This is a genomic window from Pseudomonas sp. 2(2015), from assembly GCF_000955865.1.
Taxonomy (GTDB): domain Bacteria; phylum Pseudomonadota; class Gammaproteobacteria; order Pseudomonadales; family Pseudomonadaceae; genus Aquipseudomonas.
The window spans coordinates 1-115343 of the sequence record NZ_JYOF01000014.1; the positions used below are offsets into that span (position 1 = coordinate 1).

General features: G+C 62.5%; 103 protein-coding genes, 2 tRNA genes and 1 other RNA gene (1 of these 106 running past the window's edge). 45 read left to right on the plus strand and 61 right to left on the minus strand.

What is annotated here, in order from left to right; all coding sequences use genetic code 11:
• Positions 1–193 precede the first annotated feature (193 nt).
• The 9 genes from msrQ to mrcB all read right to left on the minus strand — a co-directional run bounded on the left by msrQ (position 194) and on the right by mrcB (position 10039).
• Positions 194–814 (minus strand): protein-methionine-sulfoxide reductase heme-binding subunit MsrQ, encoded by a 621-nt coding sequence (gene msrQ, locus UB48_RS18340; RefSeq protein WP_045199663.1) that lies wholly within the window; start codon positions 812–814, stop codon positions 194–196.
• Positions 814–1827, minus strand: coding sequence for a protein-methionine-sulfoxide reductase catalytic subunit MsrP (msrP, locus tag UB48_RS18345; RefSeq protein WP_045199665.1), 1014 nt, complete (start codon positions 1825–1827; stop codon positions 814–816). The genes msrQ and msrP overlap by 1 nt, the downstream gene beginning before the upstream one ends.
• Before the next feature lie 63 nt (positions 1828–1890).
• A complete protein-coding gene (gene pssA / locus UB48_RS18350; RefSeq protein WP_010223018.1) occupies positions 1891–2748 on the minus strand; it encodes a CDP-diacylglycerol--serine O-phosphatidyltransferase in 858 nt (285 codons plus the stop codon).
• 146 nt (positions 2749–2894) lie between these two features.
• Positions 2895–3911 carry a ketol-acid reductoisomerase gene (ilvC, locus tag UB48_RS18355; protein ID WP_045199667.1) on the minus strand — a complete coding sequence of 339 codons (1017 nt, stop codon included), beginning with the start codon at positions 3909–3911 and terminating at the stop codon, positions 2895–2897.
• Between the two features lie 50 nt (positions 3912–3961).
• Positions 3962–4453, minus strand: a complete 492-nt coding sequence (ilvN, locus tag UB48_RS18360; protein WP_010223016.1) for an acetolactate synthase small subunit — start codon at positions 4451–4453, stop codon at positions 3962–3964.
• A 2-nt stretch (positions 4454–4455) separates the two neighbouring features.
• Positions 4456–6180, minus strand: coding sequence for an acetolactate synthase 3 large subunit (locus UB48_RS18365; protein ID WP_045200042.1), 1725 nt, complete (start codon positions 6178–6180; stop codon positions 4456–4458).
• Positions 6181–6602: 422 nt separating this feature from the next.
• Positions 6603–6932, minus strand: coding sequence for a YqcC family protein (locus tag UB48_RS18370; protein WP_045199670.1), 330 nt, complete (start codon positions 6930–6932; stop codon positions 6603–6605).
• The gene (locus tag UB48_RS18375) at positions 6932–7693 is read right to left on the minus strand and encodes a lipoprotein (protein WP_045199672.1); all 762 of its coding nucleotides are present in this window, start codon (positions 7691–7693) and stop codon (positions 6932–6934) included. Before UB48_RS18375 ends, UB48_RS18370 begins: the two co-directional genes overlap by 1 nt.
• A 24-nt stretch (positions 7694–7717) precedes the next feature.
• Complete coding sequence (gene mrcB, locus UB48_RS18380) at positions 7718–10039, minus strand: penicillin-binding protein 1B (protein ID WP_045199674.1); 2322 nt, start codon at positions 10037–10039, stop codon at positions 7718–7720.
• Between the two features lie 115 nt (positions 10040–10154).
• On the opposite strand from mrcB, the gene UB48_RS18385 reads away from it, so the two are divergent.
• The 3 genes from UB48_RS18385 to UB48_RS18395 all read left to right on the plus strand — a co-directional run bounded on the left by UB48_RS18385 (position 10155) and on the right by UB48_RS18395 (position 12617).
• Positions 10155–11717, plus strand: a complete 1563-nt coding sequence (locus UB48_RS18385; RefSeq protein WP_045199676.1) for a bifunctional aminoglycoside phosphotransferase/ATP-binding protein — start codon at positions 10155–10157, stop codon at positions 11715–11717.
• Positions 11718–11821: 104 nt separating this feature from the next.
• The gene (locus UB48_RS18390) at positions 11822–12166 is read left to right on the plus strand and encodes a pentapeptide repeat-containing protein (protein WP_045199678.1); all 345 of its coding nucleotides are present in this window, start codon (positions 11822–11824) and stop codon (positions 12164–12166) included.
• Between the two features lie 166 nt (positions 12167–12332).
• Positions 12333–12617 carry a TfoX/Sxy family protein gene (locus UB48_RS18395; protein WP_045199681.1) on the plus strand — a complete coding sequence of 95 codons (285 nt, stop codon included), beginning with the start codon at positions 12333–12335 and terminating at the stop codon, positions 12615–12617.
• A 169-nt stretch (positions 12618–12786) separates the two neighbouring features.
• Here the strand turns inward: UB48_RS18395 and UB48_RS18400 are convergent, their stop codons facing one another.
• The 4 genes from UB48_RS18400 to UB48_RS18415 are packed head-to-tail and all read right to left on the minus strand — an operon-like array spanning position 12787 to position 16362.
• On the minus strand, positions 12787–13683 hold the full coding sequence (locus tag UB48_RS18400) for a ChaN family lipoprotein (protein WP_045199683.1): 897 nt from the start codon (positions 13681–13683) through the stop codon (positions 12787–12789).
• 11 nt (positions 13684–13694) lie between these two features.
• Positions 13695–14462 (minus strand): heme ABC transporter ATP-binding protein, encoded by a 768-nt coding sequence (locus UB48_RS18405; RefSeq protein ID WP_045199685.1) that lies wholly within the window; start codon positions 14460–14462, stop codon positions 13695–13697.
• A complete protein-coding gene (locus UB48_RS18410; RefSeq protein ID WP_176794317.1) occupies positions 14462–15445 on the minus strand; it encodes an iron ABC transporter permease in 984 nt (327 codons plus the stop codon). The genes UB48_RS18405 and UB48_RS18410 overlap by 1 nt, the downstream gene beginning before the upstream one ends.
• 50 nt (positions 15446–15495) lie before the next feature.
• Complete coding sequence (locus UB48_RS18415) at positions 15496–16362, minus strand: hemin ABC transporter substrate-binding protein (RefSeq protein ID WP_045199689.1); 867 nt, start codon at positions 16360–16362, stop codon at positions 15496–15498.
• Positions 16363–16515: 153 nt separating this feature from the next.
• Between UB48_RS18415 and UB48_RS18420 the strand changes: the two genes are divergently transcribed.
• A complete protein-coding gene (locus tag UB48_RS18420) occupies positions 16516–16833 on the plus strand; it encodes a Rieske 2Fe-2S domain-containing protein (RefSeq protein ID WP_045199691.1) in 318 nt (105 codons plus the stop codon).
• Here the strand turns inward: UB48_RS18420 and sfsA are convergent.
• Positions 16823–17536, minus strand: a complete 714-nt coding sequence (gene sfsA / locus UB48_RS18425; protein WP_045199693.1) for a DNA/RNA nuclease SfsA — start codon at positions 17534–17536, stop codon at positions 16823–16825. The two genes, UB48_RS18420 and sfsA, sit on opposite strands and share 11 nt — an antisense overlap.
• Positions 17536–18708, minus strand: coding sequence for a pyridoxal phosphate-dependent aminotransferase (locus UB48_RS18430; protein WP_045199695.1), 1173 nt, complete (start codon positions 18706–18708; stop codon positions 17536–17538). The genes sfsA and UB48_RS18430 overlap by 1 nt, the downstream gene beginning before the upstream one ends.
• A 245-nt stretch (positions 18709–18953) precedes the next feature.
• Here UB48_RS18430 and dksA point away from each other — a divergent pair, with 245 nt between their 5' ends.
• From dksA to UB48_RS18505, 15 genes are all read left to right on the plus strand, one after another.
• Positions 18954–19397 (plus strand): RNA polymerase-binding protein DksA, encoded by a 444-nt coding sequence (gene dksA / locus UB48_RS18435; protein ID WP_045199697.1) that lies wholly within the window; start codon positions 18954–18956, stop codon positions 19395–19397.
• Between the two features lie 61 nt (positions 19398–19458).
• Positions 19459–20346 (plus strand): tRNA glutamyl-Q(34) synthetase GluQRS, encoded by an 888-nt coding sequence (gene gluQRS / locus UB48_RS18440; RefSeq protein ID WP_045199699.1) that lies wholly within the window; start codon positions 19459–19461, stop codon positions 20344–20346.
• A gap of 137 nt (positions 20347–20483) precedes the next feature.
• On the plus strand, positions 20484–20660 hold the full coding sequence (locus tag UB48_RS27750) for a hypothetical protein (RefSeq protein WP_003250005.1): 177 nt from the start codon (positions 20484–20486) through the stop codon (positions 20658–20660).
• Positions 20644–23598 carry a sensor histidine kinase gene (locus tag UB48_RS18450; RefSeq protein ID WP_176794212.1) on the plus strand — a complete coding sequence of 985 codons (2955 nt, stop codon included), beginning with the start codon at positions 20644–20646 and terminating at the stop codon, positions 23596–23598. The genes UB48_RS27750 and UB48_RS18450 overlap by 17 nt, the downstream gene beginning before the upstream one ends.
• A gap of 22 nt (positions 23599–23620) precedes the next feature.
• Complete coding sequence (locus UB48_RS18455) at positions 23621–25057, plus strand: sigma-54 dependent transcriptional regulator (protein WP_045199702.1); 1437 nt, start codon at positions 23621–23623, stop codon at positions 25055–25057.
• A gap of 707 nt (positions 25058–25764) precedes the next feature.
• Complete coding sequence (locus tag UB48_RS18460) at positions 25765–27153, plus strand: polynucleotide adenylyltransferase PcnB (protein WP_045199703.1); 1389 nt, start codon at positions 25765–25767, stop codon at positions 27151–27153.
• Positions 27154–27156: 3 nt separating this feature from the next.
• Positions 27157–27633 carry a 2-amino-4-hydroxy-6-hydroxymethyldihydropteridine diphosphokinase gene (gene folK / locus UB48_RS18465; protein ID WP_045199704.1) on the plus strand — a complete coding sequence of 159 codons (477 nt, stop codon included), beginning with the start codon at positions 27157–27159 and terminating at the stop codon, positions 27631–27633.
• 252 nt (positions 27634–27885) lie between these two features.
• A complete protein-coding gene (gene panB, locus UB48_RS18470; RefSeq protein WP_045199705.1) occupies positions 27886–28686 on the plus strand; it encodes a 3-methyl-2-oxobutanoate hydroxymethyltransferase in 801 nt (266 codons plus the stop codon).
• Entirely contained in the window at positions 28683–29540 is an 858-nt protein-coding gene (gene panC / locus UB48_RS18475) for a pantoate--beta-alanine ligase (RefSeq protein WP_045199706.1), read from the plus strand. The genes panB and panC overlap by 4 nt, the downstream gene beginning before the upstream one ends.
• Before the next feature lie 126 nt (positions 29541–29666).
• Complete coding sequence (gene pgi / locus UB48_RS18480) at positions 29667–31331, plus strand: glucose-6-phosphate isomerase (protein ID WP_045199707.1); 1665 nt, start codon at positions 29667–29669, stop codon at positions 31329–31331.
• A gap of 91 nt (positions 31332–31422) precedes the next feature.
• Positions 31423–33357: an acetate--CoA ligase gene (gene acs / locus UB48_RS18485; RefSeq protein WP_045199708.1), complete on the plus strand. Its 1935-nt coding sequence runs from the start codon at positions 31423–31425 to the stop codon at positions 33355–33357.
• A 39-nt stretch (positions 33358–33396) separates the two neighbouring features.
• Positions 33397–34266, plus strand: coding sequence for an oxygenase MpaB family protein (locus UB48_RS18490; protein ID WP_045199709.1), 870 nt, complete (start codon positions 33397–33399; stop codon positions 34264–34266).
• A 112-nt stretch (positions 34267–34378) separates the two neighbouring features.
• The gene (locus UB48_RS18495) at positions 34379–35557 is read left to right on the plus strand and encodes an acetyl-CoA C-acetyltransferase (RefSeq protein ID WP_045199710.1); all 1179 of its coding nucleotides are present in this window, start codon (positions 34379–34381) and stop codon (positions 35555–35557) included.
• A 79-nt stretch (positions 35558–35636) separates the two neighbouring features.
• On the plus strand, positions 35637–36653 hold the full coding sequence (locus UB48_RS18500; RefSeq protein WP_045199711.1) for a class I SAM-dependent rRNA methyltransferase: 1017 nt from the start codon (positions 35637–35639) through the stop codon (positions 36651–36653).
• 91 nt (positions 36654–36744) lie between these two features.
• On the plus strand, positions 36745–39681 hold the full coding sequence (locus UB48_RS18505; RefSeq protein WP_045199713.1) for a DUF748 domain-containing protein: 2937 nt from the start codon (positions 36745–36747) through the stop codon (positions 39679–39681).
• Positions 39682–39808: 127 nt separating this feature from the next.
• Here UB48_RS18505 and UB48_RS18510 read toward each other — a convergent pair whose 3' ends face one another.
• From UB48_RS18510 to rlmE, 16 genes are all read right to left on the minus strand, one after another.
• Positions 39809–40159, minus strand: coding sequence for a BON domain-containing protein (locus UB48_RS18510; protein ID WP_045199715.1), 351 nt, complete (start codon positions 40157–40159; stop codon positions 39809–39811).
• A 258-nt stretch (positions 40160–40417) separates the two neighbouring features.
• Complete coding sequence (pnp, locus tag UB48_RS18515) at positions 40418–42523, minus strand: polyribonucleotide nucleotidyltransferase (RefSeq protein WP_038998668.1); 2106 nt, start codon at positions 42521–42523, stop codon at positions 40418–40420.
• Between the two features lie 250 nt (positions 42524–42773).
• Positions 42774–43043 (minus strand): 30S ribosomal protein S15, encoded by a 270-nt coding sequence (gene rpsO, locus UB48_RS18520; protein WP_010222985.1) that lies wholly within the window; start codon positions 43041–43043, stop codon positions 42774–42776.
• 153 nt (positions 43044–43196) lie between these two features.
• Positions 43197–44114, minus strand: coding sequence for a tRNA pseudouridine(55) synthase TruB (gene truB / locus UB48_RS18525; protein ID WP_010222984.1), 918 nt, complete (start codon positions 44112–44114; stop codon positions 43197–43199).
• A gap of 3 nt (positions 44115–44117) precedes the next feature.
• Positions 44118–44519: a 30S ribosome-binding factor RbfA gene (rbfA, locus tag UB48_RS18530; RefSeq protein WP_045199718.1), complete on the minus strand. Its 402-nt coding sequence runs from the start codon at positions 44517–44519 to the stop codon at positions 44118–44120.
• Positions 44520–44640: 121 nt separating this feature from the next.
• Positions 44641–47145, minus strand: coding sequence for a translation initiation factor IF-2 (gene infB, locus UB48_RS18535; protein ID WP_045199720.1), 2505 nt, complete (start codon positions 47143–47145; stop codon positions 44641–44643).
• A 27-nt stretch (positions 47146–47172) separates the two neighbouring features.
• Positions 47173–48654, minus strand: coding sequence for a transcription termination factor NusA (gene nusA, locus UB48_RS18540; protein ID WP_010222981.1), 1482 nt, complete (start codon positions 48652–48654; stop codon positions 47173–47175).
• A gap of 59 nt (positions 48655–48713) precedes the next feature.
• Positions 48714–49172, minus strand: a complete 459-nt coding sequence (gene rimP, locus UB48_RS18545; protein WP_045200046.1) for a ribosome maturation factor RimP — start codon at positions 49170–49172, stop codon at positions 48714–48716.
• 129 nt (positions 49173–49301) lie between these two features.
• Positions 49302–49378, minus strand: a tRNA-Met gene (locus UB48_RS18550).
• 97 nt (positions 49379–49475) lie between these two features.
• Positions 49476–49561, minus strand: a tRNA-Leu gene (locus UB48_RS18555).
• Positions 49562–49580: 19 nt separating this feature from the next.
• A complete protein-coding gene (secG, locus tag UB48_RS18560; RefSeq protein WP_038998663.1) occupies positions 49581–49967 on the minus strand; it encodes a preprotein translocase subunit SecG in 387 nt (128 codons plus the stop codon).
• 3 nt (positions 49968–49970) lie between these two features.
• On the minus strand, positions 49971–50726 hold the full coding sequence (gene tpiA, locus UB48_RS18565; protein WP_045199723.1) for a triose-phosphate isomerase: 756 nt from the start codon (positions 50724–50726) through the stop codon (positions 49971–49973).
• Positions 50727–50792: 66 nt separating this feature from the next.
• Positions 50793–52133, minus strand: a complete 1341-nt coding sequence (gene glmM / locus UB48_RS18570) for a phosphoglucosamine mutase (RefSeq protein WP_045199725.1) — start codon at positions 52131–52133, stop codon at positions 50793–50795.
• A 16-nt stretch (positions 52134–52149) separates the two neighbouring features.
• Complete coding sequence (gene folP, locus UB48_RS18575) at positions 52150–53001, minus strand: dihydropteroate synthase (RefSeq protein ID WP_045199728.1); 852 nt, start codon at positions 52999–53001, stop codon at positions 52150–52152.
• An 8-nt stretch (positions 53002–53009) separates the two neighbouring features.
• Positions 53010–54908 carry an ATP-dependent zinc metalloprotease FtsH gene (gene ftsH / locus UB48_RS18580; protein ID WP_038998658.1) on the minus strand — a complete coding sequence of 633 codons (1899 nt, stop codon included), beginning with the start codon at positions 54906–54908 and terminating at the stop codon, positions 53010–53012.
• Between the two features lie 213 nt (positions 54909–55121).
• Complete coding sequence (rlmE, locus tag UB48_RS18585; protein WP_010222974.1) at positions 55122–55745, minus strand: 23S rRNA (uridine(2552)-2'-O)-methyltransferase RlmE; 624 nt, start codon at positions 55743–55745, stop codon at positions 55122–55124.
• Positions 55746–55845: 100 nt separating this feature from the next.
• Here rlmE and yhbY point away from each other — a divergent pair, with 100 nt between their 5' ends.
• Complete coding sequence (yhbY, locus tag UB48_RS18590; RefSeq protein WP_038606752.1) at positions 55846–56154, plus strand: ribosome assembly RNA-binding protein YhbY; 309 nt, start codon at positions 55846–55848, stop codon at positions 56152–56154.
• A 12-nt stretch (positions 56155–56166) separates the two neighbouring features.
• On the opposite strand, the gene UB48_RS18595 is transcribed toward yhbY, so the two are convergent.
• From UB48_RS18595 to grpE, 8 genes are all read right to left on the minus strand, one after another.
• Positions 56167–56562, minus strand: coding sequence for a hypothetical protein (locus UB48_RS18595; protein ID WP_045199737.1), 396 nt, complete (start codon positions 56560–56562; stop codon positions 56167–56169).
• A gap of 28 nt (positions 56563–56590) precedes the next feature.
• The gene (gene greA / locus UB48_RS18600; protein WP_176794211.1) at positions 56591–57073 is read right to left on the minus strand and encodes a transcription elongation factor GreA; all 483 of its coding nucleotides are present in this window, start codon (positions 57071–57073) and stop codon (positions 56591–56593) included.
• Positions 57070–60291 carry a carbamoyl-phosphate synthase large subunit gene (gene carB / locus UB48_RS18605; protein ID WP_045199739.1) on the minus strand — a complete coding sequence of 1074 codons (3222 nt, stop codon included), beginning with the start codon at positions 60289–60291 and terminating at the stop codon, positions 57070–57072. Before carB ends, greA begins: the two co-directional genes overlap by 4 nt.
• A 106-nt stretch (positions 60292–60397) precedes the next feature.
• Positions 60398–61534, minus strand: a complete 1137-nt coding sequence (carA, locus tag UB48_RS18610; RefSeq protein WP_045199740.1) for a glutamine-hydrolyzing carbamoyl-phosphate synthase small subunit — start codon at positions 61532–61534, stop codon at positions 60398–60400.
• A 302-nt stretch (positions 61535–61836) separates the two neighbouring features.
• Entirely contained in the window at positions 61837–62640 is an 804-nt protein-coding gene (gene dapB / locus UB48_RS18615; RefSeq protein ID WP_038998653.1) for a 4-hydroxy-tetrahydrodipicolinate reductase, read from the minus strand.
• 13 nt (positions 62641–62653) lie between these two features.
• The gene (gene dnaJ / locus UB48_RS18620; RefSeq protein ID WP_045199742.1) at positions 62654–63778 is read right to left on the minus strand and encodes a molecular chaperone DnaJ; all 1125 of its coding nucleotides are present in this window, start codon (positions 63776–63778) and stop codon (positions 62654–62656) included.
• A gap of 210 nt (positions 63779–63988) precedes the next feature.
• A complete protein-coding gene (dnaK, locus tag UB48_RS18625; protein WP_038998651.1) occupies positions 63989–65908 on the minus strand; it encodes a molecular chaperone DnaK in 1920 nt (639 codons plus the stop codon).
• A 101-nt stretch (positions 65909–66009) separates the two neighbouring features.
• Positions 66010–66564, minus strand: coding sequence for a nucleotide exchange factor GrpE (gene grpE, locus UB48_RS18630; RefSeq protein ID WP_045199745.1), 555 nt, complete (start codon positions 66562–66564; stop codon positions 66010–66012).
• 231 nt (positions 66565–66795) lie between these two features.
• Between grpE and recN the strand changes: the two genes are divergently transcribed.
• Positions 66796–68469 carry a DNA repair protein RecN gene (recN, locus tag UB48_RS18635; protein ID WP_045199748.1) on the plus strand — a complete coding sequence of 558 codons (1674 nt, stop codon included), beginning with the start codon at positions 66796–66798 and terminating at the stop codon, positions 68467–68469.
• Positions 68470–68558: 89 nt separating this feature from the next.
• Here recN and fur read toward each other — a convergent pair whose 3' ends face one another.
• Positions 68559–68963: a ferric iron uptake transcriptional regulator gene (gene fur, locus UB48_RS18640; RefSeq protein WP_045199750.1), complete on the minus strand. Its 405-nt coding sequence runs from the start codon at positions 68961–68963 to the stop codon at positions 68559–68561.
• Positions 68964–69060: 97 nt separating this feature from the next.
• Here fur and UB48_RS18645 point away from each other — a divergent pair, with 97 nt between their 5' ends.
• A complete protein-coding gene (locus UB48_RS18645; protein ID WP_045199752.1) occupies positions 69061–69585 on the plus strand; it encodes an outer membrane protein assembly factor BamE in 525 nt (174 codons plus the stop codon).
• Between the two features lie 56 nt (positions 69586–69641).
• Here the strand turns inward: UB48_RS18645 and UB48_RS18650 are convergent, their stop codons facing one another.
• The gene (locus tag UB48_RS18650; RefSeq protein WP_045199754.1) at positions 69642–69959 is read right to left on the minus strand and encodes an RnfH family protein; all 318 of its coding nucleotides are present in this window, start codon (positions 69957–69959) and stop codon (positions 69642–69644) included.
• Complete coding sequence (locus UB48_RS18655) at positions 69952–70386, minus strand: type II toxin-antitoxin system RatA family toxin (RefSeq protein WP_045199756.1); 435 nt, start codon at positions 70384–70386, stop codon at positions 69952–69954. Before UB48_RS18655 ends, UB48_RS18650 begins: the two co-directional genes overlap by 8 nt.
• A 160-nt stretch (positions 70387–70546) precedes the next feature.
• Here UB48_RS18655 and smpB point away from each other — a divergent pair, with 160 nt between their 5' ends.
• Complete coding sequence (gene smpB, locus UB48_RS18660; protein ID WP_028944546.1) at positions 70547–71029, plus strand: SsrA-binding protein SmpB; 483 nt, start codon at positions 70547–70549, stop codon at positions 71027–71029.
• Positions 71030–71097: 68 nt separating this feature from the next.
• Here the strand turns inward: smpB and UB48_RS18665 are convergent, their stop codons facing one another.
• A complete protein-coding gene (locus UB48_RS18665) occupies positions 71098–71865 on the minus strand; it encodes a GntR family transcriptional regulator (RefSeq protein ID WP_045199761.1) in 768 nt (255 codons plus the stop codon).
• A 254-nt stretch (positions 71866–72119) separates the two neighbouring features.
• On the opposite strand from UB48_RS18665, the gene UB48_RS18670 reads away from it, so the two are divergent.
• From UB48_RS18670 to UB48_RS18695, 7 genes are all read left to right on the plus strand, one after another.
• Positions 72120–73787, plus strand: a complete 1668-nt coding sequence (locus UB48_RS18670) for a lactate permease LctP family transporter (protein WP_045199763.1) — start codon at positions 72120–72122, stop codon at positions 73785–73787.
• Positions 73788–73854: 67 nt separating this feature from the next.
• Entirely contained in the window at positions 73855–75000 is a 1146-nt protein-coding gene (lldD, locus tag UB48_RS18675; RefSeq protein ID WP_045199765.1) for an FMN-dependent L-lactate dehydrogenase LldD, read from the plus strand.
• A 78-nt stretch (positions 75001–75078) separates the two neighbouring features.
• Entirely contained in the window at positions 75079–77889 is a 2811-nt protein-coding gene (locus UB48_RS18680) for an FAD-binding and (Fe-S)-binding domain-containing protein (protein ID WP_045199767.1), read from the plus strand.
• Between the two features lie 74 nt (positions 77890–77963).
• Positions 77964–78242 (plus strand): hypothetical protein, encoded by a 279-nt coding sequence (locus UB48_RS18685; protein WP_045199770.1) that lies wholly within the window; start codon positions 77964–77966, stop codon positions 78240–78242.
• Positions 78243–78346: 104 nt separating this feature from the next.
• Positions 78347–78738: a transfer-messenger RNA gene (gene ssrA / locus UB48_RS27410) on the plus strand.
• Between the two features lie 217 nt (positions 78739–78955).
• On the plus strand, positions 78956–79735 hold the full coding sequence (locus UB48_RS18690) for a class I SAM-dependent methyltransferase (protein ID WP_045199772.1): 780 nt from the start codon (positions 78956–78958) through the stop codon (positions 79733–79735).
• 26 nt (positions 79736–79761) lie between these two features.
• Positions 79762–80172, plus strand: a complete 411-nt coding sequence (locus tag UB48_RS18695; protein ID WP_052676542.1) for a DUF4952 domain-containing protein — start codon at positions 79762–79764, stop codon at positions 80170–80172.
• Positions 80173–80179: 7 nt separating this feature from the next.
• Here the strand turns inward: UB48_RS18695 and UB48_RS18700 are convergent, their stop codons facing one another.
• A complete protein-coding gene (locus UB48_RS18700; protein WP_045199776.1) occupies positions 80180–83200 on the minus strand; it encodes an FAD-binding and (Fe-S)-binding domain-containing protein in 3021 nt (1006 codons plus the stop codon).
• A 159-nt stretch (positions 83201–83359) separates the two neighbouring features.
• Here UB48_RS18700 and UB48_RS18705 point away from each other — a divergent pair, with 159 nt between their 5' ends.
• Complete coding sequence (locus UB48_RS18705; RefSeq protein WP_045199779.1) at positions 83360–84244, plus strand: LysR substrate-binding domain-containing protein; 885 nt, start codon at positions 83360–83362, stop codon at positions 84242–84244.
• Positions 84245–84252: 8 nt separating this feature from the next.
• Here the strand turns inward: UB48_RS18705 and UB48_RS18710 are convergent, their stop codons facing one another.
• On the minus strand, positions 84253–85263 hold the full coding sequence (locus UB48_RS18710) for an NAD(P)-dependent alcohol dehydrogenase (protein WP_045199781.1): 1011 nt from the start codon (positions 85261–85263) through the stop codon (positions 84253–84255).
• Positions 85264–85403: 140 nt separating this feature from the next.
• Between UB48_RS18710 and UB48_RS18715 the strand changes: the two genes are divergently transcribed.
• The 3 genes from UB48_RS18715 to UB48_RS18725 all read left to right on the plus strand — a co-directional run bounded on the left by UB48_RS18715 (position 85404) and on the right by UB48_RS18725 (position 89431).
• The gene (locus UB48_RS18715; RefSeq protein ID WP_045199783.1) at positions 85404–85904 is read left to right on the plus strand and encodes a sigma-70 family RNA polymerase sigma factor; all 501 of its coding nucleotides are present in this window, start codon (positions 85404–85406) and stop codon (positions 85902–85904) included.
• 1 nt (position 85905) lies between these two features.
• Entirely contained in the window at positions 85906–86853 is a 948-nt protein-coding gene (locus UB48_RS18720) for a FecR domain-containing protein (protein WP_045199785.1), read from the plus strand.
• Positions 86854–86959: 106 nt separating this feature from the next.
• Positions 86960–89431: a TonB-dependent receptor gene (locus UB48_RS18725; protein WP_082075472.1), complete on the plus strand. Its 2472-nt coding sequence runs from the start codon at positions 86960–86962 to the stop codon at positions 89429–89431.
• Between the two features lie 72 nt (positions 89432–89503).
• On the opposite strand, the gene UB48_RS18730 is transcribed toward UB48_RS18725, so the two are convergent.
• The 3 genes from UB48_RS18730 to UB48_RS18740 form a co-directional block, all read right to left on the minus strand.
• Complete coding sequence (locus UB48_RS18730; protein WP_045199787.1) at positions 89504–90097, minus strand: HAD family hydrolase; 594 nt, start codon at positions 90095–90097, stop codon at positions 89504–89506.
• Positions 90094–90963 carry an acyl-CoA thioesterase II gene (gene tesB / locus UB48_RS18735; protein ID WP_045199789.1) on the minus strand — a complete coding sequence of 290 codons (870 nt, stop codon included), beginning with the start codon at positions 90961–90963 and terminating at the stop codon, positions 90094–90096. The genes UB48_RS18730 and tesB overlap by 4 nt, the downstream gene beginning before the upstream one ends.
• Positions 90964–91040: 77 nt before the next feature.
• Positions 91041–91610: a GNAT family N-acetyltransferase gene (locus tag UB48_RS18740; protein WP_045199791.1), complete on the minus strand. Its 570-nt coding sequence runs from the start codon at positions 91608–91610 to the stop codon at positions 91041–91043.
• A gap of 142 nt (positions 91611–91752) precedes the next feature.
• On the opposite strand from UB48_RS18740, the gene UB48_RS18745 reads away from it, so the two are divergent.
• Both UB48_RS18745 and UB48_RS18750 read left to right on the plus strand, forming a co-directional pair.
• Positions 91753–92445 (plus strand): histidine phosphatase family protein, encoded by a 693-nt coding sequence (locus UB48_RS18745; RefSeq protein WP_045199793.1) that lies wholly within the window; start codon positions 91753–91755, stop codon positions 92443–92445.
• Between the two features lie 3 nt (positions 92446–92448).
• Positions 92449–93297, plus strand: coding sequence for a phosphatase PAP2 family protein (locus UB48_RS18750; protein WP_045199795.1), 849 nt, complete (start codon positions 92449–92451; stop codon positions 93295–93297).
• On the opposite strand, the gene UB48_RS18755 is transcribed toward UB48_RS18750, so the two are convergent.
• The gene (locus UB48_RS18755; RefSeq protein WP_045199797.1) at positions 93263–93721 is read right to left on the minus strand and encodes an EamA family transporter; all 459 of its coding nucleotides are present in this window, start codon (positions 93719–93721) and stop codon (positions 93263–93265) included. The genes UB48_RS18750 and UB48_RS18755 overlap by 35 nt on opposite strands.
• Before the next feature lie 67 nt (positions 93722–93788).
• Between UB48_RS18755 and UB48_RS18760 the strand changes: the two genes are divergently transcribed.
• Entirely contained in the window at positions 93789–94703 is a 915-nt protein-coding gene (locus tag UB48_RS18760) for a histone deacetylase (protein WP_045199799.1), read from the plus strand.
• A 149-nt stretch (positions 94704–94852) separates the two neighbouring features.
• Complete coding sequence (locus tag UB48_RS18765; protein ID WP_045199801.1) at positions 94853–96088, plus strand: TIGR03862 family flavoprotein; 1236 nt, start codon at positions 94853–94855, stop codon at positions 96086–96088.
• Between the two features lie 91 nt (positions 96089–96179).
• On the opposite strand, the gene UB48_RS18770 is transcribed toward UB48_RS18765, so the two are convergent.
• The 3 genes from UB48_RS18770 to yedA all read right to left on the minus strand — a co-directional run bounded on the left by UB48_RS18770 (position 96180) and on the right by yedA (position 99468).
• On the minus strand, positions 96180–97511 hold the full coding sequence (locus UB48_RS18770; protein WP_045200051.1) for a DEAD/DEAH box helicase: 1332 nt from the start codon (positions 97509–97511) through the stop codon (positions 96180–96182).
• 74 nt (positions 97512–97585) lie between these two features.
• A complete protein-coding gene (locus UB48_RS18775; RefSeq protein WP_156160222.1) occupies positions 97586–98494 on the minus strand; it encodes a hypothetical protein in 909 nt (302 codons plus the stop codon).
• Positions 98495–98535: 41 nt separating this feature from the next.
• Positions 98536–99468, minus strand: coding sequence for a drug/metabolite exporter YedA (yedA, locus tag UB48_RS18780; protein ID WP_045199804.1), 933 nt, complete (start codon positions 99466–99468; stop codon positions 98536–98538).
• Positions 99469–99621: 153 nt separating this feature from the next.
• Here yedA and UB48_RS18785 point away from each other — a divergent pair, with 153 nt between their 5' ends.
• Entirely contained in the window at positions 99622–100080 is a 459-nt protein-coding gene (locus UB48_RS18785; protein WP_045199806.1) for an Lrp/AsnC family transcriptional regulator, read from the plus strand.
• Here UB48_RS18785 and UB48_RS18790 read toward each other — a convergent pair.
• The 3 genes from UB48_RS18790 to UB48_RS18800 all read right to left on the minus strand — a co-directional run bounded on the left by UB48_RS18790 (position 100077) and on the right by UB48_RS18800 (position 102023).
• Positions 100077–100679, minus strand: coding sequence for a PolC-type DNA polymerase III (locus tag UB48_RS18790; RefSeq protein ID WP_045199808.1), 603 nt, complete (start codon positions 100677–100679; stop codon positions 100077–100079). The genes UB48_RS18785 and UB48_RS18790 overlap by 4 nt on opposite strands.
• A 19-nt stretch (positions 100680–100698) precedes the next feature.
• Positions 100699–101178: an NYN domain-containing protein gene (locus UB48_RS18795; protein WP_036996945.1), complete on the minus strand. Its 480-nt coding sequence runs from the start codon at positions 101176–101178 to the stop codon at positions 100699–100701.
• 101 nt (positions 101179–101279) lie between these two features.
• Positions 101280–102023, minus strand: coding sequence for a DUF2076 domain-containing protein (locus tag UB48_RS18800; protein ID WP_045199810.1), 744 nt, complete (start codon positions 102021–102023; stop codon positions 101280–101282).
• A 153-nt stretch (positions 102024–102176) separates the two neighbouring features.
• Here UB48_RS18800 and UB48_RS18805 point away from each other — a divergent pair, with 153 nt between their 5' ends.
• Both UB48_RS18805 and UB48_RS18810 read left to right on the plus strand, forming a co-directional pair.
• Positions 102177–102845, plus strand: coding sequence for a membrane protein (locus tag UB48_RS18805; protein WP_045199812.1), 669 nt, complete (start codon positions 102177–102179; stop codon positions 102843–102845).
• An 11-nt stretch (positions 102846–102856) separates the two neighbouring features.
• Positions 102857–103936 (plus strand): endonuclease/exonuclease/phosphatase family protein, encoded by a 1080-nt coding sequence (locus UB48_RS18810; protein WP_045199813.1) that lies wholly within the window; start codon positions 102857–102859, stop codon positions 103934–103936.
• Here the strand turns inward: UB48_RS18810 and hrpB are convergent, their stop codons facing one another.
• Entirely contained in the window at positions 103937–106462 is a 2526-nt protein-coding gene (gene hrpB, locus UB48_RS18815) for an ATP-dependent helicase HrpB (RefSeq protein ID WP_045199815.1), read from the minus strand.
• A gap of 118 nt (positions 106463–106580) precedes the next feature.
• On the opposite strand from hrpB, the gene UB48_RS18820 reads away from it, so the two are divergent.
• Both UB48_RS18820 and UB48_RS18825 read left to right on the plus strand, forming a co-directional pair.
• Positions 106581–107000 carry a hypothetical protein gene (locus tag UB48_RS18820; protein WP_045199817.1) on the plus strand — a complete coding sequence of 140 codons (420 nt, stop codon included), beginning with the start codon at positions 106581–106583 and terminating at the stop codon, positions 106998–107000.
• 25 nt (positions 107001–107025) lie between these two features.
• The gene (locus UB48_RS18825) at positions 107026–107898 is read left to right on the plus strand and encodes a cation diffusion facilitator family transporter (RefSeq protein WP_045199818.1); all 873 of its coding nucleotides are present in this window, start codon (positions 107026–107028) and stop codon (positions 107896–107898) included.
• 54 nt (positions 107899–107952) lie between these two features.
• Here the strand turns inward: UB48_RS18825 and UB48_RS18830 are convergent, their stop codons facing one another.
• Positions 107953–108702 carry a DUF6515 family protein gene (locus tag UB48_RS18830; RefSeq protein WP_045199821.1) on the minus strand — a complete coding sequence of 250 codons (750 nt, stop codon included), beginning with the start codon at positions 108700–108702 and terminating at the stop codon, positions 107953–107955.
• Between the two features lie 406 nt (positions 108703–109108).
• Here UB48_RS18830 and UB48_RS18835 point away from each other — a divergent pair, with 406 nt between their 5' ends.
• Both UB48_RS18835 and UB48_RS18840 read left to right on the plus strand, forming a co-directional pair.
• The gene (locus tag UB48_RS18835; protein WP_010222927.1) at positions 109109–109585 is read left to right on the plus strand and encodes an Lrp/AsnC family transcriptional regulator; all 477 of its coding nucleotides are present in this window, start codon (positions 109109–109111) and stop codon (positions 109583–109585) included.
• A gap of 55 nt (positions 109586–109640) precedes the next feature.
• Positions 109641–109844 carry a DUF2788 domain-containing protein gene (locus UB48_RS18840; RefSeq protein WP_010222926.1) on the plus strand — a complete coding sequence of 68 codons (204 nt, stop codon included), beginning with the start codon at positions 109641–109643 and terminating at the stop codon, positions 109842–109844.
• On the opposite strand, the gene UB48_RS18845 is transcribed toward UB48_RS18840, so the two are convergent.
• The 4 genes from UB48_RS18845 to UB48_RS18860 form a co-directional block, all read right to left on the minus strand.
• Entirely contained in the window at positions 109841–110470 is a 630-nt protein-coding gene (locus UB48_RS18845) for a pseudouridine synthase (protein ID WP_045199823.1), read from the minus strand. The genes UB48_RS18840 and UB48_RS18845 overlap by 4 nt on opposite strands.
• A 6-nt stretch (positions 110471–110476) precedes the next feature.
• Complete coding sequence (gene amn, locus UB48_RS18850) at positions 110477–111970, minus strand: AMP nucleosidase (RefSeq protein WP_045199826.1); 1494 nt, start codon at positions 111968–111970, stop codon at positions 110477–110479.
• 44 nt (positions 111971–112014) lie between these two features.
• The gene (locus UB48_RS18855; protein ID WP_045199828.1) at positions 112015–113667 is read right to left on the minus strand and encodes an acyl-CoA dehydrogenase family protein; all 1653 of its coding nucleotides are present in this window, start codon (positions 113665–113667) and stop codon (positions 112015–112017) included.
• Between the two features lie 83 nt (positions 113668–113750).
• A protein-coding gene (locus UB48_RS18860; RefSeq protein ID WP_045199830.1) for a hybrid sensor histidine kinase/response regulator crosses the window boundary here: on the minus strand, positions 113751–115343 show its 3' portion. The gene runs 399 nt beyond the window's last position; 1593 of the gene's 1992 nt are visible here — the last part of the coding sequence; its start codon lies off the right edge, out of view; the stop codon is at positions 113751–113753.

Below are 115343 nucleotides of genomic sequence, written 5' to 3' on the forward strand. Positions count from 1 at the left end.
AGCGGGAGGCGAATTCTACAGCGTTTCAAACCGCTGTCAACTGCCTTTTTCACCGCTGCCGATCTTTCGATCGAAGCACCTCCGGATGACCCTGGGACCGCTAACTCTTTGAAAATCAAGGAGTTTTCAGTTCCGACTGCGCCGGAAGTGGGGCGAATTATAGAGAGATCTGCAGGGGCGTCAAGGACTTATTTCAACTTTGTTTCAAAGGCGGTGTTTTACGCGTTACCAACCGCGGAATTCGCCGCTCAAGCGCGGGAATGCGCAGGGCCAGCAGGAACAAACCAATAACGGCGTATATGGACCACTCTTTAAGATCAGCCCGCACCACCCAGAGAAAGTGCAGCAAGCCCAACCCGAGGATGACATACACCAGCTTGTGCAACTTCTTCCAGCGAGCACCCAGGCGACGCTGGCTGTAGCGGTTGGATGTCACCGCCAATATCAGCAAACCGACAAATCCCAGCATGCCGACAATAATGTAGGGACGCTTGCTCAGCTCTACGCCCAACTGCCCCCAGTCCAGGCCAAGCACGAAGAACATGTAGGCACTCAGGTGCAGCACTATATAAGCAAAGCACCACAACCCCAGCTGGCGCCGCGAGACGATCCAGCCCGACCACCCGGTAAGGCGCTGCAAGGGCGTCATGCTCAGGGTTATCAACAGGAAGATCAAAGCCCCTAGCCCCAGGCGATCAACGAGGATCTTGCCCGGGTCCGGCCCAAGGGCCTCCATGGCCGCTTCATATAACCACCACAGCGGCCAGATACTGGCCAGGATAAAGATGCCAAGCCTGAACAGTGGATAGCGCATCAGTAGTTCTTCCGCAGGTCGAGGCCGCTGTAAAGCCCTGCCACTTCTTCGGCATAGCCATTGAACATCTGCGTGGGCCGCACATTGGGGCTGAACAGGCCGCTGGGCAGGCGCCGCTCACGAGCCTGGGTCCAGCGCGGGTGATCGACCTCGGGGTTGACGTTGGCATAGAAGCCATATTCATCCGGGGCAATCGCCTGCCAGGTGGTACGTGGCTGTTCTTCGACCAGGCTGATGCGCACGATCGACTTGATGCTCTTGAACCCATACTTCCATGGCACCACCAAACGCAACGGCGCGCCGTTCTGGTTGGGCAGTTCGCGCCCGTACATGCCGACGGCGAGAATGGCCAGCGGGTTCATCGCCTCATCCAGGCGCACGCCTTCTATATAAGGCCAGTCGATCAGGGCAAAGCTTGAGCGCTGACCAGGCATGGTCTTCGGGTCCTGCAACGTTTCGAAGCGAATGTAGCGGGCCTTGGAGGTTGGCTCGACCTGCTTGAGCAGTGCCGAAATCGGAAAGCCCAACCAGGGGATGACCATCGACCAGGCCTCCACGCAGCGCAGACGATAGATGCGCTCCTCCAGCTGGTAGGGCTTCATGAAGTCTTCGAGGGCATAACGCCCGGGCTTGCCGACCTCGCCATCCACCACCACGGTCCAGGGTTCGGTTTTCAGGCTGCCGGCATTGGCCGCCGGATCACCCTTGTCGGTACCGAACTCATAGAAATTGTTGTAGTGGGTGGCGTCCTTGAAAGGCGTGGTCGCCTCCCCCGGCGCGGTTACGGCTTGCCACTGGGTAGCGGCGAGCTTGTCGTTGAACCAGCCTGGCGCCCTGCCCGCCTCGACATCGGCATAGCGCGATGGATCGGCAGCACTGGCCCAGCGTGGCAGCGCGGTTGCCGCCAGGGCAGCCAGCGACCCACCAAGCATGGCGCGGCGAGAGACATAGAGAGATTCGGGGGTGACGTCCGATTCTTTGCAATCGGAGGCTTTGGGCAGCTTGATGAGCATGATGGCTCCGTAGAACTGGAGGACTGATGCACCAGTAGACTACGGAGCCCTAGCGAAATTACATCACTCGATGTTTTTCCGCCGACGCATGCGCAACAGGTATTGCACAGGACCGGAGGCCGCATAGCCGAGGAACACCAGCAGCAGGATGCGCGGCGGGTCACTGAAGACTACCGCGAACACCAGCACCACGGCGAGGATCGCTACGAACGGCACGCGCCCCTTGAGGTCCAGCTCCTTGAAGCTGTTGTACTTGATGTTGCTGACCATCAGCATACCGGCCGCCGCCACCAGCAGCGCCACCAGGAACGACAGCTTCGAGCCCTGGATGCCATAGTCGCTGAAAGCCCAGACGGTACCGGCCACCACGCCGGCTGCCGCCGGGCTGGCCAGGCCGATGAAGTAGCGCTTGTCGGCCTTGCCGACCTGGGTGTTGAAGCGCGCCAGACGCAGCGCGGCGCCAGCGACATAGATGAAAGCGACCATCCAGCCGACCTTGCCCATGTCACCCAAGGCCCAGCCGAAGGCCAGCAATGCCGGGGCGACACCGAAGGCAACCATGTCCGACAGCGAGTCGTACTCGGCACCAAAGGCGCTCTGGGTGTTGGTCATGCGTGCCACGCGGCCGTCCAGGCCATCAAGGACCATGGCGACAAAAATGGCGATGGCGGCGAAGGCGAAATACTTGCTCGCCTCGCGTGGATCACCCGCACTGAGGGCCGCCTGGGCACTCATAGAGTTGATGATCGAATAGAAACCGGCGAACAGGTTCGCAGTGGTGAACAGGTTGGGCAGCAGATAGATGCCGCGATGCCGAACCTTGCGTCCTTCGGCGTCATGCCCTTCTTCAACATGCTCATCGATCGGTAGCAGGCTTTCGGCGTCAGAGGCCTTGTTCGGCTCTTCGGGACGTTCGCTCATGGACATTACCTTGCAACGGTGTGGAAAGTTTCGACAGACGTCTGCGACGAGGGTTCGCCGACAAACGATGAAGCTTTATACCAGAAGCTGACCGCCTAAACGAAAAAACGCGGCCGAAGCCGCGTTTTCATCGCATCAGGACAAGATCAGTTCTTGGCCTTGTCGACGATTTTGTTCGCTGCGATCCAAGGCATCATCGAGCGCAGTTGCTCGCCGATGACTTCGATGCCGTGGGCAGCGTTGTTGCGGCGCTTGGCGGTCATCGAAGGGTAGCCGGTGGCGCCTTCGCTGATGAACATCTTGGCGTATTCGCCGTCCTGGATGCGCTTCAGAGCGTTGCGCATGGCCTGGCGGGATTCGGCGTTGATGACTTCTGGGCCGGTCACGTACTCGCCATACTCGGCGTTGTTGGAGATCGAGTAGTTCATGTTGGCGATACCGCCTTCGTACATGAGGTCAACGATCAGCTTCAGTTCGTGCAGGCACTCGAAATAGGCCATTTCTGGCGCGTAGCCCGCTTCAACCAGGGTTTCGAAACCGGCTTTGACCAGCTCGACGGTACCGCCGCAGAGAACGGCTTGTTCACCGAACAGGTCGGTTTCAGTCTCGTCCTTGAAGGTGGTTTCGATGATGCCGGTACGGCCGCCACCGACGCCTGCGGCGTACGACAGGGCAACGTTTTTGGCATTGCCGGAAGCGTCCTGGTAGATCGCGATCAGGTCAGGGATGCCGCCGCCTTTGACGAACTCGGAACGTACGGTGTGACCTGGCGCTTTTGGCGCGATCATGATCACGTCCAGGTCGGCGCGTGGAACGACCTGGTTGTAGTGGATGGCGAAACCGTGGGAGAAGGCCAGGGTGGCGCCTTTCTTGATGTTCGGCTCGACTTCGTTCTTGTACAGCTGGGACTGGAACTCGTCCGGGGTCAGGATCATGACCAGGTCGGCACCGGCAACAGCGGTCGCTACATCGGCAACTTTCAGGCCGTGAGCTTCGGCTTTGGCAACGGTGTTCGAACCTTTACGCAGACCGACAGTGACGTCCACACCGGAGTCCTTCAGGTTGCACGCCTGAGCGTGGCCCTGGGAGCCGTAACCGATGATGGCAACTTTCTTGCCCTGGATGATGGAAAGGTCACAGTCTTTGTCGTAATAAACTTTCATGAAAATACCCCTGTTATCTCGGCCCATAGGGCCATCGCTAATTTTTTGAGTTAGATGCTGAGCACTTTGTCGCCACGGGCAATGCCGGTAACGCCGCTGCGCACTGTTTCGAGAATGGACGCGGTACCGATGGCCTGAATGAAGCTGTCAAGCTTGTCGCTGGCGCCAGTCAGCTGAACGGTATAGACGCTGCTGCTGACGTCGACGATCTGCCCACGATAGATATCGGTGGTGCGTTTGATCTCCGCGCGCTGGGCGCCCGTGGCCTTGATCTTGACCAGCATCAGTTCACGTTCGATGTGCGCGCTTTCCGAGAGGTCGACCAGCTTGACGACTTCAACCAGCTTGTTCAGGTTTTTGGTGATCTGCTCGATCACCTCATCGTGACCGACCGTGGTCAACGTCAGACGCGACAGGGTCGGGTCTTCGGTTGGCGCCACCGTCAGGCTTTCGATGTTGTAGTTGCGCTGCGAGAACAGACCGACCACGCGAGACAAGGCACCGGGTTCGTTTTCCAACAGCAGGGAAATAATGTGCCGCATGATTAGGTACGCTCCGTCTTGCTCAGCCACATGTCGCGCATGGAGCCGTCTTTGATCTGCATCGGGTAGACGTGCTCGCTGTTGTCGACCTGGATATCGATGAACACCAGGCGGTCTTTCATGGCGAACGCTTCCTCGAGCTTGGGCTTGAGGTCTTTCAGGCTGGTGATGCGGATACCCACGTGACCATAGGCCTCGGCCAGCTTGACGAAGTCAGGCAGCGATTCCATGTAGGAGTGCGAGTGACGGCTGTTGTAGGCCATGTCCTGCCATTGGCGGACCATGCCCAAGACGCCGTTGTTCAGGTTGACGATCTTCACCGGCAGGTCGTACTGCAGGCAGGTCGACAGCTCCTGGATGTTCATCTGGATGCTGCCCTCGCCGGTAACGCAGGCAACGTCCTGGTCCGGGAAGTTCAGCTTGACGCCCATGGCCGCCGGGAAACCGAAGCCCATGGTGCCCAGGCCACCGGAGTTGATCCAGCGGTTGGGTTTGTTGAAGCGGTAGTACTGCGCCGCGAACATCTGGTGCTGACCAACGTCGGAGGTAACGAAGGCATCGCCCTTGGTCACTTCGCAGAGGGTCTCGATCACGGTCTGCGGCTTGATTACGCTGCCGTCGCCCTTGTCGTAAGGGAACATGTCGCGATCGCCACGCCATTCTTCGATCTGCTTCCACCAGGCGTCCATGGCGGCTTTGTCTGGCTGCTCGCCGATTTCGCGCAAGGTCGCGACCATTTCGCTCAGCACGCTCTCGACCGGGCCAACAATCGGCACGTCGGCCTTGATGGTCTTGGAGATCGACGCCGGGTCGATGTCGATGTGGATAACCTTGGCGTTCGGGCAGAACTTGGCCGGGCCGTTGACCACGCGGTCGTCAAAGCGCGCACCGACGGCGAAAATCACGTCAGCGTGGTGCATGGCCAGGTTGGCGGTGTAGCTGCCGTGCATGCCGAGCATGCCGAGGAACTGGCGATCGGTACCCGGATAGCCGCCCAGGCCCATCAAGGTATTGGTGACCGGCAGGTTGAGCATCTGCGCAACTTCGGTCAGGGCTGCAGAGCCGCCGCCGAGGATCACGCCGCCACCGGCATAGACCACTGGACGCTTGGCAGCCAGCAACATCTCGGCAGCCTTGCGGATCTGCCCCGAGTGGCCACGCACAGCCGGGCTGTAGGAACGCATCTTGACCTTTTTGGGGTAGACGTATTCGAACTTTTCCGCAGGGTTGGTCATGTCTTTGGGGATATCGACCACGACCGGGCCCGGGCGACCGGATTGCGCCAGATAGAAAGCTTTTTTCAGGACTTCAGGGATTTCCGAGGCGTGTTTGATCATGAAGCTGTGCTTCACGATCGGCCGGGAAATACCGATCATGTCGGTTTCCTGGAAGGCATCGGTACCGACCATGGTGCTTGGCACCTGACCGGAGAGGATGACCATCGGAATGGAGTCCATGTACGCGGTGGCAATACCGGTGATGGCATTGGTCGCGCCAGGGCCCGAGGTCACCAGTACCACGCCGGCCTTGCCGGTGGCACGGGCGTAACCGTCCGCCATATGGGTTGCGGCCTGCTCGTGACGAACCAGGATGTGGCTTACTTCCGGTTCTTTGAACAGGGCATCGTAAACATGAAGGAGAGCACCACCAGGGTACCCGTAGATGTGCTTAACGCCTTCGTCACGCAAAAAGCGGACGACCATCTCAGCGCCAGATAAAAGCTCCACGTTGTTCACCTCTAAAACGCCAGAATACCGTCCACGGTGGACGGGTCTTAATAGGTTTACTGCCAAGCAGAGCATGAGCGACGAAATCGCCGACTACGTCAGCACTGACTGAGCAAGTATTGGGAGCGCCCCAAAGTGTTGCGGGGTTTTCCCACCCAGCGCGAGGTAACGCGTTGCGGGGTGTAACAGGTCGGCGCGGGTGTGCGCCTCATGATCTGCTTAGCGGGTCTGCTTCTGGCAGTCCCTCTACAGCGGAATCTGGATTCTTCTTTTTCGGCGCGCGCAAGTCAAGAAAAATTATTGCCAATTTCGCCCAAGGACTATCTACAGCCACCACTAATACCAGTGACAGCAGCAGAAATACTAACAATACAAACAAAAAGAGCCACAATCTGTGGCTCCAAGGGTGAAAAGAGGGAAATTCAGGCAGAAGGACTGATCAATTGGTCAAACTCTGCTAGCAGCCTGCGTAGCTCGCGGCTTTGCTCCGGGCGGTCGACGTATACCGTTTCAGCCATGACCAGGATCCCGGAGGCATTTGGCAGCGCCAGTCCGTTCTCGAGAATCACTTTCATTCTTGGCAGGAAAATCCACTGCAGCCACTGATCGAAGTTCATGCTGTCGACCGCAAAGGGCACTGTGCTTGCCAGCGCCTCGGGGCTTGGCGGCTGCTCGCTCCACCAGCCCTGGACGTGCAGCTCGCGCTCGATCAACAGCAGGTGATCGGCGATATCGAGGATGCGTTGATCCATTACAGGTTGACCTGGGCTTTCTGCCGGGCCAGCGCTGCACCGGCCGAGTCACCCTGCTTTTCGCGCGACTGGGCAATGATGTTCCACAGCCCGGCCTGCAGGTCGGGGCGACCGTTGGCGTAGGTCAGGGCGCGGCGCGCCAGTTGCTCGGACTGCGCAGCATCGCCCTGGGCCAGGCGTACCTGGGCCAGACGGTAAAGCACCTGCGGCTCGCGCGGGGCAATGCGCTGGGCACGCTCCAGGCTCGACGAAGCGCCGTTGTAGTCGCCGCCGCTCTGCTGTTGCTGGGCGGTGGTCAGCAGCGCCAGCACCGGGCCGTCGAGCTGTTCGTCAGCCGACAGGCCACCGCTGGCAGCGCTGGAGCGCGGAATGCCGCTCGGTGCACTCGGCGCGCTGGTGCTCGGCATGGTGTAGCTGCCGGCGTTGGTCGCGCTGCTGTCGAACGGCGTCGTACTGCTCGGGCCCGGTGTAATGGGACCGGTGCTGATCGGCGCGGCGCCGGTGGACGCCGGGAAGGTCTGGATCGGTGCGGCGCCGGAACCCTGCGGGACCATGACCATCACCCCGGAGTCCTGCGGCACGGCTTGCGCCTGGCGCGTACCGTTATTGACCTGCGCCGGCGCGCCACGGTTGGCCGTAACCCGCTCGCTGTTGGAGACCCGGGTACTGGAGTCGACCACGGGAATGGAGCCGCGCGGATTGCTGGCGCAGCCATTGAGCAAAGCCAGCGCCGTCAAGGCTGGAAACCACCACTTGTTCACTGCACACCCTCTCTAGGCTAATGCTTAATTCATCCAACCCTTGACCCAGTCCATGACGGACTCGGCAGGATCCGGCTCACCACCACAGGCGGCTCCGGCCGGCGGTTCACTTCCGCGAATATACGGCATCTGCACGGCGCCCGGGCAACTGGCGTCCGAGCCCTGGCCGCTATGCGGATCGATCCAGGCCTGCACCACGTTGTCGGGCAGCGGCATGTCCAGTGGCAGCGGGTCGGCCTTGCGCATGAAACTGGTCCAGACCTGCAGCGCACCGGTGGCTCCGGTAAATGGCGTTTTACCGTTGTCGTCACGCCCCAGCCACACCACTGCCAGCAAATCCTGGCTGAAGCCTGCGAACCAGCTGTCACGGGAATCGTTACTGGTACCGGTCTTGCCCGCCAGGTTCAACGAGCTTGGCAGCACACTGTAGACCGAACGCCCGGTACCTTCGCGCATGACCCGCTGCATGGCGTTCTGCACCAGATAAATGGCGCCCGGATCGAAGGTTTGCTGGATCTGGAACGGATAGCGCTTGAGCGGCTCGCCTTCGGCAGTCAGCACGCTGCGAATACCGCGCATCGGCGTGTTGAAGCCGCCATTGGCCAGGGTCTGGTACATGGTTGCGACTTGCATCGGCGACATGCCGCCGGCGCCGAGCATCATCGACGGGAACGCCGGCCAGTCGACGTTGACGCCCAGCCGGCCGATGGTTTTCAGTACGTTCGGCACGCCCAGTTCCAGGCCGAGCTTGGCGGTCGACAGGTTGTAGGAGTTGGCCAGGCCCTGATACAGATAAATGGTGCCGTGGGAACGACGGTCGTAGTTCTGCGGCTTCCACACCTGGCCATCGGCGCCTTTGACCGAGAACGGCTCGTCCTGCACCCACGTGGTCAGGGTGTATTTGCTCGGTTTTTCCAGGGCGGTCAGGTACACCGCCGGCTTGACCAGCGAGCCGATCGGCCGTACCGCGTCGATCGCGCGGTTGAAGCCGGCAAAACCTGCCTGGCGGCTACCGATCAGGGCCTGGACTTCGCCGGTCTCCGGGTTGGTTACAACCATCGCCGCTTCGACTTCATCGGCGCCCTTGCGCCCGGCCAGACGCTTGAAGGTCTCAGCCATGGCCGCTTCGGATTTCATCTGCAGGATCGGATCGAAGCTGGTGAAGATGCGCAGGCCTTCTTCGGTCAAGTCTTCGTCACGATAGTCCTGGCGCAGCTGGCGTTTGACCAGGTCGAGGAAGCCCGGGTAGGAGCTGTCGGCCAGGCTGCCGCGCTTGGTCACGCCCAGTGGCATTTTCTTCGCTGCGTCCACCGCTTCCGGGGTGGCCACGCCCTGTTCGGCCAGCAGGTCGAGCACCAGGTTACGCCGCACCGTCGCCCGCTCCGGGTAGCGCCGCGGGTTGTAATAGGAAGGGCCCTTGACCATGCCGACCAGCAAGGCGATCTGGTGCAGCTTGAGCTCCGACAGCGGCTGGCTGAAGAAGAACTGGCTGGCCAGGCCGAAGCCGTGCACCGCACGCTGGCCGTCCTGGCCGACGAACACTTCGTTGAGGTAGGCCTCGAGGATTTCGCGCTTGTCGTAATGCAGCTCAAGCAGCAGGGCCATCATCGCTTCATTGAGCTTGCGGCTGAGGCTGCGTTCGTTGGTCAGGTAGAAGTTCTTCACCAACTGCTGGGTCAGGGTACTGCCGCCCTGGCGCATGGCGCCGGACGAGGTGTTGACCCACACTGCCCGGGCAATCGACTTGGGCGACACGCCGAAGTGGTGATAGAAGTCGCGATCTTCCACGGCCACCAGGGTTTCCAGCAGGTACGGCGGCACCTGGTCGATCTTGATCAGGATGCGGTCTTCGAGGTTTTTCGGGTACAGGCCGCCGATCAGCAGCGGCTCAAGGCGCACCACGTCGAGTTTCGAGCCGTTGGCGCCACTGAGCCCGGCAACATAGTCGCCAGAGAAGCGCACGCGCACCGCTTGTGCGCTTTCCATGCCTTCATAGAACTGGAAGCCACGGGTATTGAGATCGACGGTATTGCCGTTGACTGCCGCCGCACCCGGGCCATTGGCGACGCTTTCGCGGCGATAGCCGAGAGCATCGAGTTCGATGAGGAAGTCGGCCTTGCTCAGCTTCTGGCCGACGAACAGCTCCAGCGGCCGGGCATACACCTTGGCCGGGATGGTCCAGCGCTTGCCGGAGAATTTCTCCTGGACCACAGCATCGAGGTAAATGGCATAGCCCGCCACCAGCACAAGGCCGACCAGGCTGAGCTTCAAGGCCCAGCCCAGCCAGGCACGCGAGCGGCCAGACGGGCGTTTTTTAGCGGTACGGGGGGATCGGGATCGAGTCATGGCGGCGGATTATACGCACTTTATCAATCATCGACAGGCGCCCTCCGGCGGTTTGCACCAGCCCCGCTTGCGGCCATAATGGCCGATTCGAATCTCCGACCCAGAAGGATCGCCCGTGAGCCAAGCCTTGATCACAGCCCTGCAGAATCCCGCCCTGTTCCCTCACCCGGTGAAGGCATTTCAGGTCATCGAGACGCATATCTCCTGGGTGCTGCTCACCGGTGACTATGCCTACAAGATCAAGAAGCCGATGAACTTCGGTTTCCTCGATTTTACCGAGCTGTCCCAGCGTGCCCACTTCTGCGCCGAAGAGCTGCGCCTGAACCAGCGCCTGACCGACGACCTGTACCTGGAAGTACTGCCGATCACCGGCAGCGCCGAAGCGCCCCAACTGGGCGGCGAAGGCGAGCCGATCGAATACGCGCTGAAAATGCGCCAGTTCCCCCAGAGCCAGATGCTCAGCACCCTGCAGGCCAACAGCGAACTGACCGCCGCGCACATCGACCAGATGGCCGAGCAGATCGCCCGCTTCCACCTGGCCGCGCCAAAAGTTGCCGTCGAGCATCCGCTGGGCACGCCGGACAGCGTCATGGCCCCGGTCGAGCAGAACTTCGAGCAGATTCGCCCGTTCCTTTCCGACAAGGCCGACCTGCAGCAGCTCGATGCCCTGCAAGCCTGGGCCCAGGACAGCTTCAAGCGCCTGCATGGCCTGCTCGAGCAGCGCAAGGCCGAAGGTTTCATTCGCGAATGCCACGGTGACATCCATCTGGGCAACGCCACCCTGATCGATGGCAAGGTGGTGATTTTCGACTGCATTGAATTCAACGAGCCGTTCCGCCTGACCGACGTCTACGCCGATGCCGCGTTCCTGGCCATGGACCTCGAAGACCGCGGGCTGAAATCGCTGTCGCGCCGCTTCGTCAGCCAGTACCTGGAACTGACCGGTGACTATGCCGGCCTGGAACTGCTTAACTTCTACAAGGCCTACCGCGCCCTGGTGCGGGCCAAGGTCGCCCTGTTCAGCATGCCGGCCAACGCCGATGCGGTGCAGCGCGCCACTACCCTGCGCACCTACCGCAACTATGCCAACCTGGCGGAAAGCTACAGCGCCATCCCTTCGCGCTTTTTGGCCATCACCCATGGTGTGTCTGCAGTCGGCAAGAGCCACGTGGCCATGCGCCTGGTCGACGCCCTGGGCGCCATTCGCCTGCGTTCGGACGTCGAGCGCAAGCGCATGTTCGGTGAGCAAGCCAGCGCCAATGCCGGTCAGTTGCAAGCCGGCATCTATAGCGAAGACGCCAGCCAGGCCACCTACCAGCGTCTGCACCAGCTGGCCGAAACCATCCTGCGTGCTGGCTTCCCGGTAGTTATCGACGCCACCTACCTCAAGCACGAGCAGCGCCAGGCCGCCGCCGGCGTTGCCAGCGAAACCGGCGTGCCGTTCCTGATCCTCGACTGCAACGCCCCGGATGCGGTGATCGCTAGCTGGCTGGCCCAGCGTCAGGCCGATCAGAACGATCCGTCGGATGCCACCCTGGACGTGGTCAAGGCGCAACAGGCCAGCCGTGATCCGCTCAGCGCCGAAGAGCTGTTGCAAAGCAAGCGCGTGGAAACCAACGAAAGTGGCAGCCTCGACCTGTTGGTCAAGCAGATCCGCCAGCGCCTGCCCGGGCTCTGATACCACCCAGGACGTGAAGCAGTCGACAGTTCACGCCTGATTCCGCGCGCCTCCTTGATGATGGCACTATAGTGTCACCACAAGTGCAAACAAGGAGGCGCCTCATGAATCAGCCACGGCAACTGGACAGCGCGCTGTATGCGCTGGTGCATGACGAACAGATCGCCAGTTTCAATCGCGAGAAACCCAAGGATGGCACCGTCGACTTTCGTGGCGGCGATTTTCGCGGGCTCGACCTGCGCGAGCTGGACACCACCGGCATCGACTTCACCGATGCTTACTTTCGCGCCTCCGACCTGCGCGGCCTGGACCTGCGTCACAACGGCCTGGAAGGCGCAAGCCTGGCCCATGCACAGATTTCCGGCACCTACTTTCCCAGCGAACTGAGCGCCGACGAGATTCTCATGTCGGTCAACTTCGGCACCCGCCTGCGCTACCGCACACGCTGACAGCAACCTTCGAAACCCCCGCCGGCCGTGGCCTGGCGGGGGCTTTCGGCTACCCGTCGGCACATGGATGGCAAAACGCCGCGTATTTCCCAAGTGCCGCTACACTGCTCATTGACCTGCCGCGATTACTAAATCAAGACCCGTTCAGCCGTCGCAAGGAGGCTTGATGAACGATGAACTCCAGCATCTGAAAAACCTTGGCAAGACTTCTGCGCAGTGGCTGCATGCGGTCGGCATCCACAGTGCTTCGGATCTACGCCGGCTGGGTGCGGTCAACGCCTACAAGGCAGTCCGTACCCGGGGTTTCCGGGCCTCGAAGGTGCTGCTGTACGCGATTGAAGGCGCCTTGCTTGATGTGCACTGGAACGATATTCCGGCTGAACGCAAGGAAGCCCTGAACCAGCAACTCGACGGCAAAATTGCCGTACAGAAAAATAATCGGGAATTTTGAATCACGACGCTTGACTACGAAATGAGAATCGTTATGATTATCACAACTGGTCGCGAGACTGGTTGGGTAACCTGAAAGCCCCTGGTTCGGACTCTCAGATTATCTCCTCATCAGGCTAATCACGGTTATTGACCCGGCACTTTGCCGGGTCTTTTTTTGCCTGGGCTTTTTACTCGCCCTTACGCATCTGCGCGCAGTAGTCCTGCTCCGGCAAGGCCGGGGTGTACCAGACATAATCAGCCATCTGCGCATCAACCCCCTGCCCCACTTCGGCGAGCATCAACACCTGCGTGCCGGCTTCGGCGCCCAGGTCGGCCAAATGCAAGGGCACGCCGATGTCCTTGCGCACGTGATAGCCACCGGCTAACAGCAACGCTGGCTGTGGCGCGGCCAGCAGGCGCTCGGCCATACGCCGGTCGCGCTGTTGCTGAACCGCCAGCATCGCCGGCAACTGGCTTTCGGGCAGCAGGCCGCAATGGGACTCCCGGACTTGCTCCAGCAGCACGGCCCGGACCTTGGCGGCGGTCGAGCGCTCACCTTTCAAGGGTGGCGGCTGGCGATAGAGGCTGCGCACCTCCTCGGTGTCGAGGTTGGCGGCCAGCAACGGGTAAGGCTGGCCCAGGGCCTCGCGGACGATCGGTCCGTACAGGGCCCAATCCCAGCCTTGCTGCCAGCCAAGCGCCAGCGGCAGATCGGCCGGCAAGGCCTGCTGCTTCAGCGCATCGACCTTGGCTTGCTGCACCGGCTGGAGCATCTCCAGCAGCAGGCTGCCCTGCGGCCGTTGCCTCTGCAGGGCGCGCAGCAGCCACAACTGCAGGGCATGGTGGTCGGGGTTGTCGTGTTTCTCGCCTACCAGCAGCCGCGGCGCCTGCGCCAGCCGCTCCAGCAGTTGCGCGGGCGTCAACAGGCGCCCGCTGCTCAGCTCACGAATCTGCCCAAGCTCGGCATGCTCGCGGCCTTCGGGGCTTTGCCAGGCGGGCAATGGCGGTACTTCGGCTCGGGACTGGCAGCCGGCGAGCCCCCAGACCAGCAACAGCAACAATGCGGGCAAGCGGGGACAACGCATGGGCGGTACTCCTAACGGGCGATGATCAGCGGGTGCCCCCGCTCGGGGTGAGGCTGGACCAGCACATCGATGCCGAACACCGCCTTGAGCGAATCGGGGCGCAATACCTGCTGCGGGGTATCCAGGGCATGGCTGCGACCCTGTTCGAGCAAGAGGATACGATCACAGTAGCGTGCCGCCAGGTTCAGGTCATGAAGGATGACCATCACCGCGGCGCCGCGATCGGCGAATTCGCGCACCGCTTGCAAGGTGGTGTGCTGGTGCAGCGGGTCGAGCATCGAGGTCGGCTCGTCGAGCAGCAGGATGCGCCCGTCTTCGCCTGGCCACAGCTGCGCCAGTACCCGCGCCAGGTGCACGCGCTGACGCTCGCCACCAGAGAGCGCCAGATAGCTGCGCCCGAGCAGGTGGCCGGCATCGGCCGCCTGTAGGGCCGCGTCGATGATCTGCTGGTCGCGCTCAAGACCGGTTTTATGCGGCAAGCGACCCATGCCGACCACTTCTTCGACCTTGAAGGCAAAGCCCAGACTGGACACCTGCGGCAGCACCGCCAGGCGCTGGGCCCGCTGCTGCCCGGGCCAGTCGCACAGCCCGCGGTCATCCAGGCTCACCCGTCCGTGGCTGGGATTCAACTCACCGCACATCACCCCGAGCAGGCTGCTTTTACCGGCACCGTTGGGGCCCAGCACGCCCAGTACCTGGCCGGGCTGCAGGGCCAGGCTGATATCGCTGAGGACCTGGTTTTCGCCACGGCGCAGCGACAGGTTTTCGACACACAGCATCAGGCACGCCCCCGCAACAGCAGATAGAGGAAGAACGGCGCACCGATGAACGCGGTAACGATACCGATCGGCAGTTCCGCAGGTGCCAGCGCCAAGCGGGCGATCAGGTCGGCGAACAGCAACAGCGAGGCACCGGCCAACAAAGATGCCGGCAGCAATACGCGGTGGTCCGGCCCGGCCAGCAAACGCACCAGGTGCGGCACCACCAGGCCGATAAAGCCGATCAGCCCCGCCGCCGCCACGGCCGCGCCCACCCCCAGCGCCGTGCAGAACACCAGTTCGCGCTTGAGCTTCTCGACCTCGATGCCCAGGTGACGGGCTTCGGACTCGCCCAGCAACAAGGCATTCAAGGCCTGGGCCCGGCGTGGCAGCCACAGCGAGACCCCCACGGTCACCAGCACCAGCGGCCACAGGCGCTGATAACTGGCGCCATTGAGGCTGCCCAGGTTCCAGAACGTCAGGGTGCGCAAGGTGGCGTCATCGGCCAGGTAAGTGAACAGCCCTACCGCCGCGCCGGCAAGGGCGGTCAAGGCGATGCCGGCAAGGAGCATGGTCGCCACGTTGGTCTGGCCATCGCGCCGGCCCAGGCGATACACCAGCGCCGTCACCCCCAGGCCACCAAGAAATGCACACAGCGATAACAGATAAGGGCCGAAGGCCTCGGGAATACCGCCCATCCACGAGCCGCCGACAATCGCCACTGCCGCACCGAGCGCGGCCCCCGCAGACACCCCGACCAGGCCGGGGTCGGCCAGCGGGTTGCGAAACAGCCCCTGCATCGCCACCCCGGACAGCGCCAGCACGGCACCCACGGCCAACCCCAGCAGGGTCCGTGGCAAGCGGATCTGGCCGAGGATCAGCTCGGCCTGCTCCAGCCCGTCGCCGGCCACCGGCAGCCCGATCAACCGGGCTCCGGCGCGCAGGGTATCGAACAACGGCAGGCTGACCGGCCCCAGCGCCAGCGACAACCAGATCGCCAACAGGCACAGCAGCGTCAGGGTGACGAACAGCGTGCGCGGCTTGACCAGCCGGTTCATTGCGCGGTCGGGTAAAAGGCGTGGGAAAGGTTCTGCAAGGTAACCGGCAGACGCGGGCCGAGCCCCCCCACCAGCAAGGTCGGGTCCAGTTCGATCAGGCGTTTGTTACGGGCGGCGCGCGAAGCATTCAGGGCCGGGTTTTCCTTGAGCAGCGCCTGCAAGGCCTGCTCACCGCTGAGGCTGCGGTCGGCGAACACCAGCACATCCGGGTCAAGGGCTGCCAAGGCCTCGACAGAGAAGTTCTTGTAGCCTTCGTTATCTGCCAGGTTGCGCGCACCGGCCTGTTTGAGCAACCAGTCGCCAGCGGTGCCTTTGCCGGCGATCATCGGTTTGGAGCCGGCATGACCGACCAGCAGAATCACTCCGGGAGCGGCCTGGGTGGTTTGCAGTTGCTTGATGTTGCCCTGCAGCTCATCGAGTTGCTGGCGGTAGTCGGCGAACAGTTGCCGGGCTTGTTGCTCATTGCCGAGCAAGCGCCCCAGTTGCTGCAGGTTGCTTTCCACCGCACCCAGGTCGGCCTTGCTCGACAGCAGTTCGACCTTGACCCCGGCGCCGCGGATTTGCGCGAGCACCGGCGGCGGGCCCATTTCTTCGGTGCCCACCAGCACATCCGGACGCAGGCTCAGCACCCCTTCGGCGGACAGCTGGCGCTGATAACCGATACTCGGCAAGGCCTTGAGCGATTGCGGATGCTGACTGGTGGTATCGACCCCGACCAGCTTCTGCTCGCCGCCCAGCGCCGCCACCCACTCGCTCAGTGCCCCACCGGCGCTGACCCAGCGCTGCGGCAAGGTGTCGGCCTGGGCCAGGGTGTTGAACACAAGACCGGCACACAGGGCGATCAGGCGGGCACGTGGGCGCATAACAGGCTTCCTTGAATGAGGAGGAGCGGCAATCCGGGTGGATAATGCCGGGGACGCACGGTATAAAGCGTCCGATACGGCTGATGCAGGCAATTTGATAATTATTTGCATTTGCACGTCAAGCCGTCACTGTGACTTCGAGTAACCCTCACCATGCATTTTCTTTGTCATTCCGAGCACCTGGGCGAAGGCCAGAGCCGAGGCTTCAGTGTCAATGACCTGGGGATTTTCGCGGTCCGGCGTGCGGGCACAGTCTACCTGTACCGCAATCACTGCCCTCATCGTGGCATCCCCCTGAACTGGGAACCTGACGCCTTTCTCGACAGCAGCGCCAGCCTGATTGCCTGCGGGCGCCACGGCGCGCTGTTTCTGATCGAGTCCGGCGAATGCGTGGCCGGCCCTTGCGAGGGCGAGCAACTGACGGCCCTGAACTGTCGCGAAGACAGCCAGGGCATCTGGCTTATCGACTGAGCAACACCGGCAAAGGCCGATCGATATAAACCTGTTCGCCATCGATCCGCGTGCCGTAGGCAAGCACTTCGACGCCATCGGCCACCGCTGCGCGCAGGGCATCGGCATAGGCGCTGTCGATCTCGTCGGCAGGGCGTACGGCTTCGACCCCGCTGAGGTTCACACAATATAGCTGCACCGCGCGCACACCCTGGCGGGCCAGGGTCGCCAGCTCGCGCAGGTGCTTGGCACCGCGCTGGGTGACGGCGTCAGGGAAGGCGGCGACTGCCGAGTCGTCAAAGCCCAGGGTGACGCTCTTGACCTCGACATAGGCCGGCCCTTCGGCAAACTCCAGGCGAAAATCCACCCGGCTGCTCTCCTCGCCGTAAGCCACTTCGCGCTTGAGCCCGGTAAACCCGGCCAGTTCGCTGATGACGCCAGCACGCAAGGCTTCTTCCACCAGCGCGTTGGCGCGCCCGGTGTTGACACAGGCCAGGCGCCCCTGCGGGGTTTCACTGATTTCCCAGGTGCCGGGCAGCTTGCGCTTAGGGTCGTTGGAGCGGCTGAACCAGACCTGGCCGCCCTCGACCATGCAATTGAACATCGAGCCGGTATTGGGGCAATGGATGGTCATTTGCTCGCCGCTGGCCAGCTCGATGTCAGCCAGGAAGCGCTTGTAGCGGCGCAGCAAACGTGCGGTTTCAAGGGGTGGAGAAAAGCGCATCAGCCTTGCCAACTCCGTAGTCCGCGGGCAATCCGCTCGACCGCCTCCTGCAGGCGCGGCAAGCTCTGGGTGTAGGCAAAGCGCACATGGTGCCCGGCCTGGTGGCGACCGAAGTCCAGGCCCGGGGTGAAGGCCACGTGCTCGGTTTCGAGGAAGTGCCGGCAGAAGGCAAAGGCATCGCCGCCAAAGGCGCTGATGTCGGCGTACAGATAAAAGGCACCCTGTGGCTCTACGGCTATCTTGAAGCCCAGCTCACGCAAGGCCGGCAAGAGGAAATCGCGGCGGCGGGCGAACTCGGCCCGACGTTCTTCGAGAATCGCCAGGGTGCCAGGCTGGAAACACGCCAGGGCGGCATGCTGGGCCATGCTCGGGGCACTGATGTAGAGGTTCTGCGCCAGCTTTTCGAGGTCAGCCACCGCAGCCGGTGGCGCCACCAGCCAGCCCAGGCGCCAGCCGGTCATGCCGAAATACTTGGAAAAACTATTCAGGACGAAGGCTTCGTCGTCGACTTCCAGCACGCTCGGTGCATCCATGCCGTAGGTCAGGCCGTGGTAGATCTCGTCCACCACCAAATGGCCGTTACGCGCGCGGGTGGCAGCCGAGAGGCTTGCCAGCTCATCGCGATCGAGCACCGTGCCGGTGGGGTTGGCAGGTGACGCCACCAGGGCGCCGACGGTGTCCTGGTCCCAGTAGCGCTCGACCAGGTCGGCGGTGAGTTGGTAATTGGCCTCGGGGCCGACCGGCACCAGTTGTGCGGCGCCTTCGACCAGGCGCAAAAAATGCCGGTTGCACGGGTAGCCGGGGTCGGCCAGCAGCCAGTGCTTGCCCGGGTCGACCAACAGGCTGGCGGCCAGCAGCAAGGCGCCGGAACCGCCCGGGGTGATGAGGATGCGCTGCGGGTCGATGCTCAGCCCGTAGCGCTGCTGGTAGAACCCGGCAATCGCTTCGCGCAGCGCCGGCAGCCCGCGGGCAGCGGTATAACGGGTATGCCCCTGGGCCAGTGCGGCCTGGCCGGCCTCGATGATCGGCGCGGCGGTGGTGAAATCCGGTTCGCCGATTTCCAGGTGGATCACGTCGCAGCCGCTCGCTTGCAGCTCGTTGGCGCGGGCCAGCAGGGCCATCACGTGGAAAGGTTCGATGGCGCGACTGCGCGCACTGTAGGGCTGGGCCATTAGCCTTCTCTCAAAAGGGTCTAGAATAATGATTCTACCCACGCGCGGGGTCGAACGTGTGGCAAAAGCTGCGGTCCACTGCAAAGATCATCAAGGCCAGGTAGCGTTGCCCTGGCCTTGACAACCGGGAGTAGCGCACCCCGATTCGATCTGGTAAGTTCGGCGGCTCGCAGTCGCAGGGCCGGCGGGCGCCGGAGATGGAGCAGCCTGCGCAATGGATTAGAAAAGTGAGAGGCGGTCTATTCATGTCCACCCTAGAAAAGCAAAAAACTCAGACCATGTACGGTGTCGAGCCCTATCAGGTAACCAAGGGTGAAGAGTACATGGGCGATCCCATGCGCAAGCACTTCGTCAAACTCCTGGGTGCCTGGAAGCAGGAGCTGATGACCAGTGTGGACCGGACTGTGGACCACATGAAGGACGAGGCGGCCAATTTCCCGGACCCCGCCGACCGCGCCAGCCAGGAAGAAGAATTTGCCCTTGAACTGCGCAACCGCGATCGCGAGCGCAAGCTGATCAAGAAAATCGACAAGACCCTGCAGAAGATCCAGGACGAAGAATACGGCTGGTGCGACGCCTGCGGCGTTGAAATCGGTCTTCGCCGACTGGAAGCCCGCCCTACCGCGGACCTGTGCTTTGACTGCAAGGAAATCGCGGAGAAGAAAGAAAAAACGGTCGGCAAAGGCTGATCCTTCTCCCATCCGAACGGGGCGCATCAGGCGCCCCGTTTCATTTTCATACCTGCTCGCCATGAACGACTCCCGCTACATCGGACGCTTCGCCCCCACGCCCAGTGGATTTCTGCACTTTGGTTCGCTGGTCGCGGCCCTGGCCTCGTGGCTGGATGCCCGGGCAGTCGGCGGCACCTGGCTGGTGCGCATGGAAGACATCGACCCGCCCCGCGAAGCTCCCGGCGCCCAGGCCGCCATTCTGCAAACCCTGGAAAGCTACGGCCTGGAATGGGACGGCGAGGTGGTCTACCAAAGCCAGCGCCACGCGGCCTATGCCGAAGTGCTCGAGCGCCTGTTCCGCCAGGGCCTGGCCTACGCCTGCACCTGCTCGCGCAAGCAACTCGAAGGCTACAACGGCGTTTACCCGGGCCTGTGCCGCAATGCCGGGCATGCCTGCGAAGGCGCCGCCATCCGCGTGCGGGTGCCGGAGCTGGCCTACCATTTCGATGACCGCGTGCAGGGCCGTTTCGAACAGCACCTGGGCCGTGAGGTGGGTGACTTTGTCATTCGCCGCCGCGATGGCCTGTACGCCTATCAACTGGCGGTGGTGCTCGATGATGCCTGGCAGGGGGTGACCGATATCGTCCGCGGCGCCGACCTGCTGGATAACACCCCGCGCCAGCTGTACCTGCAGGAACTGCTGGGGCTGTCGCAACCGCGTTACCTGCACGTGCCGCTGATCGTGCAGCCGGACGGGCACAAGCTGGGCAAGTCCTACCGCTCGCCGCCGCTGGCCGCCGACCAGGCCACGCCCCTGCTGCTGCGCGCCCTGCGCGCACTGGGGCAAAAGACCGAAGCAGGCATGGAGTACGGTACCCCGGGCGAAGTGCTGGCGCATGCCGCATTGCACTGGAACCCCGACGCCCTGCCCCGGCGCCTGAGCGTGCCCGAGGCCGATCTGCACTGATCCTTGTGGGCCCGGCTCACACAGAAAGCCCAGTAAATTCAATTCTTTGGCAAAAACCCACAAGCCCGTTACCATCGCCGCAGCCATTTGCGCCAATAATAAGTCCAAGCCGCAGCGCCCTAACCTTTGAGGCCAGCATGTATATCTATCGTTTGGTCCTGCTTCTGGTCGTGGGGATCTACCTGTTCTCCCCGGCCATCATGGACTGGTGGATCGAGCCAACCGGAGCCTGGTATCGCCCTTACCTGCTCTGGCTGATCCTCATCGTCGTGACCTTTATCCTGCAGAGCCAACGTGATGCCGATGAGCTTTAGCCTGACCCAGATGATCCTGATCAGCGCCGCCTACCTGCTGGTGCTGTTCGGCGTGGCCTGGGTCAGCGAACGCGGGATGATCCCGCGCTCGATCATCCGCCACCCGCTGACCTACACCCTGTCGCTGGGCGTCTATGCCAGTGCCTGGGCCTTTTATGGCTCGGTGGGCCTGGCCTACCAGTACGGCTATGGTTTTCTCGCCTGTTACCTGGGGGTGTCCGGGGCCTTTCTGCTGGCACCGGTGCTGTTGTACCCGATCCTGAAGATCACCCGTACTTACCAATTGTCGTCGCTGGCCGACCTGATCGCCTTCCGCTTTCGCAGTACCTGGGCCGGTGCGCTGACCACCATCTTCATGTTGATCGGCGTGCTGCCGCTGCTGGCCCTGCAGATCCAGGCGGTGGCCGACTCGATCAGCATTCTGACCGGCGAACCGGTCAAGGCGCGGGTCGCCTTTGCCTTTTGCGCATTGATCACCCTGTTCACCATTTTCTTCGGTTCGCGGCACATCGCTACCCGGGAGAAACACGAGGGCCTGGTGTTCGCCATCGCCTTCGAATCGGTGATCAAGCTGTTGGCCCTCGGCGGCATTGGCCTGTATGCGCTGTACGGCGTGTTTGGCGGCCCGCATGAGCTGGAAGTCTGGCTGCTGCAGAACCAGACCGCCCTCGCCGCCCTGCACACCCCGTTGCAGGAAGGCCCATGGCGCACGCTGCTGCTGGTGTTCTTCGCCTCGGCCATCGTCATGCCGCACATGTACCACATGGCCTTTACCGAAAACCTCAACCCGCGCTCGCTGGTCAGCGCCAGTTGGGGCCTGCCGCTGTTCCTGCTGCTGATGAGCCTGGCGGTGCCATTGATTCTCTGGGCCGGCCTGAAAATGGGCGCCAGCACCAGCCCGGAATACTTCACCCTGGGCCTGGGCATCGCCGCCAACAACCAGGCACTGGCGCTATTGGCCTATATCGGTGGGCTCTCGGCCTCCAGCGGGCTGATCATCGTCACCACCCTGGCGCTTTCGGGCATGGCCCTCAACCACCTGGTGCTGCCGCTGTACCAGCCACCGGCCGAGGGCAACATCTACCGCTGGCTGAAATGGACCCGGCGGGCGCTGATCGTCGCCATCATCGCCGCCGGTTTCGGCTTCTACCTGACCCTGGGCAGCCAGCAGGACCTGGCCAACCTCGGCATCGTCGCCTTCGTCGCCACCTTGCAGTTCCTGCCGGGCGTGCTCTCGGTGCTGTACTGGCCGACCGCCAACCGCCGCGGCTTCATTGCCGGCCTGCTGGCGGGGATCCTGGTGTGGATGGTGACCATGCTGTTGCCGCTGGTGGGCAACCTGCAAGGCTTCTACATCCCGCTGCTGAACATGATCTATGTGCTCGACGACACCAGTTGGCACATGGCTGCGATCGCCTCGCTGGCCGCCAACGTGCTGCTGTTTACCCTGATCTCGCTGTTCACCAATGCCAGCAGTGAAGAAGTCAGCGCCGCCGAGGCCTGCGCGGTGGATAACGTGCGCCGCCCGCAGCGCCGTGAGCTGCACGCCGCCTCGCCGCAGGAATTCGCCACGCAACTGGCCAAGCCGCTGGGTGCCAAGGCTGCGCAGAAGGAAGTGGAACAAGCCCTGCGCGACCTCTACCTGCCGTTCGACGAGCGCCGCCCGTATGCCCTGCGCCGCCTGCGCGACCGCATCGAGGCCAACCTGTCGGGGCTGATGGGCCCGAGTGTGGCCCAGGACATGGTCGAGACCTTCCTGCCCTACAAGTCCGGTAACGAAAACTACGTGACCGAAGACATCCACTTCATCGAAAGCCGCCTGGAAGACTACCACTCGCGCCTGACCGGCCTTGCCGCCGAGCTCGATGCCCTGCGCCGTTACCACCGCCAGACCCTGCAGGAACTGCCGATGGGCGTCTGCTCGCTGGCCAAGGACCAGGAGATCCTGATGTGGAACAAGGCCATGGAAGAGCTCACCGGCATCCCCGCCAAGCGCGTGGTCGGCTCGCGCCTGACCACCATTGCCGACCCCTGGCGCGGCCTGCTTTTGGGCTTCATCAACGTGCCGGATGAACACCTGCACAAACAACGCCTGGGCCTCGATGGCCAGACCCGCTGGCTGAACCTGCACAAGGCGGCGATCGACGAGCCACTGGCACCGGGTAACAGCGGCCTGGTGCTGCTGGTTGAAGACCTCACCGAGACCCAGGCCCTGGAAGACAAGCTGGTGCACTCCGAGCGCCTGGCCAGCATCGGCCGCCTGGCTGCCGGGGTGGCCCACGAGATCGGCAACCCGGTCACCGGTATCGCCTGCCTTGCGCAGAACCTGCGCGAAGAGCGCGAAGAGGACGGCGAGATCACCGAGCTGAGCAGCCAGATCCTGGAGCAGACCAAACGCATCTCGCGCATCGTCCAGTCGCTGATGAGCTTTGCCCATGCCGGCAGCCACCAACACAGCGACGAGCCGGTGTGCCTGGCCGAAGTGGCCCAGGACGCCATCGGTCTGCTGGCCTTGAACCGGCGCAATTTCGAAGTACAGTTCTTCAACCTGTGCGACCCGGACCACTGGGTCGAGGGCGACCCGCAACGCCTGGCCCAGGTGCTGATCAACCTGCTGTCCAACGCCCGCGACGCCTCCCCGCCCGGCAGTGCCGTGCGGGTCAAGAGCGAAGCCAGCGAGCATACCGTCGACCTGATCGTCGAGGACGAAGGCAGCGGCATCCCGAAAAACATCATGGATCGTCTGTTCGAACCCTTCTTCACCACCAAGGACCCGGGCGAAGGCACCGGACTGGGGCTTGCTCTGGTCTATTCCATCGTGGAAGAGCATTATGGACAAATCACCATCGACAGCCCGGCCGATAGCCAGAGCCAACGCGGCACCCGGATCCGAGTGACCCTGCCGCGCCATGTCGTAGCGACGTCCGCTGTGAACTGAGACCGTCGAGAGAATTGAATCAATGCCGCATATTCTGATCGTCGAAGACGAAACCATCATCCGCTCGGCGTTGCGCCGATTGCTCGAGCGCAACCAGTACCAGGTCAGCGAGGCCGGCTCGGTGCAGGAAGCCCAGGAACGCTTCAGCATTGCGACCTTCGACCTGATTGTCAGCGACCTGCGCCTGCCCGGCGCACCGGGCACCGAACTGATCAAGCTCGGCCAGGGCACGCCGGTGCTGATCATGACCAGCTACGCCAGCCTGCGCTCTGCCGTCGACTCGATGAAAATGGGCGCGGTGGACTACATCGCCAAGCCGTTCGATCACGACGAAATGCTCCAGGCCGTGGCGCGCATCCTGCGTGACCGGCAGAACGCGCCGGCCGCCCCGGCCGAGCGCGGCAACGGCAAGGCGGTGCCCGGCGACAAGGCGGCCAGCACTGCAGCCAACGGCGAGATCGGCATCATCGGTTCCTGCCCGCCGATGCAGGACCTGTACGGCAAGATCCGCAAGGTTGCGCCAACCGATTCCAATGTATTGATCCAGGGCGAGTCGGGTACCGGTAAAGAGCTGGTGGCCCGCGCCCTGCACAACCTCTCGCGGCGCGCCAAGGCGCCGATGATCTCGGTGAACTGCGCGGCGATTCCCGAGACCCTGATCGAATCGGAACTGTTCGGCCACGAGAAAGGCGCCTTTACCGGTGCCAGCGCCGGTCGTGCCGGCCTGGTCGAAGCCGCCGATGGCGGTACGCTGTTCCTCGACGAAATCGGCGAACTACCGCTCGAAGCCCAGGCCCGCCTGTTGCGCGTGCTGCAGGAAGGCGAGATTCGCCGGGTCGGCTCGGTGCAATCGCAAAAGGTCGATGTGCGCCTGATTGCCGCGACCCACCGCGACCTTAAGAACCTGGCCAAGGTCGGCCAGTTCCGCGAAGACCTTTACTACCGCCTGCACGTCATCGCCCTCAAGTTGCCCGCCCTGCGCGAGCGGGGCGCCGACGTCAACGAGATCGCCAATGCCTTCCTCGCTCGCCAGAGTGCGCGCGTGGGGCGTAACGACCTGCGCTTTGGCCACGACGCCGAGCAGGCGATCCGGCATTACTCCTGGCCAGGTAACGTGCGCGAGCTGGAAAACGCCGTGGAGCGTGCGGTAATCCTCTGCGAGAGCCCGGAAATTTCCGCCGACCTGCTGGGCATCGACATCGAACTGAGCGATCTGGAAGACGACGATCCGTTTGCCAGCCTGCCGGGTACCGGCAGCAATGCCAGCAACACCAGCCACGAGCCGACTGAAGACCTGTCGCTGGAGGACTACTTCCAGCATTTCGTCCTCGAGCACCAGGACCACATGACCGAGACCGAGCTTGCACGCAAACTCGGAGTCAGTCGCAAGTGCCTGTGGGAACGTCGTCAGCGCCTGGGTATCCCGCGGCGCAAGAGCGGGGCCACCAGCGAAGGCTGAGGCGTTTCAGCAGTTTTCGACGGTGGGCGGCGGTAACACTGTCACCTTGCGACAAACTGTTACCGCAGCACGAAGTCGTAACAAAAACCGGGGCTTACGGTAACGAAGCCCCGGTTTTTTTTCGCCCCGCGAACCCCGCAAAACCGCTCCAAGCCCTTGTTTTACTGGGCTTTGCAAAAGTTGGCACGGCACCTGCTATATGTTTGGTACAAGAACAATAACAAGCACTGCAAAAGACAATAAAAATAAGACGAATCGGCTCACGCACAATAAGAACAAGACGGCGGAGGCGCAGCTAACTGATTCTTTTGGAGAGGAGTTGTATTTGGGGCTTGCCCCACAACCAGGCAGAGAACAATAAAAACTGCACTCAAGCAGGGCCTGAACTGGTTGGATCGCATGATCATTGCAACCTCAGCGACCAAAGCAATCCGTTTGCTCTTGATCCCGGTTAGGGAGACCGCCCACAAGCTTTTTTTGTGGGCAGGGCACTCAACAAAAACAAGAAGCCCGGCAAAAAAACAATAAGAGCACGCAACTACTTCTTGGGGAGCTTCGGCTCCCCTTGTAGTTTCTGCCGCCCCAGCCTGCCCGCGCGTCGTCCGACGCGACCGCCTACACCATCCACCGAGTAAATGCTAGAATCCCCGCCCATCATGCGGCCATTCTTCGTTTTTGGCCGAACATTCCTTCAAACAGTGCATCCCATGCTGAAGAAGCTGTTCCAGTCATTCCGTCCTACCGTGCGTGGCCAGCACCATATCCGCACCACGCCCGAAGTGATCAATAGTGGTCAACATTCGCTGCAACGTGGCCAGTTCAGCCGCCACGCGGTGAACATCGTCGAGCGCCTGCAAAACGCTGGCTACCAGGCCTACCTGGTCGGTGGCTGCGTACGCGACCAGCTCCTGGGCATCACCCCCAAGGACTTCGACGTCGCCACCAGCGCCACCCCTGAACAGGTCCGCGGCGAATTTCGTAACGCCCGTATCATCGGTCGCCGTTTCAAGCTGGTTCACATCCATTTCGGCCGTGAAATCATCGAAGTCGCCACCTTCCGCGCCAACCACCCGGAAAGCGAAGAAGAGAACAGCCACACCTCGTCGCGTAACGAGAGTGGGCGAATTTTGCGCGACAACGTCTACGGCACCCTGGAAGAAGACGCCCAACGCCGCGACTTCACCATCAACGCCCTGTATTACGATCCGGTCAGCGAGCGCATCCTCGACTACGCCAACGGCGTACACGACATCCGCAACCGCCTGATCCGCCTGATCGGCGACCCGACCCAGCGCTACCAGGAAGACCCGGTGCGCATGCTGCGTGCTGTGCGTTTCGCCGCCAAGCTCAACTTCGGTATCGAGAAGCACACCGTGCAGCCGATTCGCCAACTGGCACCGATGCTGCGCGAGATCCCGGCGGCGCGCCTGTTCGAAGAATCGCTCAAGCTGTTCCTCTCCGGGCAGGCTGCCGACACCTTTGAAATGCTCGTCGACCTGGAGTTGTTCAACCCGCTGTTCCCGGCCAGTGCCGAAGCGCTCGAAGAACACCCGACCTACACCCACACCCTGATCAGCCAGGCTTTGATCAACACCGACCTGCGTGTCAAGCAGGGCAAGCCGGTGACTCCGGCCTTCCTGTTCGCCGCGATGCTCTGGCCAGCCCTGCCGGGTCGCGCCCTGCGCCTGCAGAGCCGTGGCATGCCGCCGATCCCGGCGATGAACGAAGCCGCCCACGAGCTGATCGCCGAACAATGCCAGCGCATTGCGATCCCCAAGCGCTTCACCATGCCGATCCGCGAGATCTGGGACATGCAGGAGCGCCTGCCACGGCGCAGCGGCAAGCGTGCCGACCTGTTGCTCGACAACCCGCGTTTCCGCGCCGGTTACGACTTCCTGCTGCTGCGTGAAAGCGCGGGCGAAGAAACCGATGGCCTCGGCCAATGGTGGACCGACTACCAGGACTGCAACGACAGCGAGCGCCGCGACATGATTCGTGAGCTCGGCAGCCGTGACGAAGGCGCCGGTGCCGGCCCGCGCAAACGCAAGCGCAGCCCGAGCAAACGCAAGCGCGCCGACGGCGCTGCAGGCGAGTAACCGATGGTCCGCGCCTTCATTGGCCTGGGCAGCAACCTGGCCGATCCCGAGCAGCAATTGCGCAGCGCCGTCGAGGCGCTGGGGCAGTTGCATGAAAGCGCCCTGGCCGGGGTTTCGGCTTTCTACAGCAGCGAATCGCTATCGCCCGGGCAGCCGCGTTACACCAACGCCGTGGCAGCGCTGGATACCGCCCTGGCGCCGCTTGAGTTGCTCGATGCGCTGCAGGCCATCGAGGCCGACCAGGGCCGCGAGCGCAAAGAGCGCTGGGGCCCGCGCACCCTCGACCTGGATATCCTCCTGTACGGCGACCAGGTCATCGATGTGCCCCGCCTGAAAGTGCCGCATTACCACATCCAGGCGCGACCGTTCGTCCTTTACCCGCTGGCCGAACTGGTGCCCGAAGACTTCTGCCTGGCCGATCAACGGCCCCTGTCCCAATTACTGGCAGATTGCCCGTTCGTCGGCCTCGAGCGCCTGTAGCCGGGCGTTCCCCCAGCCGGTAACGCCCGTAACAGCGCATTAGTAACAATGCGGTAACAGGGTAATTGACTTCAGCCCCCTCGCTCACGACTATAGGCGTCCCGTGGCGCCCCGAGCGTCGCAAAAAGGCGTATATAGGCCTGGAACAGGTCGTAATTCAAACACCACGATCGATGATGTGCTGTTCCAGAAGATGAATACACGCGTTGTACGCAGTCGTTTTTCACAGCGCCTGAACGAGGATTCCTTTTCATGCCAGAAGTAACCCTGACCACCCTGCAGAGCCTCAAGGCCAAGGGTGAGAAAATAACCATGCTGACCTGTTACGACGCGACCTTTGCCCAGGCCGCCAGCCGTGCCGGCGTGGAAGTATTGCTGGTGGGTGACTCCCTGGGCATGGTCCTCCAGGGCCATGACAGCACCTTGCCAGTAACCAATGCCGAGATGGCCTATCACACTGCCTGCGTCAAACGCGGCAACGAAGGTGCGCTGATTCTTGCCGACCTGCCGTTCATGGCCTGCGCCACCACCGAGCAGGCATTCGCCAACAGCGGCGCGCTGATGCAGGCCGGCGCGCACATGGTCAAGGTCGAAGGCGCCGCCTGGCTGGCGGAGACCATCCGCCTGCTGGCCGAACGTGGCGTGCCGGTGTGCGCGCACATGGGCCTGACCCCGCAAACCGTGAACATCCTCGGTGGCTACAAGGTCCAGGGCCGCCAGGAAAACCAGGCCCGGCAGATGCGTGCCGACGCCATCGCCCTGGAGCAAGCCGGCGCGGCCATGTTGCTGCTCGAGTGCGTGCCGACCGAACTTGCCGCCGAAATCACCCAGGCGGTGAGCATTCCGGTCATCGGTATTGGTGCCGGTAGCGCCACCGACGGCCAGGTCCTGGTGCTGCACGACATGCTCGGCCTGTCGCTGACCGGCCGGGTACCGAAGTTCGTGAAGAACTTCATGGCCGGCCAGAGCGACATTCAAGGTGCGCTCAAGGCTTATGTAACCGCCGTCAAGGAAGTCAGCTTCCCCGCCAGCGAACACGGGTTCAGTGCATGAATACAGTCAAGACCGTCCTCGAACTGCGCGCCGCCGTGGCGCGGGCGCGCAGTGAGGGCAAACGCATCGGCTTCGTGCCGACCATGGGCAACCTGCACAGCGGCCATGCCGCGCTGGTGACCAAGGCCGCGCAACGGGTCGACTTCGTCGTCGCCAGCATCTTCGTCAACCCGCTGCAGTTCGGCCCCAGCGAAGACCTCGACAAGTACCCGCGGACCCTCGCCGCCGACCAGGAGAAACTGCTCCAGGCCGGCTGCCACCTGCTGTTCGCCCCCACGGTCGAAGAAATGTACCCCGACGGCATGGCCGGGCAGACCCGGGTCAGCGTCCCGCAGCTGTCCGACGGGCTCTGTGGTGCCAGCCGTCCAGGCCACTTTGAAGGCGTGGCGACGGTGGTCAGCAAGCTGTTCAACATGGTCCAGCCGGACCTGGCGGTATTTGGCCAGAAAGACTTCCAGCAACTGGCGGTAATCCGCGCGCTGGTGCGCGACCTGAACATGCCGATCCAGATCATCGGCGAGCCAACCGTGCGCGCCGAAGACGGCCTGGCGCTGTCGTCGCGCAACGGCTACCTGAGCAACGAGCAGCGCGCCACGGCGCCAGCGCTGTATCGCCTGCTGAGCCAGATGGCCGCCGCCATCGAGCAAGGCGAACGCGACTACCCGGCGCTTATCGCCAACGGCCAGCAGCAACTGGCTGCAGCAGGCTTTCGCCCGGACTACCTGGAAGTCCGCCAGGCCCTGAGCCTGCGCCCGGCGACGCCTGAAGACCGCGATCTGGTGATCCTGGTAGCCGCCTTCCTCGGCGCTACCCGCCTGATCGACAACCTGCACCTGAACCTTGACGACAAGTAACCCGGTCGCCCGCTGAGCTGCCTCTCCCTGTAACGCAGGCTGCATGCCTATAATTGGCATCAGCCTGCAAACGGGGCGCTGTTTTCAGTGTCCAAGGCAGTTCACGCAATAAGGAAACCTGCAGCGATGGCGTATTACCGCACCCCTCATGATGTTACCGCCCTGCCCGCCTGGCAGGCGCTCCAGCAACACCGCGAAGCCATGCAGGACTTCAGCATGCGCGACGCATTCACTGCCGAGCCAAAGCGCTTCGAAGAATTCTCCCTGAGCACCTGCGGGCTGTTCCTCGACTACTCGAAAAACCTGATCAACGCCCAGACCCGCGAGCTGCTGGTGGGCCTGGCCAACGAGGTCGGTCTGCAAGAGGCCATCAAGGGCCTGTTCGCCGGCGAAATCCTTAACGCCTCCGAAGGCCGCCCGGCCCTGCATACCGCCCTGCGCCGCCCGGTGGGCGACAAGCTGAGCGTCAACGGCGTCAACGTGATGCCCGAGGTGCACAAGGTCCTCAACCAGGTGACCGAGCTGGTTGGCCGCATCCATGATGGCCTGTGGCGCGGCTACAGCGAGAAGCCGATCACCGACGTGGTCAACATCGGCATCGGTGGCTCGTTCCTCGGCCCCGAGCTGGTCTCCGAAGCCCTGCTGCCTTACGCCCAGCGCGGCGTGCGCTGCCATTACCTGGCGAACATCGACGGCAGCGAGTTTCACGAGCTGTCGGCCAAGCTGCGCGCCGAAACCACGCTGTTCATCGTTTCGTCCAAGTCGTTCAACACCCTCGAAACCCTGAAGAACGCCCAGGCCGCCCGCGCCTGGTACCTGGCCCAGGGTGGTTCGGAAGCCGAGCTGTACAAGCACTTCATCGCTGTTTCCAGCAACAAGGCCGCCGCCGTGGCCTTCGGCATCCGTGAAGAAAACATTTTCCCGATGTGGGACTGGGTAGGCGGGCGTTATTCGCTGTGGTCAGCCATCGGCTTGCCGATTGCGCTGGCCATCGGTACCGCCAACTTCAAGGAACTGCTGTCCGGTGCCTACACCATGGACCAGCACTTCCAGAACGCACCGTTCGAACAGAACATGCCGGTGCTGCTGGCCTTGCTCGGCGTGTGGTACGGCAACTTCTGGGGCGCGCAAAGCCACGCGATCCTGCCGTACGACCACTACCTGCGTAACATCACCAAGCACCTGCAACAGCTGGACATGGAATCCAACGGCAAGAGCGTCCGCCAGGACGGCACGCCGGTCAACCACGACACCGGCCCGGTCATCTGGGGCGGCGTGGGTTGCAACGGCCAGCATGCCTACCACCAGTTGCTGCACCAGGGCACCCAGCTGATTCCGGCCGACTTCATCGTCCCGGTGGTCAGCTTCAACCCGGTCGCCGACCATCACCAGTGGCTGTACGCCAACTGCCTGTCGCAGAGCCAGGCGCTGATGCTGGGCAAGACCCGCAGCGAAGCCGAAGCCGAGCTGCGTGACAAAGGCATGGCCGAAGCCGAGATCCAGAAGCTGGCACCGCACAAGGTGATTCCGGGCAACCGCCCGAGCAATACCCTGGTGGTCGAGCGCATCAGCCCACGGCGTCTTGGCGCACTGGTGGCGATGTACGAGCACAAGGTATTCGTGCAAAGCGTCATCTGGGGTATCAACGCCTTCGACCAGTGGGGCGTGGAGCTGGGCAAGGAGCTCGGCAAGGGCGTCTACCAGCGCCTGACCGGCGGCATTGAAGAGCCTGCCGAAGACGCCTCGACCCAGGGCCTGATCAACTTCTTCCGCAGCCGTCACCGCGGTTGACCGCCCGCGCTGCCCCTGGCCGAACGAACACGGCCGGGGGCAGCGGCTACACTGTCCTGACAAAAACAATCCGTCAGAACAGGACCCCGCCATGTTCGATATCAGCGACTTTCCCCAAGCCGATGCCGTCAGCAGAGCGGCGCAACTGAGCCAGGCCGACTACCAGCGCCTGTACCGCCAGTCCATCGACGACCCGGACACCTTCTGGTGCGAACAGGCCAAGGCCCTGGACTGGATCAAGCCCTGGAGCCAGGTCCAGCAGAGCGACATGAAGACCGGCCAGGCCGCCTGGTTCAAGGGCGCGCAACTCAATGTCAGCTACAACTGCATCGATCGTCACCTGGCCACCCGGGGCGATCAGCCGGCGATCATTCGCGAAGGCGACAACCCTGCCGACTCCAGCGTCATCACCTACCGCGAACTGCACCAGCAGGTCTGTCGCCTGGCCAACGTACTCAAGCAGCGCGGGGTGAAAAAAGGCGACCGGGTGTGCATCTACATGCCCATGGTCCCGGAGGCGGCCTACGCCATGCTCGCCTGCAGCCGCATTGGCGCCATTCACTCGGTGGTGTTCGGTGGCTTCTCGCCGGATGCCCTGCGTGACCGGATTCTCGACGCCGACTGTCGCACGCTGATCACCGCCGATGAAGGCGTGCGCGGCGGCAAGAGCGTGGCGCTGAAGCACAACGTCGACAAGGCCCTGCTCAGTTGCCCGGATGTCAGTACGGTGGTGGTGATCAAGCGTACTGGCGGCAAGATCGACTGGCGCGAAGGCCGCGATCTTTGGTACCACGAAGCGATCAAGCAGGTCAGCGATGACTGCCCACCCGAGCCGATGGACGCCGAAGACCCGCTGTTCATCCTCTATACCTCCGGCAGCACTGGCAAACCCAAGGGCGTACTGCACACCACCGCCGGCTACCTGCTGCAGGCGGCGCTGACCTTCAAGACCGTGTTCGATTACCGCGAGGGCGAGGTGTTCTGGTGCACCGCCGATGTCGGCTGGGTGACCGGCCACAGCTATATCGTCTACGGGCCGCTGGCCAACGGTGCAATTACCCTGATGTTCGAAGGCGTGCCCAACTACCCCGATGCCTCGCGCTTCTGGCAGGTGGTCGACAAGCACCAGGTCAATATCTTCTACACCGCGCCCACCGCCCTGCGCGCGCTGATGCGCGAAGGCCAGGGCCCGTTGGCGGGCACCTCGCGCAAGAGCCTGCGCCTGCTCGGCAGCGTCGGTGAGCCAATCAACCCGGAAGCCTGGGAATGGTACTTCGAGGCCGTAGGCGAAAAGCGCTGCCCGATCGTCGACACCTGGTGGCAGACCGAAACCGGCGGCATCATGATCAGCCCGCTGGTGGGCACCCGGCGAATCAAGCCCGGGTGCGCCACCCAGCCGCTGTTCGGCGTGCAACCGGTGTTGCTGGACGAAAAAGGCAAGCTGATCGAAGGCCCCGGCAGCGGCATGCTGGCGATCAAGGCCAGCTGGCCTGGGCAGATCCGCGGCGTGTACGGCGATCCGCAGCGGATGATCGATACCTACTTCAAGCCGCTGCCGGGCTATTACTTCACCGGCGACGGTGCGCGCCGCGACGCAGACGGCGACCTGTGGATAACCGGGCGCATCGATGACGTGATCAACGTCTCCGGGCACCGGATCGGCACCGCCGAGGTGGAAAGCGCTCTGGTACTGCACGACAGCATCGCCGAAGCGGCCGTTGTCGGGTACCCTCACGATCTCAAGGGCCAAGGTATCTATGCCTTTGTCACGCCCATGAACGGTGTGACCCCGGACGACAGCCTCAAGCAGCAGCTGCTGGCCCTGGTCAGCAAAGAGATTGGCAGCTTCGCCAAACCCGAGCTGATCCAGTGGGCGCCGGCACTGCCCAAGACCCGTTCGGGCAAGATCATGCGGCGCATCCTGCGCAAGATCGCCTGCAACGAGCTCGACAGCCTCGGCGATACCTCGACCCTGGCCGACCCGAGCGTGGTCCAGGGCCTGATCGACAAACGCCTGAACACTTAAGCGGCAGCGCTGATCGGCTGCCTTGAACACAAGGTAACCATGGAAGCGATTCGCCGCCGTATCGAAACCCAGGTAATGAGCCTGACCGGCTTGTCCCTGGGTCAGCTCGACCTGGAAAACCCCAAGGGCGACCCCGGCCTGTTCGGCCCGGACAGCCTCAGCTGGCGTGTGCACGGCGACTTCCCGAGCATGCTGATCGGCGGCATCAGTGCCCTGCTCCTGCAGTTGCTGCACCCGCTGGCGCTGGCTGGCGTATGGGATCATTCCAACTTTCGCCAGGACCTGCTCGGCCGCTTGCGCCGCACCAGCCAGTTCATCTCCGGCACCACCTTTGGTTCGAGCCGGGATGCCAACTGGCTGATCGAAAAAGTGCGCACAATTCACCTGCAAGTGGTCGGCAGCGCTGCCGATGGCCGGCCCTATGCCGCCAGCGACCCGGACCTGCTGACCTGGGTGCATGTGGCCGAGGTCAGCAGCTTTCTTGCCGCCCACATGCGCTACCGCAACCCGCAGATGCCGGTCACCGAACAGGACGCCTACTACGCCGAGATCGCCCTGATCGCCGAGCGCCTGGGCGCGCGCAACGTGCCGCGCTCACGCCAGCAAATTGCCGACTACCTGCAGGCCATGCGCCCGCAACTGCTGTGCGACGCGCGCAGCCATGAAGTGGTGCAGGTGCTGCTCGACGCGCCGGCGCCCAGCCGCCTGGCGCAACCGGTCGGCGCCTTGATGCTGCGCGCCGGTATCGACCTGTTGCCGGAATGGGCCAGCGCGATGCTCGAGCTGGGCCAGAACCCGCTGCAACGCCGATTGATTCGCCTGGGCATCCACAGCACTGCTCCGGTGCTGCGCTGGGCCATGCGCGACGGCTCGGCCCATCGCGCCCGGCGGCGTATGGGAATCGCCTGAGCGGTACGCCAATAGCCCTCGCCCGCTCATCTATGCCACCATGCCGGTCTATCCAGGCCCTGGGGCCTGAACCGTTCTGACGCCAAATCCAATAAGAGTGAGGACCCGCGCCATGCAAGATGTCGTAATCGTTGCCGCCACCCGTACTGCTGTCGGGAGCTACCAGGGGGCGCTGGCCAACATTCCTGCCGTCGACCTCGGCGCTGCGGTGATCCGCCAGTTGCTGACCCAGACCGGCATCGATGCCGAACTGGTCGATGAAGTCATCCTCGGCCAGGTACTGACCGCCGGTGCCGGGCAGAACCCGGCACGCCAGGCCGCGATCAAGGCCGGCCTGCCCCACGCGGTACCGGCCATGACCCTGAACAAGGTCTGCGGCTCGGGCCTCAAGGCCCTGCACCTGGCAGCCCAGGCAATTCGCTGCGGCGATGCCGAAGTGATCATCGCCGGCGGCCAGGAGAACATGAGCCTGGCCAACTACGTCATGCCGGGTGCCCGTACCGGCCTGCGCATGGGCCACAGCACACTGATCGACAGCATGATCAGCGATGGCCTGTGGGATGCGTTCAACGACTACCACATGGGCATCACCGCCGAGAACCTGGTGGAAAAATACGGCATCAGCCGGGAAGAACAGGACGCCTTCGCCGCCGCCTCGCAGCAGAAAGCCGCCGCAGCCATCGAAGCCCGGCGCTTCGTCGACGAAATCACCCCGATCCTGATTCCACAGCGCAAGGGTGAGCCGGTGGCCTTCGCCACCGACGAGCAACCCCGCGCCGGCACTACCGCCGAGTCGCTGGGCAAGCTCAAGCCGGCGTTCAAGAAAGACGGCACGGTAACAGCCGGTAACGCCTCGTCGCTCAACGACGGTGCGGCAGCAGTACTGCTGATGAGTGCGGCCAAGGCGCAACAGCTGGGCCTGCCGATCCTGGCGCGGATCAAGGCCTACGCCAACGCCGGGGTTGATCCGGCGATCATGGGCATCGGCCCGGTCAGCGCCACCCGCCGCTGCCTGGACAAGGCCGGCTGGCAGTTGAGCGACCTCGATCTGATCGAGGCCAACGAAGCCTTTGCCGCCCAGGCCCTGTCGGTAGGCAAGGAGCTGGGCTGGGACGCCAGCAAGGTCAACGTCAATGGCGGCGCGATTGCCCTGGGGCACCCGATTGGCGCCTCGGGTTGCCGGGTGCTGGTAACTTTGCTGCACGAAATGATCAAGCGTGACGTCAGCAAAGGCCTGGCGACCCTGTGCATCGGCGGTGGTCAGGGCGTGGCCCTGGCGATCGAGCGCTGATCACTGCGGGAGGGGCTGCAACGGCCCCTCCCCTGGCCTGAACTGATAAACTGCACGTCCGCAAACCAAGGCCACGTGCATGTCCCTCTTGAATCAGGCGCTGCGCGCCGCCCTCGACGCCCGCCAGGGCCTTCTCGCCGAACTGCATGCCCAGGGCACCGACTGCTATCGCCTGTTCCATGGCAGCCAGGAAGGCGCCAGCGGCCTGACCATCGACCGCTACGGCCCGCAGTTGCTGGTGCAAAGCTTCCACCAAAGCCTTGAGACCGGCGCCTTGCTGGAGCTGCACGCGGCGGTGCAAGCGCACCTGGGCCTGGAACTGCTGTTGGTCTACAACGACCGTTCCCAGGGCAACAGCCGAATCGATCGTCGCGACCCGGTGTATCAGGCGAGCGAGGCCGCGCTGGCCGACCATGTCGGCCACGAATGGGGCCTGAACTACCGGGTACGTGGCCGCCATGCCGGGCAGGATCCGCTACTGTTCCTCGACCTGCGCAATGCCCGTGGCTGGGTCAAGCAGCACAGTGCCGGCAAAAGCGTGCTCAACCTATTTGCCTATACCTGCGGCGTCGGCCTCAGCGCCGCAGCGGGCGGCGCGCGCGAGGTGTGCAACCTGGACTTCGCCGAAGGCAACCTGGCGGTCGGCAAGGAGAACGGCGCACTCAACCCGCAACTGTTGCCGATGAGCTTTATCCAGTCCGATTACTTTCCGGCGATCCGCCAGTTCGCCGGCTTGCCGGTCAGCCAGCGTCGCGGCCACAAGCTGCCGCCGTATCCGCGCCTGGAGCAGCGCCAGTTCGACCTGGTGTTCCTCGACCCGCCGGCCTGGGCCAAGAGCGCCTTCGGCACCGTCGACCTGCTGCGCGACTACCAGAGCCTGCTCAAGCCGGCCCTGTTGAGCACCGCCGACGATGGCGTACTGATTTGCTGTAACAATCTGGCCAAGGTCAGCCTCGACGACTGGCGCGAGCAAGTGCTGCGCTGCGCCGAGAAAGCCGGGCGCCCGGTACGCGACTGGCAAGTGCTCAAACCTGCCGGCGACTTTCCGTCGCAGGATGGCCAGCCGCCACTGAAGACCTTGATTCTTCAGCTCTGAAACAAAATTTCGTTAATTTTTGGAGTAGCTTCGGAACCGTTTTTACGTGCCATACTCCAAGCACTCCCGTTCGAGACAGACGACGCCACACATGCCCAAAGGATTGAAACGCGCCCTCGGCGCCATGCTGGCCGCAGTGGCCTTGTACAGCCTGCTAGGCTTTCTGATTCTCCCAGGGGTTGCCCTGCGTATCGCCAACCAGCAACTGGCCAGTTACGCCACGGTGCCGGCGCACCTGCAGCGGATCGAGCTCAACCCGTTCAGCCTCGAACTGACCCTCTGGGGCCTGCAGATTGGCGAGCCGGGTAAAGAGCAGGTCGGCTTCGAGCGCCTGTACGCCAACCTGCAAATCAACAGCCTGTGGAGCGGTGCCCTGCACCTGGACAGTGTCGAGCTGGACAAGGCGCGTACCGAGCTGCTGTTCGCCAAGGACGGCAGCCTCAACCTGAGGCAATTGTTCAAGCTGCCGCCGAGCGAGCCCAAGCCGCAAGAGCCTGCGGGCGATCCGTTCCCGCTGCGCATCGGCAGCATCAAACTCAGCGAAGGTTACCTGCATTTCCAGGACCTGCGCCCGAGCGAGCCGATCGAGTTTCTCTACGACTCGATGAACCTGGAACTGAAGAACCTCAGCACCCTGCCCGAAGACAGTACCGAAATGACCCTGGTCGCCAATGGCCCCGCGGGCGGGCGAATCGACTGGGCCGGCAACTTCAGCCTGGTACCGATCGCCTCCGAAGGCACCCTGAAGGTCACCGACGGCAAGATGAAAGCTTTCTGGCCTTATGTGCGCGATGCCGTGCCGCTGGTGCTGGAAGAAGGTGTGGTAAGCCTCGATACCCACTACAAGCTGAACCTGTCCAAGGAAACCGAGCTGCTGCTGGACAACACCTCGGTGAGCATTGCCCCCTTTGCCATCAAGGCACCGGATGGCCGCCCGCTGGCACGCCTGGCGCGCCTGGATGTCAGCGAAACCTCGATTGACCTGGCCAAGCAGCGGGTCACCGTTGGCAAGATCCGCAGCGAAAAGCTCGAAACCTGGGCGGCAGTAGAGTCCGATGGCCAGCTCGACTGGCAGAAGCTGTTTGCCAGCCAGCCGGCCAAAGCCACGGCCAAAGAGAAAGCCGAACCTGCCGCCGCCGAGCCGGATGCCAAGGAAAAGGCCGCCGCCGAGGCACCGAGCAAGCCATGGCAAGTGCTGCTCAAAGACGTGCAACTGCGCAATTACCAGGTACACCTGGCCGACCGCTCGCAGAAACAACCGGTCGCCCTCGAGGTTGGCCCGCTGAACCTCGACCTGCAGAATTTCGACAGCCTCAACCAGTCGCCCTTCACCCTCAAGCTCGATACCGGTGTCGGCAAGCAAGGCAAGCTGCAGGCGGCCGGTGAGGTCAACCTGGCGCCGGTGAGCGCCAAGCTCAAGGTCAACACTCAGGACATCGACCTGCGTGTCGCCCAGGCCTACATCAGCCCGTACATCCGCCTGGAACTGCGCAGCGGCATGCTCGGCAGCGACCTCAACGTCGACCTCAAGAGTACCGAGCCGCTGGCCTTCAGCATTGACGGCAAGGCTCAGGTCAACCAGCTGCACACCCTGGACACCATCAAGGATCGCGACTTCGTCAAATGGCAGCAGCTGAACCTCGATGGTCTGTCGTACCGCCACGGTGACGCCCTGAGCATCGGCAAAGTGACCCTCAAGCAGCCCTACGCGCGCTTCATGATCAACGAAGACCGCACCACCAACGTCGATGACCTGCTGATCCCGCAACCGGCTACCGCGCAGTCCAAGGCGCCGGCCACAGCCAAGGCGCCTGCGGAAAAACCACTGGGCATCCGTATCGGTGAAATCGATATCAATGACGGTTCGGCCAACTTTGCCGACTTCAGCCTGACCCCGAACTTCGCCACCGCCATCCAGCAGCTCAACGGCCAGATCGGCACCATCGACAACCGTCAGCCAAAACCGGCCAAGGTCGATATCAAGGGCAAGGTCGATCGCTATGCACCGGTGACCATCAAAGGCTCGCTGAACCCCTTCGACCCGATGGCCGCCCTGGACATCGCCACCAGCTTCAAACGCGTCGAGCTGACCACCCTGACGCCTTACTCGGGCAAGTTCGCCGGCTTTCGCATCCGTAAGGGCCGGCTGAACATCGACCTGCACTACGTGATCACCCAAGGCAAGCTCAAGGCCGAGAACAAGGTAGTGGTCGAGCAACTGCAGCTGGGTGAGAAGGTCGACAGCCCGGATGCGGTGGACCTGCCGATTCGCCTGGCAGTGGCCTTGCTCAAGGACACCGACGGCAAGATCTCCATCGAGCTACCGGTGACTGGCGACCTCAATGACCCGCAGTTCAGCGTCATGCCGATTGTCTGGCAGACCCTGCGCAACCTGGTGCTGCGCGCGGCCCAGGCGCCCTTCAAGTTCATCGGCGGGCTGGTCAGCGGCGGCGATTCCCAGGACCTGGGCAACGTCGCCTTTGCCGCTGGCTCCAGCGACCTGGGCCCGGATGCGCAAAGCGCCCTGGACAAGCTGGCGACGGCGCTCAAAGAGCGCCCTGCCTTGCGCCTGGAGATCGAAGGCACCAGCGCCCAGAGCAGCGACGGACCGTTGATTGCCCAGCAGCGCCTGGAGCGTGAGTACCAGAGTACCTACTACAAGATCCTCCAGCGCCGCGGCGACAAGGTGCCAGCCCAGGCCTCCGAGCTGAAAGTACCGGATGGCGACAAGCCGGCGATGCTTGAAGGCATCTACCGTACCCGCATGAAGAAACAGCCTCCAGCGGAGTGGGAACAACTCGATCGCGAACAGCGCACCACCCAGTTGCGCGATGCCGTGCTCAAGTCCTGGGGCGAAAGCGCCCTGCTGCTGCGCCAGTTGGGTCAGGCCCGGGCCAGCAGTATCAAGGACTACCTGGTAGATAAAGGCCAGCTGGCGGATGACCGGGTGTACTTCGTCGATGCCAGCCTGGGCCAGGCCGAGGCGGATGGCCGAGTGATCTCGCCGCTGCATCTGGACGCGGAATAACCACCTCGTCTTCCCCTCCTTTCCCCCGAAAAAGAAGCCCCGGCAACCAGTGCCGGGGCTTTGAGTGACCAAATCCTTTTGGTCTTTCGCATGAACCTGTAAGGGTCAGCGAGTCGGGACAAACGCCTTAGTTGCTTTTCAGGCCATCAGCCGAGACGGCTTGAACGCCTTTGATTTTTTTGGCGATAGCGACCGCCATGTCTTTCTGCGAATCGGTCACGGCAACCTCGGAAGACAGGGAGACCACGCCTTTGTTGGTTTCGACCTTGATGTCGGTACCCGGAATGCCTTTCTCGGTCATCAGGTCAGCTTTGACCTTGGTGGTGATCCAGGTGTCGGAGGTCGCTTCTTTTGCTTTGGTAACTTCACCAGCAGCAACGGTCAGCGGAGCCTGGGAAGGCTGTTGGGCAAACGCCGCATTAGCCAGGGTCAGGGTCAGGGCGGTGGCAGTAGCGGCAGCAATAGCGAACTTCTTCATACGAGACACTCCTGTTTTTCGAAAAGTCTGCGCCGTAAGTCCTGGCAGCAGGGGTATGAATACTATTGCAGGGCCTGTGCCAGCTTTTGTGAATAATTTTCTCCTTATAAAACAGTAGCTTATCTAATCAAGCAAAAAACTGGATCGTGCATTTTGCAAGCCGTGGCAAAATCCTGCATGCAAGATGCAAGTCCGCAAGACAATTTCTGCAGGCATAAAAAAAGGACCCCGAAGGGTCCTTTTTCTTAAGCGGCGATCTTAGACGCCCGATGCCTTGGCAGCGGCAACGTCCTTGATCGACAGCTTGATACGGCCGCGGTTGTCCACGTCCAGTACCAGTACTTCAACTTCCTGGCCTTCTTTAAGGATGTCGGTCACTTTCTCGACGCGAGCATCGCTCAGCATCGAGATGTGAACCAGACCGTCCTTGCCAGGCAGGATGTTGACGAAGGCACCGAAGTCGACGATGCGCTCAACCTTACCGACGTAGATCTTGCCGATCTCGGCCTCGGCAGTGATGCTCAGAACGCGCTGGCGAGCAGCTTCAGCGGCGTCTTTGGTCTCACCGAAGATCTTGATCGAACCGTCGTCTTCGATGTCGATCGAAGCCTTGGTTTCTTCGCAGATGGCACGGATGGTCGCGCCGCCTTTACCGATGACGTCACGGATCTTGTCGGTGTCGATCTTCATGGCGATCATGGTCGGAGCGTTTTCCGACAGTTCGCTACGGGACTGACCAATGATCTGGTTCATCTGGCCGAGGATGTTCAGGCGCGCTTCCAGGGCCTGGCCCAGAGCGATTTCCATGATCTCTTCGGTGATGCCGTTGATCTTGATGTCCATCTGCAGCGCGGTAACACCTTTGGCGGTACCGGCCACTTTGAAGTCCATGTCGCCCAGGTGGTCTTCGTCACCGAGGATGTCGGTCAGAATGGCGAATTTCTCGCCTTCTTTCACCAGGCCCATGGCGATACCGGCAACCGGCGCCTTCATCGGCACACCAGCGTCCATCAGTGCCAGGGATGCACCACAGACCGAAGCCATCGAGCTGGAACCGTTGGATTCGGTGATTTCCGAAACAACGCGGATGGTGTACGGGAACACGTCGGCAGCAGGCAGCATGGCCTGGACCGAACGGCGGGCCAGACGGCCGTGACCGATTTCGCGACGGCCAGCACCGCCCATGCGACCACACTCGCCGACCGAGAACGGCGGGAAGTTGTAGTGCAGCATGAAGGGGTCTTTCTTCTCGCCTTCGAGGGTATCCAGCAGCTGGGCGTCACGGGCAGTACCCAGGGTCGCAACGACCAGGGCCTGGGTTTCGCCACGGGTGAACAGCGCCGAACCGTGGGTCTTTGGCAGTACGCCGACTTCGATGTTCAGCGGACGTACGGTCTTGGTGTCGCGGCCGTCGATACGTGGCTTGCCGTTGACGATGTTTTCGCGAACGGTGCGGTATTCGATTTCGCCGAAGATTTCTTTGACTTCGGAAGCCGAAGGTTGGCCTTCTTCACCGGAGAACTTGGCGATCACTTGCTCGCGCAGTTCGCCCAGGCGAGCATAACGGTCAGCCTTGACGGTGATGGTGTAGGCGTCGGAAACCGCAGCACCGAATTCGCCACGGATGGCGCTCAGCAGAGGGGTGTTCTCGGCCTTGGCAGTCCAGTCCCAGGTCGGCTTGGCAGCTTCGGCGGCCAGCTCTTTGACAGCCTGGATCACAGCCTGGAATTCGTCGTGGGCGAACAGTACGGCGCCCAGCATCTGGTCTTCGGTCAGCTCTTTGGCTTCCGATTCAACCATCAGTACGGCGTCGGAGGTACCGGCAACGACCATGTCCAGGCTCGAGGCAGCCAGTTGCTCGTAGGTCGGGTTCAGCAGGTAGCCGGTGCTTTCGTGGAAAGCAACGCGGGCGGCGCCGATCGGGCCTTCGAACGGAATGCCGGAGATGGCCAGGGCAGCCGAGGTACCGATCATCGCAGCGATGTCCGGATCGGTCTTCTTGCTGGTGGAAACGACGGTGCAGACAACCTGCACTTCGTTCATGAAGCCTTCCGGGAACAGCGGACGGATCGGACGGTCGATCAGACGCGAGGTCAGGGTCTCTTTCTCGGAAGGACGGCCTTCACGCTTGAAGAAACCACCAGGGATCTTGCCTGCGGCGTAGGTCTTTTCCTGATAGTGAACGGACAGGGGGAAGAAGCCTTTGCCTGGATCGGCCTGTTTGGCACCGACCACGGTCACCAGTACGGTGACATCGTTGTCGACGGTGACCAATACGGCGCCGGACGCTTGACGAGCAATACGGCCCGTCTCGAGGGTAACGGTCGATTGACCGAACTGGAATTTCTTGATTACCGGGTTCACGGTTTCCTACCTTTTTCAGTGGCTCTGGGGGAACGGGTTCTTGCGAATTCTTGGGCAGAACAGGGAATCGGCCCTGTTGGCAGTCCAGATAAAACTAGAGGTTGGGAGCCTGCCCTGCCCTTGCGGTAAACCGCTCAGGCGAGACAGACAGCCAACCTCATAGATAGGCAAGGCGTGCTCACCGACACGGGGGCCAAAGGCTCCGTGCGGTGACTGCAGCACGCCGTGCACACCACTGGCCAGGCCGCTATTAGCGACGCAGACCCAGACGACCGATCAGGGCGCTGTAACGGGTGGTGTCCTTGCCTTTCAGGTAGTCCAGCAGCTTGCGACGCTGGTTAACCATGCGGATCAGACCACGACGGGAGTGGTGGTCTTTGCCGTTGGCCTTAAAGTGGCCTTGCAGCTTGTTGATGTTGGCGGTCAGCAGAGCAACCTGTACTTCCGGGCTACCGGTGTCACCGGCGGCTTGCTGGTATTCGCCAACGATCTTTGCTTTTTCTTCAACGCTGAGTGCCATCTGGCTTCTCCAAATCAAGGGAAACCGAACAAACGGCTTCCAATAGGCCAGGGACTGCTCCCTGTATTCATAAAGTGAGGCGTGACCGTGCCTATTAACAGCCATCCTCTTTACCACCAGTGCCAGGCCTGGGCCTGACACTGAAGGTTTCGATCATTCTGACCGAATCAAGCGACGCGGCGCGATGCGCCCGTCTTCGCTCACTTCACCGATGCCGATGAAGCGACCGTTGTGATCCTGTACCCGGACCATGCCGAACTTCGGCGCGTCGGGGGCTCTGACCGGCTGACCATTGAGCCAGTAGAACGCACTGTGCTCGGAGAACTGCAACAGTGGCCAGTCCAGCAGACCGCTGTCCGATGGCATCAGGAAACGATCGACCGCTTCGTTGCCACCTTCGGCGTGGACCGCTTCGAGTTCTTCGAGGGTCACGGTCTGGGCCAGCTCGAAAGGACCGGCGTGCGTACGGCGCAGTTCAGCGACATAGGCTCCGCAACCGAGCACCTCGCCGATGTCCTCGACCAGGGTGCGGATGTAGGTGCCTTTGCTGCAGCCGACCGACAACCGGACACGGGTGCCTTCGCACTCGAGCAATTCCAAGCGGTTAATAGTAACAGAACGCGCCTCGCGCTCCACTACTTCACCTGCACGGGCAAGCTTGTACAGCGGCTGGCCGTCACGCTTGAGGGCCGAGTACATCGGCGGTATCTGACTGATTTGACCACGAAATTGTGGCAAAACCGCTTCGATATCGGCGCGACCAACGGTCACGTCACGGGTTTTCAGCACTTCACCTTCGGCATCGCCCGTGGTGGTGGTCTGACCCAGTTGCATGACCGTCTCGTAGCCCTTGTCGGAATCGAGCAGGTATTGCGAGAACTTGGTCGCCTCACCGAAGCACAGCGGCAGCACGCCGCTGGCCAGTGGATCGAGGCTGCCGGTGTGCCCAGCCTTTTCGGCATTGAGCAGCCAGCGGACCTTCTGCAGGGCAGCGTTGGAGGTGAACCCCAACGGCTTGTCGAGCAGGATGATGCCGCTGACGTTACGACGGATACGCTTGACCTGAGCCACCGCTTACTCCTTGGTGTCCAGGGGCGTGTCGGCAGCCTGGTGCAGCTTGTCTTCGGCGACGGCGCGCTCGATCAGGGCCGACAGGTGGGCACCGCGACTGATGCTTTCGTCATAGTGGAAATGCAGTTGCGGCACGCTGCGCAGTTGCATTTCCTTGCCCAGGTGCACGCGCAGGAAACTGGCCGCGCCGTTGAGCACCTTGAGGGTCTGCTTGATGTCTTCCGCGCCTTCCTGGCCCATGGAGGTGATGAACACCTTGGCATGGCCGACATCGCGGCTGACATCCACAGCGGTAATGGTGACCACGCCGACGCGCGGGTCCTTGACTTCACGACGGATCAACTGGGCCAGCTCGCGCTGGATCTGATCGCCGATGCGTTGGGTACGGCTATATTCTTTTGCCATTTTTGCTACCTGTAACTAAAGCGGCAAACGCCCGGCCAGGCTAGAGCCGGACCGGGCGTTGCGTTCAGAGCCGCCAAGCGGCGCCCTGGGGCGGGCGATTGGCGGTTCCCATGCTCGCGGCTTAGAGCGTACGAGCCACTTGGACTTTCTCGAAGACTTCGATCTTGTCGCCGACCTTGACGTCGTTGTAGCTCTTGACGCCGATACCGCATTCCATGCCGGCACGTACTTCGGACGCATCGTCCTTGAAGCGACGCAGCGATTCCAGCTCGCCTTCGAAGATCACCACGTCCTCGCGCAGTACGCGGATCGGACGGTTGCGGTAGACCACACCCTCGACGACCATGCAGCCGGCGATGGCGCCGAACTTCGGCGAACGGAACACGTCACGCACTTCGGCGATACCCAGGATGTTCTCGCGAACATCGCTGCCGAGCATGCCGGTCAGGGCTTTCTTGACGTCTTCAATGATGTCGTAGATCACGTTGTAGTAACGCATATCCAGACCTTCCTGCTCGACGATCTTGCGCGCGCCGGCATCGGCACGCACGTTGAAGCCGAACAGTACTGCATTGGACGCCAGGGCCAGGTTGGCATCGCTCTCGGTGATACCACCGACACCGCCGCCAATCACGCGAACCTGTACTTCGTCGTTGCCCAGGCCGCTCAGGGAGCCCTGCAGGGCCTCGAGAGAACCACGAACATCGGACTTGAGCACGATGTTGAGGGTCTTCTTCTCTTCCTGGCCCATGTTCTCGAAGATGTTCTCGAGTTTGCCAGCGTGAGCGCGAGCCAGTTTGACCTCGCGGAACTTGCCTTGACGGAACAGGGCAACTTCACGGGCTTTCTTCTCGTCAGCCACTACCGACAGCTCGTCACCGGCGTCCGGAGTGCCATCCAGGCCGAGGATCTCGACCGGGATCGACGGGCCGGCTTCCTTAACAGGCTTGCCGTTCTCGTCGAGCATGGCCCGTACGCGACCGTAGTTCGAACCGCACAGGACCATGTCGCCCTGACGCAGGGTACCGTCCTGAACCAGTACGGTAGCCACCGGGCCACGGCCTTTGTCCAGACGCGATTCAACTACCACACCACGACCTGGAGCCGATGGAGTGGCCTTGAGTTCGAGGATCTCGGCTTGCAGCAGGACCGCTTCGAGCAGTTCGTCGACACCGGTACCCATCTTCGCCGACACCTTGACGAACGGAGTATCTCCACCCCAGTCCTCGGAAGTGACGCCTTCGACGGCCAGTTCGTTACGGATGCGATCGAGGTCGGCACCTGGCTTGTCGATCTTGTTCACCGCAACCACCAGCGGAACACCGGCAGCCTTGGCGTGCTGGACCGCTTCGCGGGTTTGCGGCATCACGCCGTCGTCCGCCGCAACCACCAGGATCACGATGTCGGTCGCCTTGGCACCACGGGCACGCATGGCGGTAAACGCGGCGTGGCCAGGGGTGTCGAGGAAGGTGACCATGCCGCGGTCGGTTTCCACGTGGTACGCACCGATGTGCTGGGTAATACCACCGGCTTCGCCAGCAGCAACCTTGGCACGACGGATGTAGTCGAGCAGCGAGGTCTTACCGTGGTCAACGTGGCCCATTACGGTCACGACTGGTGCACGGGAGAAGGTCTCGCCTTCGAACTTCAACGACTCGGCCAGGGAATCTTCCAGGGCGGTGTCGCTGACCAGGGTGACCTTGTGGCCCAGCTCTTCGGCGATCAGCTGAGCTGTCTCCTGGTCGAGCACCTGGTTGATGGTCACCGGAGTGCCCAGTTTGAACATGAACTTGACCACTTCAGCGCCCTTGACGGACATCTGGTTGGCCAGGTCGGAAACCGTGATGGTCTCGCCAATCTGCACGTCGCGGATAACCGGACCGGTCGGGTTCTGGAAACCGTGGGCGTTGCGCTTCTTCGGCTTGCCCTTGCCACGGCCACCACGACGGAAGCCATCGCTTTCTTCGTCGGTGGTACGCGGAGCGGCACGCGGGGTAGGCGCCTTTTCCTTTTCCTTGACCTTGACCGAAACACGCGGCGCTTCGTTACGGCGCTCGCCGCCACGACGCTCGTCGTCACGCGACTTGTCGCTGCGACGCACGTCGTCTTTCTTGCGCTCGGCAACCGGTGCCGGAGCATCGGCGGCTGCGGCTTCGATTACAGGCGCTGGAGCCGGCGCAGCGGCAGCAGCCGGTGCGGCGTTGGCAGCGGCTGGCTGGCGACGGGACTCTTCCTCGGCACGCTGACGTGCTTCGGCATCGGCCTTTTCGCGGGCAGCGTTTTCCGCTGCACGGCGCTCTTCCAGCTCGCGCTTCTGCTCGGCCTGGATTTCTTCCGGGCTGCGCTGAACGAATACTTTCTTCTTGCGTACTTCTACGCTGATGCTCTTGCTACCGGCGACACGCAGGGTGCTGGTGGTTTTGCGCTGCAAGGTGATCTTGCGCGGCTCTTCCACTTTTGCCTTGTGGCTGCTCTTCAAATGAGCCAGCAATGCCTGCTTCTCATTGTCGGTCACTACCTGACCGGCGTCGGTGTGCGGCAGACCTGCCTCACGCATCTGCTGCAGCAGGCGCTCTACCGGTGCAGCGACCTCTTGGGCCAATTCTTTCACCGTGACTTGCGTCATGCACTTCTCTCCTCAGGCCGCGCCTAATTACTCGAACCAGTGGGCTCGGGCGGCCATGATCAACTTGCCGGCACGCTCTTGGTCGATGCCGTCGATGTCGAGCAGGTCATCAATCGACTGCTCGGCCAGGTCTTCGCGGGTAACTACGCCGCGCACCGCCAGTTCCATCGCCAAATCCTTGTCCATACCCTCAAGCGAGAGCAGGTCTTCGGCCGGATGGGCGTCTGCCAGCTTTTCCTCAGTAGCGATGGCTTTGGTCAACAGGCGATCCTTGGCGCGAGCACGAAGCTCGTTGACGATGTCTTCGTCAAAGCCGTCGATGTTGAGCATTTCTTCCAGCGGTACGTAGGCAATCTCTTCCAGGCTGGTGAAGCCTTCATCGACCAGCACCTGTGCCAGCTCTTCGTCGACTTCCAGCTCGTCGATGAAGTTGCGCAGGATGTCACCGGTTTCAGCTTGCTGCTTGGCCTGGATGTCCGATTCGGTCATCACGTTCAGGGTCCAGCCGGTCAACTGACTGGCCAGGCGCACGTTCTGGCCACCACGGCCAATCGCCTGGGCCAGGTTGTCGGCACCCACGGCGATGTCCATGGCGTGGGCGTCTTCATCGACGATGATCGCCGCGACTTCAGCCGGCGACATGGCGTTGATGACGAACTGTGCAGGGTTGTCGTCCCAGAGGACGATGTCCACACGCTCGCCACCCAGTTCACCGGACACCGCCTGGACACGCGAACCGCGCATGCCGATACAGGCACCTTGCGGATCGATGCGTTTGTCCTTGGAGCGCACGGCGATCTTGGCGCGCGAACCCGGATCACGGGACGCGGCCATGACTTCGATCAGGCCCTCGGCGATTTCCGGCACTTCGATGCGGAACAGTTCGATCAGCATCTGTGGCGCGGTACGCGACAGGATCAACTGCGGGCCGCGGTTCTCGGTGCGGATTTCCTTGAGCAGTGCACGCAGGCGCACACCGACACGGAAAGTCTCGCGGGAGATGATGTCTTCACGGGCCAGCAACGCTTCGGCGTTGTTGCCCAGGTCAACGATGACGTTGTCACGGGTGACCTTCTTGACGGTGCCGGAGATGATCTCGCCCAGACGCTCGCGGTAGGCATCTACCACTTGAGCGCGCTCGGCTTCACGGACCTTCTGGACGATGACTTGCTTGGCGGTCTGGGCGGCAATGCGGCCGAACTCGATCGACTCGATCTTCTCTTCGATCACGTCACCGACCTTGGCTTCAGGATGGGTGTCCTGAATCTTCGCTGGCCACACTTCGATCGCCGGATCGTCCAGATCCTTTTCTTCGACGACAGTCCAGCGACGGAAGGTTTCGTAGCTACCGGTGTGGCGGTTGATTTCCACACGCAGGTCGACTTCGTCGTCAAAACGTTTTTTGGTTGCAGTGGCCAGGGCCACTTCCAGCGCTTCAAAAATTACGCCGGCCGGTACGCCCTTTTCGTTGGATACCGACTCAACAACCAGCAGTACTTCTTTGCTCATCGTACGCCTCGCCTTTCGCAAGCCATTGGATCCGCGCGGTCCGCGGGATCCGGCACGTCTCAGTCAAAACTGGGAATAATGTTGGCCTTGTCGATCGAGTCGATCGGCAACAGGAATTCGTTGTTATCCACCTGGACCACAACATCCTGCTCCTCCACGCCACGGAGAAGGCCCTGAAAGTTACGACGACCTTCAAAGGGCGTACGCAGCTTGATCTTCACTTGTTCACCGGCATGCGAAGCGAACTGTTCCAAGGTGAACAGTGGGCGTTCCATGCCAGGAGAGGACACTTCAAGGGTGTACTCGGAACTGATCGGATCTTCGACATCGAGAACACCGCTGATTTGACGACTGACAATCGCGCAGTCATCAACCAGGATTCCATCCTCTTTATCGATATAGATACGCAGTACCGAATGTTTGCCTTGAGAGATGAATTCGATCCCCCAGCATTGATAGCCAAGAGCCTCGACCACCGGGGCCAACAAGGCCTGCAACTGTTCTAGCTTGCTCGACACCTGAACCCCCTCGTGCATGCTATGCAAATAAAAAATGGGCAAAGCGCCCATCCCTGATACGCCGTTGAATACCGGCGTTATGACTGTTCAGCCAAGAAAAAGCCCCTGCAAAAGGGGCTCCGCTGAAACTGGTTGCGGGGGCTGGATTTGAACCAACGACCTTCGGGTTATGAGCCCGACGAGCTACCAGACTGCTCCACCCCGCGACAAAGCTGGGGCGAAAGTATACGACCGAACCCCGACAGGGTCAATCTAACCTCCACCTACAAGAAAGCCCGCTGTAGCGGGCTGTCTTGTTTCAATTGGTACCGAGAAGGGGACTCGAACCCCTACACCCTATGGGCACAACCACCTCAAGGTTGCGTGTCTACCAATTCCACCACCTCGGCAATACTACTTTGAAACCCGTTACTTCTGCTCTTGAGCGGGAGGAACATCGCCAGTGTTAGTGGCTTCGCTCTTCTGCTCCTGGAGCACCGGTACATCATCTGTTGCCGGCTTTTGCTGCTTCACTTCCAAGACCGCTGGATCTGGCAACCCTACTTGAGTCAGCTCGTGAGCTTTCTCCTTAGCAAAGTATCCTAACCCAAGAGCAGTTAAGAAGAAAGAGGCAGCTAGTATAGCAGTAAACTTACTCAGAAAGGTAGCAGAACCTTGGCTTCCGAACACAGTATTTGAAGCACCTGCGCCGAAAGATGCACCCGCTTCCGCACCTTTACCCTGTTGCAGCAACACCAGCACTACCAAACCCAGCGCGCCCAACAGATGCAAAACAACGATCACTGTTTCCAGCATTTTTCAGTTTCCTGCGGCGCGACAAATTGCACCGAATTCGTCTGCGTTCAGGGAAGCCCCACCAATCAGGCCCCCATCGATATCCGGCATGCCGAACAGTTCAGCCGCATTGGCCGCCTTCACGCTGCCGCCGTATAGAAGCCGCACATTCGCCGCGACTTCCGGGTTCTTTGCCGCCAGCTGCTCGCGAATGGCTTTATGCACATCCTGAGCCTGCTGTGGCGAGGCCGTCAGCCCTGTACCGATGGCCCATACAGGCTCATAGGCAATCACCGCACTGGCGAAGACTTCGACACCGAACGCTTCGATGACGCTGTCCAGCTGACGCCCGACAATCTCAAGCGTTTTACCCGCTTCGCGCTCTTCGAGGGTTTCCCCTACACAGAGCACCGGCTTCAAACCGCAAGCCTGTGCCGCAGCGAACTTGCGATTGAGGACTTCGTCGTTCTCGCCAATGATCTGGCGGCGTTCGGAGTGCCCAATCAGTACCAGCTCGCAACCTGCCTCGGCCAGTTGACTCGGTGCAATCTCACCGGTCAGTGCGCCTTGCTCAGGCTGTACCGCAGAATTCTGAGCGCCGACGGCGATCGCCTTGCCTTGTACGCCATCAATTACCTGATTGATGTACAGGGCGGGGGGAAACACCGCGACCTCGACACCGCTCGGCAGGGCGAGATTACTCAAGCCCTTGATCAGCTCAGCGACGCTGGCGCGGGTACCGTGCATCTTCCAGTTACCAGCTACCATAGGGCGACGCATGCTGTACCTCGTCGGTCAAAGAGGGCGCAGATGTTACCCAACCCGATCACCTCTGGCAAGCCTATTTCAAACGCAAACTTCACTTACCAGTTTTGCCAGGGCTTCGGCGTGGCCGCGCACCTGACTTTCGTCCTCGCCTTCGACCATTACCCGCACCAGAGGCTCTGTCCCGGACTTGCGCAGCAGCACACGGCCACGACCGGCCAGGGCCTCGGTAACCTTGGCACTGGCTTCCTGAACGGCCGGATGCTCAAGCGGGTCGACCTTGCTCGCGCCGAAGCGCACATTGATCAGTACCTGCGGGCATTTGCGCAGGGCCTGGCGAGCCTGGGCGAGGGTTTCCTCACGGCGCTTGAGGGCCATCAGCACCTGCAGCGCGGCGATGATCGCATCACCGGTGGTGGTGTGGTTGCAGCACACCACGTGCCCGGAGTTCTCGCCACCGATCACCCAATCGCGCTCCAGCAGCTCAGCCATCACGTAGCGGTCACCGACCTTGGCGCGCACGAACGGGATATCCAGGTCCTTCAGGGCCAGTTCCAGGCCCAGATTACTCATCAGGGTACCCACCACCCCGCCCTGCAGCTTGCCGCGCTCGTGCAGGTCACGGGCGATGATGAACAGCAGTTCGTCACCATCGACGATGGTGCCCGTGTGGTCCACCATCAGCACCCGATCGCCGTCGCCATCGAAGGCAATACCCAGATCGGCATGACCAACCAGCACCGCCGCCTGCAGCGACTCGATATGGGTCGAGCCGCAGTTCTCGTTGATGTTCAGGCCGTCAGGCTGCGCCGATAGCACGGTGACATCAGCACCCAGCTCGCGGAACACGCTGGGCGCAACCTTGTAGGTAGCGCCGTGGGCGCAGTCGACCACCAGCTTGAGGCCGGCGAAATCGGTGCTGCTCGGCACGCTGCTCTTGCAGAACTCGATGTAGCGACCGGCCGCATCGTTGATGCGCGAGACCTTGCCCAGCTTGCTCGATTCGACCACGGTCATCGGCTGGTCGAGCAACTCCTCGATCATCAGCTCGACTTCATCCGGCAGCTTGGTGCCTTGGCCGGAGAAGAACTTGATGCCGTTGTCGTCATGGGGGTTGTGCGAGGCACTGATGACGATGCCCGCTTCGGCATGGAAGGTACGGGTCAGGTAGGCGATGGCCGGGGTCGGCATCGGCCCCAGCAGCATCACATCGGCGCCGGCGGCGGAAAGGCCTGCTTCCAGAGCCGACTCGAACATGTAGCCGGAAATGCGCGTGTCTTTACCCACCAACACCCGGCAGGCACCCTGCTTGCGAAAGGCCATGCCAGCCGCCCAGCCGAGCTTGAGCATGAAGTCAGGGGTGATGGGGTATTCGCCGACACGGCCACGAATACCGTCGGTACCAAAATATTTTCTGCTCATAGATGCTCCATCACTCTTATTCGGCGGCTTGCACCGCAGCAATCATCCGCACTACATCGGCGGTTTCGGCGACATCGTGAACGCGCAGTATGCTCGCGCCCTTGGTCATCGCCAGCGCAGCCAGGGCCAGGCTGCCATAGAGCCGCTCACCGACCGGACGGCCCAGGGCCAGACCGATCATGCTCTTGCGTGAAACGCCCACCAGCAACGGACGCCCCAAGCGGTAGAGCGCGTCCATGTGCTTGAACAGGCTGAGGTTGTGCCCGAGGGTCTTGGCAAAGCCGAAACCCGGATCAAGGATGATCCGTTCGGCCTCGATGCCCACGGCCGCACACGCAGCCATTCGCTCTTCAAGATAGCTCGCCACCTCGGCGGTGACATCCTGGTATTGAGGATCGTCCTGCATGTCGCCGGGCTCACCGCGCATGTGCATCAGGCACACCGGCAAACCAGTGGCTGCCGCAGCATCCAGGGCGCCATCACGACTGAGCGAGCGCACATCGTTGATCAACCCGGCACCAAGCCTGGCCGACTCGCGGATTACGGCTGGCGTCGAGGTATCGACCGAGATGATCACATCGAGTTCGCGATTGATCGCTTCGACGATAGGCGCAACACGCTCCAGCTCTTCCAGTGCCGACACCGCGCGAGCGCCTGGGCGAGTGGACTCGCCACCGACATCGACCAGGGTTGCGCCGGCAGCCACCATCGCCTCGGCGTGGCGCAAGGCCGCATCGCGCTGGGTGAAGCGACCGCCATCGGAGAAGGAATCGGGGGTGATATTGAGGATACCCATGACATGGGTACGGGACAAATCAAGAACCCGGTTGCCGCAAGGCAACCGGGTCGGGTACTGCTGTGAGGTCATATATGCCCTTAGACTTGCGCCGCTGGACCGCCGATCGGCGACTCTGGGCGTGGAGCCGAGGCGTCCGGAGTGCCTGACCCACCTTCCCAGTCACGCGGCTCGCGTGGCTCGCGACCGGCCATGATGTCGTCGATCTGATCGGCATCGATGGTCTCGTACTTCATCAGCGCGTCGGCCATGGCGTCGAGCTTGTCGCGGTTCTCGGTGAGGATCTGCTTGGCCGTGGCATAGCACTGGTCAATGATGCTGCGCACTTCGGAGTCGATCAGCTTGGCGGTTTCACCGGAGACGCTGGCGTGCTGGGAACCAGCGCTGCGACCAAGGAACACCTCGCCCTCTTCTTCGGCATACATCAAAGGACCCAGTTTTTCCGACAGCCCCCACTTGGTGACCATGTTGCGGGCAATCTGGCTGGCCCGCATGATGTCGTTGGAGGCACCGGTGGTGACGCCATCGAAGCCCAGGGTCATTTCTTCGGCGATGCGGCCGCCGTACAGCGAGCAGATCTGGCTGATCAGCGCGCGCTTGGACAGGCTGTAACGGTCTTCCTCAGGCAGGAACATGGTTACACCCAATGCCCGGCCGCGAGGGATGATCGACACTTTGTAGACCGGATCGTGCTCGGGCACGACGCGACCGACAATGGCATGGCCAGCTTCGTGATAAGCAGTGTTCTGCTTCTCTTTCTCGGACATGACCATGGTCTTGCGCTCGGCGCCCATCATGATCTTGTCTTTGGCCAGCTCGAACTCTTTCATCTCGACCACGCGCTTGCCGCCACGGGCAGCGAACAACGAGGCTTCGTTGACCAGGTTGGCAAGGTCGGCACCGGAGAAGCCCGGGGTACCACGGGCAATAACGGCTGGATTGACGTTGTCGCCAATCGGCACCTTGCGCATGTGCACCTTGAGGATCTGCTCACGACCGCGGATATCCGGCAGGCCAACGACAACCTGGCGGTCGAAACGGCCTGGACGCAGCAGCGCCGGGTCGAGTACGTCCGGACGGTTGGTCGCGGCGATGACGATGATGCCGTCGTTCATTTCGAAGCCGTCCATCTCTACCAGCAACTGGTTGAGGGTCTGCTCGCGCTCGTCGTGACCGCCACCCATGCCGGCGCCACGATGGCGACCGACGGCGTCGATTTCGTCGATGAAGATGATGCACGGTGCGTGCTTCTTGGCCTGCTCGAACATGTCGCGAACACGGCTGGCACCGACACCGACGAACATCTCGACGAAGTCGGAACCGGAAATGGTGAAGAACGGCACCTTGGCTTCGCCGGCAATGGCCTTGGCCAGCAGGGTTTTACCGGTACCTGGCGGGCCGACCATCAGCACGCCGCGCGGAATACGACCGCCCAGGCGCTGGAATTTACCCGGATCGCGCAGGAACTCAACCAGCTCGCCGACTTCTTCTTTAGCTTCGTCGCAACCGGCAACGTCGGCCAGGGTAGTTTTTACCTGGTCTTCGGAGAGCAGGCGCGCCTTGCTCTTGCCGAAGCTCATCGGCCCGCCCTTGCCACCGGCGCCGCCCTGCATCTGGCGCATGAAGAACATGAATACGGCAATGATGACCAGGATCGGGAAGCTGGCGACCAGCAGTTGGGTCCAGATGCTCTGTTGCTCTGGCTGCTTGCCTTCAACCACGACGTGGTTGTCGACCAGATCACCGATCAGGCCGTTGTCCTGAATGGCCGGACGGATGGTCTTGAAGCTGTCGCCATCGGTGCGTTTACCGGTAATGACGTAGCCGTCGACCGCAACGCGCTCGACCTTGCCATCCTTGACCTGCTGAATGAAGTCGGAATAGTTGAGGGTCTGCGGCTCATTCGGGCTGGAGAAGTTGTTCATCACCGTCACCAGGACAGCCGCGATGATCAACCACAGGATCAAGTTCTTTGCCATATCGTTCAATTAGCTACCCTCTGAAGCCGGCTGACGGCGCAGCCGTGCCTCGCATGATATTCACCGGCTTAACTTACTACATAACCTACACATCTGCAGGCGCCGTCTGTAACCCTTTGTGAAACCTAGACTACACGAAGTACATCCAGGTCAGGCAGGAGAGCCGATTGGAAAAAACTATCGGATACCCTGGAAGCCGCCGGCCTGACGCCCCTACTCGCCGCGATACCCCCGCGCCAGCAAGTACTGCTCGCGGGAGCGGTCCCGCGAAGAATCAGGCTTGAGCATCTGGACCTTGTCGAATTTCTGACGAGCGTCCTTGAGGTATACGTCAAACCCTTCGCCCTGGAAAATCTTGATCAAAAAATCGCCACCCGGCTTGAGTACCCGGGTCGCCAGATCAAGGGCCAGCTCACAGAGAAACATGGCCTTGGGAATATCCACGGCAGGCGTACCACTCATATTGGGGGCCATATCGGAAATCACAAGGTCTACGTGTGAATTACCCACTGCTTCGAGAATCTGCGCCAGCACTTCGTCCTGGGTAAAGTCGCCCTGGATGAAGGTAACGTCGGGAATGCTGTCCATTTCGAGGATATCGGAGGCGATCAAACGGCCCTGACCGCCGATCAGACGACTGGTCACCTGCGACCAGCCACCGGGCGCCGCGCCGAGGTCGACGACACTCATGCCGGGGCGGATAATCCGGTACTTTTCCTGGATTTCCAGCAATTTATAGCTCGCACGCGAGCGATAACCATCCTTTTGCGCTTTTTTAACGTAAGGATCGTTGAAGTGTTCTTTCAGCCAGCCAAGGCTTGTCTTGGAACGCGCCATTGGGCACCTCGATGATAAGGGTCGTGATTAACTGGGCGGATCCACGGGCCCTCGGGTAAAATGGCCGCCATTTTTACAGAATCAGACAAAGGGTCAGATTATGCCGCTCAATAACGAGCAGAAGAAACAGTACAAATCCATTGGCCACGATCTGAAACCAGTTCTGATTGTGGCAGGCAATGGGCTGACTGAAGGGGTTATCGCCGAACTCGAACGCGCCCTGGCCGATCACGAGCTGATCAAGGTCGAAATTCGCTCCGAAGACCGCGAAGAACGTGCCGCCGCAATCGCCGCGCTGTGCAAGGCCGGCCGCGCCGAACTGGTACAGACCATCGGCAAGAAGGCGCTGATCTATCGCCGCAATCCACAGCCGAACAAACAGCTGTCGAACATCCACCGTTACAAGTGATGTTCGCCGCGGTCAGTGGCGCGCCTTGCGCGCCCTGCCCGGCACGGGTTGCATGACCAGCAGCAGGCCGGTCAGGCCCAGCACCAGGTAGCAGAACAGCTGCCAGCGCAACTCCTCCGGCATGCCCACGCGCAAGGCGAAATACACCACGCACGCCAGCATCGCCATCGACAGCAATTGCCCCCGCATATCCCGCCACAGACTGGCCAGGCCCTGAGCCTGCATCAGCACCAATGCCTGCACGCCTGCGCAAAACGCCGCAAACGCGACCAGCAACGATGCCATCAGGCTGCCGATATCCTCGATCAGCAGCGGCGCCAGGCCAATCTTGCCCAACGCCGGCAGCAAACCGAAATGCAACATCCACAGGCCGCCAACCCAGAACACCTGGGTCAGTTGCCAGATCACCGCGGCCGCGGCAAAGCCGCGGCGTCGGTCAGATGTGTTTGACTTCGACAATCTCGTACTCGACCGTACCGCTTGGCGTCTTGATCACCACGGTATCGCCCTCTTCCTTGCCGATGATGGCGCGAGCGATCGGCGCACCGACCGAGAGCTTGCCGTTCTTGACGTCCGCCTCGTCCTCACCAACGATCTGGTAGGTCACCTCTTCGTCGGTTTCGGTGTTGGCCAACACTACGGTGGTGCCGAAAATCACTTTGCCGGTATGGGCAATGGTGGTGACGTCGATCACCACCGAGTTCTGCAGACGGCCTTCGATATCGCGGATACGCGCCTCGACCATACCCTGCTCTTCACGGGCAGCGTGGTACTCGGCGTTTTCCTTGAGGTCGCCCAGCTCACGGGCCTCACCAATGGCCTGGCTCAGGCGCGGACGCTCGGTCTTGCTCAGGAACAGGTGCTCTTCCTCCAGGGCGCGAGCGCCCTGGACGGTCATCGGGTACTTGGTAATGCTCATGCTTTGAGTCCTGCATGCAGATCCTGCAAGCGGCGAACGGTCTTTTCCGGACCAAATTTCAGCGCTTCGCAGATGGCTTCACCGGCCGCAATGGTGGTGGTGCAGTAGATCTTGTGCTGCAACGCATTGCGACGAATCGAGTAGGAGTCGGCGATCGACTGACGACCTTCGGTGGTGTTGATGATCAGCGACACTTCGTCGTTCTTGATCATGTCGACCACGTGCGGACGACCTTCGGTCACCTTGTTCACGCGACGCACTTTCAGGCCAGCCGCTTCGATGACCTTGGCGGTACCGACGGTGGCAACCACTTCGAAGCCCAGGGCGATCAGGTCGCGGGCAACGCCGGCCACTTGTGGCTTGTCGTCGTCACGCACGCTGATGAACGCGGTACCGCCAGTCGGCAGCACTTCGCTGGCACCCATCTGGGCCTTGGCGAAGGCTTCACCGAAGCTGTCGCCGACACCCATGACTTCACCGGTGGATTTCATCTCAGGGCCGAGGATCGGGTCAACACCCGGGAACTTGGCGAACGGGAACACCGCTTCCTTGACGCTGTAGAAGTTAGGAATGATTTCCTTGGTGAAGCCGATTTCCTTCAGCGATTTACCAGCCATGACGCGCGCGGCAATCATCGCCAGCGAGGTGCCAATGCACTTGGAGACGAACGGTACGGTACGCGAGGCGCGCGGGTTGACTTCGATCACGTAGATCTTGTCGCCCTGCAGGGCCAGCTGCACGTTCATCAGGCCGACAACGCCCAGCTCCAGGGCCATTTTCTTGACCTGTTCGCGGACTTCGTCCTGCACATGGGCCGGCAGCGAGTACGGTGGCAGCGAGCACGCCGAGTCACCGGAGTGAACGCCGGCTTGTTCGATGTGCTGCATGATCGCGCCGATCACCACATCGGTGCCGTCGCAGACCGCATCCACGTCCATCTCGATCGCGCAGTTGAGGAAGTGGTCGAGCAGCACCGGGCTGTCGTTGGACACTTGCACCGCTTCACGCAGGTAGCGCTTGAGCTCGTCCAGCTCGTAGACGATCTCCATGGCGCGGCCGCCCAGTACGTAGGACGGGCGCACCACCAGCGGGTAACCGATCACGCCGGCAGCACGAATCGCTTCGTCTTCGCTGCGCACGGTGGCGTTTGGCGGCTGCAGCAGGTTCAGGCGCTGAACCATCTGCTGGAAACGCTCGCGGTCTTCGGCGCGGTCGATGGCGTCCGGGCTGGTACCGATGATCGGCACGCCGGCTTCTTCCAGGGCGCGGGCCAGTTTCAGCGGGGTCTGGCCGCCGTAATGGACGATCACGCCTTTGGGCTTCTCGACGCGAACCACTTCCAGCACGTCTTCCAGGGTCAGCGGCTCGAAGTACAGGCGGTCGGAAGTGTCGTAGTCGGTGGAGACGGTTTCCGGGTTGCAGTTGACCATGATGGTCTCGTAACCGTCTTCACGCAGGGCCAGTGCTGCGTGCACGCAGCAGTAGTCGAACTCGATACCCTGGCCGATACGGTTAGGACCGCCACCGAGGATCATGATCTTGTCACGGGTCGACGGCTTGGCCTCGCACTCTTCCTCATAGGTCGAGTACAGGTAGGCGGTGTCGGTGGCGAACTCGGCGGCGCAGGTGTCGACGCGCTTGTAGACCGGGAACACTTCCAGCTTGTGGCGGTGACGACGCAGGTTCTTGTCGGTGATACCCAGCAGCTTGGCCAGACGCTGGTCAGAGAAGCCCTTGCGCTTCAGACGCAGCATCAGGTCCTTGTCGATCGCCGACAGGGCCAGGGTCTTGACCTTCTCTTCTTCCTTGATCAGGTCTTCCATCTGCACCAGGAACCAGTGATCGATACCGGTCAGGGCGAAGATTTCGTCGCAGGTCATGCCCGAACGCATGGCGTCGGCGACGTACCAGATGCGCTCGGCGCCCGGCACGGTCAGCTCGCGCTTGAGGATGCTGGCAGCGTCAGGGCTGGCCAGGTCGACTTTCGGGTCCAGGCCGCAAACGCCAACTTCCAGGCCGCGCAGGGCTTTCTGCAGCGATTCCTGGAAGGTCCGGCCGATGGCCATGACTTCACCCACGGATTTCATCTGGGTGGTCAGGCGGGCGTCGGCTTTCGGGAATTTCTCGAAGGCGAAACGCGGCAGCTTGGTGACGACGTAGTCGATCGACGGCTCGAAGGACGCCGGGGTACGGCCGCCGGTGATGTCGTTCTGCAGCTCGTCGAGGGTGTAACCGACGGCCAGCTTGGCGGCGATCTTGGCGATCGGGAAGCCGGTGGCTTTCGAGGCCAGCGCCGAGGAACGGGAAACCCGCGGGTTCATCTCGATCACGACCATGCGGCCGGTGTCCGGGCAGATACCGAACTGCACGTTGGAACCGCCGGTCTCGACACCGATTTCACGCAGCACCGCCAGCGAGGCGTTGCGCATGATCTGGTATTCCTTGTCGGTCAGGGTCTGTGCTGGCGCCACGGTGATCGAGTCACCGGTGTGCACGCCCATCGGGTCGAAGTTCTCGATCGAGCAGACGATGATGCAGTTGTCCTTTTTGTCGCGGACCACTTCCATCTCGTACTCTTTCCAGCCGATCAGCGATTCGTCGATCAGCAGCTCTTTGGTTGGCGACAGGTCCAGACCACGGGCGCAGATTTCTTCGAATTCTTCACGGTTGTAGGCGATGCCGCCACCGGTGCCACCCATGGTGAAGGACGGACGGATGATGCACGGGAAGCCGAGCTTCTCGAGCACCGCGTTGGCCTCTTCCATGCTGTGGGCGATGCCGGAGCGCGGGCACTCAAGGCCAATGGCCTTCATGGCGGTGTCGAAGCGCGAACGGTCTTCAGCCTTGTCGATGGTATCGGCGTTGGCGCCGATCATCTCTACGCCGAACTTTTCCAGAACGCCTTCGCGCTCCAGGTCCAGGGCGCAGTTCAGGGCAGTCTGGCCACCCATGGTCGGCAGCAGCGCGTCAGGACGCTCCTTCTCGATGATCTTGGCAACGGTCTGCCACTTGATCGGCTCGATGTAGGTGGCGTCGGCCATGGCCGGGTCGGTCATGATGGTGGCCGGGTTGGAGTTCACCAGGATGACGCGGTAGCCCTCTTCGCGCAGGGCTTTACAGGCCTGGGCGCCGGAGTAGTCGAATTCGCAGGCCTGGCCGATCACGATCGGGCCAGCGCCGAGAATCAGGATGCTTTTGATGTCTGTACGTTTTGGCATGGGTTGTCACTCAATTCCGCAGGTCAGTCGGCAAGCCGCATTGAACAATCTTGGGGGCGGCACCTGAACGCGGCTTGCACCGGTCCAGGGCCTTCTCGCCAGATGCTCAGCGGCGCTTGGCCATGGCATCGATGAAACGGTCGAACAGTGGCGCGACGTCGGTCGGGCCCGGGCTGGCTTCAGGGTGGCCCTGGAAGCTGAACGCGCTCTTGTCGGTGCGCTCGATACCCTGCAGGGTACCGTCGAACAGCGACTTGTGGATGGCGCGCACGTTGCCCGGCAGGGTCGCTTCGTCAACCGCAAAGCCGTGGTTCTGGCTGGTGATCATGACCACGCCGGTGTCCAGGTCCTGGACCGGGTGGTTGGCGCCGTGGTGACCATGACCCATTTTCACGGTCTTGGCACCGGAGGCCAGGGCCAGCAACTGGTGGCCCAGGCAGATGCCGAATACCGGGATCTCGGTTTCGAGGATGTCCTTGATCGCCTGGATCGCGTAGTCGCAAGGCTCCGGATCGCCAGGGCCGTTGGACAGGAACACGCCATCAGGGTTGAGTGCCAGGACTTCGCTGGCCGGGGTTTGCGCCGGCACTACGGTCAGGCGGCAACCGCGGGCAACCAGCATGCGCAGGATGTTCAGCTTGACGCCGAAGTCGTAGGCAACCACGTGGTAAGGCAGCTCGGACGCCTCGATTGTGGCGTGGCTGTCGGTCTTCAGCTCCCAGACGCTGGAGCGCCATTCGTAGCTGCTCTTGGTGCTGACGACTTTCGCCAGGTCCATGCCCTTCAGGCCCGGAAAACCGCGAGCGGCGGCGATTGCAGCCTCTTCGCTGATGTTGTCGCCGGCGAGGATGCAGCCGTTCTGCGCGCCCTTCTCACGCAGGATGCGGGTCAGGCGACGGGTGTCGATACCTGCGATCGCCACTACGTTGTTGGCCTTGAGGTAATCAGGCAGGGATTGCTTGTTGCGCCAGTTGCTCGCGATCAAAGGCAGGTCGCGAATCACCAGGCCCGCCGACCAGACGCGGTCGGACTCGGCGTCTTCCGGCGTGGTACCGGTGTTGCCGATGTGCGGGTAAGTCAGGGTAACGATTTGCTGCGCATAGGAAGGGTCAGTCAGGATTTCCTGATAGCCGGTCATTGCGGTGTTAAACACCACCTCACCAACGGTTTGTCCGTCGGCTCCAATGGCTTCACCGCGAAAAATGCTGCCATCGGCAAGGGCGAGTATGGCTGGCTTAGTCAAGAAGACCTCCCGTAAATCAAGCCTGAAGGGGCGATCGCAGGTTGCAAAAAAGCGGAATGACGTATAGACACGTCACCCCGCTTTCTTCGTCGAATTATCTGCGCGCTTTTAGTGGACACACTAAAGCTGTAGCTTACAGAAAAACGCTTTTTTGGTCTACCACTGATGTGCCTGAAAGGCGCAGGAATGCGACAGGGCGCACTGGGAGGGTCTTGTGGGAGCGGGCTTGACCCGCGATTGCGGCGTGACAGACAAACCGCAATCGCGGGTCAAGCCCGCTCCCACAGGGGATACAGCGCAGGTCAACGCAGGTCGAGCACGTCCTGCATGTCGTACAAGCCAGGCTCGCGCCCGTCCAGCCACAGCGCGGCACGTACCGCACCCTTGGCGAAGGTCATGCGACTGGAGGCCTTGTGGGTGATCTCCAGGCGCTCACCTTCGGCAGCGAACAGCACGGTGTGATCACCGACCACATCGCCAGCGCGCACAGTGGCAAAACCGATGGTCTTGCGATCACGCGCGCCGGTCTGGCCTTCACGGCCATATACCGCCACTTCCTGCAGGTCACGACCCAGGGCATTGGCAACCACTTCACCCATGCGCAGCGCGGTACCCGACGGCGCATCGACCTTGTGCCGGTGGTGCGCCTCGATGATCTCGATATCGACATCATCGCCCAGCACCCGCGCCGCCATGTCCAGCAACTTGAGGCTGAGATTGACGCCAACGCTGAAGTTGGCGGCGAAGACGATAGGAATGTCCTTGCCCGCCTCGGCCAGCAGTTGCTTTTCTTCGACCGAGAAACCGGTGGTGCCGATGATCATCGCCTTGCCTGCCTTGCGGCAGAACGCCAGGTTCTTCAGGGTCACCGAGGGGTGAGTGAAGTCGATCAGCACGTCGAACTCGTCGGCAACCTTGGCCAGGTCGTCCGACAGCAACACACCGATTCGGCCCAGAGCCGCCAGTTCACCGGCATCAGCGCCGACCAGCGAACTGTCCGGGCGATCGATCGCTGCGGTCAGCCCGGCACCCGGGGTTTGCTGCACCGCTTCGATCAGGGTCTTGCCCATGCGCCCTGCAGCGCCCATTACCGCTATACGTCGCATGCCCTATTCCTTCTTAGAGATCGCCGAAGAAGCGTTTCACGCCTTCGAACCAGCCATTGGCTTTCGGCGAGTGGGAACTGTCGCCTTCCAGCGAATCACGCAGCTCTTCGAGCAGCTCACGCTGGCGACGGCTGAGGTTGACCGGGGTTTCCACCGCGACCCGGCACATCAGGTCACCGGCACCACCACCGCGAACCGGTGCCACACCTTTGCCGCGCAGACGGAACTGCTTGCCGGTCTGGGTGCCTTCCGGGATCTTCAGCTTGACCCGGCCATCGAGGGTCGGCACTTCCAGCTCGCCACCCAGGGCAGCGTCGGTGTAGCTGATTGGCACTTCACAGTACAGGTGCTTGCCGTCGCGCTGGAAAATCGGGTGCTCACGCACGTTGATGACAACGTACAGGTCGCCAGTCGGGCCGCCGTGCGAACCGGCTTCACCTTCACCGGACAGACGAATACGGTCGCCGGTATCAACGCCAGCCGGGACCTTGACCGACAGCGTCTTGTACTCTTCGATGCGCCCTTCGCCGTGGCACGAATCGCACGGGTCGGTGATGATCTTGCCCTGGCCGTGGCAGCGCGGGCAGGTCTGCTGGACCGAGAAGAAGCCCTGCTGCATGCGCACCTGGCCGATACCGCCGCAGGTCGGGCAGGTCGACGGCGACGAGCCTTTCTTGGCCCCGGAACCGTCGCACGGCTTGCAGTTGACCAGCGTCGGCACACGGATATTGACCGTGGTGCCGCGCACGGCTTCTTCCAGGTTCAGTTCCAGGGTGTAGCGCAGGTCGCTGCCACGCTGGGCGCCACCGCGCGAACCACCACGGCCACCGCCGAAGAAATCGCTGAACACATCGCCGAAGATATCCGAGAAGTTCGCGCCGCCGAAACCGGCACCGCCGCCACCCATGCTCGGATCCACGCCGGCATGACCATACTGGTCATAGGCCGCACGCTTGCTGGCATCGGAGAGCACTTCGTAAGCCTCGTTGGCTTCCTTGAATTTCTCTTCCGAGTCCTTGTCATCAGGATTACGGTCCGGGTGATGCTTCATCGCCAGGCGGCGATAGGCCTTCTTCAGGTCCGCTTCACTGGAGCCGCGCTCAACTCCCAGAACTTCGTAATAGTCACGCTTTGCCATAAGTCTTTGCACTCTTGAGGACGTTCGGCAAACCTCTGCGCATTCCGCGCTGTGCCGCCAGCACCCGCCTCACCTGCCCCACGGGCAGCTGACAGATGCTGTAAAAATTCGGGTATTGCAGACACGCCAACGCGGGAGCAAGCCCCCGCGCGGCGACATCCTACCAGCCAACCATCAATAAACAGTCAACTGGCCGACAACCTGTAGCAATTACTTGTTGTCTTTGACTTCTTCAAACTCGGCATCGACGACGTCGTCGTGCTTGGCTTCCGGCTCAGCTTGCTGAGCACCACCCTGAGGCTGTTCAGCCGACTGCTCGGCGTACATCTTCTGGGCAACCGGAGCCGAGACCTTCGACAGCTCTTCGACTTTAGCGTCGATGGCAGCCTTGTCGTCGCCCTTGATGGCGGCTTCCAGGGCAACCACGGCCGCTTCGATCGCGGTTTTCTCGTCGGCAGTGACCTTGTCACCAGCGTCAACGACCATCTTGCGAGTCGAGTGAACCAGTGCATCACCCTGGTTACGGGCAGCGGCCAGCTCTTCGAACTTGCGGTCTTCTTCCGAGTTCGCTTCGGCGTCGCGGATCATCTGCTGAATTTCTTCATCAGACAGGCCGGAGTTGGCCTTGATCACGATCGACTGGGTCTTGCCAGTGGCCTTGTCTTTGGCGCCGACGTGCAGGATGCCGTTGGCGTCGATGTCGAAGGTCACTTCGATTTGTGGCACACCACGTGGAGCAGGTGGAATGTCGGCCAGGTCGAACTTGCCCAGGGACTTGTTCTGAGCAGCCTGCTTACGCTCACCTTGCAGCACGTGAATGGTCACGGCGCCCTGGTTGTCATCGGCAGTCGAGAACACTTGCGACTTCTTGGTCGGAATAGTGGTGTTCTTCTCGATCAGCGCGGTCATCACGCCGCCCATGGTTTCGATACCCAGGGTCAGCGGGCTGACGTCCAGCAGCAATACGTCCTTGACGTCACCGGCCAGTACCGCACCCTGGATGGCAGCACCCATGGCAACCGCTTCGTCCGGGTTGACGTCTTTACGCGCTTCTTTGCCGAAGAAGTCGGTAACCGCTTTTTGCACCAGCGGCATACGGGTCTGACCGCCGACCAGGATCACGTCGTCGATCTTGCTGACGTCGATACCGGCGTCTTTCATGGCGATGCGGCATGGCTCGATGGTGCGCTGAACCAGGTCTTCTACCAGCGATTCCAGCTTGGCGCGGGAGATCTTCACGTTCAGGTGCTTAGGACCGGTGGCGTCTGCAGTGATGTACGGCAGGTTGACGTCGGTCATCTGGCTCGAAGACAGCTCGATCTTGGCCTTTTCAGCGGCTTCTTTCAGGCGCTGCATAGCCAGCGGGTCACCCTTGAGGTTCATGCCGCTTTCTTTCTTGAACTCGTCGACGAGGTAGTCGATCAGGCGGATGTCGAAGTCTTCACCACCGAGGAAAGTGTCACCGTTGGTGGCCAGAACTTCGAACTGGTGCTCGCCATCGACTTCTGCGATTTCGATTACCGAAACGTCGAAGGTACCGCCACCCAGGTCATAAACGATCACGGTGTGATCGCCCTTGGCCTTGTCCATGCCATAGGCCAGCGCAGCCGCGGTCGGCTCGTTGATGATCCGCTTGACGTCCAGACCGGCGATACGGCCGGCGTCTTTGGTGGCCTGGCGCTGGCTGTCGTTGAAGTAGGCCGGAACGGTGATCACCGCTTCGGTCACTGGCTCGCCGAGGTAGTCTTCGGCGGTCTTCTTCATTTTTTTCAGGATTTCAGCCGAGATTTGTGGCGGCGCCATTTTCTGGCCGTTCACTTCAACCCAGGCGTCGTTGTTGTCAGCTTTGACAATTTTGTACGGAACCATCTGGATGTCTTTCTGCACCACTTCTTCTTCGAAGCGACGACCGATCAGACGTTTTACCGCATACAGGGTGTTGTGCGGGTTGGTGACCGCCTGGCGCTTGGCCGACTGGCCAACCAGGATTTCGCCGTCGTTGGCGTAGGCGATGATCGACGGCGTGGTACGAGCGCCTTCGGCGTTCTCGATGACCTTGACGTTGCCGTTTTCCAGAATGGAGACACAGGAGTTGGTGGTCCCCAGGTCGATACCGATGATTTTACCCATGTTAACTCTCCCGAAACTTGAATTTGGTTGCCGCAGCAGTGGTGGCTAACTGCGGTAATACTTGAATGCTTGACACCTAGATGGGGGCGCCGGAAACGATTTCAAGCCTGCTCGTCAATCGACGGCGAAACCGCTGCCGGGGCCTTGCTGACCACGACCATGGCCGGGCGCAGCAGGCGACCGTTGAGCTGGTAGCCCTTCTGGAACACCTTGAGCACGCTGTTGGGCTCGACCTCGGCGCTTTCCTGCATGGCCATCGCCTGATGGTGCTCGGCATTGAACGGTTCGCCGTGCGGGTCGATGGCCTCGAGGTTGTAGCGCTTGAGGGTGTCGTGGAACATCTTCAGGGTCAGCTCGATACCTTCGCGCATCGGGCGAATGCTCTCGTCGTCGGGGCTGGACAGTTCCAGGCCGCGCTCGAGGCTGTCGATGACCGGCAGCAGGTCACCGGCGAATTTTTCCAGGGCGAACTTGTGCGCCTTTTCTACGTCCTGCTCGGCGCGGCGGCGCACGTTCTGCAGGTCGGCGGCGGTGCGCAGGGATTGATCCTGGGCCGCCGCCAGCTGCTCTTCGAGCACCTGCACGCGGGCGCTCAGCTCTTGGTCGCCAGTCGCTTCGGCGTTCAGATTCTGTTCATCCAGCTGTTCGTCAGCCATAAAATCTCTCCTCTCGAATAAGGTCTGCGAGCATTACTCGCGCGTCTGCCGGCTATATGGGGTCGCAAAACCCAGGTTCAAGGGCCGGCAACACAGCTTGTACACATTCGCTCATAACCCAGCGCAATCAGAACCGCGCCGCGATTACCAAATTGAACTAAACATCAGCATTGTCAGCGGATTTAAAAACACTGTATAAATAACCAGACCTAACGCCTGGGAGCCGCCCCAATGCTGGTGCACCTGTCCGTACACAATTACGCCATCGTCGAACACCTGGACCTCGAGCTCGCCCGCGGGATGAGCGTCATCACCGGTGAAACCGGGGCCGGCAAATCGATCATGCTCGACGCCCTGGGCCTGACCCTGGGCGATCGCGCCGACAGTGGCGTGGTGCGCCCAGGGGCCGACAAGGCCGACATCCTTGCCACCTTCGACCTGGTCGACATCCCCGAGGCGCGCAGCTGGCTCGCCGAACGCGACCTCGACAGCGACGGCCCGTGCATCCTGCGCCGGGTGATCACCGCCGAAGGCCGTAGCCGTGGCTATATCAACGGCACGCCCTGCCCGCTCGGCGACCTCAAGGCCCTGGGCGAGCTGCTGATCGATATCCACAGCCAGCACGAACACCAGTCACTGCTGAAAACCGACACGCATCGTCGCCTGCTCGATGAATACGCCGGCGCCACCGACCTCGCCCGCCAGGTCCAGCTTGCCGCCCAGCGCTGGCGCCAGACCCGCCAGGAGCTGGAGCGGCTGTCCAATTCCGGCGATGAGCAGCGCGCGCAGCACCAGCTGCTCAGCTATCAGCTCGAAGAACTCGACAACCTTGGCCTGGGCGAGAACGAGCTGGAACTGCTGGAGCAGGAACACAAGAACCTGACCAACGCCGAAGCACTGTTCGGCATCTGCCGCCAGGTCATCGACCACTGCAGCGAGAACGACTCGGGCAACGTGCTCAATGCCCTGACCGCCAGCCTTAACCGCCTGACCGCCGTGCACAACGCGCCCAAGGCCCTGGGCGAGGCAGCCAGCATGATCGCCAGTGCGCAGATCCAGGTAGAAGAAGCGGTTGGCGAGCTGAACCGCTTCCTCGACAACTTCGACGCCGACCCGGCGCGCCTGCAACAGCTCGAAGAGCGCCTCGACACCATCTATACCCTCGCCCGCAAACACCGGGTGCACCCCACCGAGCTGGCTGGCTTGCAGCAGCGCCTGATGGAGGAACTGGAGAACCTCAACGCCAACGACGAATCGATCGAGCGCCTGGGTGAAGAACTGGCCGCCTATGCCCGCCACTACCAGGACAAGGCCGGCGAACTGAGCGCCCTGCGCCAGCAAGCCGCCAGCCAGCTGGCCCGTGCGGTGGAGCAGGAAATCCAGCGCCTGGGCATGCCAGGCGGGCGTTTCAGCATCGAGTTGCGACCCAACAGCAGCGACGAACTGCAACCCCAGGGCCTGGAGCAGGTCGAGCTGCTGGTCAGCGCCAACCCCGGGCAGCCGCTCAAGGCCCTGGCCAAGGTGGCTTCCGGTGGCGAGCTGTCGCGGATCAGTCTGGCGATCCAGGTGATTACTGCACAGACCTCGCGCATCCCGACCCTGGTGTTCGACGAAGTCGACGTCGGCATCGGCGGGCCAACGGCAGAGATCGTCGGCCAGCTGCTGCGCCGCCTGGGCGAGCGCGGCCAGGTGCTGACCGTCACTCACTTGCCGCAAGTGGCTGCCCAGGGCCATCACCACCTGTTCGTGCACAAGGTGCGCGACAGCGATGCCACCCACACCGCAGTGGCCAACCTGGGCAAGCGCGAGCGCGTTGAAGAGGTTGCACGCATGCTCGGCGGCATCGACCTGACCAAAGAATCCCTGGCCCACGCCCGCAAGATGGTGGTCACCAGCAAGGCCTGAAACGCGCAGCTATAAAAAGCTGCCAGCCAGAAAGCACGAAGGCGACCCCAGGGTCGCCTTCAGTACATATGCAGCAATGTAATAATTGCTTACTTTTTCTTGCGTACGTACAGGACCAGATTGTGGTCCACCAGCTCGAAACCGTGCTCTTCCACGATTTGCTTCTGGCGCTTCTCGATTTCACTGTCGAAAAACTCGATGACTTCGCCGGAATCGACGTTGACCATGTGGTCGTGGTGACCACCGTCAGCCAGCTCGAACACGGCGTGGCCGCCATCGAAGTTGTGGCGCACGACCAGGCCTGCGGCTTCGAACTGAGTCAGAACACGGTAAACCGTGGCCAGACCGACGTCCTCGCCTGCCTCCATCAGCGCTTTGTAGACATCCTCAGCACTCATGTGACGCTGCTCGGTAGAGTCGAGCATCTGTAGAATTTTCACTCGAGGCAGTGTCACCTTGAGACCGGCTTTGCGCAGTTCGCTATTTTCAACCATGGTCAGCTTTCTCGCCGATGCTGCTTCGCAGCTTCTCTGAATACGGGTATGATCGGGGTTTACGTTGTCCAGCCAAGATAGTGGAAGTCGCCCACCGATGCAAAACACCAAGCTCTTGCTAACCAGCCTCACCTTCGTGGGACTGCTCGCACTCGCCGGTTGCTCGTTCCCCGGGGTTTACAAAATCGACATCCAGCAGGGCAATGTCGTCACGCAAGACATGATAGACCAATTGCGCCCCGGAATGACCCGTCGGCAAGTACGGTTTATCATGGGCAACCCGCTGATCCAGGATACGTTCCATACCAATCGCTGGGATTACCTGTACAGCCTGCAGCCTGGCGGCGGTGAGCGCCAACAGGAGCGCATGAGCATCTTCTTCAACGAGAACGATCAGCTCAGCAGCCTGTCCGGCGACTTCATGCCAGGTGTCAGCCGCGACCAGGAAATCCTCGGTGGCAGCGGCGATACGACTGTCAGCCCGACTGGCAGCACCGAACCCGCTGCGCAGGAAAAACCTGCCAAGCCAGGCTCGCTGGAAGACACCATCCAGAAAGACGTCGATACCATTGAGGTTATCCCGGTGCCGGTGCCCGAGCCACTGGATACCTCGCCGCAGTAAGCCTGCAGCGCGTACAAAAAAGCCCGGACCCGTCCGGGCTTTTTATTGCCTGAAATTCAGCGCTTGGCTTTCTTGAAGACCCTTGCAACCTTGGCCGCGCGCTGCTTGCGCACCTCTTTCGGGTCCGCCAGCAAAGGCCGATAAAGCTCGATGCGATCACCCGCCTCAACCTTGTGTGCTTCAGGATTGGCGATCACCCGGCCAAAGACCCCGACCGGGCAGGCCTGAATATCGGCCTCGGGAAAATGCGCGGCGATCCCCGACAGTTTTACTGCTTCATTAATAGTCGCACCCGCCGGCACCTCAACACTGAGCAGCACCTGCCGCTCAGCCACGGCATACACCACCTCGACGGTCAGCAAGGCTTCAGACATGGAGCTGCTTGGCACGCTGGCAGAAAGCATCGACAAGAGTGTTGGCGGCCTGGTTGAACAACGGCCCCAAGGTGGCACGCACCAATGGCCCGGCGTAATCGAACGACAGGTCGAGGCTGATCTTGCAGGCTTTCTCGCCCAACGGCTTGAACACCCAGACACCATGCAGCTGGGAAAATGGCCCTTCTTCAAGGTTCATTTCGATGGACTGGCCCGGCACCAGCACATTGCTGGTTACAAACTGCTGGCTCATCCCGCCCTTGGCTACCTCAAGGCGTGCGCGCATGTGCGTGTCGCTTTCTTCGATCACGGTGCTGGACGAACACCAGGGCAGGAACTCCGGGTAGCGCGCGACATCATTGACCAGGTCGTACAGGGCCTGGGCGGGATATGGCAGCAGGGCCGAACGTTGAATATGGGTAGTCATCCAGGGGTCGATTCCAAAGCTGAGCGGCAAACGCAACCCGAATGCCGATGGGCGCCATTGAGCGCATCAAGTGCGCGCATTGTCCGGGATTCACGGCAATGGCTCAAGCGCACCGCTACCCATAGCCGACAGCGCGGCGACTGCCTATAATGCCGCCCCTATGGCTAAACAAAAGAAACATCCGACAGGGACTATCGCGCAGAATAAAAAGGCGCGTCACGATTACTTCATCGAGCACAAGTTCGAGGCCGGATTGGTCCTGTCCGGTTGGGAAGTAAAAAGTCTGCGTGCCGGCAAGGCGCACCTGACCGACAGTTACGTGGTGCTCAAGGATGGCGAGGCCTGGCTGATGGGCAGCCATATCACGCCGCTGACAGCCGCCAGTACTCACGTCATCGCCGACCCGACACGTACCCGCAAACTGCTGCTCAACCGTCGAGAGCTGGAACGCCTGCATGCGGCTGTCCAGCAGAAGGGCTACACCTGCGTGGCCTTGTCGATCTATTGGAGCAAGCACTTGATCAAGTGCGAAATCGCACTGGGCAAGGGCAAGAAGGAATACGACAAGCGCGATACCCAGCGCGAGCGCGATTCCGACCGCGAGTTGCAGCGCGCGGTACGCAACAAGGGCAAGGAAGACTGATTCCAGCCTGAAGCGCCCTCATCGCGGGGCAAGCCCGCTCCTACAGGGGCGAGTTTGCCCCACGATTGCTAGCGCCCGCTGCGCCGCTCCGCCCGCGCCACCCGCTGAACCTCCTGGCGCACTTCATCGAGCACTTCCTGCACATAGGTGATGTGCCGGCTGGAGACTTCGCGTGCATCTTCGGCACGCCCTTCGACAATCGCCAGGTACAGCTCGCGGTGCTGGCTGATGAGCATGTCGCGGGTTTCGCTGCGCTGTTTGTACATGCCGCCGATGTTGGTCACCACGTTGCGCTTGAGCAGGTCGAACAGGCCACGAATGGTGTGCAACAACACCGCGTTATGACTGGCTTCGGCGATTGCCAGATGAAAACGCGCATCGGCCGCGCCCTCTTCGGCCCGGTCGACTTCATCAGCGCGGGCGTAGCAATCCTGCAAAGTGTCGAAGGCCGCCTTGAGCCGCAGGCGATCCGGCTCGGTGGCGCGGATCGCCGCATAATAGGCGCAGGATGCCTCCAGGGTATGCCGGAATTCCAGCAAGTCGCGCTGCGCTTCAGGGTTGCTTTCGAGCAACTGCAGCAGCGGGTCACTGAAGGTCGAGCCGAGCGATTCGGCCACATAGTTACCACCGCCCTGGCGGCTGACCAACAAGCCCTTGGCCACCAGCTTCTGGATCGCTTCGCGCAACGACGGTCGTGACACGCCGAACTGCTCGGCCAGCGCCCGCTCGGCAGGCAGGCGCTGACCGGCCGTCAAGGTGCCTTCGAGAATCATCCCTTCCAGCCGTTCGACGATATCGTCGGACAAACGGCGTTGGCGGACCTGATCAAAAACCATCACATGCTCTCCACAATCCCGAGTGCGTTCGGGGCTGTCTATTCTGGCGCATCCGCGACCCGCCGACACTAATCAGTTGGCAAATTTCCCTGCCGTTCAGGCCCGCTCCCCTTCAACCATCCCAAGAAAAGTTTCCTGGGACAAATTGACACAGCCACTTCGAGGCTTTTAACCTAGCGCCTCGACATTGTAAATTGGTCTTACCAATTATCCAATGCCAGTGCCTGACCAACAACAATTAGGGGCCACCCCATATGCAAACCTGGCAACAGCTTTACAGTCCGCTTGGTAGTCTTGGCCTGTCCGCGCTCGCGGCAGTCATCCCGATCGTGTTCTTTTTCCTCGCGCTGGCGGTGTTCCGCCTCAAGGGTCACGTGGCTGGCAGCATCACGCTGGGCCTGTCGATCCTGGTGGCGATCTTTGCTTTCCAGATGCCTGCCGACATGGCCCTTGCCGCCGCCGGATACGGCTTTGCCTATGGCCTGTGGCCGATTGCCTGGATCATTGTCGCCGCAGTGTTCTTGTACAAGCTGACGGTCAAGAGCGGCCAGTTCGAAGTGATCCGCAGCTCGGTGCTGTCGATTACCGACGACCAGCGCCTGCAGGTGCTGTTGATCGGTTTCTGCTTCGGCGCCTTCCTTGAAGGTGCGGCAGGTTTCGGCGCCCCGGTGGCGATCACCGCCGCCCTGCTCGTGGGCCTGGGCTTCAACCCGCTGTACGCCGCCGGCCTGTGCCTGATCGCCAACACCGCGCCTGTGGCCTTTGGCGCCCTGGGCATCCCGATCATCGTGGCCGGCCAGGTGACCGGTATCGATGCGTTCAAGATCGGCGCCATGACCGGCCGCCAGCTGCCCTTGCTGTCGCTGTTCGTACCGTTCTGGCTGGTGTTCATGATGGACGGCCTGCGCGGCGTCAAAGAGACCTGGCCAGCCGCCCTGGTGGCCGGCCTGAGCTTTGCCGTGACCCAGTACTTCACCTCGAACTTCATTGGCCCGGAACTGCCCGACATCACCTCGGCCCTGGCCAGCCTGATTTCCCTGACCCTGTTCCTCAAGGTCTGGCAGCCCAAGCGTTCGTTCGCCGCCGCCCCCGGTAGTGTTGGCGCCGCTGTGGTACAGAGCGGTGGCAGCCAGCCTTCGCCGTACAGCTTCGGCGAGATTTTCAAAGCCTGGTCGCCATTCCTGATCCTCACCGTGCTGGTCACCATCTGGACCCTTAAACCGTTCAAGGCCGCTTTCGCCACCGGTGGTTCGATGTACAGCTGGGTATTCAACTTCGCCATCCCGCACCTTGACCAACTGGTGATCAAGACCGCACCGATCGTCGCCACCCCGACGGCGATCCCGGCGGTGTTCAAGCTCGACCCGATTTCTGCCACCGGTACCGCGATTTTCTTCTCGGCGCTGATCTCGATGCTGGTGCTGAAGATCAATTTCAAAACTGGTCTGACCACTTTGAAAGAGACCTTCTTCGAACTGCGCTGGCCGATCCTGTCGATCGGCATGGTCCTGGCCTTTGCCTTCGTCACCAACTACTCGGGCATGTCGTCGACCATGGCCCTGGTACTGGCCGGCACTGGCGCGGCGTTCCCGTTCTTCTCGCCGTTCCTCGGCTGGCTGGGCGTGTTCCTGACCGGTTCCGATACTTCGTCGAACGCCCTGTTCAGCTCGCTGCAGGCCACCACCGCGCACCAGATCGGGGTCAACGACACCCTGCTGGTGGCCGCCAACACCAGCGGCGGCGTGACCGGCAAAATGATTTCGCCGCAGTCGATCGCCGTGGCCTGCGCCGCTACCGGCCTGGTCGGCAAAGAGTCGGACCTGTTCCGCTTCACCCTCAAGCACAGCTTGTTCTTCGCCACTATCGTTGGCCTGATCACCTTGATCCAGGCTTATTGGCTGACCGGCATGCTGGTTCACTAAAGTGTCAGGGGCCGGGCGCGTTGTGGCGCGCCCGGCAGCTCCCCTTCAACCAACGCTGCGAGACCCCATGATCATTTCTGCCGCTACCGATTACCGCGCAGCAGCCCAACGCAAGCTGCCGCCATTCCTGTTCCACTACGCCGACGGCGGTGCCTACGCCGAGCACACGCTGCGCCACAACGTCGAAGACCTGGCAGGCATCGCCCTGCGCCAGCGCGTATTGAAGAACATGTCCGAGCTGAGCCTCGAGACCCAGCTGTTCAACGAAACCCTGAGCATGCCGGTGGCCCTGGCGCCGGTCGGCCTAACCGGCATGTACGCACGCCGCGGCGAAGTCCAGGCGGCGCGGGCGGCAGCAGCCAAAGGCATTCCGTTCACCCTGTCGACGGTGTCGGTGTGCCCGATCGAAGAAGTGGCGCCGGCCATTGACCGGCCGATGTGGTTCCAGCTCTACGTGCTCAAGGATCGCGGCTTCATGCGCAACGCCCTGGAGCGCGCCAAGGCTGCTGGCGTCACCACCCTGGTGTTCACCGTCGACATGCCGGTGCCAGGCGCCCGCTACCGCGATGCGCACTCCGGCATGAGCGGCCCGAATGCGCCGCTGCGCCGGGTCTGGCAGGCCATGACCCACCCGCAGTGGGCCGTGGATGTCGGCCTGCTGGGCAAACCCCATGACCTGGGCAACATCTCCGCCTACCGCGGCAGCCCCACGGGGCTGGCCGATTACATCGGCTGGCTGGGCGCCAACTTCGACCCGTCGATTTCCTGGAAAGACCTTGAGTGGATCCGCGAATTCTGGGAAGGCCCGATGGTGATCAAGGGCATCCTCGATCCGCAAGATGCCAAGGACGCCGTGAAGTTCGGCGCCGACGGCATCGTTGTCTCCAACCACGGCGGCCGCCAGCTCGATGGCGTGCTGTCCAGCGCCCGCGCCCTGCCGGCGATTGCCGACGCGGTCAAAGGCGATCTGAAGATTCTCGCCGACTCCGGCATCCGCAGCGGCCTGGACGTGGTGCGCATGATCGCCCTGGGCGCCGACACCGTGTTGATCGGCCGCGCATTCCTCTATGCCCTGGCCACCGCCGGTGAAGCCGGGGTGAAGAACCTGCTGGAGCTGTTCGAAAAAGAAATGCGCGTGGCCATGGTGCTGACAGGCGCCAAATCGATCAGCGAAATCACCCGCGACTCGCTGGTCCGCGAACTGGGTGCCTGATAGCCGCGCCTTCGAATCACCGCCTGATTGACCGGGGCACGCGGCGCACCAGACGCCACGGCCCCGCGAGGAGATTGCATGAGTCTGCCCGCCGCGTTTCTCGACTCGGTAGCACGCCTGATACCCGCCGAGCGCCGTTTCGACGATCCGCTGTCGACCCTGGCTTTCGGCACCGATGCCAGCTTCTACCGGCTGATTCCCAAGCTGGTGGTACGGGTCGAATCCGAAGATGAAGTGGTCGCCCTGCTCAAGCTGGCACAGCGCGAGCGCGTGCCGGTCACCTTCCGCGCCGCCGGCACCAGCCTGTCCGGCCAGGCCATCAGCGATTCGGTGCTGATCGTGCTCGGCGATAACTGGAACGGCCGCGAGATTCGCCACCAGGGCCAGCAGATCCGTCTGCAACCGGGCGTGATCGGCGCCCAGGCCAATGCCTGGCTGGCCCCGTTCGGGCGCAAGATCGGCCCGGACCCGGCCTCGATCAACGCCTGCAAGATTGGCGGTATCGTCGCCAACAATGCCAGCGGCATGTGCTGCGGCACCGCGCAGAACACCTATCACACCCTGGCCGGCATGCGCCTGGTGCTGGCTGACGGCACGCGCCTGGACAGCGAAGACCCGGCCAGCGTCGCCGCCTTCGAACAGAGCCACGCCGACCTGCTCGATAAGCTCGCGCGCCTGGCCCGGGACACCCGCGCCAACACTGAGCTAGCCGCCAGAATTCGCCACAAGTACCGCCTGAAGAACACCACCGGCCTGTCGCTCAATGCCCTGATCGACTATGACCAGCCGCTGGATATCCTCAGCCACCTGCTGGTCGGCTCCGAGGGCACCCTGGGCTTTATCAGTGCCGTGACCTACGACACGGTGATCGATCACCCGAACAAAGCCTCGGCACTGATCGTCTTCCCGGATGTAGAAACCTGCTGCAACGCCGTTACCGTACTCAAAAGCCAACCGGTATCGGCGGTGGAACTGCTCGACCGACGCAGCCTGCGCTCGGTGCAGGACAAGCCCGGGATGCCGGCCTTCGTCCAGCAACTGTCCGATGGCGCCTGCGCACTTTTAATCGAATCCCGCGCAGCAACCCAGGCGCTGCTGCACGAGCAACTGGCGCAGATCATGGCCTCGCTGGCCAGCTTCCCGGTGGAGAAGCAAGTTGACTTCACCGAGGACGCCAAGGAGAACGCCAAGCTCTGGGCCATCCGCAAAGACACCTTCCCCGCCGTTGGCGCGGTGCGCAAGACCGGCACCACGGTGATCATCGAAGACGTGACCTTCCCGGTCGAGCAACTGGCCATCGGCGTCAATCGCCTGATTGCGCTGTTCGACAAACATCACTATGACGAGGCGATCCTGTTCGGCCATGCCCTGGAAGGCAACCTGCACTTCGTCTTCACCCAGGGCTTCAACAGCGCCGAAGAGGTCGCGCGTTACCAGGCCTTCATGGACGACGTGGCGCAACTGGTGGCGGTCGAATTCGGCGGCTCGCTCAAGGCCGAACACGGCACCGGGCGCAACATGGCGCCCTTTGTCGAGCTGGAGTGGGGCAGCGATGCCTACCAGTTGATGTGGCAGCTCAAGCGCCTGCTCGACCCCAATGGCATTCTCAACCCGGACGTGGTGCTCAGCGAAGACCCGCAAATCCATCTGAAAAACCTCAAGCCGCTACCGGCGGCTGACGAGATCGTCGACAAGTGCATCGAATGCGGCTTCTGCGAGCCGGTCTGCCCGTCCAAGGGGCTGACCCTGAGCCCGCGCCAGCGCATCGTCATGTGGCGCGATATCCAGGCGAAAAAACGCGCTGGCAGCGATACCCGCGAGCTGGAACGCAACTACCAGTACCAGGGCATCGACACCTGCGCCGCCACCGGCCTGTGCGCCCAACGCTGCCCGGTGGGTATCAATACCGGTGAGCTGGTGAAAAAGCTGCGCGGCCAGGCTGCCGAACACGTGAAGACTGCCGATTGGCTGGCTGACAATTTCCATACCGCCCTCAGTGGCGCGCGCCTTACCTTGCAAGCCGCCAACGGCGCCCGTCGCCTGCTTGGCGCGCCGCGCCTGAGTCGCCTGAGCGCCAGCCTCAGTAAGCTCAGCCACGGCCGAGTACCACAGTGGACGCCGGCCATGCCACAACCGCTAAAAGCGGTGCAGCTCAGCCCGGCCAGCAACGATGCGCGGCCCCGAGTCGTCTATCTGGCCGCCTGTGTTTCAAGGGTGATGGGTCCGGCGGCGGCGGATCGCGAGCAAACCTCGTTGCTGGACAAGACCCGCGCCCTGCTGGAAAAGGCCGGCTATCAAGTGGTATTCCCGGACAACCAGGACAACCTGTGCTGTGGCCAGCCGTTTGCTTCCAAGGGCTATGCCGAGCAGGCCGAGCACAAGCGCCAGGAGCTGATCAACGCCCTGCTGCACGCCAGCCGCGGCGGCCTTGACCCGATCTACTGCGATACCAGCCCGTGCACCTTGCGCCTGGTCCAGGATCTCGCCGAAACGCGCCTGGACCTGTATGACCCGGTGCGCTTCATCCGCACCCACCTGGTCGACAAGCTGGAGTTCACCCCCCAGGACGAGCCGATCGCCGTACACGTGACCTGCAGCACCCAGCACCTGGGTGAAAGCCAGGCGCTGATCGACCTGGCGCGGCGTTGCAGCAAACAGGTGGTGATTCCCGAAGGCATCCATTGCTGCGGTTTTGCCGGTGACAAGGGCTTTACCACCCCGCAGCTCAATGCCCATTCGCTGCGCAGCCTCAAGGATGCGGTGCAGTACTGCAGCGAAGGCATCTCTACCAGCCGCACCTGCGAGATCGGCCTGTCGAACCATGGCGGGATCGATTATCACGGGCTGGTGTACCTGGTGGACCGGGTAACCCGGGCGCGGGCTATCTGAACCTTTGTGAGAGCGGAGCAGTCCATCAAATTAGGCCCCCCTTTCCCGAGGCCTTCCCAGCCAAGGAGATTCACATGAAGCGTACTGCGATTTCCGGACTGTTCATTGCCGCCGCACTGCTTGCCTCCCCTGTGTTTGCGGAAGAAGACCTGTGCGCCCTAAACCTGCAGAAGATTGAAGATGCCACGGCTACCGCCGGAGCTACCTCCGAAGGTATGGACAACGCCGTGGCCGAGCATGTCAAGGACGCCAAGGCTGCCCAGGCAGCGGGTAACACGAAAGACTGCATTGCTATTACCAGCAAGACTCTGGAGCGCCTGGAGAAAACCGAGAAAGGCAGCAACGGCCAATAACCCGTCTGCCGGGCGATGTCAGACCAGCAGTCGACGTCGCCCGACCGATGGCGTATACTGGACATCGAGCGTTGAAAAACGCTTACAGCTAGAGCGCAACACATGGGGCCGATTAGGATTCGACGCCGGTAGTGAAACTCTAGGTGCATGCCGAGTTGGTAACAGAACTCGTAAATCCACTGTTGCAACTTTCTATAGTTGCCAATGACGAAAACTACGAGGGTTACGCTCTCGCTGCGTAAGCAGCCGAGCCCGCTCTCCTGGTAGCTTCGGCTCCAGCAATCACTAGGGGATGCCTGTAAACCCGAAGTGATTGTCATACAGAACAGGATCGCCGTGCAGTACGTTGTGGACGAAGCGGCTAAAACTTACACAACTCGTCCAAAGCACCCTGCCCGTCGGGCGGCTGCGGATTAACTCAATAGACACGGCTAAGCATGTAGTACCGACAGCGGATCACTGGCGGACGGGGGTTCAAATCCCCCCGGTTCCACCAAATACGCAAAACGAAAAAGGCATCTGGCGCTTGCGCAGATGCCTTTTTTGTTGCCCGCAGAACCCTGACTGAACCCGCCTGTCGGCCATCGACACGCTGCGGACAAAACCGTGCTCATCCTATTGGCGCAGCGGTCGATAAACACCTGGAAGGACCGCCCCGTCTCGTATCCTTGTCGACTCCGGGGGGCCGCAACCACCACAGAACAGGAGCAGGCATGAAAGTCTGTATGACCCACCGCGAGACCTTCTACCACGTTCTCAAGGCAGTGTTTGACGCCTGCAATAAAAAGCCGGTCATCGCCGAGCTTGGCGTCTTGCGCGGGCAAAATGCGCTGAACCTCTATAACGCCCTCAGCCCTGAACAGATGGTCTTGATCGACAGCTGGAGCCCCTCGGCCACCGAAGCCTACAGCCCGTTCGACCAGCTGCCACCTTGGGTTGACCCTGTAGATAGCTATGATTACTACTATGGCGGCTCGCTTTATGACATGGCCACCTGGGACAACCTGTATGAAGAATGCCAGGGCAAATTCGCCGACAAGCCCAACGTCACCCTCATTCGCGCCGAGACGATCGACGCCATTCCTGAGATCCAGCCAAGAACCGGTATCGAGAAATTCGACCTGATCTACATTGATGCCAACCATCAATACGAGTACATCCTGCGCGACATGATGTACTACCAGGACCTGCTGGCCGATGATGGCTTCATGCTTCTCAACGATTGCTGCCATAGCCTGCAAGGCACCAAGCAGAACCTGGGTGTACTGGAAGCCCTCAGCAGCTTCCTCAAGCGTTCCGACTTCGTGCCTGTGGCCGTGACCAACACTGACTGGTCGGATGTCATCCTGGTCAAAAAGAACTCGATGATGCTGCAACTTGTGGACATCGCCATCACCAACTCGGATATCCCGTTCGTCGAAATCCCGCATCAACTGATGTCCGCCGCCCGGGTTGTTTACGGCAAGCAGCGCACCAACATCAGCTTTGCCTGATCCGGCGTACTTCAAGGACGAAACCATTGCGCCCATTGATTATCCTGACCCTGCTCCTGCTGTGCGGGTCGCTGCAGGCCGCACCTAAGTGCGAGGACTTCCTCGGCACATTGGGCGCGTACCCCAAGGGCATCCAATACCAGGGCTGCCATCAGGACATCGAAGGACAGACGGCGCCCTTGATCGCGACCTACAAGGTCAGGGGCGCCGAAGCAGCGGTGGCCGAGGCCCACCTGCAGCAAACCTATGGCATGGGCCGCCTGCAGTTTTTCTGCTGCATGTGGGACTCGCTGCGCCACTTCCACCGCGACCCACACAGCGGCATCAATTACCAAGTCCTCATGGCCTCCGAAGAGACGCTGGCCAACCAGCGCTCGCAGTGGGCACAGATCGAGTTCTTCTACATCACCGTCAGCGTCGATACCCTCGAGCCCTGAGCGGCCATCAGCCCTTGGCGTACTGCAGCAGCACCTCCAGCGGATGACGCAACTGGCGCTCAGCCATGCGCTTGACCTGGCTGCGGCAGGAATAACCGGTGGCCAATGCTTCCCCCGGTTTATCCAGCTTGCCGGCCCAGGATTGCTCGAAGATGGTCCGCGAGGTGTCCTGGTTGCGCGCCTCATGGCCATAGGTACCCGACATGCCGCAGCAGCCGGTAGCCTCAGTAACGAGCTTCAGCCCCAGGCGGGCGAATACCTGTTCCCACTGACGGGTGCTGGCCGGCACGTTGGTTTTTTCGGTGCAGTGGGCCAGCAGGCGGAAGGTTTCGCTGGCGCCCGCAGCCTGTTCAGGCAGCACGTCGATCAACCATTCCTGCGGCAGCAGCACCTTCGGGCAATCGCTCAGACCTTCGACCTTCTGGTATTCCTGGCGATACACAAGAGTCATGGCCGGATCGAGGCCGACCAGCGGCACGCCGCAATCGGCCAGGGCCTTGAGCTGGGTGGCGTTACGAATCGCCGCTTTGCCAAAGGCTGCGAGGAAGCCCTGGACATGCAAGGGTTTGCCGTTGGCGCTGTAGGGCGCGAGGAACACCTTGTGACCCAGTCGATGGGCCAGTTCGATGAACGACGCCAGCAACGGTGTTTCGAAGTAGCGGGTGAAGGCATCCTGAACCAGAACGATGCTGCGCTCGCGCTGGGCAGGGGTCAGCTCGCGCAGCGCGGGTACGCTGGCCGCGCGCACGTTGCAGCGGGTCAGGGTGTTCTGCAGGTTGTAGCGGCTGATCAGCGGGCTGTCGAGCATGCCGACATGGCGCTCAAGCAGGCGGCTGACCCACTTCGAACCCATCACCGCGTTGTACAAGCCTGGCGCATAGGCCATGTAGGGAATGCTGAACTCCAGCGAACCGATCAGGTAGTCACGCAGCGGGCGCTGATAGCGGCCGTGGTACAGCTCCAGAAAGCGTGAACGAAATTCCGGCACGTTGACCTTGATCGGGCACTGCCCCGCGCAGGATTTGCACGCCAGGCAGCCAGCCATGGCTTCGTAGACTTCGTGGGAAAAGTCAGCCTCGCCACGGGAGCGGGCCTGGTTGTTGCGCAGGCGCTTGGGCAGCTCCTTGAGCCAGGAGGTCTTGTTCTTTGCCGCCGCCAGCACATCGATGCTGGCCGCACCCTGTAGGCGCAACCATTCGCGGATCAACGAGGCACGACCCTTGGGCGAATGCTGACGCTCACGGGTGGCCTTCCACGATGGGCACATGGCGTCGTTGGGGTCGAAGTTGTAGCAGGCGCCGTTGCCGTTGCAGTGCACGGCACTGCCAAAGCTCTGCCACACCCGCTCATCGATCTGCCGGTCAAAGTCGCCGCGCATCGGTGCTTCGTTGACCTTTATCAGACCCTGTTCGCTGTCCAGCGGGGTGCAGATCTTGCCGGGGTTGAGCTGATTGTACGGGTCGAAGGCGCCCTTGAGCGATTGCAGCGCCGGGTACAGGGCGCCGAAGAAATCCGGCACGTATTCCGAACGCAGGCCCTTGCCGTGCTCGCCCCAGAGCAGGCCGCCGTAGCGATGGGTCAGCGCCGCCACGGCATCGGAAATCGGCTTGACCAGCGCCGCCTGGGCTGGATCTTTCATGTCCAGCGCCGGGCGCACGTGGAGCACGCCGGCATCGACGTGGCCGAACATGCCGTAGGCCAGGCCGTAGCTGTCGAGCAAGGCACGGAAATCGGCAATGTAGTCGGCCAGTTGCTCGGGCGGTACGGCGGTGTCTTCCACGAACGGCTGCGGGCGCACTTCGCCTTCAACGTTGCCAAGCAGGCCCACCGAGCGCTTGCGCATGGTGTAGACGCGGGTCACCGCTTCGGCGCCTTCAGCCAGGGTGTGACCCAGGCGCTCGACGCCGGTATCGGCCTGCAGGTGGGCGACGAAAGCTTGCACCCGCGCGTTCACTTCGGCCGGATCATCACCACAGAACTCCACCAGGTTGATGCCCAGGGTCGGGCGCTCGGCTTCGGCGGGGAAGTACTCGGCGACGCTGTGCCAGACGATGTCCTTCATCGCCAGCATCAGCACCTTGGAGTCCACCGTCTCGATCGACAGTGGCTTGTGCGCCATCAGCGCATTGGCATCGCGCAGGGCATCCATGAAGCTGCTGTAGCGTACGTTGACCAGCACGGCGTATTTCGGAATCGACAGCACATTGAGCTTGGCCTCGACCACGTAACCCAACGAGCCTTCGGCACCGCACAGCACGCTGTTGAGGTTGAAGCGGCCCTGCTCGTCGCGCAGGTGCGCGAGGTCGTAGCCGGTCAGGCAGCGGTTGAGCTTGGGGAAGATGGTCTCGATCAGTTCGGCCTGGGTTTCCTGAATCTGCCGGGCCATGCGGTACACCTCACCGCTGCGGCCTTCTTGTGCACAAGCCTGCTCCAGCGCCTGGTCATCAATCGGCAGGCTGTGCAGGCGCTCGCCGCCGAGCAGCACACTGTGCAATTCGAGCACGTGGTCGCGGGTCTTGCCGTAGGTGCAACTGCCCTGGCCGCTGGCATCGGTGTTGATCATGCCGCCGACGGTGGCACGGTTGGAGGTCGACAGTTCCGGGGCGAAGAACAGCCCGTGGGGCTTGAGCGCGGCGTTGAGCTGGTCCTTGACCACCCCGGCCTGTACCCGCACCCAACGCTCCTCGACGTTGATCTCGAGAATGTTGTTCATGTGCCGCGACAGGTCGACGACGATGCCGTCGGTCAGCGACTGGCCGTTGGTGCCGGTGCCACCGCCACGCGGGGTGAGCTTGATCTGGCGAAAGCGCGGTTCGGCCATCAGCGTAGCGACGCGGGCCACATCCTCGGCATCCAGCGGAAACACCGCCGCTTGCGGCAGGCGCTGGTAGATCGAGTTGTCGGTGGCGAGCACCGTACGGGTAGCGTAGTCGGCGCTGAACTGGCCACGGAAACCGCTGGCGCGCAGGGCGGCGAGAAAATCGGCATAGTCGCCAGCGGGGGCGCTGGTCGGCAACTGGGCGATCATCAAAGGATGGCCTCTTTAATTTGGCTAATCACGGGAATATCGGAACACTTGCTGGCTGAGCATAATTAGGTCAGCCTCAAGACACTGATATGCCAATGATCCCGGAGCGCGACGCTGCGGACAACTGGATATTTCTGCCGCTATCGATGACTTTTACGAATGAATTACCGCCATCTCACACCGTCCATGTCATTGCTGCTGGCGTTCGAAGCCGCCGCCCGGCATGAAAGCTATACCCGCGCCGCCACCGAGCTGTCGCTGACCCAAAGCGCGGTGAGCCGCCAGGTGCAGGCGCTGGAGCAGCAACTGGGCCTGACCCTGTTCCGCCGAGAAGGCCGCCAGGTGCGCCTGACCGATGTCGGCCGGCTGTATCAACGGGAGATGAGCGAAGCCCTTGGGCGCATTCGCAGCGCCACCTTGCAGGCCATGGCCTATCAGTCCGGCGAAGGCAGCCTGCGCCTGGCCACCCTGCCGACCTTCGGTTCCAAGTGGCTACTGCCGCGCCTGCATGAATTCTACAAATTGCACCCGGGCATGCTGGTGCACATCAATTCGCGCATCGAAGCCATCGATTTCGAAACCAGCGGCATCGACGCCGCCATTGTCGTCGGCAATGCCGATGTGCCCGGGCTGGTCTGTCATCGCCTGCATGCCGAAGAGTTGCTGGTGATTCTGTCGCCGGAGACTGCCGCCAGCCAGGCCGACTGGTCGCCGCCGCGCCTGCCTGAGCAATTGCTGCTCAACGTGGCCAACAACCCCAACGCCTGGGGCGAGTGGTTTTCCCATCATGGCCTGGCGCACCGCAGCATGCGCCTGGGGCCAAGCTTCGAGCTGACCTCGCACCTGATCCAGGCGGTGCGCGCCGGCATCGGCATCGGCCTGGTGCCGCGCATCCTGGTGGCCGACGAGCTGGCCAGCGGGGAGCTGGTCAGCGTCGGCGCGCCGTTTGCCAGCCAGCGCAGCTATTACCTGATCTACCCGCCGCGCAACCAGTCGCTGCCGTCATTGGTGGCATTTCGCGGCTGGTTGCTGGGGCAGATCTGACGCCGGGCTCAGATGCTCAGGCAGATCTTGCCGAAGTGCTGGTTGCTTTCCTGGTAACGGAAGGCCTCGACGATCTGTTCCAGCTCGAAGGTCTTGTCGATCACCGGGCGCAGGCCATTGGCATCGATGGCGCGGACCATCGCCTGCTGCTGGGCGCGGCTGCCAACCAGCACACCCTGCAGGCGGATCTGCCGCACCAGCGCCTGGACCAGCGGCAGGTTGCCCGCCACGCCGGTAAGAATGCCGATCAACGACACATGCCCGCCGATACGCGCGGCGATCATCGACTGCTCCAGGGTCGCCGGGCCACCGACCTCGATCACGTGATCGACACCGCGGTTGGCGGTGAGCTGGCGTACTTTCTCGCCCCAGGCCGGGGTTTTGCGGTAGTTGATCAGGTGGTCGGCGCCCAGGGCCTTGAGGCGTTCGAGCTTGTCGTCGCTGGAGGACGTGGCGATCACCGTGGCGCCCGCCAGCTTGGCGAACTGCAGGGCGAAAATCGACACGCCACCGGTGCCTTGCACCAGCACGGTATCGCCTGGCTTGAGCGAGTCGTCGGCCATCAGCGCACGCCAGGCAGTCAGGCCGGCGGTAGTCAGGGTCGCCGCTTGCGCGTGGCTGTAGCCCTTGGGTGCATGAGTAAAGGACGTCGCGCGAGCGGTGACCTGTTCGCGGGCGTAACCATCGATGCCGTCGCCCGGAACGCTGGCGAAACCTTCGACCAACGGCTGGCCGTCCAGCCAGTCCGGGAAAAACGTACTGACCACCGAATCACCAACAGCGAACTCGTTGACGCCAGTGCCCACTGCGGTCACCACGCCAGCGCCATCGGCCATGGGAATACGCGGCGCAGTCGGGCCCCACATGCCGCTGACCACGGCAAAGTCGTGATAGTTGAGCGAGTTGGCATGCAGGCGCACGCTGATTTCGCCGGCTTGCGGGGCGGCTGCCTCGCGGGTGCCTACCTGCACCTTGTCGTAACCACCGCCGGTCTGGACGATAATGGCCCTGCTGGTCATGGAAACCTCCTGAGTCGATTCGGCAAATAGCTGACCAGTCTTCGCCCGACCCTGCCCCAGGTCAAGCACGAGCGCTTGCATAGCGCGCCAGCAAACCACAATAATGCGACTAATTATCAATTACTCGATATTGCCCCGCCATGCCCGCTCCCGATCATGCTGCCCTGCACGCGCTCTACAGCGAACATAACGGTTGGTTGAAAAACTGGCTGCGTACCCGCCTGGGCAATGCCGCCGATGCCGCCGACCTTGCCCAGGACACCTTTATCCGGGTATTGAATGCACGCAATGCAGACACCATTCGCGAGCCGCGCAGCTACCTGGGCGCCATCGCCCATGCGCTGATGATCGACAAGTTTCGCCGCAAGGCGCTTGAACAGGCCTATCTGGACGAACTGGCGCTGCGCCCGGAGCGGGTCGCCGAATCACCGGAAAGCCGCTTGCTGATCCTCGAAACCCTGCTGGCGGTGGACCAGATGCTCGATGGCCTGGGCGAGCGCACGCGCTCTATCTTCCTGGCCGTGCAACTCGAAGGCCTGAGCTATGTGGCTACCGCCGAACGCCTGGGGATATCGGTGACCACGGTGAAAAAACACCTGATCCGCGCCATGACCCACTGCCTGCTGCTCACGGACGACTGACATGGCCCAGCCGCTGGACTATCGCACCCTCGAAGCTGCCGCCACCTGGTACGTGCAGCTCAACGCCGCGCCGCCCAGCGCTGCGCAGTTGCAGGCCTGGCAAGACTGGTTGGGCAAGAACCAGGCCCATGCCCAGGCCTGGGCGCGGGTCGAAAAGCTGCAGCGCCAACTGGGCCGGCTGCCCGCTGATGTCGCCCTGCCGACGCTTGCCGGCGTGCGCGCCCGGCGCCGCGCCGTGCTCAAGACCCTGGCGCTGCTCATGGCCGTTGGCGCAACCGGCTGGGCGGTACAGCAAAGTACACCGGGCCAGGCGTGGATGGCCGAGCTGCGCACCGGCAAGGGCCAGCGCCGCCAGGTGCGCCTGGACGATGGCAGCCAGCTTGAACTGAACACCGACAGCGCCGTGGATATCCGCTACGACAGCCAGCAACGCCTGCTGCGCCTGTACAGTGGTGAGATCATGGTGCAAACCGCCCCTGACAGCGCGGCGCGCCCGTTCATGGTCGAAACCGCCGAAGGCCGGGTGCTCGCCCTCGGCACGCGCTTCAACGTGCGCAGCGACAATGGCCTGAGCCGGGTCAGCGTGCTCGAACATGCGGTGCAGGTGCGCCCGCTCGACCAGCCGCTGCTGATGCTGCGCCTGGAGGCCGGGCAAAGCGTCAGCTTCAACCGCACGCAGATTGCTGCCGCCAGCACCGCCCTGCCCGGCACCGGCGCCTGGACCCAGGGCATGCTGACCGTGATCGAATGGCGCCTGGCCGATTTCATCAGCGAACTGCGCCGCTACCGCCCCGGCGTGCTGCGCTGCGCCGAGGGCATCGCTGACCTGCGCCTGTCAGGTGCCTTTCGCATCGACGACACCGACACGATTCTGGAAAACCTCGGCGTGTCGTTGCCGGTCAGGGTGCGTTACATGACTCGCTACTGGGTCAGCATTGAAGCTGTCTGAAGAAATTTCGTACAAAGGGTTGCCGATTTTCATTCTCATTCGGCTACGCAGTTAAAGCGGCAAATTTCGACCGCCCCTCTGCCCAGCCAATCGAAGGAAATCCTGCATGACCCCGACTTGTCCGCGCGCCCCTCGCCCGCTGGTTCGCGCTGTCCACCTGGCGCTGTTCGGCCTGACCCTGGCACCGTTGCCGCTGCTCGCGCTGCTGCCGACCCAGGCCATGGCGCAAAGCGCCAGCACCCAGTTCCAGATCGCCCCGGGCCCGCTGGGCACTACCCTGAGCCTGTTCGCCACCCGCGCCAACATCACCCTGTCGTTCGATGCGCGCCAGACTCAAGGCCAGCAGTCGGCCGGCCTGCGCGGCACCTACTCGGTCGAGGAAGGCCTGGCGCGCCTGCTCAGCGGCACCGGCCTGCAGGCCCAGCGTCAGTCCAACGGCGGCTACGTGCTGGTGCCCGCCAATACTGGCGCGGCGATGGAACTGGGCGCCACCAGCATCAATGCTCAAGGCCTGGGTGAAACCACCGAGGGTACGCATTCCTACACTACCGCAGCGACCCGTACTGCGACCAAGCTGCCGTTGTCGATCCGCGAGACGCCACAAACCATCACCGTGGTTACCCGCCAGCAGATGGACGATCAGGGCGCCCAGAGTATTTCCGATGTGCTGCGCAATACCCCCGGCGTCTCGGCGCAAACCTATGACAGCGACCGCACCGAGTTCACCAGCCGCGGCCTGGTGATCACCAACTACCAGTACGACGGCGTCAACACCGTGTATGACGGGGTGTACGGTGAAGGTACCGCGCATGTCGACATGTCGATCTATGACCGTGTGGAGGTGCTCAAGGGCGCCACCGGCCTGATGACCGGCTCCGGCGACCCGTCGGCCACAGTCAACCTGATCCGCAAGAAACCGACCGCGCAGTTCCAGGGCTCGCTCACCGGCAGTGCCGGCAGCTGGGACAACTACCGCGGCGAAGTCGATGTCTCCGGCCCGATCAACAGCAGCGGTAGCGTGCGTGGGCGCTTCGTCAGCGCCCAGCAGGACAAGAAGGGCTACCAGGACCATTACCAGCAGAACAAAGAGGTGTACTACGGCATCCTCGAGGCCGACATCACCCCGGATACCCTGCTGACCGTCGGTATCGACCAGCAGACCACCACCCCGCGCGGCAGCTCCTGGACCGGCAACCCGGTGTACTACACCGACGGCGGTCGCACTGACTTCTCCCGCTCGTTCAACCCGGGCGCCGACTGGAGCCGCCGCGACTTCCAGAACCGCACCTACTTCGCCTCGCTGGAACAGGCGCTGGCCAACGACTGGTCGCTCAAGCTCAGCGTCAACCAGTTGCAGAGCGATCACGACACCCGCCTGGCCTCGGCCAGCGGTGGCGCGCCGGATCGCAATGGTGACGGCATGTACTTTTTCTGGGGCCGCTGGGAAGGCCACCGGGTGCAGAACAGTGCCGACCTGAATATCTCCGGCCCGTTCACCCTGTTCGGCCGCCAGCACGACCTGGTCGTCGGCCTTGACACCAACCATTCGCGCCAGACCGGCGCCACCTGGGACACCGGCGAATTTGGCACGGTGCCCGGCAGCATCTTTGACTGGGACGGTCACATCGGCGTGCCGGACTTCCCGAAAAACGGCAAGTACGAACAGAAAAAGAGCCAGAACGGCGCCTACATCGCCACCCGCCTGCACCCGACCGATGACTTTTCAGTCATCCTCGGCACCCGGGTCAGCACCTTCAAGTACAGCGACAACTACGATTACGACGGCCTGAACCCGAACTTTGCCGACAGCCAGGCCAGCTACAAGCAACACGGCGTGGTCACGCCCTACGCCGGAGTGGTCTATGACCTGAACGACACCTACTCGGTGTACGCCAGCTACACCTCGATCTACCAGCCACAGAGCAACAAAGACAGCAACGGTGCCACCCTCGACCCGGTCGAAGGCGACAGCTACGAAACCGGCCTGAAAGCGGCCTACTTCGACGGCAAGCTCAACGCCAGCCTGGCGCTGTTTCGCATCGAGCAGGACAACGTCGCCGAGTCGATCGGCACCAACCCTGCGACCAACGAGGGCATCTACAAGGCCACTAGCGGCGCCACCACCCAGGGCATCGAGCTGGAAGTGGCCGGTGAGCTGCAGGAAGGCTGGAATCTCTCGGCCGGCTATACCTACGCGCGTTCACGCGATGCCGACGAGCAGCGTATCTATGGCTTCCCGATGAGCACCAGCAAACCTGAACACCTGGTGCGGCTGTTCACCACCTACCGCCTGCCGGGGGTGCTGGACAAGGTGACAGTGGGGGGTGGAATCAACTGGCAGAGCGCGTTCTACGGCAAGATCTACAACCGCTCGATCGAGGATTACAGCTTCATCAAGCAAGGCGGCTATACCCTGGTCGATCTGATGACCCGTTATCAATACAACGAGCAGCTGAGCTTCACGGTCAATGCCAACAACGTCTTCGACAAGCGCTACCTGACCGGGCTGGGCAACTTCGACACCACCTACTTCGGTGATCCGCGCAATGTGATGCTGACGACGCGCTGGGAGTTCTGAGGCCCCATCGCGGGGCAAGCCCGCTCCTGCGCACCGAATGCAGGAGCGGGCTGGACCCGCGATGAATTCAACTCAATTGTCGAGCATCACCTGCAACGCCCGGCAATCCGCTGCATGCCAGTCGGCCAGCTCTGGCCAGGGGTTATCCGGCAGGTTCACCAGAATCGTCCGCGCCCCCGCCGCCCGGCCGCAGTCCAGGTCAAAGCGGTAGTCGCCGACCATGATCATCTCGCCCGGTGCCACGCCCCAGGATTCGGCCAACTGCAACAAGCCGCCAGGATGCGGCTTGGGCGGTGCTTCATCACGCCCGACCACGTGCTCGACGGCAAAGCAGTCGGCCAGGCCGATTGCCTCAAGGGTGATATGCGCAAGCTCCCGGGCATTGCGGGTAAGGATACCCAGCTGGCAACCGCGCGCCGCCAGCTCGCGGACCAGCTCCACGGCACCAGTAGCCGGGCGTGAACCAATCGCCAGCTCACGTTCATGCTCCAGCAACCAGGCGTGCTTGGCTGCGGCTTCATCGGCCGGCAGGGCCGCCAGGTGGGTGAGGATGTCGTGGGTCTGGGGAATTTCCAGCGCCACCTTGATCGCGGCAAAATCATGCACGGCAACGGTCAGGGTGCCGTCCATGTCGAACACCCAGTGGCGAATCTGCTGCAGGCTCATTGCCAGTCCTGGCGATGACGAATCAGGCCTTCCTGGCACGACGAAGCCACCAGTTGCCCGGCCTGGTTGTAGATGTTGCCGCGGGCAAAACCACGGGCATTGCCGGCCCACGGGCTGTCCATGGCGTACAGCAGCCACTGGTCGGCGCGCAGGTTGCCGTGGAACCACAGCGCGTGGTCGAGGCTGGCGATCTGCATGTCCTTGTGCCACACCGATTTGCCATGGGGCAGCAGCGAGGTGGTCAACAGGCCAAAATCCGAGGCATAAGCGAGCATGTACTTGTGCAGCGCCGGCACGTCCGGCAGGTTGCCGTCAGCACGGAACCAGACGTACTTGACCGGCTCGCCGGGCTTGGGGTTGAACGGATCCTCGGCAGTTACCGGACGCATTTCGATCGGCTTGGCGCAGAGCATCTTGTCGCGAATGGCTTCAGGCAGGCGATCGGCCATGCGCTTGGCCAGCTCGACTTCCGACGGCAGGTTTTCCGGGCCGACCACCTTGGGCATCTGGCTCTGGTGCTCGAAGCCTTCCTCGTCGTACTGGAACGAGGCGCTGCAGGTGAAGATGGTCTTGCCCTTCTGGATCGCCGTCACCCGCCGGGTGCTGAAACTGCCACCATCGCGTACGCGGTCGACCGAATAGACCACCGGCATGCTGGCGTCGCCCGGGCGCAGGAAGTAGCCGTGCAGCGAGTGCACGTGGCGCGCCTCCTCGACCGTCTGGCTGGCCGCCGACAGCGACTGGCCCAGTACCTGCCCACCGTACAACTGACGAAAGCCCAGGTCCTGGCTTCGCCCGCGGAACAGGTTTTCCTCGATCGATTCCAGGCTCAACAGGTCAACCAGATCGTCCAACACGTGGCTCATTCAAGATTCTCCAAGGCAATGCGCAACTGCGGCAAATAATACAGGGTTTGTCATTGCCGGCCCGTATGTTGTGCAATTCAGCCGCGCAGGGTGGCCTGCCACTGGGCACGGTCGATGCGGTACAACACGTGCGCTCGCAAAGGGTCGCCAGGCTCTAGCCTGGGGTGTTCGAAGCTGCCGACCAGGTCCTGCTGCATGCCGATGGCCTGCATGACTTTTTGCGATGGCAGGTTGCTCTCGGTGGTGAACGACACCACCTGCTCCAGGCCCAGTTGAGCGAAGGCGCAGCGCAGGCTGGTCCAGGCCGCTTCACTGGCAAAACCCAGCCCCCAGTGGCGCCGGGCCAGGCGCCAGCCGATCTCCACCGCCGGGGTAAAATCGGCGGCAAAACTCACGTTGAGCAGGCCGGTCATGCCGATAAAGGCGCCGGTGTCCTTGCGCTCCAGGGCCCACAGGCCAAAGCCGTATTCATTGAAGTGGCCGCGAATCCGGCCGATCAGCGCAGCGCTCTCGACCCGGGTCAAGGGTGCAGGAAAGTAACGCATGACCTGCGGGTCGGCGCACATCGCGGCGAACTCCCTGAGGTCGTCATCCTGCCATTGGCGCAACAGCAACCGTGCGCTTTCCAGTTGCAATATCGGGGTCATGCTCGGCTCCTTATCCACAGCCTGCTGTTTATAGCGTAGGTAACAACCTCGGCTCCAAGCTATTTTTCACATCCCTTTCACTGGTTCTGAACCTGACCTTTTCTACAGTGCGTTCACTCTTGAACCTGCCTGAAGTGGTCCTATGTCATCTTCCCACCTGACGCCTGCGCTTACCGCCAGCACTGCCACCCAGCGACGACGCGGCGCTCCCTGGCGCCAACCGCTGACCGGGCTGGGCCTCCTGCTCGCCCTGGTCATCCTTGCACTGTGGTGGACATCGAGGACACCGATCGTGGACCTGGGCAGCGACAATCAGATGCACAACAGTGGTGTTTACAGCGAATGGGCCAAGGGCGCGGTCATCGTCCTGATCCGCCATGCCGAACGTTGCGACCGTTCGCACAACCCGTGCCTGGACGACCCCAGCGGTATTACCCTCGACGGTAGCCAGGCCGCCAGTGAAGTCGGTCACGGTATCCAGCGCCTGGGCCTGGACAACGCCCAGGTCCTGAGCAGCCCGGAGGTGCGCACCCAGCAAACCGCGCACTTCATGTTCGGCAAGGCGATCGCCAGCGAGGACTGGCTCAAGCAATGCGACAAGGGTTTTGCCGATGCTGCCTTCAAACACAAGCGCGCCGACCATAACCTGGTGCTGGTCACCCACAGTGGTTGCATCGATCATCTTGAGCGGCAGTTGAATGTGCCCGGTGGTGAACGCTCCAGCGCCTATGCCAGTGCCTTGTTCGTGTCCATGGGCAGCAACGGCAAGGCGCGCATCCTTGGCCAGATGAACGCCAATGAATGGCGCAAACTTGTCGCCAGTGCAGGAATGTAAAGCATGCCGGGCCCCTCTCGCCGCGCCTTCTACCTGAGCAACCTGGGTTTGCCGCTGCTGCTGGCGGCCGTGGTTTTTTTGCTGTTCGACCTCACCAGCCTCGACCGGCTGATCAGCAACCTGCTGCTAGACCCGGCCAGCGGCCAGTTCCCGCTGCTGCACAACCAATGGTTCGAGAAAGTGACCCACAAGTGGCCGCGCATCCTGCCGAACTGGACCGGCGAGCTGGCAGTCATCGGCTCGCTGTTGTCGTTTATCTGGCCACGCTTTGCCGCTTATCCACAGTCCACTGCCAGCCGCATGCTGAACACCTGGCGTATCGCTGCGGTGCTGCGCTTCACCACCCGCTACCGACGCGACTTGCTGTTCGTGGTGGTGGCTTTTGCCCTGAGCACCACGGTCATCCATTACCTGAAAAGCCACACCAGCGTGTACTGCCCGGTGGAGACCACCCTGTACGGTGGCAGCGAGCTGCGCCAGGAATGGTTCAACAACTTTAGCTGGCTGGACAAGGCCGGTGCCGGGCGTTGCTGGCCGGGTGGCCACGCCTCCAGCGGCTTTACCTTGCTGGCGCTGTACTTCGTTGCCCGACGCCATCGCTGGGCGCATGCGCGCAAACTGCTGGTGGCGGTGTTGTTGCTGGGGCTGGTGTTTGGCACCACGCGTGTCCTGCAGGGCTGGCACTATATGTCGCACACCTTCTGGGCAGGGATTTTCGTCTGGCTGACGACCTGGCTGACAGCGCTGTTCTTTTACGGCCGGCTGGCATTACAGGCTCCCGCGCGGGTGGCGACCAGCGCACGCACGCCGGCGTTGATCAACGCCACGCCAGCATCACTACGCCCAGAGTAACCAGGCTGATACCGGCCCACTGGCGCAAGTCAAGCCGCTCGCCCAACAGGGTTACGCCAAGTACCGCCACCAGCACCACGCTGAGTTTATCCACAGGCGCCACCTGTGACGCCTGGCCCAACTGCAGGGCTCGGAAGTAACAGATCCACGAGGCGCCGGTGGCCAGCCCCGACAACACCAGAAACAGATAGCTGCGGGCCGGGATCGAACTCAGCGACTGGTACTGGCCGGTGGCATACAGAATCAGCGCCAGGCTGATCAGCACCACCACCGTACGCAGCAAGGTGGCGAAGTCGGAGTTGATGCCGCTGATGCCGACCTTGGCGAAGATCGCGGTCAACGCGGCGAACACGGCGGACAACACCGCCCAGAAAGTCCAAGAAGCCAACACCATGAATACGCCTGTGCCAGGGAATGCCCTCATTGTAGAAGCTGGCGCTAGCGCCTGGGTAACTGGCAAGATCAGCTTCTGTCTCGCTCAAGACCCTGCCATGCCGCTGCCGCTGATCTACCACGACGACTACAGCCCGGACTTCCCTGCCGAGCATCGCTTTCCGATGGACAAGTTCCGCCTGTTGCGCGATCACCTGGTCGCCAGCGGGCTGACCACCGACGCGGCGTTGCTACGCCCCGAGATTTGCCCCAACGACATCCTCGCCCTGGCCCATGACCGCGCTTACATCGAGCGTTACATGAACGGCGAGCTGTCGCGCGAAGACCAGCGCCGTCTCGGCCTGCCCTGGAGCGAAGCCCTGGCGCGGCGGACCGTGCGGGCGGTCGGCGGCTCGCTGCTGGCTGCCGAGCAGGCACTGGAGCACGGCATCGCCTGTCACCTCGCCGGTGGCACCCATCACGCCCATTACGATCACCCGGCCGGTTTCTGCATCTTCAATGACCTGGCGGTGATCAGCCATTACCTGCTCGCAGCCGGACGTGTGCACAAGGTGCTGATTTTCGATTGCGACGTGCACCAGGGCGACGGTACCGCGCGCATCCTCCATGACACCCCGGACGCGATCACCGTATCGCTGCATTGCGAGCAGAACTTCCCCGCGCGCAAGGCCGAAAGCGACTGGGACATCCCTCTGCCGCGCGGCATGGGCGACCAGGCGTACCTGAAGGTGGTCGATGACGCGCTCAACTACCTGTTGCCGCTGTACCGCCCGGACCTGGTGCTGTACGACGCCGGGGTCGATGTGCACAAGGACGACGCCCTGGGTTATCTGCAACTGACCGATGAAGGCGTCGCCGCCCGTGACCAAAGCGTGCTGCGCCACTGCCTGGGCCGGGACATTCCGGTGGTTGGGGTGATTGGTGGTGGCTACAGCAAGGACCGCGAAGCCCTCGCCCGCCGCCACGGCATACTGCACCACAGCGCCAGCCGTGTGCTGGGTTACTCACAATGACTGTGGAACCGCCTGTGGATAACCTGCGGGAAAGCCCCTCAAGGCCTTTAACCACATGGCCTTGAGGTCGCTGTACGTTTTTTGACCAGTGATTCCGGACGCCACGCTAAGGTAGAATGCCGGCTCTTTTTCCCAGCTTGCAGCCGACCATGACCGACACCCGCACCACCGACCGCCCACACGTTGCCATTATCGGAGGCGGGCCGGCCGGGTTGATGGCCGCCGAAGTGCTGAGCCAGGCCGGGGTCGCCGTCGAACTGTACGACGCCATGCCCTCGGTGGGGCGCAAGTTTCTCCTGGCCGGCGTCGGTGGCATGAACATCACCCACTCCGAGCCTTACCCGGCGTTCATCGCCCGCTATGCCGAGCGCACGCAAGAAGTTGCCCGCCTGCTCGAAGGCTTCGATGCCGATGTACTGCGCCAGTGGATTCACGACCTGGGCATCGAAACCTTCGTCGGCAGTTCCGGCCGGGTCTTCCCCCGCGACATGAAAGCCGCGCCGCTGCTGCGCGCCTGGCTCAAGCGCCTGCGCGATGCCGGGGTCGTTATCCACACCCGCCATCGCTGGCTGGGCTGGAATGCCGATGGCAGTTTGCGAATCGCTTATCCACAGGGCGAGCTGGCGCTAAAGCCGACGGCCACCGTGCTGGCGCTGGGCGGCGGCAGCTGGGCACGCCTGGGTTCCGATGCGGCCTGGCTGCCCTGGCTGCAAGCGCAAGGCGTGCAGATCGCGCCGTTGCAGGCGGCCAACAGCGGTTTCGAGGTCGAGGGCTGGAGCGCGCTGCTCAAGGACAAGTTTGCCGGCACGCCGCTGAAGAACATCGCCCTGAGCCTTGCCGGCCAGGCGCCGCGCCTGGGCGAATGCGTACTCACCGCACACGGGCTGGAAGGCAGCCTGGTGTACGCCTGGTCGGCGCAGATCCGCGAAGCGATCAACCGCGATGGCAGCGCCAGGGTGCTGGTCGACCTGCTGCCCAACCGGCCTGTGGACAAAATCCAGCAGGCCCTGGCCAAGCCGCGGGGGTCGCGCTCGATGGCCAAGCACCTGCACAGTCAACTGGGGCTGGACGGGGTCAAGGCGGCGTTGTTGCGTGAGCAGACCGATCAACCGACCTTTGCTGACCCGGCCTTGCTGGCGCAGGCGATCAAGGCCTTGCCGATCACCCTGGTGCGCCCTCGCCCGCTGGACGAAGCGATCAGCAGCGCGGGCGGGGTAACCTTTGAAGCGCTGGATCAGCGCTTGATGCTCAAGCAAGTGCCCGGCGTGTTCTGTGCCGGCGAGATGCTCGACTGGGAAGCGCCGACCGGCGGCTATCTGCTGACAGCCTGTTTTGCCAGTGGGCGCAAGGCCGGGTTGGGCTTGCTGGACTGGCTCAAGGCTTAAGGGAAGGCTTCGCCTTCCATCGCCGGCAAGTCCGGCTCCCACAGGTTATCGCGGCCCTCTGTAGGAGCGGGCTTGACCCGCGATGGCGTCTTCAAGGCTTGCGCTTGCGCGGCCCGGTATTGAAGGCCGGCACTTTGCGTACCGGCTTGGCCTGCGGCGCTGCTGCTGGCGCTTCAGCGCTGTCCATCCAGCGCCCGAGGCTGCGCTTGCTGCTGCTTTCCTTGGGCTTCTTCGGCTTTTTCGGTTTCTTCAGCACCTGGCCGCTGGCATCGGTCATCGGCACCTTGTGGTCCGGAATGAAATCCGGCTCTTCGTGGCGTGGCAAGGTCTTGCGGGTCAGGGTTTCAATCGCCGACAGCAGCTGCACTTCGTCGGCGCACACCAGCGAAATCGCCTCACCGCTATTGCCTTTGCGCCCGGTACGACCGATGCGGTGAATGTAGTCCTCGGCGACGATCGGCAGGTCGAAGTTGACCACCAGCGGCAGGTCGTCGATATCCAGCCCGCGCGCCGCCACATCGGTGGCGACCAGGATCTGGATCTCGCGGGCCTTGAAGCTGTCCAGGGCACGCTGGCGGGTTGCCTGGGGCTTGTCGCCATGAATGCCGTCGGCATTGACGCCCTGGCCGCGCAGGCGCTCGACCAACTGGTCAACGCCATTGCGGGTCTTGGCGAACACCAGCACTTGCTTCCAGCGCTGCTTGCGCATCAAGTGGCTGAACAGCTCCGGCTTGCGCTTCTTGTCCACCGGCACGATCCATTGTTTGACCGTGCTGGCGGTGACGTTGCGCGGGCTGACTTCGATGCTCAGCGGGTCATTGAGGGTCTGCGCGGCGAGTTGGCGGATCTCGTCGGAAAAGGTCGCCGAGAACAGCAGGGTTTGCCGGCGTGCCGGCAAGGCCGCGTACACCGCGCGCAACTCTTCGGCAAAACCCAGGTCGAGCATGCGGTCGGCTTCATCGAGCACCAGCGCCTGCAGCTGGTTGAACTTGACCGCGTTCTGGCGGAACAGGTCGAGCAGCCGGCCCGGGGTGGCCACCAGCAAGTCGATGCCCTTGCGCAGCTTCATCATTTGCGGGTTGATGCTGACGCCGCCGTACACCGCATAGGTGCTCAGCGGCAGGTGTTCGGCGTATTCGCGAATGTTGGCGTGAACCTGTTCGGCCAGCTCACGGGTCGGCACCAGCACCAGCGCGCGCACCGAGTTGCTGGCGACCTTGGCCCCTTCCAGGGTCAGGCGCTGCAGCAGCGGCAGGGCAAAACCTGCGGTCTTGCCGGTGCCGGTCTGGGCGGCGGCCATCAGGTCGCGGCCGGCCAGTACGGCAGGAATGGCCTGAGCCTGGACCGGCGTCGGGGTGTTGTAGTCCAGGCGCTCGAGCGCGCGCAGCAAGGGTTCGATCAGGCCGAGTTTGGCGAAAGTCATGGCAATACCGTCAGGGGAATTCAGCAATGGCGGCAGTTTACCTTGTTCAGGCCCGGCGCGTGCCGCCATCGCTATCAACCTTGCGGTGCAAAGCGCACCTTGAGCAGGCGATCGAGCCCTTCACCCAGGTAGAACGAAAAGGGCCTGCCACTCTGGTAGGCAATCGCCCGACATGCAGCGAATGCTTCGGGATCGCTACGGATGAAAAACAGGTAAGGCTGGGCCCTGACGGTGCCAATCTTACCGAACTCGAACACCAGTCGGTCGGTAGTCTCCGGGCGCTGGATGCGCACCCGCATGTCGCCCATTTCCAGGCGCTCGAGCAATCGCTGCTCATCGAACGACAACTGCGCCGGCGCCCGCAGTTCTGCACCGCTAGGCATACGCAGTTTCATCTCGCCGCGCAGATCGGCACCACTGACATTGAAGTCAGTGACCTCGAAGGGCAAGGCGCCATGTAGCCTGGCGCTGGCCTCGCAGATCATATCGGCCTGCGGCTTTTGCGCAGTCGCCTGATCATTGCGCCGTAGCTGCACATCGATTTGCGAAGGAAAGCTGAAGTGCAGCGGCAACGACATCTCGCCGAGTGCGACGACGTCATCGGACGCTGGGCCGAAGTCGTAAACACCCAGGCCCACCTTGCGCGCCTGGCGCATGTCGACCAGCAACCGGCCACTGAGCCGGACCTCTTCCCGAGCGGGCTCGAATGACTCGAACAGCGCTCGCAGTTGCTGACGCTGTTTGGCGTCCAGAAGATCCTTGGAAAAACGCACCTGCAGCGCCTGCCGGTTGCCAGGTTCAAGGCGCAGTTCGAGCTTGCCCGCCGGGATCGGCCAGGGGGCCATGGCTTGGCGCACGGCCTGCAAATAGGCGGCCTCGATTTCGAAACTGTTTTCCAGAGAGATGGGTTCCTGGAAATACAGGGTCATGAAGGTTTGCTTACCGTCATACAGCATGACCACGCCCATTACGAGCAAGGCCACACAAGCAAAAATCTTCACTGCCTTCCTGGCAAAACGTCCTTTCATTTACACAGTTCACCTTCCACTTCGCCAACAGTTTTGGCTTTTTCCACTGCCGGCCGGCGCCACTGCGGCACACCGATCAGCACAACGGCGCCAATGATAACCGCCATTGCCACGCATTCCTCGAAACCAATTTGCTCACCGGCAAAAACAATCCCCAGCAACACCGCCACCGCCGGGTTGACGTAGGCATAGCTGGTGGCCGCGGCCGGGCGCACATGCTTGAGCAGGTACATGTAGGCGCTGAAGGCCAGGATCGAACCGAAGAACACCAGATAGGCCAGCGCCCCCCAGCCAGCGGCGGTAGGCATCTGGGTCATGCGTTCGCCACTCAGGGCGCTGCCGAGCAGCAAGACCACGCCACCGACAAGCATTTCTGCGGCGCTGGCCATCGGCCCGGCGGGCAGCGGCAGGCTTTTGCTCCAGACCGAACCGAAGGCCCAGGAGGCGGCGGCAAACAGGATCAGCGCAGCGCCGACCGGGCTGGCCTGCAGGTTGGAGCCGAGGTTGAGCAAGGCGATGCCGACCAGGCCGAGGACAATCCCGGCCCATTCCAGACGGGTGTTGCGATGGCCCCAGAGCAGGCCGAACATCAAGGTGAACAGCGGCACTGTGGCCACCGCCAGCGCTGCCACGCCTGAAGCTACACCGGCATGTTCAGCCAGAGTTACGCCGCCGTTGCCGCAACTGAGCAGCAATACGCCGATGACACTCGCCGCCCGCCATTGCGGCCAGGTCGGCGCCGGCACGCCGCGCCAGCGCAAAAAGCCGTAGAGCAAGGAGCCGGCAATGACGAAACGCACTCCGGCCATCAGCAATGGCGGCCAGGATTCGACGCCGATGCGAATCACCAGGTAAGTCGAGCCCCAGACCAGGTACAAGGCGAGAAAGGCGCCGATCAAGACTAACGGGAAGCGACGGGAGGCAGGCATGGGGGGCTCGAATTATGGATGTCGGGCAGTTAGTTTAGAAAGGCAGCGCAGTAAACATAAGTTACAAAACCTGTTTAAACGAACCGTACACTTTTGAAACAACGGATCTTTTGGCCTTGCGCCTTGGAATCAACAACTCGCCCCTGGAAACCCATGGACAAATACGATCGCATGCTCCTCAGCGCCCTGCTGGACAACGGCCGCGCCTCCTTCGCCGAGCTCGCGCGCAAGGTCAATCTCTCCGCTCCGGCGGTGGCCGAACGGGTGGCCAAGCTTGAGGCCAGCGGGGTGATTACCGGCTACCAGGCCAAGGTCGACCTGGAGAAGATCGGCCTGCCGATCCAGTGCGTGATCGAACTGCGCCTGGCCAGCCATGGCAACCAGCAAACCTACGAAGAACTCACGCAGATTCCGCAACTGACCGAGTGCCACCGGGTGACCGGCGACCCCTGCGTGATCATGCAGGCGGCAGTGGGTTCGATGCCGGAACTCGAAGAGCTGATCAACCGGGTCGCCCGGTTCGGCTTCAGCAAAACCTCGATCATTCTCTCCAGCGCCGTGGAACGGCGCTTGCCGCTGGGCCACCTGGAACACAACGGCAAGAAGGCCTAGCGATAGGTTTTAAGCGCTTCGCCGATCTTCGCCGCGGGGACTTTCTGCAGGCTGCAGAACAATTGGTGGGAAACGCCGTTGACGCCCTGCTGACGCAATTGTCCGGCCAGGTGCTGGGCGAGGTTGGCGGCCATTTCGGCATCGGCCATGGCCCGGTGCGCGGTGCCGGTGTCAGGCAGGCCGGCCCAGCGGGTCAGAGTGCCCAGCTTGTGGTTAGGCGCCGAGGGCATCAGGCGCCGCGCCAGCAACATCGAGCAGGCGAAACGCTGGCTGCGGCTACGGCCGATCTGCGCCAGCTCGTAGTCCCAGAACTTCTGGTCGAACGAGGCGTTGTGGGCGAGCATCGGCGTATCGCCAACGAACTCGGCTACTTCGTTCATCACCCGGGCAATTGGCGGCGCGCTGCGCAGCATGGCGGTGGTGATACCGGTCAGGCCGGCGACAAACGCCGGTACCGGTACCCCGGCATTCATCAGGCTTTGGTAGCGCTCGACGATGCGCCCGCGTTCCAGCATGACCACCGCCACTTCGGTGGCGCGGCAACCGGCGCCGGGTGAAATGCCAGTGGTTTCAAAGTCGATGACAGCGATACGTTCCAAAACGACAACCTCAAAAATCTTAATGCTTGAGCAGCAGGCTGCCCTCGATGGGCACATATCGGCTGGCAGCGCGAATCAGTGAATTGGCGGTCAGCCCCGGCACGCCATAGGCAACGGCCTGAATGCCGTGACGGCTGATGACCCGTTCCAGCAGCAGGTCGAAATCGCCGTCGCCGGAGGCCAGCACCACCTCATCGACCCGCGCGGCGGCATCGATCACATCGAGGGTGATGCCCACGTCCCAGTCGCCCTTGGCCGAGCCGTCGCTGCGCTGGATGTAGGGTTTGAGTTTGACCGTGAAACCGAGGTTGCGCAGGATCTGTTGAAACTGCTGCTGCTTGCTGTCGCCGCGGTCGATGGCGTAAGCCACCGCCTCGACGATCTGCCCGTGCTGGCTGATATCGGCCCACAGCGCCGCGTAGTTGAAGTGGCAACCGTAGGCCTGGCGCACGGTGTAGTAGAGGTTTTGCACATCGGCGAATACCGCGATCTTCTTCACCGCTTTTCCTCATGGCGCCACGGCGCTGTTGCCGGCCGCCGCACACCGGGGCCGTTTCGGCGCCCAGTATGCCAGCCCGCGGGCCATGCGGGTAAGCGCGGTCAGACGAAGCTGTCGTCGTCGCCGCCGAAGAAGCCGCCGTCATCGCTGCCGTAGTCGGTGTCGATGAAGCCGCCCTGGTCGTTGCCATAGCCGCCGTTGTCAGCGGTCAGGCGCTGCTCGTCGTTGCTGCCCCAGCCGCCGCTATCGCTGGCGGGTGCTGGTTCTTCCTTGATCACTTCGACCACCTCTTCAGGTTGCGAGTGATGATTGAACAGGCTGCTGATGCCCTGGGCCAGCATCACCCCGCCGGCCACGCCTGCAGCAGTTTGCAGCGCGCCACCAAGGAAGCTGCTGGCACCGCCGCGGGCCGGGGCCTGGGCGGGAGCTGCGTTGAAGCCCTGCTGCTGGGCCGGCGGGTTGAACGAGGGGCGCGACGGTTCGCGCCAGCCGCCACCACTGGAAGGAGCGCTGGCCGCCTGGTTTTGCACCGGCTGCGGGTCGCGGGTGCCGCTGCCGAAGATGCTCGACAGGAAGCCGCCACTGCTGCTCGGTGCGGTAGCGGCTACCTGGGCCTTGGCCTGTTTGAGCTCGGCCTGCAGTTGCTTGTTCTGTTCATCCAGGCGCTTGAGCGCCGCTTCCTGCACCAGGATCGCCTGGGCCATGTAGTAAGGCGCCGCCGGTTGCTGCTGCAGGTGCTCGCCAATGCGCGCCTGGGCCTGGGCATCACGCGGCACGGCCGGATCTTCGGCCTGCTTGAGCCGACCGAACAGGCCGTCGATCAGGGTTTGTTCTTCACTGTTCATGGGCAACCTCACTGCAAAAGCGGAAAAACGGGTACCGGTAAAATGGGGTGCCGAGGCGCCAGATTCAACACAAGCCGGGATTAAACTTTCTTCAGGTTGGCCAGCGCCTGGGCTAAAGTGACGCCCTGCTTTTATTCAATGCGATATCGACCGATGAATCCGCTTAGTGTTCTGCGCGACTCCCTGTATTTCTTCCGCCGTCACCTGCTGAGCATTGCCCAGTTGTGCCTGCCGCTGGTGGTGCTCGAAGCCCTGTGCGCCCAGTTGCTGTACCAGCAACTGGGCAAGGACGCCTCGCCAGGCTACGGCATGCTGGTCAGCCTGCTGTTCTACCCGCTGTACAGCGCCGCGCTGATCCTCTACCTCGACAGCCGCAGCAACGGCTACGCCCCGCTCAAGCGCAACCTGCTGGCCATGGCCTTGCGCCTGTGGCCGTCGTTTGCGCTGATGGTGATGCTCAGCTCGTTGCTGATCATGGCCGGCGCCGCGCTGTTCATCATTCCTGGTATCTGGGTGATGATCCACCTGGTGTTTGCCGAATACGCCCTGGTATTGCGCGGCCAGCCACCGATCGAAGCCATGCGTACCAGTTTCCAGATGACCACCGGCAACTTCTGGCGCATCTTCAGTTGCGTCCTCGGCGTAATGGCAGTGCTGTGGCTGATCGACGGCCTGAGCATGATGCTGGTGCCCGAGCCTTCGCCGCTGGCGCAACTGGCTCTGGATAGCGGCAACGGTTTTTTGCAGCTGTTCAGCACCGTAGTGATGTTCCGCCTGTACATGCTGGTCAGCGAACCGGCGACAGAGCCACCGCTGTCCTGACTGGTTAGCCGATGACCCGACTACTGCGCAACGCCCTGCTGACCCTGCTTGTTGTGATCGCCCTGCTGTGGCTGCTGGCCAGCCAGCTGAGCTGGCAACCTGAACCGCGCGAGAGCCTGGCGGTCAGTTGCCGGGCCAGCACGGCGGCGCTGGTACCTGGCCAGGTGCTCAAGGTGATGACCTGGAACGTGCAGTACCTGGCCGGCAAGCGCTACGTATTCTGGTACGACCAGGGCCGCGGCGACGACACCCGCCCTACCCCTGAAGACCTCGCCTTCAACCTTGATGAAGTGGCGCGGGTAATCCGCGCCGAGCAGCCGGACATCGTCCTGCTCCAGGAACTGGACAACAACGCCAAGGCCAGCGGCTACCAGGACCAACTGGCGCTGCTGCGCGAACGGCTGGTGGATATTTACCCCTGCGCGGTGCAGGCCTACGACTGGAAAGCCGATTTCGTCCCCGACTGGCACATCTTCGGCAGTGTCGGCCGCAGCCTGGCGACCCTGAGCCGCTACCCGATCAAGCAGGCCGAGCGCCTGCAATTGCCGGTCGACGCCAGCAATGCCTGGCAGCGCTTGCTGCAACCGCAGCAGGCGATTGTTGCCAGCTACCTGCCGCTGCGCGATGGCGGTCAGCTGGCGGTGCTCAACACCCGCCTGGCGACCTTCGAAGCCGGCAGCGATATCCAGCGCCAGCAGGTGCAACAGGTGACGCGCCTGCTCGACAAGCTGGAAAGCCAAGGCACGCCGTGGTTGATCGGCGGTGACTTCAACCTGCTGCCGCTCGGCCAGTACCGCCGCCTGCCGGCCGAACTGCGCGGCCAGTACGGTGCCGACAGCGACCTGCATCTGCTCTGGGACAAATACCCGATGATCCCCAGCAACGCCGAAGCCAGCGGCGCCGACCGCGCGGCCTGGCTGACCCACTACCCCAACGACCGCAACCTGCAAGGCCCGGACCGCACCCTCGACTACCTGTTCCACAGCCCGAAACTGCAGCGTCTGGGGGCACGGGTAATTCAGCAGGACACCCTGGAGATTTCCGATCACCTGCCAGTGACGGCGCGCCTGCTATTGCCGGCGCAGCCGTGACTACTTGCGCGGCTTGGCCCGCGCCGTGGCTTCGGCCACCAACGGGTCATCCGGCCAGTAGTGCTTGGGGTAGCGCCCTTTGAGGTCTTTCTTCACTTCGGCATAGGTACTGCGCCAGAAGTTGGCCAGGTCCTGAGTCACCTGTACCGGCCTGCGCGCGGGCGACAGCAAATGCAGCAGGACTTGCTGACGGCCCTGGGCGATGCGCGGAGTTTCGGCCAGGCCGAACAGTTCCTGCAGACGCACAGCGAGAATCGGCGGGGTTTCGCTGTAGTCCAGGCGAATGTTCGAACCCGAGGGCACACTCAGGTGCACCGGCGCCTGCTCATCCAGGCGCTGGGGCAGCGGCCAGGGCAGCAGGTTGCGCAAGATCGACGCGAGGTCGAGCTGGGCAAAATGGCTCAGGCGGGTGACCTTGCCCAGGTAGGGTTGCAACCACTCGGACAGGTTCGCCAGCAGCGCGGCATCGCTGAGGTCCGGCCACTCGCTTTCACCACGGCTTGCCAGGTCGAGCTGGCGCAACAGCGCCACCCGCGCCTGCCACTGGCGCAGCTCGGGCGTCCACGACAGCAACTCCAGACCCTTGCGCCGCACCAGTTCCAGCAGTGCCTTGGCGCGGGCGTCTTCATCCAGGCCGGTCAAAGGTTCGCGGCTGAGCACCAGCTCACCGACCTTGCGCTGACGCTCGGCACGCAAAACGTTCTCGCGTTCGTCCCAGTCGAGGATATCCAGGCTGCGCACCTGTTCGGCCAGCACCCCGTCGAACAGCGCCGGGTCGAAATCGGCAGCCAGGTAAATGCGCTCCTCGCGCTGGCCCTGACGGCTGCCCAGATCGGCGATCACCAGCCACGAATGTTTCATCAAGGCATCGGCTTCGCCAAACAACGCAGCGCGACCGTTGGCCAGGCGATACTCCGCACCGCCGGCACGCCGCTGCTGCGCAACGCGGTCGGGATAGGCCAGCGCCAGCAGGGCGCCGAGCCAGCGCGAATGCTCGGGGTCGGCGACGGCTGCAGTGGCTTTGCCGCGCAGGTTACCGCGGTACTGGCGGGCCAGTTGCCGGGCGCGCTGCACACCGCCCTGCGCGCCTTTGGCCGCGCGGGTTTCGCCGCTGAGCAGGGCCAGGCGACTGTGCAGGTCGGCACCGCCACCACGCAAAATATCGCGCTCACCGAGCAAGGCGGCGACATCGCAGGCCATGTCGGTCAGGCCCAGGTCCTGGCCGCGCAACAGCAGGTGGGCGATGCGCGGATGCGCCGGCAGTTCGGCCATGGCCTGGCCGTGGGCGCTGAGGCTGTCCGGGCTGTCGGCCTTGAACGCGCCCAGACGCTGCAACAGCTCCAGCGCCTGGCCATAGGCGGCCGCAGGTGGCTGATCGAGCCAGCGCAGTTGTTCGGGGGTAACGCCCCAGCGCGACAGTTGCAGGGCCAACCCAGCCAGGTCAGCCTGGAGGATTTCGGCCGCGCCATAGGCCGCCAGTTGCTCGTGCTGGGCTTCGGACCACAAGCGATAACACACGCCGGGCTCCAGGCGCCCAGCGCGGCCAGCACGCTGGGTGGCGCTGGCGCGGGAGATGCGCTGGGTGTCCAGACGGGTCATGCCGCTACCAGGATCAAAGCGCGGCACCCGCGCCAGACCCGCGTCGACCACCACGCGCACACCGTCGATGGTCAGGCTGGTCTCGGCGATGTTGGTCGCCAGCACCACTTTGCGCAGGCCGGCGGCTGGGGTGTCGATGGCGGCGCGCTGGGCATTGAGATCGAGCTCGCCATGCAGCGGGCACAGGAGGATATCGCGGCGCTCGCCCAGGGCCTCCTGCAGTGACTGATGCACGCGGCGAATCTCCGCCTGCCCCGGCAGGAACACCAGTACGCTGCCCGACTGGTCGCTGATGGCCTGCAGCACCGTGTCGACCACCCGCGGCTCGATGAACTCGCCTGCCTGGAACGGCCGGCTCCAGCGAATATCCACCGGGTACATGCGCCCTTCGCTACTGACCACCGGAGCATCGTCGAGCAGGCTCGACAGGCGCTCGCCCTCAAGGGTCGCCGACATCAGCAGGATTTTCAGCGGCGGGTCGTCACGCAACAATTCGCGACCATTGAGGCTCAGGGCCAGGGCCAGGTCAGCATCGAGGCTGCGCTCGTGGAATTCGTCGAAGATCAGCAGGCCCACTCCGTCCAGCGCCGGATCGGCCTGCAGGCGGCGGGTGAGAATCCCTTCGGTGACCACCTCGATGCGCGTGTTCGGCCCGACCTTGCTGTCCAGGCGGATGCGGTAACCAACCGTTTGCCCGACCTGCTCACCCAACTCGCTGGCCAGCCGTTCGGCCGCCGCCCGCGCCGCCAGGCGCCGAGGTTCGAGCATGAGGATGCGCTGCCCGGCCAGCCACGGCTCATCGAGCAGCGCCAGCGGTACGCGGGTGGTCTTGCCGGCGCCAGGGGGCGCTTCGAGCACCGCTTCGTGGCGCTGGCTCAAGGCGGCGCGCAAGGCTGGCAGTACGGCATCGATCGGTAATGATTTCATGGTGGCCCTCAAACAATCCGCCGAGTATAACGGCGAACCGAGCCTGCCTTATCATGGTCTTAGCTGTAGATACAGGCTCTTTGCCTGTATCTTTGTCGCCTTCATTCCGGAGACTTCCATGCGTATTCCCTCCCGTGTCATTGGCGGCGTCGTGATCGCCACCCTGCTGAGCCAACTGACCGCCTGCGGCACCCTGTTCTTCCCCGACCGGCGCGGCCAGATCGAAGGCAAGATCGACCCGGTGGTCGCTGCCCTCGACGCCATCGGCATTCTTTTCTATGTGATCCCGGGCCTGATCGCTTTCGGCATCGACTTCGCCACCGGCGCCATCTACCTGCCCGGCGGCACCACCGCCCAGGTCGCGCCTGAAAAACTCAATGAAGCCATCAGCGTCGACGGCAAGGTCGACAACAGCAAGCTGCAGGCTATTCTCGAAAGCGAACTGGGCCAGCGCCTACCGCTCAACGACCCGCGCCTGATCCAGCACAAGGGTAGTGTCGAGCAACTGGCCATGTACGGCCTCAAGCCCGCTGCTTGATCTCTGACAGGAAGCCACTTTAGGCATGACTCCCTCGGCTGAACACCAACGCCTGCTGCGCCTGGCCACCCGCGCATCGCTGGCGGTGGCCAGTATCCTGATCCTGACCAAGGCGCTGGCCTGGTGGCTCAGCGGTTCGGTCAGCCTGCTGGCCGGGTTGACCGACTCGGCGCTCGATGGCGTCGCCTCGTTCCTCAACCTGCTGGCGGTGCACTACGCCCTGCGCCCGGCCGATGACGACCACCGTTACGGCCACGGCAAGGCCGAGGCCATGGCCGGCATGGCCCAGGCGCTGTTCATCGGCGTCAGCGCGGTGCTGATCGGCGTGCAGGCGGTTGAGCGGCTGCAGAATCCGCAGCCTCTGGGTGACACCGGCATCGGCATTGCGGTGATGCTATTGTCGCTGGTGCTGACCATTGCCTTGCTGATGCTGCAGGGCAAGGTGATCCGCATCACCGGCTCGACAGCGGTGCGCGCCGATTCACTGCACTATCGCTCCGACCTGCTGCTCAACGGCAGCATCCTCGTTGCCCTGGTGCTGGCGCGCTTTGGCTGGCCACAGCTGGATGCAATCTTCGGTCTGGGCATTGCCCTGTACATCCTCTGGAGCGCCCTCCAGATTGCCCGCGAGAGCAGCTCGATCCTGATGGACCAGGAGCTGCCGGGCGACATCAGCGAACAGATGCTCGCGCTGGCCTGCAGTGTGCCGGGGGTGCGCGGCGCCCACGACTTGCGTACGCGGGTGTCGGGTAGCCACTGGTTCGTGCAATTGCACCTGGAGTTGCCCGGGGACCTGCCGCTGACCCAGGCCCATGCCTTGTGTGACCAGGCAGCGGCGGCGATCAACAGCAAGTACCCCAAGGCTGAAGTGCTGGTGCATGCTGATCCGGTGATGTGAGGCAGTTGGCAAGGCTGCTCTTTGCCAGCGAGGGGCTGCGCAGCAGCCCCCGGTTCAGTTGACGCTATACCCCCGCCCGCTCAAACAAGCACTCTGCGCCCGCCGATAGTTATCGGCCACCTGCGCCGACGGCGCGTAGCTGGCCGCAGCCGGGTCAAAACCGGTCTGCTGCACCGCCCAGCGATGGCATTCGTAGCGGTCGCGATCAAGCTGCTGCGGGCTCTGGCCCTGCGCGGGATAAGCAATCACGTCATAACCTGGGCCGCTTCGGGCCGGCGTACTGGCCGCCGGCGGGTTGACCACCACGTACTCGCGGCTGTCTTCCAGGTACTGGTAATACGTCCCTGCCGCCAGAAAGAACAGCGCACTGCCTATCCACACTTGCTGGGCATAGTCGGGCAGGTAGTTGACCCGCACGCCATAGGGCGGAGTCACCACCACATAACGCGGGCCTTGCGGGCGATACCAGTAACCGCCGGAATAGAAGTAGTCATGCCCGCGATAGGGCACCTTCCAGTACTGCTCGGGGAAGTGTTCGATGGTTTGCCCCGGGCGGTATTGCGGCCCCGGCCCCCAGCCATTGCCGTGGCCATTCCCATGCCCGCCGCCACCGGCGTGGTAATAGCGGTTGTCGTTGCGCCGCGGGATATCCTGGTAATAGCCGGTGCGTGGCTCCTGGGTCTGGCGCACTTCATCGGGCCGCGACTGCAGGGGTGAAGCTCCCTGCCCCTCAGCCAGCAGCGGCAGATTGACACTCATGCACAGCACACCCACACCCGCCATACCCCAGACACGCGACTTCATACTTTCCTCTCGGACCGATAACAAGGGGCCTGTGATTACTCTATCAGGCCGTCTGCCAGGGGTTATCGGCCGCCAGATGAAATTTGAGTAATAAAAAAGGGAGACCCTGGGGTCTCCCTTTGAGAATTTTGTCCGTGCTCGGCGCTTGTGACACCGGCTCACCTCACGCCGTCTTGTGGACAGTGTGTAGCCCGGGGGCCGAGCACAACCTGGTGGGGTTGCTGGCCGCAGCTGGCCTGATTCGGCCCGCCGCACTGGACTGATGTCCGGGCAGTGATTCTGGTGATAAGAATACGGCGAAGGCAGCGGCAGAGGATTGCGAAGATTGCTCATTTAAATATCACTTGCGCAATTTTTGCCTACAGATTGATAATTCGACGCAATCGAAACAGAAAAGGCCAATCCCATGAGCAAGCTCGACCGTTATGACCTGAGCATTCTTGCCGAATTGCAGCGCGACGCGCGTATCTCCAACCAGGAACTGGCCGAGCGCATCGGCCTGTCACCTTCGCCCTGCTCGCGTCGGGTCAAGCAACTGGAAGACGACGGTTATATTGCCCGCCAGGTCGCCCTGCTCGACCGCAAGAAGCTCGGCCTGAGCCTGACCGCCTATGTGCTGATCGGCATGGACCGGCACACTCCCGAGCGCTTCGAGACCTTCGAGGCGGCGATCCGCAGCCTGCCGCAGGTGCTCGAATGCAGCCTGGTGACCGGGATGGATGCCGACTACCAACTGAAAGTCGTGGTGCCCGACATGGATCATTACCAGCAGTTGCTGCTCGGCCACCTGACCCGTATCGAAGGCGTGACCAGCGTGCGCTCCAGCTTTGTTCTCAACCAGGTACTGGCCAGCACCGAACTGCCGCTCACGCACCTGCGTTAGTCAGGCTGGCAACGGCGGCGTATAATCGCGCGCCTCAACCTGCCGGAGAGTATCGATGGATCCTGCGTTGTTCGAAGAATGGATGATGACCATCCTGGTCACCATCCTGATTGGTTTCATGGGTTTTATCGTCTGGGACCTGGCGAAAAAATCCAAGGCCGGCAAGTTCGGCACCTTCATCCTGTTTTTCGTGCTGGGCCTGGGCATCCTCGCCTTCATCATCAAAAGCGTGGTGATCGGCTTCATCGAAGGCGTCTAAAGCCTGGCCGGGACTTCCCGCCACTGGCCCTGATCGAGGCCATCCAGGCTCCAGTCGCCGATCCGCACGCGCACCAGGCGCAGGGTCGGCAAGCCGACGGCAGCGGTCATGCGCCGCACCTGACGGTTGCGCCCTTCCTTGATGACCAGCTCCAGCCAGCTTGTCGGTACGCTTTTGCGAAAGCGTACCGGCGGGTTGCGTGGCCACAGTTCGGGCTCGTCGAGCTGACGGGCCTGGGCCGGCAAGGTCGGGCCGTCGTTGAGCTCGACGCCATCGCGCAAACGCTGCAGTTGCTCCTCGCTCGGCTCCCCTTCTACCTGTACCCAATAGGTTTTCGCCAGCTTGTGCCTGGGGTCGGCGATCCGCGCCTGCAACTGGCCGTCGTTGGTCAACAGCAGCAGGCCCTCGCTGTCACGGTCCAGGCGCCCAGCCGGGTAGATGCCGGGGATGGCGATGAAGTCCTTGAGGGTCGCGCGCCCTTCGCCGTCGCTGAACTGGGTCAGCACGTCAAAGGGCTTGTTGAACAGGATCAACCGCGGCTCGGCCGGCGGCGCCTTGGCGTGGCGACGCGGGCCGGCGGGTTTGGCCGCGGGGCGCCGCGGCTTGGAGCGTGGGGGTAACGACATGGGGCCTCAGCGGAACGGCGGCTCGTCAAAACTGCGCAGTTTACGCGAGTGCAGCGAGTTGAGCTCGGTACGCAGCAGGTCGAGGGCAGCGATGCCGATCTTCAGGTGCTGGCTGACCGCCCGGTTGTAGAAGGCGTTGGCCGCTCCCGGCAGTTTAATTTCGCTGTGCAGCGGTTTGTCGGAGACGCACAGCAAAGTGCCGTAGGGTACCCGCAGACGATAGCCCTGGGCGGCGATGGTGCCGCTTTCCATGTCCACCGCCACCGCCCGCGACAGGTTGATCAACGGCCGTTCCTGCGCCCAGCGCAACTCCCAGTTACGGTCGTCGTAGGTCAGCACGGTGCCGGTGCGCAGGCGCTTTTTCAGCTCGTCGCCACGCTCGCCGGTCACTTGCGCCGCCGCTTCCTGCAAGGCCAGTTGCACTTCGGCCAGGGCCGGAATCGGAATGTTCGGCGGCACTACCCGGTCGAGAATCCCGTCGCGGCGCATGTAGGCGTGGGCCAGCACGTAGTCGCCGATGGTCTGCGATTGGCGCAGGCCGCCACAGTGGCCGATCATCAGCCAGCAATGCGGGCGCAGTACCGCCAGGTGGTCGGTGATGTTCTTGGCGTTGGACGGGCCGACGCCGATGTTGACCAGGGTGATGCCGTCGCCATCAGCGGCGATCAGGTGGTAGGCCGGCATCTGGTAGCGGTGCCACACCACTCCGGCAACCAGGGCCTGCGCTTCGCCGTTGTCCATGGCCTTTTCGATGATCACGTTGCCCGGCAGGACCATGCGTACGAAACGCGGGTCGTCACGCAACCGCTCGAGGCCGTGGCTGATGAACTGGTCGACATAGCGGTGGTAGTTGGTCAGCAGGATCCACGGCTGCACATGGCGCCAGTCGCTGCCGGTGTAATGCACCAGGCGGCGCAGGGAAAAATCCACCCGCGCGGCGTCGAACAGCGCCAGCGGCAACGGGTCGACGTTGGCCCAGTCGTACAGGCCGTCAGCGATGCCGTCGGTGGCGGCAGAAAGATCGGTGCTGGGGAACACCCGCGCCAGCGCCGCAGCCGTAATGCCCGTACCGGCCAGCTCATCGCCCTGCTCGACCACATAGGGGTAAGGAATGTTCTGCTGGCTGACGCCCACTTCAACCGTGACGGTGAAGTCGCGCATCAGCGGCTTCAATTGCTCCAGCAGGTAAGCCCGGAACGCCGCCGGCTGGGTCACGGTCACGCTGTAGGTGCCCGGCAACTGGACCTTGGCATAGGCGCGGGTGATCGCCGGCACTTCGCCATGGTACTGGTAGGTCAGGCGCAGCTCGGGGTAGCGGAACAGTGCGCGCTCCTCGGCATCCGGCTCGGTACGGTCCTTGAGGTAGCGCTTGAGCGCCTGGCTCAGGGCCGCGGTGGCTTGTTCGTGCAGGGCGGCGAGGCGATCGACGGCCTGCTCGGCGGTTGCTACGACAACGAAGGCTTCATCAGTACGGCTCACAATGTACTTCCTGTCTGACATGCATACGCCCATCTTGCCTATATCCGGCGGCAAAGGCACGCACGTTAGAGCGGCCAGTTCGGGGTCGAGCGTTGCACCAGCGCGGCGACGTCGACACCACGGGGCAGTACGCCATACACCCGGCCATTGCCGCCCAGGCGGCTGGCAATAAAGGCATCGCTGACCGCGGCGTTACCGGCTTCGAGCAGCAGCTTGGCCTGCAGGCCGACGGCGATGTCTTCGGTGAGCTGGCGGGCGCGGTACTGGATGTCCGCGGTGTCGGCAAAGGCCGCCTTGAGGTTACCGATATGTGCGGCCAGGCGCGGGTCGCCGTGTCCATCACCGAGCTCGGCGAACAACGTGTCGAGCACACCTGGCTCCTTGGACAGTGCGCGCAACACGTCCAGACACTGGACATTGCCCGAACCTTCCCAGGTCGAGTTGACCGGCGCTTCGCGGTACAGCCGCGGCAGGATGCTGTCTTCGACATAACCGGCGCCGCCCATGCATTCGGCCGCTTCGTTGATCATTGCCGGCGCACGCTTGCAGATCCAGTACTTGCCCACGGCGGTAATCAAGCGGGCAAAACGCGCCTGGTGCGGATCATCCGGCTGGTCGAGGGCACGGCCCATGCGCAGGCTCAGGGCCAGCGCCGCTTCGCTTTCCAGGGCCAGATCGGCCAACACGTTCTGCATCAATGGCTGCTCGGCCAGCAAGCGCCCGCCGACCTGGCGATGGGCACAATGATGGGCAGCCTGGGTCAGGGCCTGACGCATCAGGGCGCTGGAGCCGACCATGCAGTCGAAGCGGGTCATGGCCACCATCTCGATGATGGTCGGCACGCCGCGGCCTTCTTCGCCGATCATCCAGGCCAGGGCACCACGGAACTCGACCTCGCTGGAGGCGTTGGAGCAGTTGCCGAGCTTGTTCTTCAGGCGCTGGATATAGAACTGGTTGCGGCTGTCATCCGGGCGGTGGCGCGGCAGCAGGAAGCAGCTCAAGCCCTTGTCAGTCTGCGCCAGGGTCAGGAAGGCATCACACATCGGCGCCGAACAGAACCATTTATGCCCGACCAGCTCATAGGCCTGGCCCGGGCCGGGCGCACCCACCGGATAGGCACGGGTGGTGTTGGCACGCACATCGGTGCCGCCCTGCTTCTCGGTCATGGCCATGCCCAGGGTCACGCCGGCCTTGTGGCGATCGCCGACATTGCGCGGGTCGTATTCGGTGGCCAGCACTTTCGGCAGCCAGTACTCGGCCAGCTCCGGTTGCAGCTTGAGCGCCGGCACCGCGGCAAAGGTCATGGTCAGCGGGCAACCACTGCCGGCTTCGGCCTGGCTGTGCAGGTAGGTCATCGAGGCGCGGGCGACATGCGCGCCTTCACGCGGGTCGGTCCACGGCAAGGACGGCAGGCCATGCTCGATGGCCGTGCGCATCAGCTCATGATAGGCCGGATGGAACTCCACCAGGTCGATGCGATGGCCATAACGGTCATGGCTGCTGAACTGCGGCTTGTTCTGGTTGGCCAGAAAGCCTGCGGCCATCAGCGGCCCGCCGGCCAGGGCACCGTACGCGTCGATGCGCTCCTGCGCCCAACCCGCCCCGTAGCGCCGCGACCATTCCTGCAGTGGCAGGTCGATGCGGTACAGGTTGGCCCCATCCAGGGACGGCGGCTGGTTGGTGACCTCATGGGTTTCAGCGTACTGGTGCAGGTTCATCGAGGGGCCTCCTGGATCCTGGCGTGACTGAATTTTCAGTGAATCACGCCCTGCCCCCCTGTCAAAGTGACAAAAACGCCTAACTAGCCGTGGTTTAACCCTGGCCGAGGCATGCCCAACTGCGCCTGGGGCGGGCTCAAGGGCACGCTCAGGTTCAGCTCGAAACGGCTGCCCAGGCCCGGGTTGGATTCGTGCTGCAGGCGTGCACCGATCAACTCGACCAGCTGCCGGCAAATCGCCAGGCCAATGCCCAAGCCGCCGTATTCACGGGTCATCGAACCGTCGACCTGGAAGAAGCGCTGGTACAGCGTGGCTTCGTCCAGGCAGTCAAAACCGATGCCGCTGTCGCTGACACTGATGCTCAGGCCCAACAGGTCCGGCCCCAGCCGTGTGCCGCGGGCCTGCAACATGACTCCACCCTGGTGGGTGAATTTGATGCCGTTGTCCATCAGGTAACCCAGGCACATGGCCAGCTTGTGTCGATCGCCGATCAGTACGTCAGGCAGCTCCGCCGGGATATCCAGGCTCAGGTACAGGCCCTTGGCCATGGCCGGCGCGGCGTATTCGGCACGCACTTCCTGCAGCAGCGAGCGCAGGCTGAACGGTGCATTTTGCGCGCTGAGGCGGCCGGCCTGCAGTTCGGTGAGGATGAGGATGTCATCGACCATGCCCATCATGTCCTGGGCCGCGGAGCTTGCGGTGTGCTGGTACTGGGCCAGCTCGCCGTCCAGCGACATGGTCTGCATCAGTTCCAGCGAACCGATCACACCGTTCATCGGCGTGCGCAGTTCGTGGGTGACGGTAGCCAGGAACTGGTCCTTGAGACGGTTGCTGTTGGCCAGCTCGATGTTCAGCTGTTCCAGGGTACGGCCGGTTTCGCGCAGGGTGCGGGCCTGCTCGTCGCGCATGCTGTTGATGCGGTCGGCCAGGGCCAGGGACAACAGGCCGACCTCCAGCGCCGAACCGATCTGGCTGGCATACATGGTCAGGAACACGTTCGGCAGGTAACCCAGCACCATCAGGGTGTTGACCAGGCCGCCGAGCAAGAATGCCGACCAGGCGATGATGAAGTAGCGGGCCACGCGCAAACCGCGGCGCCAGGCGAAAATCCCGGCGGCGAAAATGCACACAGTAAACAGCAGGGCCAAGGCGGTGGCCAGGCGCAGGGCAACACCGTAGCTGCTGGTCAGCGACAACAGCATGACCAGCGCGCCGCAGCCCATCAGCACCTTGAGCACTGCATCGAAGACACGGCTGTGATTGCTCAATTGCAGGAAACTGCGGGCAAACTGGCAACCGAACAAACCTGCCGCGCCGATGAACATCGGCGTGGCGGCGTTCGCCCACCAGGGACTGTCCGGCCAGAAATACGCCACGCCAGCGCCGTTGACCGACACCTGGTACAGGCCGAACGAGGCGATGTAGAGGATGTAATACAGGTAACTGGTGTCGCGTACGCTCAGGTAGATGAACAGGTTGTACACCAGCATCCCCAGCAATACGCCGTAGATCAGGCCCAACACGTACAAGCGGGTGGGCTGTGCTTCGAGGTAGGCCTGGGCCGACCACAGGGTCAGCGGCGCTTGCACCGAACCTTCGCTGTGCAGGCGCAAATAAGCGGTGGTGGTCTGGCCGGGGGTGAACGGTAATTCGAACAGGTAGTTGTTCTGTTTGAT

Bases quoted from the DNA above. Each gene is read 5' to 3' on its own strand.
- msrQ (WP_045199663.1), bottom strand. From the start codon at position 814: ATGCGCTATCCACTGTTCAGGCTTGGCATCTTTATCCTGGCCAGTATC.
- msrP (WP_045199665.1), bottom strand. From the start codon at position 1,827: ATGCTCATCAAGCTGCCCAAAGCCTCCGATTGCAAAGAATCGGACGTC.
- pssA (WP_010223018.1), bottom strand. From the start codon at position 2,748: ATGAGCGAACGTCCCGAAGAGCCGAACAAGGCCTCTGACGCCGAAAGC.
- ilvC (WP_045199667.1), bottom strand. From the start codon at position 3,911: ATGAAAGTTTATTACGACAAAGACTGTGACCTTTCCATCATCCAGGGC.
- ilvN (WP_010223016.1), bottom strand. From the start codon at position 4,453: ATGCGGCACATTATTTCCCTGCTGTTGGAAAACGAACCCGGTGCCTTG.
- UB48_RS18370 (WP_045199670.1), bottom strand. From the start codon at position 6,932: ATGGATCAACGCATCCTCGATATCGCCGATCACCTGCTGTTGATCGAG.
- mrcB (WP_045199674.1), bottom strand. From the start codon at position 10,039: ATGACTCGATCCCGATCCCCCCGTACCGCTAAAAAACGCCCGTCTGGC.
- UB48_RS18390 (WP_045199678.1), top strand. From the start codon at position 11,822: ATGAATCAGCCACGGCAACTGGACAGCGCGCTGTATGCGCTGGTGCAT.
- UB48_RS18395 (WP_045199681.1), top strand. From the start codon at position 12,333: ATGAACGATGAACTCCAGCATCTGAAAAACCTTGGCAAGACTTCTGCG.
- UB48_RS18400 (WP_045199683.1), bottom strand. From the start codon at position 13,683: ATGCGTTGTCCCCGCTTGCCCGCATTGTTGCTGTTGCTGGTCTGGGGG.
- UB48_RS18405 (WP_045199685.1), bottom strand. From the start codon at position 14,462: ATGCTGTGTGTCGAAAACCTGTCGCTGCGCCGTGGCGAAAACCAGGTC.
- UB48_RS18415 (WP_045199689.1), bottom strand. From the start codon at position 16,362: ATGCGCCCACGTGCCCGCCTGATCGCCCTGTGTGCCGGTCTTGTGTTC.
- UB48_RS18420 (WP_045199691.1), top strand. From the start codon at position 16,516: ATGCATTTTCTTTGTCATTCCGAGCACCTGGGCGAAGGCCAGAGCCGA.
- sfsA (WP_045199693.1), bottom strand. From the start codon at position 17,536: ATGCGCTTTTCTCCACCCCTTGAAACCGCACGTTTGCTGCGCCGCTAC.
- UB48_RS18430 (WP_045199695.1), bottom strand. From the start codon at position 18,708: ATGGCCCAGCCCTACAGTGCGCGCAGTCGCGCCATCGAACCTTTCCAC.
- dksA (WP_045199697.1), top strand. From the start codon at position 18,954: ATGTCCACCCTAGAAAAGCAAAAAACTCAGACCATGTACGGTGTCGAG.
- gluQRS (WP_045199699.1), top strand. From the start codon at position 19,459: ATGAACGACTCCCGCTACATCGGACGCTTCGCCCCCACGCCCAGTGGA.
- UB48_RS27750 (WP_003250005.1), top strand. From the start codon at position 20,484: ATGTATATCTATCGTTTGGTCCTGCTTCTGGTCGTGGGGATCTACCTG.
- UB48_RS18450 (WP_176794212.1), top strand. From the start codon at position 20,644: ATGCCGATGAGCTTTAGCCTGACCCAGATGATCCTGATCAGCGCCGCC.
- UB48_RS18455 (WP_045199702.1), top strand. From the start codon at position 23,621: ATGCCGCATATTCTGATCGTCGAAGACGAAACCATCATCCGCTCGGCG.
- UB48_RS18460 (WP_045199703.1), top strand. From the start codon at position 25,765: ATGCTGAAGAAGCTGTTCCAGTCATTCCGTCCTACCGTGCGTGGCCAG.
- folK (WP_045199704.1), top strand. From the start codon at position 27,157: ATGGTCCGCGCCTTCATTGGCCTGGGCAGCAACCTGGCCGATCCCGAG.
- panB (WP_045199705.1), top strand. From the start codon at position 27,886: ATGCCAGAAGTAACCCTGACCACCCTGCAGAGCCTCAAGGCCAAGGGT.
- panC (WP_045199706.1), top strand. From the start codon at position 28,683: ATGAATACAGTCAAGACCGTCCTCGAACTGCGCGCCGCCGTGGCGCGG.
- pgi (WP_045199707.1), top strand. From the start codon at position 29,667: ATGGCGTATTACCGCACCCCTCATGATGTTACCGCCCTGCCCGCCTGG.
- acs (WP_045199708.1), top strand. From the start codon at position 31,423: ATGTTCGATATCAGCGACTTTCCCCAAGCCGATGCCGTCAGCAGAGCG.
- UB48_RS18490 (WP_045199709.1), top strand. From the start codon at position 33,397: ATGGAAGCGATTCGCCGCCGTATCGAAACCCAGGTAATGAGCCTGACC.
- UB48_RS18495 (WP_045199710.1), top strand. From the start codon at position 34,379: ATGCAAGATGTCGTAATCGTTGCCGCCACCCGTACTGCTGTCGGGAGC.
- UB48_RS18500 (WP_045199711.1), top strand. From the start codon at position 35,637: ATGTCCCTCTTGAATCAGGCGCTGCGCGCCGCCCTCGACGCCCGCCAG.
- UB48_RS18505 (WP_045199713.1), top strand. From the start codon at position 36,745: ATGCCCAAAGGATTGAAACGCGCCCTCGGCGCCATGCTGGCCGCAGTG.
- UB48_RS18510 (WP_045199715.1), bottom strand. From the start codon at position 40,159: ATGAAGAAGTTCGCTATTGCTGCCGCTACTGCCACCGCCCTGACCCTG.
- rpsO (WP_010222985.1), bottom strand. From the start codon at position 43,043: ATGGCACTCAGCGTTGAAGAAAAAGCAAAGATCGTTGGCGAATACCAG.
- rbfA (WP_045199718.1), bottom strand. From the start codon at position 44,519: ATGGCAAAAGAATATAGCCGTACCCAACGCATCGGCGATCAGATCCAG.
- infB (WP_045199720.1), bottom strand. From the start codon at position 47,145: ATGACGCAAGTCACGGTGAAAGAATTGGCCCAAGAGGTCGCTGCACCG.
- nusA (WP_010222981.1), bottom strand. From the start codon at position 48,654: ATGAGCAAAGAAGTACTGCTGGTTGTTGAGTCGGTATCCAACGAAAAG.
- secG (WP_038998663.1), bottom strand. From the start codon at position 49,967: ATGCTGGAAACAGTGATCGTTGTTTTGCATCTGTTGGGCGCGCTGGGT.
- tpiA (WP_045199723.1), bottom strand. From the start codon at position 50,726: ATGCGTCGCCCTATGGTAGCTGGTAACTGGAAGATGCACGGTACCCGC.
- glmM (WP_045199725.1), bottom strand. From the start codon at position 52,133: ATGAGCAGAAAATATTTTGGTACCGACGGTATTCGTGGCCGTGTCGGC.
- folP (WP_045199728.1), bottom strand. From the start codon at position 53,001: ATGACCTCACAGCAGTACCCGACCCGGTTGCCTTGCGGCAACCGGGTT.
- ftsH (WP_038998658.1), bottom strand. From the start codon at position 54,908: ATGGCAAAGAACTTGATCCTGTGGTTGATCATCGCGGCTGTCCTGGTG.
- rlmE (WP_010222974.1), bottom strand. From the start codon at position 55,745: ATGGCGCGTTCCAAGACAAGCCTTGGCTGGCTGAAAGAACACTTCAAC.
- yhbY (WP_038606752.1), top strand. From the start codon at position 55,846: ATGCCGCTCAATAACGAGCAGAAGAAACAGTACAAATCCATTGGCCAC.
- greA (WP_176794211.1), bottom strand. From the start codon at position 57,073: ATGAGCATTACCAAGTACCCGATGACCGTCCAGGGCGCTCGCGCCCTG.
- carB (WP_045199739.1), bottom strand. From the start codon at position 60,291: ATGCCAAAACGTACAGACATCAAAAGCATCCTGATTCTCGGCGCTGGC.
- dapB (WP_038998653.1), bottom strand. From the start codon at position 62,640: ATGCGACGTATAGCGGTAATGGGCGCTGCAGGGCGCATGGGCAAGACC.
- dnaJ (WP_045199742.1), bottom strand. From the start codon at position 63,778: ATGGCAAAGCGTGACTATTACGAAGTTCTGGGAGTTGAGCGCGGCTCC.
- dnaK (WP_038998651.1), bottom strand. From the start codon at position 65,908: ATGGGTAAAATCATCGGTATCGACCTGGGGACCACCAACTCCTGTGTC.
- grpE (WP_045199745.1), bottom strand. From the start codon at position 66,564: ATGGCTGACGAACAGCTGGATGAACAGAATCTGAACGCCGAAGCGACT.
- recN (WP_045199748.1), top strand. From the start codon at position 66,796: ATGCTGGTGCACCTGTCCGTACACAATTACGCCATCGTCGAACACCTG.
- fur (WP_045199750.1), bottom strand. From the start codon at position 68,963: ATGGTTGAAAATAGCGAACTGCGCAAAGCCGGTCTCAAGGTGACACTG.
- UB48_RS18645 (WP_045199752.1), top strand. From the start codon at position 69,061: ATGCAAAACACCAAGCTCTTGCTAACCAGCCTCACCTTCGTGGGACTG.
- UB48_RS18650 (WP_045199754.1), bottom strand. From the start codon at position 69,959: ATGTCTGAAGCCTTGCTGACCGTCGAGGTGGTGTATGCCGTGGCTGAG.
- UB48_RS18655 (WP_045199756.1), bottom strand. From the start codon at position 70,386: ATGACTACCCATATTCAACGTTCGGCCCTGCTGCCATATCCCGCCCAG.
- smpB (WP_028944546.1), top strand. From the start codon at position 70,547: ATGGCTAAACAAAAGAAACATCCGACAGGGACTATCGCGCAGAATAAA.
- UB48_RS18665 (WP_045199761.1), bottom strand. From the start codon at position 71,865: ATGGTTTTTGATCAGGTCCGCCAACGCCGTTTGTCCGACGATATCGTC.
- UB48_RS18670 (WP_045199763.1), top strand. From the start codon at position 72,120: ATGCAAACCTGGCAACAGCTTTACAGTCCGCTTGGTAGTCTTGGCCTG.
- lldD (WP_045199765.1), top strand. From the start codon at position 73,855: ATGATCATTTCTGCCGCTACCGATTACCGCGCAGCAGCCCAACGCAAG.
- UB48_RS18680 (WP_045199767.1), top strand. From the start codon at position 75,079: ATGAGTCTGCCCGCCGCGTTTCTCGACTCGGTAGCACGCCTGATACCC.
- UB48_RS18685 (WP_045199770.1), top strand. From the start codon at position 77,964: ATGAAGCGTACTGCGATTTCCGGACTGTTCATTGCCGCCGCACTGCTT.
- UB48_RS18690 (WP_045199772.1), top strand. From the start codon at position 78,956: ATGAAAGTCTGTATGACCCACCGCGAGACCTTCTACCACGTTCTCAAG.
- UB48_RS18700 (WP_045199776.1), bottom strand. From the start codon at position 83,200: ATGATCGCCCAGTTGCCGACCAGCGCCCCCGCTGGCGACTATGCCGAT.
- UB48_RS18705 (WP_045199779.1), top strand. From the start codon at position 83,360: ATGAATTACCGCCATCTCACACCGTCCATGTCATTGCTGCTGGCGTTC.
- UB48_RS18710 (WP_045199781.1), bottom strand. From the start codon at position 85,263: ATGACCAGCAGGGCCATTATCGTCCAGACCGGCGGTGGTTACGACAAG.
- UB48_RS18715 (WP_045199783.1), top strand. From the start codon at position 85,404: ATGCCCGCTCCCGATCATGCTGCCCTGCACGCGCTCTACAGCGAACAT.
- UB48_RS18720 (WP_045199785.1), top strand. From the start codon at position 85,906: ATGGCCCAGCCGCTGGACTATCGCACCCTCGAAGCTGCCGCCACCTGG.
- UB48_RS18725 (WP_082075472.1), top strand. From the start codon at position 86,960: ATGACCCCGACTTGTCCGCGCGCCCCTCGCCCGCTGGTTCGCGCTGTC.
- UB48_RS18730 (WP_045199787.1), bottom strand. From the start codon at position 90,097: ATGAGCCTGCAGCAGATTCGCCACTGGGTGTTCGACATGGACGGCACC.
- tesB (WP_045199789.1), bottom strand. From the start codon at position 90,963: ATGAGCCACGTGTTGGACGATCTGGTTGACCTGTTGAGCCTGGAATCG.
- UB48_RS18740 (WP_045199791.1), bottom strand. From the start codon at position 91,610: ATGACCCCGATATTGCAACTGGAAAGCGCACGGTTGCTGTTGCGCCAA.
- UB48_RS18745 (WP_045199793.1), top strand. From the start codon at position 91,753: ATGTCATCTTCCCACCTGACGCCTGCGCTTACCGCCAGCACTGCCACC.
- UB48_RS18750 (WP_045199795.1), top strand. From the start codon at position 92,449: ATGCCGGGCCCCTCTCGCCGCGCCTTCTACCTGAGCAACCTGGGTTTG.
- UB48_RS18755 (WP_045199797.1), bottom strand. From the start codon at position 93,721: ATGAGGGCATTCCCTGGCACAGGCGTATTCATGGTGTTGGCTTCTTGG.
- UB48_RS18760 (WP_045199799.1), top strand. From the start codon at position 93,789: ATGCCGCTGCCGCTGATCTACCACGACGACTACAGCCCGGACTTCCCT.
- UB48_RS18765 (WP_045199801.1), top strand. From the start codon at position 94,853: ATGACCGACACCCGCACCACCGACCGCCCACACGTTGCCATTATCGGA.
- UB48_RS18770 (WP_045200051.1), bottom strand. From the start codon at position 97,511: ATGACTTTCGCCAAACTCGGCCTGATCGAACCCTTGCTGCGCGCGCTC.
- yedA (WP_045199804.1), bottom strand. From the start codon at position 99,468: ATGCCTGCCTCCCGTCGCTTCCCGTTAGTCTTGATCGGCGCCTTTCTC.
- UB48_RS18785 (WP_045199806.1), top strand. From the start codon at position 99,622: ATGGACAAATACGATCGCATGCTCCTCAGCGCCCTGCTGGACAACGGC.
- UB48_RS18800 (WP_045199810.1), bottom strand. From the start codon at position 102,023: ATGAACAGTGAAGAACAAACCCTGATCGACGGCCTGTTCGGTCGGCTC.
- UB48_RS18805 (WP_045199812.1), top strand. From the start codon at position 102,177: ATGAATCCGCTTAGTGTTCTGCGCGACTCCCTGTATTTCTTCCGCCGT.
- UB48_RS18810 (WP_045199813.1), top strand. From the start codon at position 102,857: ATGACCCGACTACTGCGCAACGCCCTGCTGACCCTGCTTGTTGTGATC.
- hrpB (WP_045199815.1), bottom strand. From the start codon at position 106,462: ATGAAATCATTACCGATCGATGCCGTACTGCCAGCCTTGCGCGCCGCC.
- UB48_RS18820 (WP_045199817.1), top strand. From the start codon at position 106,581: ATGCGTATTCCCTCCCGTGTCATTGGCGGCGTCGTGATCGCCACCCTG.
- UB48_RS18825 (WP_045199818.1), top strand. From the start codon at position 107,026: ATGACTCCCTCGGCTGAACACCAACGCCTGCTGCGCCTGGCCACCCGC.
- UB48_RS18830 (WP_045199821.1), bottom strand. From the start codon at position 108,702: ATGAAGTCGCGTGTCTGGGGTATGGCGGGTGTGGGTGTGCTGTGCATG.
- UB48_RS18835 (WP_010222927.1), top strand. From the start codon at position 109,109: ATGAGCAAGCTCGACCGTTATGACCTGAGCATTCTTGCCGAATTGCAG.
- UB48_RS18840 (WP_010222926.1), top strand. From the start codon at position 109,641: ATGGATCCTGCGTTGTTCGAAGAATGGATGATGACCATCCTGGTCACC.
- UB48_RS18845 (WP_045199823.1), bottom strand. From the start codon at position 110,470: ATGTCGTTACCCCCACGCTCCAAGCCGCGGCGCCCCGCGGCCAAACCC.
- amn (WP_045199826.1), bottom strand. From the start codon at position 111,970: ATGTCAGACAGGAAGTACATTGTGAGCCGTACTGATGAAGCCTTCGTT.
- UB48_RS18855 (WP_045199828.1), bottom strand. From the start codon at position 113,667: ATGAACCTGCACCAGTACGCTGAAACCCATGAGGTCACCAACCAGCCG.